Genomic DNA, 114513 nt, shown 5'->3' with positions numbered 1-114513 from the left:
CAGCCCATAAAAAAGCCCGGCCTGATCAGCCGGGCTTTTGCGTTCAACCGCGGTTTACTGCGCGGTTTTCAGCTTGATCACATCACCGGAAATCTTGGTGGTGTAGCCGCTCAGAACCCATGCCCAGAACCAGTTTTCCTGAACTTGGGTATTGATCATGGCATCGCCGCCCTTGGCTTTGATGGCCGCAGTCTGCGCGCGCACGAAGCGGTTGTTCTGTTGGATCGGGATTACGCCGAACAGCATCAGACCGGTGGCGGTAGCTTCACTGTGGCCAATCACGGTGTATTGACTGCTGTCATATTGCTTGGTGTTCATCGGGGTGCCGGTGCAACCTGCCAGAACCACACCGAACAGTGCGGCGGCGACTACTTTGCTCAGATATTTCACTGCAAACTCCATGGGTGTTAGCCCGGGATCCATCTCTCGGGCGGCGCACACTCTACCGGAGGCAGTGGCTTTTTAGTATCAACCCCGACAAGTTTCATGAAGTGTGTCTGACACATACTCCGTGCAGGCGCTGGCGCCATCGCCCCTGCACAGGGTGGTTGCCATCAGGTATTGGTTTTCAATTTCGTCCACAGCCGCGTCGACAACCGCGCAATCGCCGCCGGCAGCTCTTCCACGGTGAACAACCGCTGCATCACGTCTTTGGGCGGGTAGATGGCCGGATCCTGCTTCACGTCCGCGTTGAGGTACTGATCAGCCGCCGCATTGGGATTGGCGTAATGAATGCTGTTGCTGATGTTGGCCACCACTTTGGGGTCAAGCAGGTAGTTCATGTAGGCGTAACCGTTTTTTTCGTGCGGCGCGCTTTTGGGCATGACCACCATGTCGAACCACAGCGTCGTGCCTTCTTTCGGGATCGAGTAGGCGATGTTGATGCCATTCCTGGCGTCCTTCGCGCTGGCCGCGGCCTGGACGATGTCACCATTGAAGCCGATCACCGCGCAGACGTTGCCGTTGGCCAGGTCGCTGATGTACTTCGAGGCGTGGAAGTACTGAATGTACGGACGAATCTTCAGCAGCGCCTGTTCGGCTTGTTTGTAATCCGCCGGTTCATGACTGTGCGCTGGCAAGTGCAGGTAGTTGAGCGTGATCGGCAGCACCTGGGTCGGGTTGTCGATGAACGCCACGCCGCACTGGCTCAGCTTCTTGATGTTTTCTTCCTTGAAGAAAAAGTCCCATGACTGCGTGACATCGGTGTTGCCGAAAATCGCCTTGATCTTCTCGACGTTGTAACCGATACCGGCCGTGCCCCACATGTAGGGATAGCCGTACTGATTGCCGGGATCGTTGACTTCAAGTTTTTGCAGCAGTACCGGGTCGAGGTTCTTCCAGTTCGGCAGCTGCGACCGGTCGAGTTTCTGAATCGCGCCGGCCTTGATCAGTCGCGACAGAAAGTGGTTCGACGGGCTGACCACGTCATAACCGGTGTTGCCGGTCATCAACTTCGATTCCAGCACTTCGTTGCTGTCGTGAATGTCGTAGGTGGTTTTGATTCCGGTGGCCTGGGTGAAATTGGCCAGAGTGTCCGGGGCGATGTAGCTGTTCCAGTTGGAAATGTTGACGGTTTCGTCGGCACAAGCGGCCGTGCTGGCCGCGAGCAGGACTGCCAGGGAAAGTGGGTTGATGCGCATGGTCTGTCACCTGTGTTGAGTGGCTTTTGTTGTTGTGCGGTAGGCGAAACTTCAGATTTCTGTTCTGGCCCTGAGTGCCTCCACGCGCATGCGAAGCATGGCACCGATGTCGAAAAAAGGTCGCGGCGGCAGCCAGCCGGGGTCGGCCCGTTGCATCACCGATTGCAGCAACGGTGAGTCGACGCCGCACGCCAGTTCCGCCAGCAAGCGTCCCCACAGCGTGCCGCGCGCCACCCCGGAACCGTTGCAACCGGCGACGGCAAACACGCCCTCTTCCACCTTCTGAAAAAACGCCTGACCGCTGCGGGTCGCGCTCAAGTGGCCGGTCCAGGTGTACTGGATGTCTTGCGCGCCGAGGAACGGAAAGCGTCGTTGCAGGCCACGTACATGATGCTCGCGGCGCAGCACCAATTCGCTTTCAGACAAATCGCGCGTGCGGTATTCGGCGGTGTTGCGGATCATCACCCGGCGGTCCGGGGTCAGGCGCACCGTGGCGCCCAGCGGCCGGGTCGACAGCACGCCCCAAGGCTCGACGGCGCCGATGGCCTGAAATTCCTCATCGCTGAGCGGCCGGGTGAGACTGGCGCTGAGTTCCATCGGGAAGGTCGCACTGTCATGAATGCCGACCCGGGGAATGAATGCGTTCAGACACACCAGCACCCGTTTGGCCTCGACGCTGCCACTCACCGCGCTGGCTCGCAGCCGGCCGTGGCTCGTGCGCACCAGACTGATGATGTCGGTGTGTTCGTAAACGCTGACATTTTCCGGCAGCGCATTGAACAGGCCCTTCACGTATTTGGCCGGTTGCAACAGCGCATTGCCGTTGCCGCACCAGATCCCCGCCGCGTAATGCCGGGTGCCGAGTTTCTGCGCCAGCGCATCGCCCTGGAGAAATTCTGCGCGGGCACCGAGGGCGCGTAAGGTCGCCAGTTTGGCGTCGACATGGCTGAGCTTGGCGGCGTCGCTGACGGCGAAGAAATAACCATTGTCGCGAAAGTCGCAGTCGATGGCATGTTGCGCGATGGTCTGGCGCACCGCATCGCTGGCGGCACGGGAAATTGCCGTGTCGATTTCGAACCCGGCAAAGCCTGGCGCGCCGATCAATTCACTGTCGGCCGGATGCTCGTGGGCCACGACAAACCCCGAGTTGCGCGCCGAAGCGCCCTGCGCCGCACGCTGGCGGTCAACCACCACGATGCGCGCCTGTGGGTGCATTTGTGCCAGGTTGTGCGCGGCGCTGAGGCCGGTAATGCCCCCGCCGATCACCAGCCAGTCGGCTTGTTGCGTACCGCTCAGGCGACCGCGCTGCGGCGAGCTGCCGGCCTGCGCGATCCAGCCACATACGTTTTCCATTGCTGACCTCATTCGACTGTCGTTGCACGGCTTGCCTTTGACCTTCGCTCATGCGTGAATCGCATGGAGAAAACGTAAAGTTCGCCGCCAGAGCTAAAATCTATAAGGTCTTGGCTGGCCCAACCAACGTTATAAAATCATCGAGCCATTCTGAAAACGCATGGATAAAATCCGCCACGTACCGTCCCTGCAGGCCATGCAGACGCTGGTTGAAGTCGCCCGTTGCGCCAGCTTCACCCAGGCCGCGCAACAGCTGTGCCTGACCCAAAGCGCGGTGAGCCGGCAGATCCAGCAACTGGAAAACCATTTCAACGTTGCGCTGTTCATCAGAACCAGTCGCAGCCTGCGCCTGACCCCCGAAGGCGAACAGGTACTGGCCAGCGCCGTCAGCATTCTCGACCAATTGAAAACCCTCGAAGAACGCCTCGTCCCGCAGCAACGCCCGTTCCGCATTCGTATGCATGTGTCATTGGCGGTGCGCTGGCTGCTACCCAAACTCAGCGACTTCTACCTCAGCCACCCCGAGGTCTCGCTGGCGATAGAAACCGTTGCCACCGAGGTGGTGGAACCGGCCAGTGACAGCGACGCCTACATTGTTTATCTGCCGCAGCCAACCAGTGACGCAGACTGCCTGACGCTGTTTGAGGAAACGCTGGTGCCCGTGTGTGCGCCGAGCCTGCCGCAGGCGCCTCGATCAGTCGCGGAGTTGCAGCGCTTTGCGTTGCTGCATCGCTCTGCCGATCGGCAGGCGTGGATCGAATGGCTGGCGGCCAATGGCGGCAAGCCGCTGGAAAGTTACCGGCACATTCCGTTCAACCTCGATGAGCTGGCACTGGATGCGGCGGCGCGAGGCTTGGGCGTTGCGGTGACGGACATGACGCTCGCGGCAGAGTCCATCGAGCGCGGGGTGTTGGTGGTGCCGTTCGGACCACCGCTGAAAACCGGCGGGATTTACGCGTTTTGCCTGCAACCGGCAGCGGCTTCGCATGCGGCGTGCACGGTGGTCATGCAATGGTTTTCCGCGCAGGCCGAGCAAAACATTTAGTTGGAGAATTGCTGCAGATACGCGAGCAAATTATCGATCTTCTCCTCGTCACTCAGACCCCAGAAAATCATCCGCGTGCCCGGCACCACGCCCTTTGGATCTTTCAGATACGCAGTCAGCGTTTCGCGATCCCAAGTCTTGCCGGAATTTTTCATCGCGTCGGAATATACGTAATTGGCCGAGGTCCCGGCGGGTCGACCGATGATGCCGTTGAGTTGCGGGCCGAACCCCGGGCGCGCATCCGGGCCGACCTGGTGGCAGCCGCCGCACAGGCGCGGGAAGATCTTTTCGCCGGCTGCCGGATCGCCTGCGGCGCGGGTGGTCGAGCTGAACAAAGCGGCGGTGGCGGTCAAGACAAGAAGCAATGCAGCGGTGTTTTTCATCGGGCGTTCCAGAACGGTGTGATGCAAATGAGGCAAGGCTATCACTTTGTGGCGAGGGAGCTTGCTCCCGCTGGGTTGCGTAGCGACCCCGGTATGGGCCTGCCATGCAGGCCAGCGGCAGCAAGCTCCCTCGCCACAGGTTTTTTTCACAGCAGGTGCTTTTTACAGGTAAGCGCCGATGACCTTTCTGACGGTGATCAATGCCTGACGCAGGACATCCATCGGCACCGAACCCAACGCCAGCCGAATCGCATGCGGCACATGCGCCGATACGGCGAACGGCTCGGCGGTGGTCACCGAAATCTGCTGGTGCATCAACTCCACCACAATCTGATCGGCGCGTACGTCTTCCGGCAGTGGCAGCCACAGGAAATAGGAGGATGGATGGCCGATGCAGGTCAGCCCTTGCAGCAACTCGGCGGCCAGGGTTTGCCGGGCCTTGGCGTCGTCGCGTTTTTGTTGTTCGAGCAGGGTGACAGTGCCGTCGTCGAGCCAGCCGCAAGCCATCGCGGTCATCACGCCGGGGGTGTTCCAGGTGGTGGCGCGAATGATCCGTTCCAGCGCTGGCACCGTCTGCAGCGGCGCAGCAATGAAACCGACACGCAGCCCAGTGGCAATGTTCTTCGAAAGTCCCGAGACGTACACCGTGCGCTCCGGTGCCAGGTCGACCAGGGTACGCGGTGGGTTTTCCACCAGAAAGGCGTAGGCCGCGTCCTCGATGAGCGTCAGATCATGCCGTCGGGCGAGCGCGACCAATTGCTCGCGCTGCTCGATCGGCGTCACCCAACCCAATGGATTGTGCAGCGTCGGCATGCTGTACACGGCCCGCACCGAGCGGCTTCGACATAGCTTTTCCAGTGCCGCCAAGTCCGGCCCGTGATCACCGGGCGGGATCGCCACCACTTCCAGATGCAGCGCTTCGGCCAACACCTTGAAGCCGGAATAGGTCAACGCATCCGCTGCAATCACATTACCGGGTTTGAGCAACGCCATCAGCGTCACCGCCAACCCTTGCTGGGCACCGTTGACGATCAGCACTTGCCCGGCATCGACCTGCACCCCGCGATCCTGCAAATGCCGCGCAATCGAGGCGCGCTCATGCGGGCGCCCGGCGTGGGGCTGGTAACGCAGCAAGGCTTCCAGATCACCGGACAGGGCCAGTTGGCGTAACGTCGTGCGCAACAGATCGGCCTGACCGGGCAGCGATGGATAGTTGAAATTGAGATCGATCATGCCGACCGCCACGTCTTTCTGGTCGATGCCCTGCCCCGGCGACAACGAGGTTTCGCGCACAAACGTCCCGCGCCCGGTTTCGCCGCTGACCAGCCCCATCGCCTCAAGCTCGGCGTACACCCGCGACGCAGTAACCAGTGCCAGGCCTTCGTTGGCCGCCAGTTCCCGGTGGGTGGGCAGTCGCGTTCCGGGCGCCAGACGCCCCGCGCGAATGTCAGCGGCATAGGCGTCAACGAGGGTCTTGTAGCGCGAGCGCGACATGTCGGATGTATCCATGACAATTATTTGATTGTGCTGATTCTCGGCTCCAGGATGGCTCGAAAGCAACCCCACCCTTTGAGCGCGACCTTCTATGGAACGGACTTCGAACCCGGTTAACCCGGCCCTGGAAAAAACCAGCGGCTGGATCAATGGCTTTATCGGCGTGGTGATCTTCAGCGGATCACTCCCGGCCACGCGTCTGGCGGTGCTGGAATTCGATCCGGTGTTTCTCACCGTGGCGCGCGCGGCCATTGCCGGGGTGCTGGCGGTGGTTCTGCTGTGGCTGTTTCGCGAACGGCGTCCGGCACGCGATCAGTGGTGGTCGTTGTTGGTTGTGGCGTTGGGTGTGGTGCTGGGTTTTCCACTGCTGACAGCATTGGCGCTGCAACACGTGACGTCGGCGCATTCGATTGTGTTTGTAGGATTGCTGCCACTGGCGACGGCGATTTTTGCCGTGCTGCGCGGCGGCGAGCGCCCGCGACCGGTGTTCTGGTTTTTTTCGATTCTGGGCAGCGCGTTGGTCGTCGGCTTTGCTCTGTCACAGGGGCTGACCGCCTCGCCCACCGGCGACCTGCTGATGCTCGCCGCGATTCTGGCCTGTGGCCTGGGTTACGCCGAAGGCGCGAAACTGTCGCGAGTCCTCGGCGGCTGGCAGGTGATCTGCTGGGCGCTGGTGTTGTCACTGCCGGTGATGGCGTTGCTCAGCCTGTACCTGGCGCCCGCCTCGTTCAGCCACATCAGCCTGTCGGCCTGGATGTGCCTGGCCTATGTGGCGCTGTTCAGCATGCTGATCGGCTTTGTATTCTGGTATCGCGGACTGGCCCAGGGCGGGATCGCAGCGGTCGGCCAATTGCAATTGCTGCAGCCGTTTTTCGGTCTGGCACTGGCGGCGACGTTGCTGCATGAACAGGTGAGTGTGGGGATGCTGGCGGTGACGTTGGGGGTGATTCTGTGTGTGGCCGGGGCGAAGAAGTTCGCCGGGTAGCTATGTTTGGAATCTCATCTGTGGGAGCGGGCTTGCTCGCGAAAGCGCTGGGTCAGTCAACTTGTGTGGTGAATGACACGCTGCCTTCGCGAGCAAGCCCGCTCCCACAGTTGATCAGTGCTGTTCGACGCCGGCGCGTTTCAACAGCTTCTTGCAGCGCTCGGACAGATGAAACACCTGCAATTCCTTCCCGGCCTTGGCGTAACGCTCACGCAAGGTCTTCAACGCGGCAATCGCCGAGTAATCGACAAAGCTCAAATGCCGGCAATCCAGGGTCACCCGCTCCGGGTCATTGGCCGGGTCGAACTGGTTGAGGAACGGCGTGGTCGAGGCGAAAAACAGCGTGCCGTGCAGGCGGTAGAGTTTGCTGCCGTCGGCTTCCAGATGCTCATCGGCGTACAACTCACGGGCCTGCTGCCACGCGAAGTTCAGCGCGGCGATGATGATCCCGCAGAGCACGGCAGTGGCCAGATCGGTGAACACGGTGATGGTGGTCACGGCGATGATCACCAGCACATCGTTAAGCGGCACTTTGTTCAATACCCGCAACGACGCCCAGGCGAAGGTTTGCTGCGAGACCACGAACATCACCCCCACCAGCGCCGCCAGCGGAATGCGCTCGATCAGCGGCGACAGAAACAGGATAAACAACAGAATCAACACACCCGCTACCACACCGGACAAACGCCCGCGCCCGCCGGAGCTGAGGTTGATCACGGTCTGGCCGATCATCGCGCAACCACCCATGCCACCGAACGCGCCGGAGACCACGTTCGCCGCACCCAGGGCGACGCATTCGCGATCCGGGTAACCACGGGTTTCGGTGATTTCGTCGGTGAGGTTCAGGGTCAACAGGGTTTCCAGCAGCCCTACCAACGCCATCAGAATCGCGTATGGGGCGATGATGCGCAGGGTCTCCAGGTTCCACGGGATGTCCGGCAGCGCGAAGCTCGGCAGACCGCCGGCGATGTGCGCCATGTCGCCGAGGGTGCGCGTTGGCAGGCCGAACAGGTAGACCAGCAGGCCCACGCCGAGGAGCGCCACCAGTGCCGGCGGCACCGCGCGGGTCAGGCGCGGCAGAATGTAGACGATGGCCATGGTCAACAGCACCAGCCCGGTCATCAGGTACAGCGGCGTGCCGCTGAGCCAGTGTTCGCCGCTCTTGAAATGCTCCAGTTGCGCCAGCGCGATGATGATCGCCAGGCCGTTGACGAAGCCGAGCATCACCGCGTGCGGCACCATGCGCACCAGTTTGCCCAGCCGCAGCAGCCCAAACCCCATCATGATCAGACCGCCGAGCAACACCGTCGCCAGCAGGTATTGCACGCCGTGCTGCACCACCAGCGCGACGATCACCACCGCCATCGAGCCTGCCGCCCCGGAGACCATCCCCGGCCGCCCGCCAAACAATGCGGTCAGCGTGCAAATAATGAAGGCGCCGTACAGGCCCATCAGCGGATTGAGGTGGGCCACCAGCGCAAACGCAATGCATTCGGGCAACAGGGCAAACGAGGTGGTGAGTCCGGCCAGGACATCGGCGCGCAGACGTTGTGGTTTCATGGCTTACCTGACTAAACGACCTGAGAGCGTGGCCGAGGGTGTTCGCGGGAGTAAAAGAGGGTTGCGGATGTTACGGAATTGTCCGGGATCGGGCCAGTGATCGCTGACACGTGTAGCCGTGCGATTTATCCTGACGCGCTTATGCCTCCACCGAGTATGACCATGACTGCATTGCTGACCGCCCGCGACGTTTGCCAGCGCTTGCGCGAGGCTGCGCTGGGTGTGCTGATGTTCAACCGATTAGAGGCGTCCGGTGCTGCCGGACTGGTTGCGGTCGATATCGAAGGCTGGCGCCTATTGCTGGATGTTGAGGGTGGGCGCTTGCATCACTGTGAACATTGCCGCTGCCCGGATGGCCGCGAATGGCATTTCAATAGCCGTTACGGCACCGACCCGGTGAATCTGCTCAGTACCTGGGAACTGGCGCAGATCGAAAATCTGTTGAAGCCCTGAGCACCTCACGGACAAAGTCGATTGCCCAATGATGGCACTCTGCCCATAATTCGCTCCCCTTATTCCTCACGCAAGGAAACGCCGTGAAAAAGTCTCTGTTGTTGATACCGATGCTGGCAGTGCTGCTGCAAGGTTGTGGCATGACCATGACCCGCTACGAGCCGAGCTTCGAAAACGTTCAAAAGCTCAAGCAGACTCCGCCCCTGCATGCTGTCAGCAATCCGCAGGTGACTGCCGAGTCCGGCGAAGGTTCGCTGTCAGTTCGAGCCAATCCGGTGCGCTCGCCGTCCGGCAGCATCCCGGCGCACATCCAGGACGCGATCACTGAAGAACTGCGCAAGGCCGGCCTGCTTGATCCGCAAGCTCAGCGTCAGCTGAAAGTGCTGGTGGTGAAGAACAATCTGTCGGCCGGCATGGGCACGGGCGAAGGCCAACTCGCGGCACGCTTCACCCTGCTCAATGGCCAGAATGTGGTCTACGACGCGACCAAGAATGTCAGCAGCCAGTGGAGCAGCAGCTTCTTCGGTTTCATCGCGATTCCGAATGCGGTCAACGCCTATAACCCGATGCTGCGTGATCTGCTGAAGGAACTGTACAGCGATCCGCAGTTCATCCAGGCCCTGAAGTAAGGGCAAAAAAAGAGCCGCGATTGCGGCTCTTTTTTTGGCATCAGGCCCGCGGAGTGCGGGTCTCGAGCGCCGAGTATTTCAGGGTATTGTTGTCGATCATCTGCTTGAGCAGCGCGTTGACCTGACGGGCGAAAGTGTCGTTGACCGCCGCCTTCGGAGTGTTGCCCATCAGCGGAATGAACCAGATACCGATCCAGGTACCGACCGCATCATGGTTGCTCGCGGTGGTCAGGGCCTGGCCTGTGCCGTCGACGGCTTCGAGGCTCATGGTGTACTGATCGGTGCCGTACGCCGGGATCACCATCAGACTGAAACCACTGATGAAGGCCAGCACCATCGAACCAGCATTCGGCGGATGGTTGTACATTTTCAGACGCAGGCTGTAGTCACCCGGCTGCTTCTGGAACTCGTCCAGGGTGACACGACCGAACAGACCCGAATCGGTCAGAATTTTTTGCAGCTCTGGTTTGAGCTGATCTCGCGCTTGCGGCACTTCTACGGCCGAAGTGCTTTTCGGCTCGCCCTGATAGAAGTCGAAGTCCACATACACGTTCGGTTTATTCGCGTAGCTGGCCATCGATGGCAGCTTGACCGGCGCGACTTCGTCTTTGGTGAAACTGGCACAACCACCGAGCGTGAGCACCAGGCCCAGCGCCACGATTTTCCCGAATTGCATGTTGTCTTCCCTATATGAACCGAGCCAAATGATAGCAATGAGCCTCCATTGCGGAGGCGGGGCGGATTCTAGAGAGAGCGGTCGCGTGAGGAAAGGCTGAATCGGAAAATTTACACAAAAAACCCCGCTCAACCCTGCCGCAAATCGAGCACGTAGGTGTAGTAACCGGTATCGCGTACATAACCTAGCGATTCATACAAACCCTGTGCAGTGAAGTTGTCGGTGGCGGTTTCCAGCACCAGCCCCTTGGCGCCAGTCTGCAGCGCAAAGTCCCGCGCCGTGTTCATCAGCAATCTGCCCACTCCACGGCCACGAGCAGCGGGCGCGGTGAACAAATCGCTGAGCAACCAGGTGCGATGGGCATCTATCGAGGAAAACGTCGGATACAGCTGCACGAACCCCAGCGCTTCGGCGTTTTCATCCTGCGCGAGGAAAATTGCCGACTCGTTGCCGGCCATGCGTTCGGCGATGAAGGCGCGCGATTGCGCCAGGTTCGAGGGTTGCTGATAGAAACCGCGATAGGCGTCGAACAGTTGTGCCACCGCCTCCAAATCAGCCGCCGTAGCGCGCAGTGCCTTGATCGCCATGCTCCGTCCCCCGTTTTTTGATTATCGAACCAGCATAGCGCTCTCGAACGAGTTAGCTGGCCTCATCGCTATATAGTTTTGTATATTGCGAAACCGAATTTGCCAGTATCCGCCCATGCCATTCATTCACACCGTGTTCCCATGAGCGCCATTCGCGTACGCAACGAGCAATTGATCCTCGCCGCCGCCAGTGAAGAGTTCGCCGCCAACGGCTTCGACGCCACCCAGACCCGCGACATCGCCGCCCGTGCCGGCGTGCCCAAGGCCAACCTGTATTACTACTTCCAGACCAAGGAAAACCTCTATTCCAAGGTCCTGTTGGGGTTTGTCGAACCACTGCTGGAAGCCTCGGCAGCGCTGCGCGAAAGCGACGATCCGATGATCGGCCTGCGCGCCTACGTCGCCGCGCGCATCCGCATCGCTCGCGAACATCCGGCCATCGCCAAGGTCTTCAGCGGCGAACTGCTACTCGGCGGTCGCCAACTGCCAGACGAGTGCCGCGACCTGCTGCACGCCGAAGCCCGGCGCAACGTCGACTGCCTGCGCAGCTGGATCGAACGCGGCCTCCTGGCCCCGGTGGACCCGGAACACCTGATGCTGTTCATCTGGTCGGCGACCCGCACCTACACCAACATTGGCTGGCAAATGGGCTGCATCACCGGGCGCGCCGTGCCGCAGGATGAGGATTATCAGACGGCGGCGGAGACGATTACGCGGATGGTGCTGGAGGGCGTCGTGGCACCGAGGGCTGGGGAGATTCGTGGGGTTTTGTTTGCGACTTGAGGTGTTAGGGCTGCTGCGCAGCCCGGCGCGAGCAAGCTTGGTCGCCACAGGGGATTTGTGCTGGACATGGAATCCGTGAACACCATCAATCAATGTGGGAGCGGGCTTGCTCGCGAAGGCGTCGGATCAGCCCACACATGCGTCACAGGCCCACCGCTTTCGCGAGCAAGCCCGCTCCCACAGGGGTATTCGCTGGTTTAGAGAATGATCTCGGCTGCAGGTTTTACATCGACCCGGGCCGTGGCACCGGTCAGGTGCGCCAAGTCCTTGTTGTGTTCGGCGATGATGTCTTCGGCGCTCATGTTGCCGTTGTCTAGGGTGGAATGGGCGTCCGCGGCAAGCACCACGTCGTAGCCCAGTTCATGCGCCTTGCGCACGGTGGCGTTGACGCAGTAGTCGGTTTGCAGGCCGCAGATGATCAGGCGCTCGAAGTCTTCGCTGGGCAGCAGTTTGCCCAGGTCGGTCTGGTAGAACGAATCCGGGGTGGTTTTGCGTACGCGTAGATCTTTTGCTTCAGTCAGCAGGCCTTCGGCCAGTTGCCAGCCTTCGGCACCGTGGGCCAGCGGGCTGCCCGTTTCTTCATGCTGAATCAGCACCACCGGCACGCCGGCCTTGCGCGCGCGGGTGCTGAGCTGGTTGATGGTATCGATCACGCGGTGGATGTCGAAGCACTGGTATTGGCCCGAGCAGAGAGCCTGTTGGACGTCGATGATCAGCAATGCAGTAGGCATGATGGGTCTTCCTTGATCGATCCTCGAAACAGGGGCGGACCTGAATCCGCCCCCTTTTTACGCCACTCAGTAACCCAGTGACAACCCGGTATTACGCCGTGGATCGTTGGCCCCGTAGAAACGGTTGTTACCCACCGGTTTACCGCCCAGAGACGGCGCACCGACCAGGATCGCGGCGATGTGGTTGGCATCCTGCGGGCCGGCAAATTTGTGGCCCCAGCTTTCGAGGATTTTCTTCGTGTCGGGACTGGCGGCGTAGTCTTCGAGGTTGGTCTGCTCGGGCATCCATTGCTGGTGGAAGCGCGGCGCGTCGACCGCTTCCTGCAGGCCCATGCCGTAGTCGATGACATTGAGCATGGTCAGCAAGGTCGCGGTGATGATGCGGCTGCCACCCGGCGTACCGACCACCATCACCACTTTACCGTCCTTGGTGACGATGGTCGGGCTCATCGACGACAGCGGGGTTTTGCCCGGGGCGATGGCGTTGGCCTCGCCCTGCACCAGACCGTACATGTTCGGCACGCCGACCTTGGAGGTGAAGTCATCCATTTCGTCGTTGAGGATCACCCCGGTCTTGCTCGCCATCACCCCGGCGCCGAACCAGTCGTTGAGGGTGTAAGTCACCGACACCGCGTTGCCCCACTTGTCGACGATCGAATAGTGCGTGGTGTTGTTGCCTTCATGCGGCGCGACGCCGGGTTTCAGTTCGGCGGAGATCCCGGCCTTCTGCGGCTGGATCGCGTTGCGCAGCTTGGTCGCGTAGTTCTTGTCCAGCAGATGCTCGATCGGATTCTTCACAAAATCCGGGTCACCCAGATAGCTGTTGCGATCGACATAGGCGTGACGCATCGCTTCGATCTGGTAGTGCATGCCCTGGGCCGAATGGAAGCCCAGATCCTTCATCGGATAGCCTTCAAGAATGTTCATGATCTCGCAGATCACCACGCCGCCGGAGCTTGGCGGTGGCGCCGAGACCACATGGTAACCACGGTAATCGCATTCAACCGGCGCCAGCTCGCGGGTCTTGTACTTGTCAAGGTCGGCCTGGGTGATGATGCCCTTGTTGGCCTGACTGGACGTGACGATGGCGTCGGCCACCCAGCCCTTATAGAAGCCGTCAGCACCTTTTTCGGAAATGGTGCGCAGGGTTTTCGCCAGATCCTTCTGCACCAGTTTCTGCCCGACCTGCATCGGCTCGCCGTTGTGGAGGAAGATCGACCCGGAATCACGCATGTCCTTTTTGAACACATCGGTGGCGTAGTCCAGCAGATCAACGTCGCCCTGCTCCAGCTCGAAACCGTCTTCAGCCAGTTTGATTGCCGGGGCGATCATTTCCTTGCGCGGTTTAGTGCCGTACTTGCTCAGCGCCAGCTCCATGCCCGATACGGTGCCGGGCACCGCCACGGCGAGGTGACCACGGGTGCTCAGGTCGGGAACGACGTTGCCGTCCTTGTCCAGGTACATGTTGGCCGTCGCCGCCAGCGGGGCTTTTTCGCGGAAGTCGAGGAAGGTCTTGCGCCCGTCCGCCAGTTGAATGGTCATGAAACCGCCACCGCCAAGATTGCCTGCCGCGGGATATACCACCGCCAGCGCATAGCCCACAGCAACCGCCGCATCCACCGCGTTACCGCCGTTTTTCAACACATCGACGCCGACATGGGAGGCCAGGTGCTGGGCGGTGACCACCATGCCGTTCTCGGCGGCAACCGGTGCCACGGAGGCGGCGTGGGCCATGAGGCAGCTCAGTGCCAGTGAAGTCGCAATCAGCGTTTTGGCCAAAGGTTCGTACTTCATGAGTCGATCTCTTTTTTGTTATTGGATGGTGTGCAGAACAGGGGGGAACGCTTTAAAGGCAACAAGCAGTATGGTCGCTATTGCGATTTGCGCCTCCCCGTTCAGGCAGTATGCTGGGCGCCGTTGCCGCGCCGATCCGGAGTTTTGCCCATGCCCTACACGTTCATCACCCTGCCCTCACCGGTCGGCGAATTGAAGCTGGTTGCGAACGGCTCTCGACTGGCGGCCATCCTCTGGGAAAACGACAAACCGGGCCGGGTGCGCCTCGGTCCGATGAGCGAAGCGCCGGACAATCCGCTGCTGCAGCGAACCGCGCAGCAGCTTGAGGAATATTTTGCCGGCACGCGTGATCGCTTCGACCTGGAACTGGATTTTGTCGGCACCGATTTTCAGAAAAAGGTCTGGGCGGCGCTGCTGACGATTCCATTTGGCGAAACCCGCACCTACAGCCAGATCGCCGAGCAGATCGGTAACCCGAGCGCCGTGCGCGCGGTGGGAGCGGCGAATGGGCGCAATCCGATTTCGATCGTGGCCCCGTGTCATCGGGTGATTGGCGCGTCGGGGAAGTTGATCGGGTTTGCGGGTGGGCTTGAGGCCAAGGAAAGATTGCTGACGCTGGAGGGAGGTGACTGGTCTGATGTCGGTAGAACAGGCGACCTGTTTTAACCTGTAAATGCCATTGTGTGGCGAGGGAGCTTGCTCCCGCTCCGGTGCGCAGCCCTGGCAAAAACCTGGGACCGCTGCGCAGCCCAGCGGGAGCAAGCTCCCTCGCCACAATGGATTGGCGCTGAATCAGGTGTTGAACAGATTATTCATCGCCGCATACTGCAGCAGCATGATGGTCTTGGCGTCGCAGATTTCGCCGCGCTGGAACGCCGCCAGTGCTTCGTCGAAACCCCACTCCAGCACTTCCAGCTCTTCGGTTTCCTCTTCCAGTCCGCCACCCTCGCTGACCTTCGACTTCGCGTCGTACTCGGCAATAAAGAAGTGCAGCTTTTCGGTCACCGAGCCAGGGCTCATGTAAGCCTCGAATACCTTCTTCACGTCATGCACACGGTAGCCGGTTTCCTCTTCGGCCTCATCGCGAATTCGCTGTTCCGGCGCGGCACCTTCCAGCAGCCCCGCTGCCACTTCGATCAACAAGCCGTCGTGGCCGTTGACGAACACCGGCAAACGGAATTGGCGGGTCAGCACCACGGTACGCTGTGCGCGGTTGAACAACAGGATCGCGGCACCATTGCCACGGTCGTAAACCTCGCGCGTCTGCCGCTGCCAGTCGCCGTTATTGCGCAGATAGTCAAAGGTGATTTTCTGCAACAGGTACCAGTCGTGGGACAACACCTCGGTGTCGACAATGTTGACCCGCTCGGCTGTCTTGATCATGACGCCAGATCCTTGTGCCATCGGAAAACGCCCATAGTCGATTAATCGCGCCCACAAAAAAAGCCCGGCAGCGCTACCGGGCTTCTTTATTTGCGATTAACGGGCGAGGTGCGATAACGCTTCATCCGTTTCCTGCTCTGCTGTGCGGACGCCGTGAATCAGCGGCCCATAACGCCGGCTGAACTCCCAGTTGTACGGCACGCGATCCTTGCTGACACCGTTATCCCAGTTCACCGACCAGGTCATCAGCCCTTTGATCGGCAGCCCTTTGATCGCCAGACGCTTGAGCGCATTGCCCACTGCGGTGCTGTCGATCACATAACCGGTGGCGGCCGCATCGACGTTGGCCGGCAGGCCGATGACGAATTTGTCCGCCGGGATTTTGGTGAAACCGCGGGTCCCGGTCACCAGACTTTCGGTCAGGTAATAGAGGAAGTCCTCTTTCAGCGCATCGTTGTTCTGCGCGATCCACGCGCCATTGCCGTTATTGGCTTCCGGCACCCAGACTCCGTCGCCGCCCTGGTTGTAGAACTGCGGGGCGATGAAGTCGTAATAGCCTTCGAGTGCCTGCAGGTAACCAACGTATTTGCCGTTGGTGGTCAGGTACGGAAACTCCGGGGCCATGCTGATGATGAAGTGCTTGCCCTGGCCTGCGTAGTGATCCTTGACCAGTTTCAGCGCGGCTGGCAGCACGGTCTTGTTGGCAGCGAAATCAATCGCGCTCTGTTCAAGATCGATGTCTAACCCATCGAAGCCGTAGGTTTCCACCAGACGGATGATTTCATTGGCCAGCGGTTGTTCCTGCCCGCTGCGCAACTCGATGTGTGCATCGGCGCCCCCCAGGGACAGCAGCACCGCCCGCCCCTGGCTGTTGAGTACGCCGACCTGACGCCGGAACTCGGCATCGGAGACGTTGTACGGCTTGAAAGTCGGAATTCCGCTGCCCTTCATGAACGCCACCGCGATCACGTTGTACTCCTTGGGCACGGCTTCCAGAGCGATCTCGGCGAATCGGCCCTGGCGATAGCCGTCACTCGGACCCGCTGGCCAGTTGTGCCAGAAGCCCATGAGTATTTTTTTGCCGGCGATGCTCGGCATCAGCGAGGCCGCGTCGGCCGCCTGGTTTTGCACTAGCGTGAAGTCGATATTTGACATGTTCTAATCCTTCAGAACCTGTGGGTTGAGCGTAACGCCGTTATTTGAAGTCGACGTCGAACGCCTGATAGAACGCGTTGCCGGTGTTGGCGACGATCCACATCAACACGATGACGTGACGACCCTTTTTATTGGCCGGCAATTTCACCGAATGATTGACCTTGGCCTTCAATTCCCCCGGATAGCTGTAATACGGCACTTGAGTGTAGAAGTCTTCGGCGAAAGGCTGCGCCTCGAGCTGTGCACGGGAAATCCGCTGTTTCGGATCCCAGCCATCCTTGGTGATCATCCAGCGATAGCCACGGGTGGTGTGCGGCGCGGTGTATTCCCACTTCACTTCCAGTGTCTGGCCCGGGGTAACGCTGAGCAGCGGCCAGTTGAACGGACGGTTGAGCTTCTTGCTCATTTCCTCGTCGGTGAAGTTTACGCAGTCACGGGCATCGGTCTTGCCGCCGCTGAGAATGTAACCATCGGCGGGCGGTGTGACGCTGTCACTGTCGCTGCCATAGGGAGCAGGAAAAGGCCCTGCCACGAGCGCCGGGAAGTTCTTGCCGCCTTCCATTTCGTTGACCTGCCAGGCACCGAGCAATCCTTGCTCGATGGCTACCGCACCGCGGCTGGCTGGAGAGGTGACGCGACCGTGTCGCAGTTGGGTTTGAGCTTGTGGTTGATTCATGTTTTTCACTCCGTTGATTTAAGAACTCTCCTGTCCGAGGAGAGGCCTTCAAGCTAACGGAGGTGGTTTTTTTGTCCATCGGCGGTTTTGTCGCAGGCAATCGATCGCCCGCATTGAAAACACCGAAAATACTGGATGGACATCCAGTCAATTGCGACAACACCCACCTGACGCATGGCTAAAGGCCTACACGCCGACACAGCAAAAACCTGCATTCACCACTCACTCCAGTTGTGCCTGGTATTCCTTTTCGTACTGCCCGGCAAGCTGTTCTTTTTGCTTGTCGTCAAGCAACTTGCCAGCCATCTGGAAGAACTTCTGTTCCTCTTCCTTGAGATGGTGATGAACCTTGTCCGAGAGTTTCTTGGCGGTCGCCAGCCACGCCGGACTGGACATCTCGGTCTCGTCCAGCTCTTCCATCATCTCGTCCATTTCATGGTGCTCGGAGATGGCATGGCGACTGAGGTCGACACCGTTGTCGAATTCCATCAGCGGGATGTAGAAGTGGCGTTCTTCGGCGGTTTCATGGGCCTGCAGTTCAGCCTTGAGCTGTTTGTAGGCCTCAACCCGCTCCGGAGTATCACCGCTGGTTTCGACCAGGGCTTTGGCGTAGCTGCGCTGGCGGTCATGGCTTTCGCGAAGGGCTTCGAAAATATTCATGGGGTGATCCTCATCAGTCGCGTTCGGAAATGACGCTGTAAAACCTAGACCCCGACGTCTCAGCGACGGTTCCAAAGGCTTGAGGAAGGACTTGGAGGACGCCCCCCGGCAGGATAGGCTGCGGATTCACCTCACAAGGAAGTTGCGCATGACGTTACGAATCGAGCTGTCGCAGAACCCCACGGAAGAACAACGCAAGGCCATTCTCGAGCCTTTGATTGCGTATAACGACGCCCAGACCGGTGGTTCCGTGTCAGAACCCTTCGCCCTGCTGGTGCGCGATGAACACGACGCGATTCTCGGCGGTTTGTATGGCCGGGTGATTTTTACCTGGATGTACATTGAGTTGCTGTGCGTCCCGGAACAGGGCCGCGGACAACGCATCGGCTCGGAACTGATGGCCATGGCGGAAAATCTGGCCCGAGAGAAGAACTGCCTGGGCATCTGGCTGGACACCTTCGATTTTCAGGCGCCGGAGTTTTACAAGAAGCTGGGATTCAGCCAGTTTGGCGAGATCGTCGACTACCCGCCGGGGCATAGTCGGCATTATTTCCAGAAGCGTTTGACCGGGTGAATGCACTGGCCCCATCGCGAGCAGGCTCACTCCTACACTGGATTTGTATTTGTCACCAATCCTGTAGAAGCGAGCGTGCTCGCGATGGCGGCAGCCGCCTCAACGCAAGATCAAAGACAGGTCGCCAACCCCGCCAACCGGCGCTTGGCGACAAAATCATCCTTCTGCACGTAATAATTGAGCACGGTCCCCGACGCATCGCTGGTCACGTCGACAAACGACTCCGCCGAACGCGTATACACCGTCGAACCACCCTTCTTGCCCGGTTGCAGATAGGCCCCCGCATCCACGCCAAACACCGCTTCGTCCTGCCAGGCGAATTGCACGCACTGGGCCACGACTTGCTCGGGCTTGTCCGAGGTCAGAACCTTGTAAGGGGCTTTGGTGCGAGAATCATCCATCACCGAACCCGCGCAGCCAGCCAGCACGGTCGCGGCCAGCGCTACCATCAGAATTCGCATTGCATTCGCTCATTCAGAAAAAAGCGGACTGTATCACCGCAACAGGCAAAATCGTTCTGCTTTACTGCATTTATAGCGCGACACGCATCGGCCGCTCCGGCACCCTAGGGTCATCAGCCTCACAAGGAACACACATGGCGCCCACCGACCAGCGACATGAACAAGCCCTGAAACTGTTTCTCGACGCGCGCCCCGACCTGCGCGAAACCCTCGATCATCTCAATCCGCTGCTGGCCCAGGCCAAGGGCGAAACCCCGGCGCAATATCGTGAAGAACGCCTGCACGAAGCCTTCGAGGCCGAGGCGGAGTATCAAGGCCTGTTCGCCTGGGAACTGACCTTGCTCCTGACGGCAGCAACGCCCGAGGACTATCAGGCCCAGCGCATGGAGGTGCACCGCGAGGTGGCGGAAATGGCGCACATGAGCTGGCCGGATTATTGCGACCTGTATGGGTTAGAACCGTAACCGCCGCTCAAGGATATCGCCGCCGATGCTGCCTTCGACCTCGACTCACCGCGCCACGTCCGGACATCTGCACCGGCAGAAGTGGCGTGGCCGTATCGGTCTGGCACTGGTGGCCAGTCTGTCGGTGCTGGCGGGCATGACCGACGCGATCGGCTTCATGGCCAGCGGCGATTTCGTTTCGTTCATGAGCGGCAACACCACGCGGCTGGCGGTGGCGATCAGTGACGGCGACCTCGGACTGACGCTGCGCCTGATCATCCTCGTCGTCACCTTCGTGATCGGTAATGCCTTGGGGATCGTGATCGGGCGCCTCGGTGGTCGGCGCACATTGCCCTTGTTGCTGTGCATCGCCACCTTGCTCTGTCTGGCGGCTGCCTGGCCGTATGACACGCAACTGCCGGCGCTGCTCGCGGCGATCATCGCGATGGGCATGCTCAACGCGGCGGTCGAGGAAGTGAACGGTCTGCCGGTCGGCCTGACCTACGTGACCGGAGCGTTGTCGCGGTTCGGCCGTGGACTGGGGCGCTGGATGCTCGGCGAACGCCGTAACGGCTGGCGGGTGCAACTGGTGCCATGGAGCGGGATGTTCATCGGCGCGATTCTCGGCGCGGTGCTGGAACAGCATTTCGGGCTTCGGGCATTGTTCGCCAGCGGCTTGCTGGCTGCTGTGCTGGGCGTGCTGTCACTGAGCATTCCGCGGCGTTGGCAACTGGGCTATATGCCCCGCTGAAATACGATCCTGTAGGAGCGGGCTTGCTCGCGAAAGCGGTGCATCAGTCAAAGATGTTTTGAATGACCCAACGCCTTCGCGAGCAAGCCCGCTCCCACAGAGGGCATGCGCCTGACTTCGGTTTCGCGGATGCCGTCATAAAGCATTATCATGGCCGCAGTTTTGCTGATCGAGTCCGTCATGAAGTTCGCCATCGCGCTGTTTTCCGCCGCCCATGCGCCCTCCTCGCGCCGTGCCCTGCTGTTTGCGCAGGCTGCGCTGGCCGGCGGGCATGAGATTGTCCGGCTGTTTTTCTATCAGGACGGCGTCTACAACGCCTCGGACGCGGTGGTCACCCCGCAGGACGAACTGGACCTGCCCAAACAGTGGCGCGCGTTCTTCAGCGAGCAGCAACTGGACGGCGTGGTGTGCATCGCCGCCGCCCTGCGCCGTGGCGTGCTGAATGACGAAGAAGCCAAACGCTACCAGCGTGATGCGGTCGCGGTCAGCGCGCCGTGGGAATTGTCCGGCCTCGGCCAGTTGCACGATGCGGTGCAGGACGCCGATCGACTGATCTGTTTCGGAGGCGCTTGAGATGGCCAAATCGCTGTTGATCATCAGCCGCCAGTCGCCGTGGTCCGGCCCCGGCGCCCGCGAAGCGCTGGACATCGTGCTGGCCGGCGGCGCGTTCGATCTGCCGATCGGCCTGCTGTTTCTCGACGACGGCGTGCTGCAACTGGCCGCTGGACAGAACGCCAAGGCCCTGCAACAGAAAGACCTCAGCGCCAACCTGCAGGCGCTGCCGATGTTCGGCGTCGAAGAACTGTTCTACTGCGCCGACAGCGCCAGCCATCGTGGCCTGAGCAGTCTGTCGCTGGACGAAGCGCAGCCGCTCGGTGCCAGCGAAATCACCGCCCTCATTGACCGCTACGACCAGGTGATCACCCTCTGATGTCGACTTTGCATGTGTTGTCTCATTCCCCGTTCGGCGACGATCGCCTGAGCAGTTGCCTGCGCGTGATCGGCGCTGCCGACGCCTTGCTGTTATCCGGCGATGCCGTTTACGCCCTGCAATCTGGCACCGCGCCGTTCAACACGCTGAACGAGCGCCGGGTCAAGCTGTTCGCCCTCGCCGAAGACCTGCAGGCCCGTGCCATCGTTGCTCCCGACTGGGCCGAGGCCATCGATTACCCGGCCTTCGTCGAACTGTCGATCCACCACGACAAGGTCAACAGCTGGCTATGAATTCCATGACTGTCGGCGCCCGCGCCATCGAACTGGACAAGGACGGCTTTCTGGTCGACCTCGACGACTGGTCCCATGACGTCGCCAGCGCCCTCGCCGCCGCTGAAGACATCGAACTGACTGCGGAACACTGGGAAGTCCTCGAACTGCTGCGCAGCTTCTACGCAGAATTCCAGCTGTCGCCGGCCACCCGCCCGCTGATCAAGTACACCGCACTCAAACTCGGCCCGGACAAAGGCAACAGCCTGCACCTGAACCGACTGTTCAAAGGCACCCCTGCCAAACTCGCCGCGAAACTGGCGGGCCTGCCCAAACCGACGAATTGCTTATGACCGACTTTCCAGCGCTGACCCTCGAAACGCCCGCCGAACACCCGTTCGCACCATTCGTGCGGATCCTCGGCAAGGGCAAGCGCGGTGCCCGCGACCTGACCCGCGAGGAAGCACGGGAAGCCATGGGCATGGTGCTCGACGACAAAGTCGAAGACACCCAGCTCGGCGCCTTTCTGATGCTGCTGCGGCACAAGGAAGAAAGCGCCGAGGAAATGGCCGGTTTCACCGAAGCCCTGCGCGAGCGCCTGTCAGCACCAACGCTGAACGTCGATCTGGACTGGCCGACCTACGCCGGCAAGAAACGCCATCTGCCGTGGTACCTGCTGTCGGCCAAGTGCCTGGCGCAAAACGGCGTGCGGATCTTCATGCACGGCGGCGGCGCGCATACCGCCGGGCGTCTGTACACCGAACAACTGCTTGGCGAGTTGAACATTCCGCTGTGCCGCACCTGGCAACAGGTCGGCAGCTCGCTGGACAACGGTGGTCTGGCGTTCATGCCGCTGATGGACTGGGCGCCGCAGTTGCAGAAGATGATCGACCTGCGCAACACCATGGGCCTGCGTTCGCCGATCCATTCGCTGGCACGGATTCTCAATCCGCTGCACGCGCGTTGTGGCCTGCAAAGCATTTTCCACCCGGGCTATCAAGCGGTGCATCGCGAGGCCAGCGGTCTGCTCGGCGACACGGCGATCGTGGTCAAGGGCGATGGCGGCGAAATCGAGATCAACCCGGATGCCGACAGCCACCTCTATGGCACCACAGGCGGCGAGAGCTGGGACGAGGAATGGCCGCAACTGTCGAGCCAGCGCCACGTCAAACCGGCCTCGCTGGATGTCGAGCATTTGAAAGCGGTTTGGCGCGGCGAGGTGGTCGACAGCTATCCGCAGATGGCGCTGATCTCGACCATGGCCTTGGCCCTGCGCGGTCTCGGTCAAAGTCGCGAGCAAGCGTTCGAAACCGCCGAGCAATACTGGGCTGCGCGTAACAAATCGATTTAACCGATCATCGACGCCCGATCTTTGCGCTTTTTGTTCGAACTCATCGGAATAGACTCGGCTCCAACGCTTATTGGATTCAGGAGTCTTGATCATGGGTTTACTCGTCGACGGCCACTGGCAGGACAAGTGGTACGAAAGCAGCAAGGACGGCGCGTTCCAGCGCGAACAGGCGCAGCGCCGTCACTGGGTCACCACTGACGGCCAGCCAGGGCCGAGCGGTGAAGGCGGTTTCGCCGCCGAAGCCGGGCGCTATCACCTTTACGTTTCCCTCGCCTGCCCCTGGGCACACCGCACGCTGATCCTGCGCAAGCTCAAAGGCCTGGAAAATCTGATCGACGTCTCCGTGGTCAGTTGGCTGATGCTGGAAAACGGCTGGACCTTCGACAAGGCCCACGGCTCGACTGGCGACAAGCTCGATCACTTCGATTTCATGCACCAGCGCTACACAGCCGACACGCCCGACTACACCGGCCGCGTCACCGTACCGGTGCTGTGGGACAAAAAACTCAAGCGCATCGTCAGCAATGAATCGGCGGAAATCATCCGCATGTTCAACAGCGCCTTCGATGACCTGACCGGTAACGAGCTGGACTTTTACCCCGCGCCGTTACGCGGCGAGATCGATGCACTGAATGAACGGATTTATCCCGCAGTCAACAACGGCGTGTATCGCGCTGGGTTCGCCACCTCGCAACAGGCTTATGAAGAGGCGTTCGATGAGGTGTTTGCCGAGCTGGATCACTTGGAACGGGTGCTGGGCGCCAATCGCTATCTGACGGGTGAATACCTGACCGAGGCCGATGTGCGATTGTTCACCACGATGATTCGCTTCGATGCGGTGTACCACGGACACTTCAAGTGCAATCTGCGGCGGATTGCTGATTATCCGAACCTGTCGAACTGGCTGCGCGAGCTGTATCAGTGGCCGGGAGTTGGCGAGACGGTGGATTTTCAGCACATCAAAAATCACTACTACGGTAGCCACAAGATCATCAATCCGACGGGGATTGTGCCGAAGGGGCCGAAGCAGAATTTCACCATCGCTCATGATCGGGAGCGGCTGAGCGGGAAAGGAGTTTGGCGGCGGGGTTAATTGATTCGGTGTTTTTGAGGGCCTCTTCGCGAGCAAGCCCGCTCCCACAGGTGATTTGCGCATGACACAGATCCAATGTGGGAGCGGGCTTGCTCGCGAATGAGGGCAACTCGGTTTTCAGACTTGCGCCTGAGCCCCTTCAAACCACGCCAGTTTCTCGCGCAACTGCACCACTTCACCGACGATCACCAGCGTCGGCGCATGCACTTCATGCTCCGCCACCAGGCGTGGCAGATCGGCCAGCGTGCCAGTAAAGACCCGCTGATTGACCGTAGTGCCCTGCTGGATCAACGCCGCCGGAGTGTCCGCCGAACGACCATGCTTGATCAGTTGCTCGCAGATCACCGGCAAGCCCACCAGGCCCATATAGAACACCAGCGTCTGCGCCGGGGCGACGAGGTCGGCCCAAGGCAGATCGGTGGAACCGTCCTTCAGGTGCCCGGTGACGAAGCGCACCGACTGCGCGTAATCGCGATGGGTCAGCGGAATCCCGGCATACGCCGCGCAACCGCTGGCCGCCGTGATACCCGGCACCACCTGGAACGGAATGCCGTGGGCCGCCAACTCTTCGATCTCTTCACCGCCGCGACCGAAGATGAACGGATCACCGCCCTTCAAGCGCACCACGCGTTTGCCAGCCTTGGCCAGATCGACCAGTTGCTGGTTGATCTGATCCTGCGGCACCGCGTGATCAGAGCGACGCTTGCCGACGTAGACGCGCTCGGCATCGCGACGGCACAGTTCAAGAATCGCCGGAGCGACCAAACGGTCGTACAGCACCACGTCGGCTTGCTGCATCAGGCGCAAGGCGCGGAAGGTCAGTAGATCCGGATCACCCGGCCCGGCCCCTACCAGATACACCTCACCGGTGGTGATCGCCGCTTCGCCATCGATCTTGGCCTGCAACAGACGTTCGGCCTCGCTGCCCTGCCCGGCCAGTTGCCGATCGGCAATCGGCCCCTGAAACACGTCTTCCCAGAAACCACGACGTTGCTGCACATCCGGAAACAGGTTTTTCACCTGATTACGGAAACGTGCGGCCAGTCCGGCCAATTGGCCATAAGTTGAGGGAATCCAGGTTTCGATCTTGGCGCGAATCAGCCGCGCCAGCACCGGCGCATCGCCGCCGCTGGACACCGCAATAATCAGCGGCGAGCGATCGACGATCGCAGGAAAGATCACGCTGCACAGCTGCGGCGCGTCGACCACATTGACCGGCACGCAACGCCGATGGGCATCGCTGGAGACTTGGGCATTCAGCGTTTCATCGTCGGTGGCGGCGATGATCAGCCCGCAACCGTCCAGATCCGCTTCCACGTAACCACGCAGCAGACATTCGCCACCGCTGGCGCTGACCAGTTCGCGCAGTTGCGCTTCGATTTCAGGTGCGACCACCCGCAGCAGCGCACCGGCATCGGCCAGCAGGCGGGATTTGCGCAAGGCAATTTCCCCCCCACCGACCACCAACACACGACTGCCGCGCAGGTTGTGAAACAGCGGCAGATATTTCATTTAGCCGATGACCTCAAGGCCACCCATGTACGGCTTCAGTACGTCCGGCACACGGATCGAACCGTCGGCCTGCTGGTAGTTTTCCAGCACGGCAACCAGGGTACGACCGACCGCCAGACCCGAACCGTTGAGGGTGTGCACCAGCTCAGGTTTGCCGGTTTCCGGGTTGCGGAAACGCGCCTGCATGCGGCGGGCCTGGAAGTCGCCGCAGTTGGAGCACGACGAGATTTCGCGGTACTTGTCCTGGCTCGGAATCCACACTTCGAGATCGTAGGTCTTGACGGCGCTGAAGCCCATGTCGCCGGTGCACAGCGCCAGGGTGCGGTAAGGCAGACCCAGCAGCTGCAGGACTTTTTCGGCGTTGGCGGTCAGGCCTTCCAGCGCTTCCATCGAAGTCGACGGCTCGACGATCTGCACCATTTCAACTTTGTCGAACTGGTGCTGACGGATCATGCCGCGAGTATCACGACCCGACGCACCGGCTTCGCTGCGGAAGCACGGGGTGTGGGCGACGAACTTGATCGGCAACAGTTTCGAGTCGACGATTTCGCCGGCCACGATGTTGGTCAACGACACTTCGGCGGTCGGGATCAGGTACAGATCAGCTTCGCCTTCGCGAGCGATCTTGAACAGGTCTTCCTCGAACTTCGGCAGTTGACCGGTGCCTTGCAGCGCCGGAGCCTGAACCAGATAAGGCGTGTAGGCCTCTTCGTAGCCATGCTCGTTGACGTGCAGGTTGATCATGAACTGCGCCAGGGCGCGGTGCAGACGGGCGATCGGGCCGCGCAGCAGGGCGAAACGCGCGCCGGACAGCTTGGCGGCGGTTTCAAAGTCCAGCCAGCCGAACTTCTCACCGAGGGCAACGTGGTCTTTGACTTCGAAATCGAACTGCGTCGGGGTGCCCCAGCGGCGCACTTCGACGTTGTCGTCTTCGTCTTTGCCGACCGGTACCGATTCGTGCGGCAGGTTGGGGATACCCAGCAGGATCGAGTCCAGCTCGGTCTGGATCGCGTCCAGCTCGACTTTACCGGCACTCAGCTCGCCCGCCATGCGCTCGACGTCCGCCATCAGCGGCGCGATGTCTTCGCCGCGCTGCTTGGCCTGACCGATGGATTTGGAACGCGCGTTACGCTCAGCCTGCAGTGCTTCGGTGCGGGTCTGGACGGTCTTGCGCTGTTCTTCCAGCGCTTCGATGCGCGCGGTATCCAGGGCAAAGCCACGGGAAGCCAGGCGGTCCGCTACGTCCTGAAGGTTGCTACGTAACAGTTTGGAATCGAGCATGTCGGTTTCTCGTTATCAAAGTTTGGTCAGGGACAGGCCGGCCCATGTCGCGAGCAGCCCGCCGAATACGCTGATTGCCGCATAGCCCAGGGCCAGCGGCACTTGCCCGCTTTCCAGCAGACGCACCGTATCCAGTGAAAAGGATGAAAAAGTCGTCAGCCCCCCGAGGAAGCCGACGATCAACCCGGCACGCACCTCGATCGGCACCTCCGGGCGTATCAGAAACAGGCCGTACAACACGCCAATCAGCAGACAGCCCACGATATTAACGGCCAGCGTCGCGGTATAGAAGTGCCGCGGCCAATTGGCGTTGACCCAATTGCCGGTGGCGAAGCGCAACAGGGTGCCGGCAATTCCGCCGACGGAGACCGCAACGATCAATGGAAGCACTATTTTCTCCGCTGTCTTGGGCTTAAACGGTCGAGTTGAGCGAGGTGGTTGAGCTTCTCGCCGATCTTCAATTCCAGGCCACGGGGCACCGGTTGGTAGAACGGAATCGGTTCGAGTTCTTCCGGGAAATAGTCTTCGCCGGCGGCATAGGCGTCCGGCTCGTCGTGGGCGTAGCGGTATTCGTCGCCATAGCCCAACTGCTTCATCAGCTTGGTTGGGGCATTGCGCAAGTGCAGCGGCACTTCCAGCGAACCGTACTCGGCAGCGGCGCGCAGTGCGGTCTTGAAGCCCATGTACACCGCATTGCTTTTCGGCGCGCAGGCCAGATAGGTGATGGCCTGGGCCACCGCCAACTCGCCTTCCGGACTGCCGAGGCGCTCCTGCACCTCCCATGCCGCCAGGCACAGGCTCAGGGCACGCGGGTCGGCGTTGCCGATGTCTTCGCTGGCCATGCGCACCACGCGCCGCGCCAGATACAGCGGATCGCAGCCGCCGTCGATCATTCGCGCGAACCAGTACAGCGCGCCATCAGGGTTGGAGCCACGCACCGACTTGTGCAGCGCCGAAATCTGGTCGTAGAACGCTTCGCCGCCCTTGTCGAAGCGTCGCCGGGTGTCGCCGAGCAGGCTTTGCAGCAACTCGGTGCCCATCTCGCTGTTGTCTTCGGCCAGATCCGAGGCGTTCTCCAGCAGATTGAGCAGGCGCCGGCCATCGCCATCGGCGGCCGACAGCAGCATCTGGAAGCCTTCATCGCTGAGGGTCAGGTTGCGTTTGCCCAGCCCGCGCTCTTCGGTGAGTGCGCGGTGCACCAGTTTGCGCAGCGCCGTTTCGTCTAGGCTTTTCAGCACATAGACACGGGCCCGCGACAACAGCGCGTTGTTCAATTCAAACGAAGGGTTTTCGGTGGTGGCGCCGATGAAAATCAGCGTGCCGTCCTCAACATACGGCAGGAACGCATCCTGCTGCGACTTGTTGAAACGGTGCACTTCATCGACGAACAGAATCGTGCGCTTACCGTACTGGCCGGCCTGCTGCTTGGCGATTTCCACCGCCTGACGGATCTCCTTGACCCCAGCGAGTACCGCCGAGACCGTTTCGAAGTGCGCATCCGAGACTTCCGCAAGCAATCGCGCGAGGGTGGTCTTGCCCACACCCGGCGGCCCCCAGAAGATCATCGAATGCAGGGCACCCTGCTCCAGCGCCTCACGCAGAGGCTTGCCGCGAGCGAGCACGTGTTCCTGACCGACGTACTCATCCAGATTGGTCGCACGCAAACGCGCGGCCAGTGGCTGGGCAATCGGTGCACTGCGAAACAGATCCATCACGTAGCGTTGAAACCTCTGATTATATGAAACCTGGGGTAAACCCTGTGGCGAGGGAGCTTGCTCCCGCTGGACTGCGCAGCAGTCCCCGCTTTTGATTCAAGAGCGGGGCCGCTTCGCGCCCCAGCGGGAGCAAGCTCCCTCGCCACAAAAGCTCCAAGCCACAACAGCCCAACCCGGGATCCGGGGTTTATTCCTGGATAACGTCAGCACCCTTCGGGACGTCGAACTTGAACTTCGACGCCGATACAGGTTCGTTGGCCTTGACCCCGGTGAACAGGATGTTGGTGCGCTGACCGACGCTGTCGACCAGTTGCATGTCATTGATCAGACCATTACGGAACGACAGGCGCAGGCTGTCGAACAGGGTGTCCTTGGTCTTCGGCTTGAGGGTGAAGTCGATCACGCCGCCCGCCTCTTTCGCGCTGATATCAAAGCTCTGGCTGATCTTCGAAACATCACCGGACAGCAGCAGCGCCGGGGTCTGGGTCAGACGCTCGTCGAGCTTCTTGATGGTGGCCTGTTCCAGGTCCGGGTCCCACAGGGTGACTTTCTTGCCATCGGAGACCATGGTCTGCTCGTTTGGCGCTTCGGTGTGCCAGTAGAACAGGCCCGGACGCTGCAGAACCATATCACCGCGAGTTTCCTGCAACTGCGTGCCGCTGCCGTCGAGGGTCAGCTGGGAAAAATTCGCGGTCAGGGTTTTCGATGTTTCCAGCAATTGGGTCAGACGCGCTACGTCCTTGTCATCGGCGTGGGCCGTGAAAGTGGTCAGCGCCAGTACTGGCAACAGCATGCGGATAAGACGCATGGGAGTCCTCTTGAATACTTGTGGGGAGTGGACGGCGCGTCATTGCGCCATCCTTTGTTGCAAATCGGAGCGGCCGAATCAGTCGCGCATCGGCCCCGGGGCCAGTACTTCACGCGAACCGTTGGTGTTCATCGCAGTCACCACGCCGGCCATTTCCATGGCTTCGATCATGCGCGCAGCGCGGTTGTAACCGATCTTCAGCTTGCGCTGTACCGCGGAAATCGACGCCCGGCGGCTTTCCAGCACGAACTGCACGGCTTCGTCATACAGCGCGTCGGTCTCCGGATCATCACCGTCGCCGCCACCGCTGCTGCCTTCAAAACCGCTGCCCGCCTCTTCGACACCGTTGAGGATGTCATCGTTGTATTCCGGTGCGCCACGCAGTTTCCAGGCTTCCACCACGCGGTGTACTTCATCGTCGGAAACGAACGCGCCGTGAACCCGGATCGGCAGGCTGGTGCCCGGCGGCATGTAGAGCATGTCACCGTGACCGAGCAGTTGCTCGGCACCGCCCTGGTCGATGATGGTCCGCGAGTCGATCTTGCTCGACACCTGGAACGCCATCCGCGTCGGAATGTTGGCCTTGATCAGACCGGTGATCACGTCCACCGAAGGACGCTGGGTCGCGAGGATCAAGTGAATACCGGCGGCACGCGCCTTCTGCGCGATACGGGCGATCAGTTCTTCAACTTTCTTGCCGACGATCATCATCATGTCGGCGAATTCGTCGACGACCACGACGATGGTCGGCAGCTTCTGCAGCAGCGGCGCTTCGTCGTGGATGCTTTCGCGCTTGTACAGCGGATCGCTCAACGGCTCGCCGGCGTCCTGCGCTTCCTTGACCTTGGCGTTGAAGCCGGACAGGTTACGCACGCCCATCTTCGCCATCAGCTTGTAGCGGCGTTCCATCTCGGCAACGCTCCAGCGCAGGGCGTTGGCGGCGTCCTTCATGTCGGTGACCACTGGGCACAGCAGGTGCGGAATGCCTTCGTAGATCGACAGCTCGAGCATTTTCGGGTCGATCATGATCAGCTTGGCGTCTTCCGGGCCAGACTTGAAGAGGATCGACAGGATCATCGCGTTCACACCCACCGACTTACCGGAACCGGTCGTACCGGCGACCAGCAGGTGCGGCATCTTCGCCAGGTCGGTGATGACCGGTTTGCCGCCAATGTCGTGGCCCAGAGCGAGGGTGACCGGCGATTTGAAGTTGTCGTACTCGGGGGTCGACAGCACTTCGGAGAAACGCACGATCTGCCGGTCTTCGTTGGGAATCTCGATACCGACCGTGGTCTTGCCCGGAATCACCTCGACCACCCGCACACTGGTCACGGCCAGCGAACGTGCAAGGTCTTTGGCCAGGTTGGCGATGCGGCTGACTTTGACGCCGGCGGCAGGCTGAATTTCGTAACGGGTAATCACCGGGCCCGGATGGATCGAGTCCACGGTGACCTCGACGCCGAACTCCTTGAGCTTGATCTCCAGCAAGTGGCCGACCGCTGCCAGGGATTCCGGCGAATAATTGAGTTGTTTCTTTTCCGCAGGATCGAGAATCGAGATCGGCGGCAAGGTGCCTTCGACGGCGCTGTCGACGAACAGAGGCGCCTGCTTCTCTTTCTGCACGCGCTTGCTTGGCTCGGGCGCCTTGACCGGAGCCGGGGCGATGACCGGCGGCACCTGTTTCTCGCGATCGGACATGTGCTTGCTCAGGGCCTGTTCGCGCTCGATCAGGCGCTCCTTGACCTTGGCCTGTTCACGCTTGTCGGTAACGGTCGGCGCCACCACGTCGTGGACGCGATCATCGACTTCACGCAGCTGCGCAACCAGTTGCTTACGCTCGGTACGCGCCGACCACCAGCGGTTGATCGCGCCCTGGAACAGTTCGAACAGGTCGAGGGTGATTTTGCCGGTGACGTCCATCACCTTGAACCACGACAGGTCAGTGAATACGGTCAGGCCGAACAGGAACAGTGCAATGAACAGCAGCGTGCTGCCCTGGATATTCAGCGCGTTACGCGCCAGATCACCGAGACTTTCCCCCAGCGCCCCGCCCGCCCCCGCCGGCAGCCCGGTGGCCGCATGGAAATGGATATGCGCCAGCGCGGCGCCCGACAGCACCAGGAACACCAGACCGATCAGGCGCCAGGAGAACAGCCAGCCGCTCCACTGCCACGGCTCGTGACGTTGACGGAAGATCTGATACGCCTTGACCGCCAGCAGCAACGGGAAGATGTACGCGAAGTAACCCAGCACCATGAACAGGATGTCGGCGCTGTAGGAACCGGCCGGGCCACCGAAGTTCTGCACGTCGTCGATCTTGCTGTTGTGGCTCCAGCCCGGATCGTCCTTGCCGTAGGTCAGCAAAGCCATCATCAGGAACAGGCACAAGGCACCGATGGCGATCAATGCACCTTCCTTGAGCCGGTAGTGCAATTGCTGGCGCCAGAGCGGAACGACTGTTTTTGGTGCTGCGGTGGATTTCTTCAAAACGCTTCTTTTCCTGCGCCCGGGGCGCGTCCATCTATTGAATGACGATAAAAAACTGCCCAATCCAGGCAGGTAAAAAAGTGAACCGGCGCAACTGAGACTACTTTTAACACTGTGCCGCTGCTTTTATAAACACAGCTATAAACACTGCGCACGGCGAATATTCTGTAACAGTCCGGCATTGTACGGGTTTGTGCGGCTGATGCCATGCTTCAAAACCCTTAGCTGAGCATAGCCAATCCCACAAACCCTGCGGTTCAATTTGAGCATGCATTGTCTTTTGTGACAAAGGCTTATGAGGTGTATTTGATGAACGCAGCGAAGCATTCACGCCTGATCATTCTTGGCTCCGGCCCGGCCGGTTACAGCGCCGCCGTATACGCCGCCCGCGCCAATCTCAAACCGGTGGTCATTACCGGCCTGCAGGCCGGTGGCCAGCTCACCACCACCGTCGAAGTCGACAACTGGCCCGGCGACGTCGAAGGCCTGACCGGCCCGGTACTGATGGAGCGCATGCAGAAACACGCCGAGCGCTTTGCCACAGAGATCGTTTACGACCACATCCACACCGCCAAGTTGCAGCAGCGCCCGTTCGAACTCATCGGCGACAGCGGCACCTACACCTGCGACGCGCTGATCATTGCCACCGGCGCTTCGGCGCAGTATCTGGGACTACCCTCGGAAGAAGCCTTTGCCGGCAAAGGCGTGTCGGCCTGCGCGACCTGTGACGGCTTCTTCTACCGCAATCAGGTGGTCGCGGTGGTGGGCGGCGGCAACACCGCCGTCGAGGAAGCGCTGTACCTGTCGAACATCGCCAAAGAGGTGCACTTGATCCACCGTCGCGACAAATTGCGCTCGGAGAAAATCCTTCAGGACAAACTGTTCGAAAAAGCCGCCAACGGCAACGTTCGCCTGCACTGGAACCAGAATCTGGATGAAGTGCTGGGCGACGCCAGCGGCGTGACCGGTGCACGCCTGCGTGACAGCCACACAGGCGATACCCGTGAGTTGCCGCTGGCCGGCGTATTCATTGCCATCGGCCACAAACCCAACACCGACCTGTTCCAGGGCCAGTTGCCGATGCGTGACGGCTATCTGTTGGTCAGGGGCGGCAATGACGGTGACGCCACCGCCACCGAGATCCCCGGCGTCTTCGCTGCCGGCGACGTGGCCGACCACGTTTATCGCCAGGCCGTGACCTCGGCAGGAGCCGGCTGCATGGCGGCACTGGACGCGGAGAAGTATCTGGACGACATTCCTGTCATTTAACGGCACACTTTATCGCGGGCCTGATGCCCGCACCGCCCTCCCCTTCTGCAAGCCTGGACGCCATGCTGACTTGGTTACAACGCAACTCCCTGACTTTCCCACCTCTGGAAAAGGCCATGCGCGATCCCAATGGATTGCTGGCTGCCGGTGGCGACCTGTCCGCCGATCGCCTGGTGCAGGCTTACCGGCATGGCTGTTTTCCGTGGTTCTCCGAAGGCCAGCCGATTCTCTGGTGGTCTCCGGATCCGCGCACCGTTCTGTTTCCCGACGAACTGCACGTCTCGCGCAGCCTCGGCAAACTGCTGCGCCAGCAACGCTATCAGGTGACCTTCGATCAGGATTTCGCAGCCGTCATTCGCGCCTGCGCTGCACCACGGGACTACGCCGACGGTACCTGGATCACCGAAGCCATGCAGGACGCCTACCTCGAACTGCACCGCCGCGGCTTCGCCCATTCGGTCGAAGTCTGGGATCAGGGCCAACTGGTCGGCGGCCTGTATGGCCTGGCGATGGGTCAGCTGTTTTTCGGCGAATCGATGTTCAGTCGCGCCGACAATGCCTCCAAATTTGGCTTTGCAACGCTGGTGCAGCACCTGAAAGAAGCCGGATTCGTCCTGATTGACTGCCAGATGCCGACCGATCATCTGCACAGCCTTGGCGCGCGGGCGATCCCCCGCCGCGAATTCGCCGACTATCTGGCTCGCCACCTGGATCAACCCAGTCGTGCCACCTGGGTTTGCTGAGCGACTTTTGCGCGCGTGGCTTACACTTAATTCACCAGCTTATCCCGAGGGTTGATCATGACCGAGTTGGCGCGCTTGAAGTTCTATGCCACTCAGCCTCATTCCTGCAGTTATCTGCCCGAGGAGCAGGCGACGACGCTGTTCCTCGACCCTAGTCAGCCCATGGATGTGCATGTCTACGCAGACCTGTCGGAAATGGGTTTTCGTCGCAGCGGCGATCATCTGTATCGACCTCATTGCCAGAATTGCAATGCGTGCGTGCCTGCGCGCATCCCGGTATCGCAGTTCAGCCCCAACCGCCAGCAGAAACGCATTTTCAAACGCAATGCCGACTTGCATGTGCGCCCGGTAAAACCGCACTTTAGCGAAGAATATTTCGATCTGTACCAGCGCTATATCGAGCAGCGACATGCCGATGGCGACATGTACCCGCCGAGCCGCGACCAGTTTTCGACCTTCCTGGTACGTGACCTGCCCTTTTCGCGCTTCTACGAATTTCGTCTCGACGGACGGTTACTCGCCGTCGCCGTCACCGACTTGCTGCCCAACGGTTTGTCGGCGGTCTATACGTTTTACGAGCCTGACGAAGAGCGCCGCAGCCTGGGGCGTTTCGCAATCCTGTGGCAAATCGCTGAAAGTCAGCGCCTGGGGCTGGAGGCGGTGTATCTCGGTTACTGGATCAAGAACTGCAAAAAGATGAACTACAAGACCCAATATCGCCCCATCGAATTGCTGATTAATCAGCGCTGGGTGATCCTGAACTAATCGCAAGCCGTAAACCCCTTGGCTTGAACCCCCTTTTTCGGGCACAATGCACGCCGCTTTTGCCTGGCGCAGTTGCACCGGGCCATTCATTGGACACCGAGGGCTTTACTGCATGTCGAAAGAAGACAGCTTCGAAATGGAAGGCACTGTCGTCGACACCCTGCCCAACACCATGTTTCGTGTGGAGTTGGAAAATGGGCACGTCGTAACCGCGCATATCTCCGGCAAGATGCGCAAGAACTACATTCGTATTCTTACCGGTGACAAAGTGCGCGTCGAGCTGACGCCCTATGACTTGAGCAAAGGGCGCATCACTTACCGCGCTCGCTAATCAAGTCAATACAAGACGCCCGGCTTTGCCGGGCGTTTTTGTTTGTCTGCGATTTGGGTTTGGGTTTGGGTTTGGGCCTGGGTTTGGGTTTGGGTTTGGGCCTGGGTTTTGGGTGTATATCCGTTGCTGCGGTAACGGCCTCCTATGGTTTCGCTCTTACAGCGAGTCACCTTTTCCAAACGCCGAAAAGGTAACCCAAAAGGCTTTGCCCCGGCGTACGGCACTTCGCTGAGGCTCAGTGTTCCCTCGCTACGGTGCCCATCAGGGGGCATCGCCTCCGGTTTGCTTCGCTGCACCTCCTCTCGATGGATGCGGCTTCGCCGCATGGCGCTGCGCGCCTAACCCCCTGATGGACACCTTCGCTCGGCCTGCCGATGGGCTGAAGATCAAAAGCCACATCAAAAACCAAAGCCAAAGCCAAAGCCAAAGCCAAAGCAGATCAAAAGATCACAGCCTTCGGCAGTTCCTACATGGGACTGGGTACATTCATTAAGAAATTGGTCGACTGGCAGGCCGCTTTCGCGAGCAAGCCCGCTCCCACATTTGGATTGAGTGCATTCAGTTAGAGATCGGTCGGCTCGTAGGCCGCCATCGCCAGCAGGTACAGTTCAGATTGCGTGCTGCCCCCTGCGGCGAAGCCGCCCCACTCAACACAATGAGCGTTAGCTCGAGTACCGCTTTTGATCTGAGGGCCCGTCGGCAGGCTGAGTGGAGGGGTTTATCCGGGGGTGGGAGCGCAGCGACCGTTTGGCGCAGCCAAACACAGCGAGAGGAGGTGCAGCGAAGCAAACCGTAGGCGCTGCCCCCCGGATGAATCCCGGAGCGAAGGAACCCGAGCCTAAGCGAGGGCCGAACGTCAGGGCACAGACCTTTTGGTTACTTTTGGGGCGTTTGCCAAAAGTGACCCGCCGTAAGGGCGGAACCCTAATCAGCAACACCCGCAGCAACGGATATACACCCAAAAACATCAGCCAACAAAAAGGCGCCCGAAGGCGCCTTCCAAACCAACAACCAAGCCGTCAGGCCATCTCCGCCGTAGTCTCGAAGTCAAACGTCAGCTCACCATCCTTGATGTCGATGTGCACCACACCGCCATGCTCGGCCAGCTCGCCAAACAGAATCTCCTCCGCCAACGGACGCTTGATCTTGTCCTGGATCAGACGCGCCATCGGACGCGCACCCATGGCCGAATCGTAGCCACCGGCCGCCAGCCAACTGCGCGCTGCATCGGTAACCTCGAGCAACACACGCTTGTCTTCCAGCTGCGCCTGCAGTTCGGTAAGGAACTTGTCCACCACACTTTTGATGACCTCATGACTGAGGCGACCAAACTGGATAATGGTGTCCAGACGGTTACGGAATTCCGGCGTAAAGCTCTTCTTGATCACTTCCATCGCATCAGACGAGTGGTCCTGATGGGTGAAACCGATCGAAGCACGCGCCGCGGTTTCGGCGCCGGCGTTGGTGGTCATGATGATGATCACATTGCGGAAGTCCGCCTTGCGCCCGTTGTTATCGGTGAGCGTACCGTGGTCCATCACCTGCAGCAGCAGGTTGAAGACTTCCGGATGCGCCTTCTCGATTTCATCGAGCAGCAATACGCAGTGCGGTTGCTTGGTGATCGCTTCGGTCAACAGACCTCCCTGATCGAACCCGACATAGCCTGGAGGCGCACCGATCAGACGCGATACGGTGTGACGCTCCATGTACTCGGACATGTCGAAGCGCACCAGTTCGATCCCCAGTGCCTTGGCCAATTGCCGCGCAGCTTCGGTTTTACCGACACCGGTCGGACCGGCGAACAGGAACGAACCGACTGGCTTGTCAGGCGACTTGAGGCCGGCGCGGGACAGCTTGATCGCAGTCGACAGCGAATCGATGGCTGCGTCCTGACCAAACACCGTCAGCTTCAGGTCACGCTCCAGGTTACGCAGCAGTTCCTTGTCGGAGCTGGTGACGTGTTTCGGCGGAATCCGCGCGATCTTCGCCACGATGTCTTCAACCTGCGGCACGTCAATGCGCTTCACGCGTTTATCGGCCGGCTGCAGGCGCTGATAGGCACCCGCCTCGTCGATCACGTCGATGGCCTTGTCCGGCATATGCCGGTCATTGATGTAGCGCGATGCCAGTTCAGCAGCGGCGCGCAACGACTCATCGCTGTATTCGATGTTGTGGTGCTGCTCGAAACGCCCTTTCAGGCCGCGCAGGATACCGATGGTGTCTTCCACCGACGGCTCGACGACATCAACCTTCTGGAAGCGTCGAGCCAAGGCCCGATCCTTCTCGAAGATGCCGCGAAATTCCTGGAACGTGGTCGAGCCGATGCAACGAATGTCGCCAGACGACAGCAGCGGCTTGAGCAGGTTCGAGGCATCCATCACGCCACCGGACGCAGCACCCGCACCGATGATGGTGTGAATTTCGTCGATGAACAGGATCGCCTGCGGACGTTTTTTCAGTTCATTGAGCAGCGCCTTGAAGCGCTTCTCGAAATCACCGCGATACTTGGTGCCTGCCAGCAGGGCACCGAGATCGAGCGAATAAACGACGCTGTTGGCCAGCAGATCCGGCACCTGGTTGTCGACAATGCGCTTGGCCAGGCCTTCGGCAATCGCGGTTTTACCCACGCCTGCCTCGCCGACCAGCAGCGGATTGTTCTTGCGCCGACGCGCCAGAATCTGCGCGACACGCTCGACTTCCATCTCGCGGCCGACCAGCGGATCAATCCGACCCTGGCGCGCGAGTTCGTTGAGATTGCTGGCATAAGCATCCAGCGGATTGCCTGAAGAAGAAGACTCACCGCCCTCGTCGTCCTGCATATCTTGTTCACCTTCAGAGTGATCGCCATGCCCCGGCACTTTGGAAATGCCGTGGGCGATGTAATTGACGACATCAATGCGCGCAACGCTCTGCTGTTTCAGCAGGAATACGGCCTGACTCTCTTGCTCACTGAAGATGGCAACCAGCACGTTGGCGCCGGTTACTTCGCGTTTGCCCGAGCTCTGTACATGAAAGACAGCACGTTGCAGTACACGCTGGAAGCCCAGGGTTGGCTGGGTCTCGCGATCTTCGTCATGGACGGGGATCAGTGGCGTGGTGGAGTCGATGAACTCCTGCAGGTCGTGCTTGAGTTTGTCGAGGTTTGCGCCGCAGGCACGCAATACGGTGGCGGCAGCCTCATTGTCCAATAGGGCCAGCAGCAGGTGTTCGACGGTCATGAATTCATGACGCTTCGAACGAGCCTCCTTGAAGGCAAGATTGAGGGTGACTTCGAGCTCGCGGTTTAACATAGCTTCACCTCATACCCAAGTGGTCGGCGATTAACCGTCCTTCTCGATTTCACAGAGTAGCGGATGCTGGCTTTCCCTGGCGTACTGGTTGACCTGCATGGCCTTTGTCTCGGCGATGTCGCGGGTAAACACTCCACATACTGCCCGTCCTTCTGTGTGAACGGCCAGCATGACCTTGGTCGCCAGCTCGCGATTCAGGTTAAAAAACACCTCGAGCACTTCGACGACGAAATCCATCGGTGTGTAGTCATCATTGAACAAAACCACCTTGTACATCGGCGGCGCCTGTAACGCAGGCTTTGCTTCCTGAACAGCAACGCCTGCCGAATCGTCGTCGTGCTCCTCTGGATGATCCTTTTGGAGAAGCGGGCGATCCTGATTGAATGTTAGTCGAATCTGGCTGATTGCATGCATGGAAAGAAAGGTTCGTCAGTTGTGCAAATACAGTGGTGGGGGCGGCTGTACACCTTTTCAACTCCGACTGCCCGGTCACCTTGACTATCGGGAAAACGGTGTTACAACCAATAGAGCCCACAGTGGGTAAAAAAGATCCGCGGAGTCAATCCTTTTAACGGATTAGATTGCGGATGTCCTGGATGATACTCCAGCGATGGAGTCTGTTGCAGAGGGATTTGAGCATGGCTGTCGGCAAGGTCAAGTGGTTCAACAATGCCAAGGGATTCGGCTTCATCAATACCGATGCCCGTGAAGGACGTGACGAGGATGGCAAAGACATTGATTTCTTTGCGCACTACTCCGCCATTGAGATGGACGGGTATAAAACCCTCAAGGCCGGACAATCCGTGGTTTTCAATATTGTTCAAGGCCCCAAGGGACTGCATGCCGTAGGCATCAAGGCCGTCACCACCGAACCATCCAGCGCCGCTGAAAGTGCTGCTGTCGGCGCAGCTGCTGCTGCCGCTGCCGCGACTGCCAAAGCATGAGCTGACTGCTTCCCCCTAATACTCTTGGTAATAAAAAACCGCCTGACTCATCATTTGAGTCAGGCGGTTTTTTTGTACCTGCACGGCTTACATGTGCTTGATGATCGCCTCACCGAAGCCCGAAGACGACACCAGCGTGGCACCGTCCATCAGACGTTCGAAGTCATAGGTCACGGTCTTGGCCTTGATGGCGCCGTTAGTGCCCTTGATGATGAGATCCGCTGCTTCGGTCCAGCCCAGATGACGCAACATCATCTCGGCCGACAGAATCACCGAACCCGGGTTGACCTGGTCCTTACCGGCGTACTTCGGCGCGGTACCGTGGGTCGCCTCGAACATGGCCACGGTGTCGGACAGGTTGGCACCCGGCGCGATACCGATACCGCCCACTTCCGCCGCCAGGGCGTCGGAGAGGTAGTCGCCGTTAAGGTTCAGCGTGGCAATCACATCGTATTCGGCCGGACGCAGCAGGATCTGCTGAAGCATGGCGTCGGCGATGGCATCCTTGACGATGACTTCACGGCCGGTTTTCGGGTTCTTGAATTTCATCCATGGGCCGCCATCGAGCAGCTCGGCGCCGAATTCTTCCTTCGCCACCTCGTAACCCCAGTCCTTGAAGGCACCTTCGGTGAATTTCATGATGTTGCCCTTGTGCACGATGGTCAGCGACTTGCGGTCGTTGTCCACCACATATTGCAGGGCCTTGCGCACCAGACGCTTGGTGCCTTCCTTGGAAACAGGCTTGATGCCGATCCCGCAATCCTGGTCGAAACGGATCTTGGTGACACCCATTTCTTCTTTCAGGAACTTGATGACCTTGGTGGCCTCAGGGGAGCCAGCCTTCCATTCGATACCGGCATAAATGTCTTCGGAGTTCTCGCGGAAAATCACCATATCGACGTCGCCAGGCTTTTTCACCGGGCTCGGCACACCTTCGAACCACACCACGGGGCGCAGGCATACATACAGATCGAGTTGCTGGCGCAGGGCAACGTTGAGGGAGCGGATGCCACCACCGACCGGGGTGGTCAGCGGGCCCTTGATGGAGACCACGTAATCCTTGACGGCGTCCAGGGTTTCCTGGGGCAGCCAGGTGTCCTGGTCATAGACCTGGGTCGCTTTTTCGCCAGCATAAACCTCCATCCAGGAAATCTTGCGCTTGCCCCCGTAGGCCTTGGCCACGGCAGCATCAACCACTTTGATCATCACCGGGCTGACGTCGACGCCAATGCCGTCACCTTCGATGAAGGGGATGATCGGGTTATCAGGAACATTGAGAGAATGGTCTGCATTGACGGTGATTTTGTCGCCGACGGCTGGAACCTGAATCTTCTTGTAACCCATGCTGAACTCCATTGTTTGGATTGAACATCTGGCTTGGTTCGAGCGTAACCCAGTTAAATCAACACGCAAACCCTCTGTTCACGGCGCGGCTACATCTGGTTTCGTACAAGCCTGAAAGCAAAGGGAAAAGCGCCAAACTCAAGCATTCGCAGCGACTCTACGCCCCACCCGCCCCTGCGACCTTTAGACCAATGGACGAGAATCGTTGCATATGAACCATCGGCAGATTGCCAGCTACCTATGTATAATGCCGCCCGCTGACCAAAGGGTCACGACGGCTGGCCTCTCTAGCACGAGACTTTCCGCCTGATTGGTCGGGTTGTTACCGCAGTCCGACTGCTTGACGCTCTACTGATGCACCCAACATCACCGCGAAGAATCTCGACATTCGGTTCATGGATGACTTTGAACGAACGCGCTTACCCGGCGCCCCTCGAGTTTCTGCGCACGCTTTAGCAAAGAAGAGAGAGTTAATCCGAATATGCCCACCCGCTCGAAGATCATCTATACCTTCACCGACGAAGCCCCAGCCCTCGCCACCTATTCCCTGCTGCCGATCATCGAGGCTTACACCGCCTCGGCCGATATCGCCGTGGAAACCCGCGATATCTCTCTTGCAGCGCGCATCCTGGCCAGCTTCCCCGAGCAACTGGGCGACAAAGCCGTAGCCGACCACCTCGCCGAACTGGGCGACCTGGCCGTTACGCCTGAAGCCAACATCATCAAGCTGCCGAACATCAGTGCTTCGGTGCCTCAGCTGCAAGCAGCAATCAAAGAGCTGCAAGCCCAGGGTTACAACCTGCCGGACTACCCGGAAACCGTGACCAACGACGCCGAAAAAGAAGCCAAGGCGCGTTACGACAAGGTCAAGGGCAGCGCCGTGAACCCGGTTCTGCGTGAAGGCAACTCCGACCGCCGCGCCCCGCTGTCGGTAAAAAACTACGCGCGCAAGCACCCGCACAAAATGGGCGCCTGGGCCAAAGACTCCAAGTCCCACGTAGCTCACATGAGCACCGGCGATTTCTACGGCAGCGAAAAAGCTGCCCTGATCGACGCCGCTGACGCTGTGAAAATCGAGCTGATCGCCAAAGACGGCACCGCGACCGTCCTGAAAGAAAAAACCAGCGTTCAGGCCGGCGAGATCCTCGACTGCGCCGTGATGAGCAAAAACGCCCTGCGCGCGTTCATCGCCGCTGAAATCGAAAGCGCCAAGGCCCAGGGCGTGCTGCTCTCGGTGCACCTGAAAGCGACCATGATGAAGGTCTCCGACCCGATCATGTTCGGCCAGATCGTTGCCGAGTTCTATAAAGACGCCCTGACCAAGCACGCTGACGTGCTGGCCCAGATCGGCTTCAACCTGAACAACGGCATCGGCGACCTGTACGCTCGCATCAAGGCCCTGCCGGCCGAGCAGCAAGCGCAGATCGAAGCGGACATCGCAGCGGTCTACGCCGCGCGTCCGTCGCTGGCGATGGTCAACTCCGACAAGGGCATCACCAACCTGCACGTGCCGAGCGACGTCATCGTCGACGCCTCGATGCCGGCGATGATCCGTGACTCCGGCAAGATGTGGGGCACCGACGGCCAGTTGCACGACACCAAGGCCGTGATCCCGGATCGTTGCTACGCAACCATCTACCAGGCCGTGATCGAAGATTGCAAAGCCAACGGCGCGTTCGATCCGACCACCATGGGCAGCGTGCCGAACGTTGGCCTGATGGCGAAGAAAGCCGAAGAGTACGGCTCGCACGACAAGACTTTCCAGATCAAGGCTGACGGCGTGGTTCGCGTCACCGACAGCAAGGGCAACCTGCTGATGGAACAGACTGTTGAAGCCGGCGACATCTTTCGCATGTGCCAGACCAAAGACGCGCCGATCCAGGACTGGGTCAAACTGGCCGTCAACCGTGCTCGCGCCAGCAGCACCCCGGCGATCTTCTGGCTGGACCCGATGCGCGCCCACGACGGCGTAGTGATCGAGAAGGTTCAGGCTTACCTGAAGGATCACGACACCAGCGGTCTGGACATCCAGATCATGGCGCCGGTCGATGCCATGAAGTACACCCTGCAGCGCACCCGCGAAGGCAAGGACACCATCTCGGTGACCGGCAACGTACTGCGCGACTACCTGACTGACCTGTTCCCGATCATGGAACTGGGCACCAGCGCCAAGATGCTGTCGATCGTGCCGCTGATGAACGGCGGTGGCCTGTTCGAAACCGGCGCCGGCGGTTCGGCTCCGAAGCACGTGCAGCAACTGGTTGAAGAGAACTTCCTGCGCTGGGATTCGCTGGGCGAATTCCTGGCGCTGGCAGCGTCCCTCGAGCATTTGGGTGTGAACTACAACAACCCGAAAGCGCTGGTTCTGTCGAAAACCCTGGATCAGGCCACCGGTCAGTTCCTCGACAACAACAAGTCGCCATCGCGCAAAGTCGGCAACATCGACAACCGCGGCAGCCACTTCTATCTGGCGATGTACTGGGCTCAGGCCCTGGCCGCCCAGACCGAAGACGCTGCACTGCAAGCGCAGTTCGCGACCCTGGCCAAAACCCTGACCGAGAACGAGGCGACCATCGTTGCCGAGCTCAACGCTGTGCAGGGCAAGCCAGTGGACATCGGCGGTTACTACCACGCCGATGCCGAGCTGATCAGCAAGGCCATGCGCCCAAGCGCAACCTTCAACGCGGCGATTGCTGCGCTGGTTTAAGGTTGTAGAGGGAACATCACAAACCCCGGCCCTGCGCCGGGGTTTGTGTTTCCGAACACAACACGAAACCCCTGTGGGAGCGGGCTTGCTCGCGAATGCGGTTTATCATTCAACATCGTCATTGACTGACCCACCGCATTCGCGAGCAAGCCCGCTCCCACAGGGGGATTGAGTTTTAATCTGGATATTGAGGAAGGTTTTATGGAATGGCTCCCCCACATCACCGTCGCCACCATCGTCGAAGACAACGGCCGCTTCCTGATGGTCGAAGAACACAAGGCCGGGCGTAACGTGCTCAATCAGCCGGCCGGCCACCTGGATCCGGACGAAACCCTGATCGAAGCTGCCGTCCGCGAAACCCTCGAGGAAACCGGCTGGGACGTCGAACCCACCGGCGTGGTCGGCATTTACCTGTACACCGCGCCAAGCAACGGCGTGACTTATCAACGCGTGTGCTTCAGCGCCAAAGCGGTGAAACACCACCCGGACTATCAACTCGACGATGGCATCGTCGGCGCCAAGTGGTTGACACGCAGCGAATTAATCGCCCAGCGCGACAACTGGCGCAGCGAGCTGATCATCCGTTGCATCGACGACTATCTGGCCGGCCATCACTTCAGTCTCGAACTGATCCGCCCTTCTCTTTAGCCTTGAGGCCGTGAGCCTGATAGAATCGCGTCCTTTTTCAAGACACTCATTGAATCCCTATGCGTGATCCAGCCCCTTCTGACACATCCAAGAAGCGCGTCATTGTCGGCATGTCCGGCGGCGTGGACTCTTCCGTTTCCGCTCTCCTGCTGATCGAGCAGGGTTACGAGGTGGAAGGCCTGTTCATGAAGAACTGGGAAGAAGACGACGGAACGGAATACTGCACCGCCATGGACGACCTGGCGGATGCCCAGGCCGTGTGCGACAAGATCGGCATCAAGCTGCACACCGCCAACTTCGCCGCCGAGTACTGGGACAACGTGTTCGAGCACTTCCTGGCCGAATACAAGGCCGGTCGCACGCCGAACCCGGACATCCTGTGCAACCGCGAGATCAAGTTCAAGGCGTTCCTCGACTACGCCATGATGCTTGGCGCCGACCTGATCGCCACCGGCCACTATGTGCGCCGTCGCGACATCGATGGTCGTACCGAACTACTCAAGGGCCTCGATCCGAACAAGGACCAGAGCTATTTCCTGCACGCTGTCGGCGGCGAACAGATCGCCAAGACCCTGTTCCCGGTCGGTGAACTGGAAAAGCCCGAAGTTCGCGCCATTGCCGAGAAATACGAGCTGGCGACCGCCAAGAAGAAGGATTCCACCGGGATCTGCTTCATCGGCGAGCGACGTTTCAGCGACTTCCTCAAGCAATACCTGCCGGCGCAACCGGGCGAGATCAAGACCACCGAAGGCGAAGTCATCGGCCGTCACCACGGCTTGATGTACCACACCATCGGCCAGCGTCAGGGCCTGGGCATCGGCGGCCTGAAAGATGCCGGCGACGAGCCGTGGTACGTGCTGCGCAAGGATCTGGACACCAACGAGCTGATCGTCGGCCAGGGCAACAACCATCCGTGGCTGTTCTCCAGCGCCCTGCTCGCTTCGGAAATCTATTGGGTCAACCCGATCGACCTGAGCCAGCCGCTGCGCCTCACCGCCAAAGTGCGTTATCGCCAGAGCGATCAGGCCTGCACCCTGGAAAAAACCGCCAGCGGCTACCGCGCCGTGTTCGACGAACCGCAGCGCGCGGTGACCCCGGGCCAGTCCGTGGTGTTCTACGACGGTGAAATCTGCCTCGGTGGCGGCGTGATCGAAGTCGCCGAGCCGTGGAGCGGCCAGGCATGAGCCCGACTCAGGAGCAACTGACGGCGCTGGGCGGCGTGTTTCTCGCCGCCGTGCTGGTCGACCGCATTGCCAAGACCGGGCAGACCAGTGAGGCCGGCCTGAGCTGCATGCTCGGCAGCCTGCTGGTGCGCGACCCGAAGGACACACTGGATGTGTACGGTGGCGACGACCTCAATCTGCGCGAGGGTTATCGCGCATTGATCGGCGCTCTCGAGCGCGACCCGAGCACCCTGCAACGCGAGCCGCTGCGCTATGCCCTGTCGATGCTCGGCCTGGAACGCCAACTGGCCAAACGTGACGACATGCTCGACACCATTGGCAAGCGCCTGCCGCAGATCCAGTCGCAAGTCGAACACTTCGGCCCGGCCCACGAAAACGTGATCGCCGCCTGCGGTGCGCTGTATCAGGACACCCTGAGCACCCTGCGCCAGCGGATTCAGGTACATGGCGACATGCGCAACCTGCAGCAACCGAGCAACGCCTCGAAGATCCGCGCCCTGCTGCTGGCCGGCATCCGTTCGGCACGCCTGTGGCGACAGCTCGGCGGGCACCGCTGGCAGTTGGTGATCAGCCGGCGCAAGCTGCTCAAAGAGCTGTATCCGTTGATGCGCAACGAGTAAATCGTCGCGCAATAAAAGTTTTGTAGTCTGTAGCGCGTAATACGCCGGTCAGTTGGCAACGGACCGGCGGATTTTTTCATGTATGATACGCGCCCCATTTCGTTGCCCGACTGTCCGAGAACACCCCATGCAGCTCTCTTCGCTCACTGCGGTTTCCCCTGTTGACGGCCGCTACGCCGGCAAAACCCAGGCCCTGCGCCCGATTTTCAGCGAGTACGGCCTGATCCGTGCCCGCGTCCTGGTTGAAGTGCGCTGGCTCCAGCGCCTGGCCGCCCACGCCGGTATCCCGGAAGTGCCAGCCTTCTCCGCCGAGGCCAACGCCGTTCTCAATGAACTGGCTGAAAACTTCTCGCTGGAGCACGCCGAGCGCGTCAAAGAGATCGAGCGCACCACCAACCACGACGTCAAGGCGATCGAATACCTGCTCAAGGAGCAGGCGGCCAAGCTGCCGGAGCTGGCCAAGGTCAGCGAGTTCATCCACTTTGCCTGCACCAGCGAAGACATCAACAACCTGTCCCACGCCCTGATGCTGCGCGAAGGCCGTGACGACGTGATGCTGCCGCTGATGCGTCAGACCGCCAACGCCATCCGCGAACTGGCGATCCGCTTCGCCGACGTGCCGATGCTGTCGCGCACCCACGGTCAGCCGGCCTCGCCGACTACTCTGGGCAAAGAGCTGGCGAACGTGGTTTACCGTCTCGAGCGCCAGATCGCTCAAGTCGCTGCCGTGCCGCTGCTGGGCAAGATCAACGGCGCCGTGGGCAACTACAACGCGCACCTGTCGGCCTACCCGCAGATCGACTGGGAAGCCAACGCCCGCGCCTTCATCGAAGACGAGCTGGGCCTGGGCTTCAACCCGTACACCACGCAGATCGAACCGCACGACTACATCGCCGAGCTGTTCGACGCGATTGCGCGCTTCAACACCATCCTGATCGACTTCGACCGTGACATCTGGGGCTACATCTCCCTGGGTTACTTCAAGCAGCGCACCATCGCCGGCGAAATCGGTTCGTCGACCATGCCGCACAAGGTCAACCCGATCGACTTCGAAAACTCCGAAGGCAACCTGGGCATCGCCAACGCACTGTTCCAGCACCTGGCGAGCAAACTGCCGATCTCCCGCTGGCAGCGTGACCTGACCGACTCCACCGTACTGCGCAACCTCGGTGTGGGCTTCGCTCACAGCGTGATCGCCTACGAAGCCAGCCTCAAAGGCATCAGCAAACTGGAGCTCAACGAGCAGAAGATCGCCGCTGACCTCGACGCCTGCTGGGAAGTGCTGGCCGAGCCGATCCAGACTGTAATGCGTCGCTACAACATCGAAAACCCGTACGAAAAGCTGAAAGAACTGACCCGCGGCAAGGGCATCAGCCCGGAAGCGCTGCAGACTTTCATCGACGGCCTGGACATGCCAGCCGAAGCGAAAGCCGAGCTGAAACAGCTGACTCCAGCCAACTACATCGGCAACGCTGTAGCGCAAGCCAAACGCATCTGATTCACCGCTTGACCCGTTTGAGACGCCCGGCCGCGCCGGGCGTTTTTATTCCCGTCTGAAAAATGCTTTTTTTCAATAGGTTACACATGAATCCTGATACTCCTCTTCAACTTCTGGGCGGTCTCACGGCGCGCGAATTCATGCGCGATTACTGGCAGAAAAAGCCGCTGCTGATCCGTCAGGCCATTCCTGACTTCGAAAGCCCGATCGACGCCGATGAACTGGCCGGCCTGGCCCTGGAAGAAGAGGTCGAGTCGCGCCTGGTGATCGAGCACGGCGAGCGTCCGTGGGAGCTGCGTCGCGGCCCGTTCGCCGAAGACGAATTCAGCAAACTGCCGGAAAAAGAGTGGACCCTGCTGGTTCAGGCCGTTGATCAATTCGTCCCGGAAGTCAGCGAGCTGCTGGAAAACTTCCGCTTCCTGCCGAGCTGGCGCGTCGATGACGTGATGATCAGCTTCGCCGCCCCAGGTGGCAGCGTCGGCCCGCACTTCGACAATTACGACGTGTTCCTGCTGCAAGGCCACGGCCAGCGCAACTGGAAGATCGGCCAGATGTGCGACTCCGAGAGCCCGCTGCTGCAACACGCGGATCTGCGCATCCTCGCCGAATTCCACGAGACCGAAGAGTGGGTGCTGGAACCGGGCGACATGCTCTACCTGCCGCCGCGTCTGGCTCACTGCGGTGTCGCCGTGGACAACTGCATGACCTACTCAGTTGGTTTCCGTGCGCCAAGCGCCTCTGAAGTGCTGACCCACTTCACCGACTTCCTCAGCCAGTTCCTGACCGACGAAGAACGCTACACCGACGCCGATGCGAAGCCGGTCAGCGATGATCCGCATCAGATCCAGCACGACGCACTCGGCCGCCTGAAAAGCCTGCTCGCCGAGCACATGAGCGACGAGCGCCTGCTGCTGACCTGGTTCGGCCAGTACATGACCGAGCCGCGCTACCCGGAACTGGTGGTTGGCCCGGAAGACGTTGAAGAAGATGACTTCCTCAATGCCCTGCAGGACGGCGCGGTGCTGATCCGCAACCCGAGTGCGCGCCTGGCCTGGTCGGAAGTCGATGACGACCTGCTGCTGTTCGCCAGCGGCCAGAGCCGTTACCTGCCGGGCAAGCTGCGCGAGCTGCTGAAGATGATCTGCGCCGCCGATGCGCTGCATGTCGACAACCTCGGCGAGTGGCTGAACGACGAAGACGGCCGCGGCCTGCTGTGCGAGCTGGTCAAACAAGGCAGCCTGGGATTTGCCGATGAATAAGATTCGCGTACGTGTCGCAGACTGGCAAAAGGACAACGCCGAGATCCGGCGCATTCGTGAAACGGTGTTCATCGCCGAACAATCGGTGCCACCCGAGCTTGAATGGGACGCCGATGACGCGACCGCCGTGCATTTTCTGGCGTTCGAAGGCGACTTTCCGATCGGCACCGCCCGCCTGCTGCCCGACGGGCACATTGGCCGGGTTTCGGTGCTGAAGGACTGGCGCGGCATGAAGGTAGGCGATGCGCTGATGCAAGCGGTCATCGCTGAAGCCGAAGCCCGTGGCCTGCAGCAGCAGATGCTCAGCGCCCAGGTACAAGCCACGGCGTTCTATGAGCGCCTGGGCTTCAGCCTGGTCAGCGAGGAATTCCTTGAAGCGGGGATTCCGCACGTCGATATGGTTCGCCATTCGGCCTGAGACCGCGGCGCGGCTTTCGCGAGCAAGCTCGCTCCCACAGTTGATCTGCATTAGACACAGATTGTGTGTCAGACAGAGATTCAATGTGGGAGCGAGCTTGCTCGCGAAGAGGCCAGCAAAAACACCACAAAACGCCCCGACATCAACCGATGCCGGGGCGTTTTGCTGTCTACGATTCAACTTGCCCCACCCCGGGCCGACAAACTGGCAATATCAAGCCTTTCGAAAGCGGAGATAACGGACATGTCCCTACGCACCCTGCTCACCACCCTGCTGCTCGGCTGCAGCCTGTCGGTGATGGCAGCCACAGAAATCGTGCCTCTCAAGTACCGCACCAGCGCCGACATGCTGCCGATGGCGCAGGACTTCATCGGCAAGGACGGCCAGGTCAGCGCCTACGGCAACCAACTGATCATCAAGGCTGAGCCTGACAAGATCCAGGAAGTCAAAGCGCTGATCACCCAGCTCGACACTGCGCCCAAACGCCTGCTGATCACCGTCGATACCAACGAAAACAACCAACAGAACACTGGCGATCAACAAACCCGGATCATCAACTACAGCACCGCCAGCCGTGATGGCGGCATCCAGCAGATTCAGGCCAGCGAGGGCGCGCCAGCATTGATCCAGGTCGGCCAAAGCGTGCCGATCACCAGCAGCCAGAGCAATTCCTACGGCGATTACAGCAGCCAGACGCAATATCGCAACGTCACCCAGGGTTTCTACGTGACAGCCAGTGTCACCGGCGACATCGTTCATCTGGCGATCAGCACCAATCGTGACCGAATGAGCCAGGAACGTCCCGATGTAGTGAACGTGCAAAGTACCGACACAACCGTCAGCGGACGCTTGGGCGAATGGATCACCCTGGCCGGGGTGAACCGCGAAACCCAGGCCGACAAACAGGGCGCGACCCGCAGCTACTCGACTCAAGGCCGGGATGACATGACGCTGCGGGTCAAAGTCGATTCCCTGGACTAAAGCACCGAAAACTGACTGATTAGTCGTATTAGACGAAAGATGTAGTGCTTGAAAAAAAGCACTACAAAACGTTTGACGGGCCAAAAAAGCGGAGGCATGATGGCCTCGCTCCCGCTAATCAGAGGCCCTGGCAAGGGCCTTCGAAGCGATGTTCGCACCTACCCCGCGAACCGCTTCGTGTCTGTACCGCCCACAAGGTGTGTTTGACGAGGTTGTCGACTGGAACGAAGTTGTCCCGAGGGACGGAAGCGTTATTAGGTAACCCGGCACCACACTGATGTTCGTACCAAGGCCCACGACGCCTGAATGCGCCCGCAGTCCGCCTTTACCTGCTCACTTCCCCTCGAGCCCATCGTTCATCACGTCGCCTCCCCCGCCGAATCCGACTTGACCACCTAAGCTTCTGGTCAGCGAGCGCAGGAATTTTCCACCGCAGAACAACTTTTCATAAAGACGCGACGAGGTTTATCTCCATGGCACTGACACGCGAACAGCAAATTGCAGCCCTTGAAAAAGACTGGGCTGAAAACCCGCGCTGGAAAGGCGTGACTCGCACTTACTCCGCTGCTGACGTCGTCCGTCTGCGTGGCTCGGTTCAACCTGAGCACACTTTCGCGAAAATGGGCGCCGAGAAGCTGTGGAACCTGGTGACCCAGGGTGCCAAGCCGTCCTTCCGCCCAGAGAAAGATTTCGTCAACTGCATGGGCGCCCTGACCGGCGGCCAGGCTGTTCAGCAGGTCAAGGCCGGTATCCAGGCGATCTACCTGTCGGGCTGGCAGGTGGCTGCGGACAACAACTCCGCAGAATCGATGTACCCGGACCAGTCGCTGTACCCGGTGGACTCGGTGCCAACCGTGGTCAAGCGCATCAACAACTCGTTCCGTCGTGCCGACCAGATCCAGTGGAAAGCCGGCAAGAACCCGGGCGACGAAGGCTACATCGACTACTTCGCACCAATCGTGGCTGACGCTGAAGCCGGTTTCGGCGGCGTGCTGAACGCCTACGAGCTGATGAAAAGCATGATCGAAGCAGGCGCCGCCGGCGTTCACTTCGAAGACCAACTGGCTTCCGTGAAGAAATGCGGCCACATGGGCGGCAAGGTACTGGTTCCGACTCAGGAAGCGGTACAAAAGCTGACCGCTGCACGTCTGGCGGCTGACGTTGCCGGTACGCCGACCATCATCCTGGCCCGCACCGACGCCAACGCGGCTGACCTGCTGACTTCCGATTGCGACCCGTACGATCAGCCGTTCGTGACTGGCGAGCGTACTCAGGAAGGTTTCTACAAGGTACGTGCCGGTCTGGACCAGGCGATCGCCCGTGGCCTGGCTTACGCGCCTTACGCCGACCTGATCTGGTGCGAAACCGCCAAACCGGATCTGGAAGAAGCCCGTCGCTTCGCTGAAGCGATCAAGAAGGAATACCCGGACCAACTGCTGTCGTACAACTGCTCGCCTTCCTTCAACTGGAAGAAAAACCTGGACGACGCGACCATCGCCAAGTTCCAGCGCGAACTGTCCGCCATGGGTTACAAGCACCAGTTCATCACCCTGGCCGGCATTCACAACATGTGGCACAGCATGTTCAACCTGGCGCACGACTACGCCCGCAACGACATGACTGCCTACGTGAAGCTGCAGGAGCAGGAATTCGCTGACGCCGCCAAGGGTTACACCTTCGTGGCTCACCAGCAGGAAGTGGGCACCGGCTACTTCGACGACATGACCACCGTGATTCAGGGTGGCTCGTCCTCGGTGACCGCGCTGACCGGTTCGACCGAAGAAGAACAGTTCCACTGATTCGGCTTCGCTGAGCAAACGGCCTTTGCGGATCGGATGGAAAGCTAACCGCAAAGCCGCAAGACTGACGCCCCGACTGGTTCGGGGCGTTTTTTTGCCCGCCGATTTCCCAAAGACCACAACCCCCTGTAGGAGTGAGCCTGCTCGCGATAGCGGTGGGTCAGTCAATGCATGCGCTAGCTGACAAACCGCTATCGCGAGCAGGCTCACTCCTACAGGGATCGACGTCGCTCGGACAAAAACATTGATCCAGAGCGGTACAGATGGCAGAAAAATCAGCTAAAACTGGCGCCACCGCTACTTGCAGTAACAGGCATATAAGACAACTTTCTGTTTACTGCACCGCTAAACAGTTACAAAACCACTCCAAACGATATCAATTATCATTTAGCAGCAACTATGTTCGTTACATTTCCTACAAAACATAATTCGCGGAAACCCGGCTAATGCCCGCACTGCATGGGCTACAGGGCATTGGAGGTGCGCTATGTCCTTATTCCAATAAATAATTTCGCTATAGGAATTTTACTTGCCGGGTGTTTAGCCATAAAATCAGCGCGATTGATTGCTGCGACATATCGTCACTGCCTTATTTCTTTATCAAGCTCAGAGACCTTTGCTCTCTGTTAAGGATTACCAGCATGCCCGAAGCGACAGGACTCATGGCCCACAACTGGGGCTTTGCCATTTTCCTTCTGGGTGTAGTCGGCCTGTGTGCCTTCATGCTCGGCGTCTCCAGCCTCCTCGGGTCAAAAGCCTGGGGCCGCAGCAAAAACGAACCGTTCGAGTCCGGCATGCTACCTACCGGTGGCGCCCGCTTGCGGCTCTCAGCCAAATTCTATCTGGTCGCGATGCTGTTCGTGATCTTCGATATCGAAGCCCTCTTTCTCTTTGCATGGTCTGTGTCCGTCCGCGAAAGCGGCTGGACCGGATTCGTCGAAGCTCTCGTTTTCATAGCAATTCTGTTGGCAGGTCTTGTCTACCTGTTCCGAGTGGGCGCCCTTGACTGGGCTCCGGAAGCTCGTCGCAAGCGGCAGGCGAAGCTGAAACAATGAGGCTTTGGCAATGCAATACAATCTCACCAGAATCGACCCCGATGCTCCTAACGAGCAGTATCCGATTGGCGAACGGGAAACCGTTTCCGATCCGTTAGAGGATCAAGTTCACAAAAACATTTTCATGGGCAAGCTCGAAGACGTGCTGAGTGGCGCGGTCAACTGGGGGCGTAAAAACTCCCTGTGGCCGTACAACTTCGGCCTTTCGTGCTGCTACGTGGAAATGACCACCGCCTTCACGGCGCCCCACGACATCGCGCGCTTTGGCGCCGAAGTGATCCGGGCATCACCGCGTCAGGCCGACTTCATGGTTATCGCCGGTACCTGCTTCATCAAGATGGCGCCGATCATTCAGCGTCTCTACGAGCAGATGCTCGAGCCGAAGTGGGTTATCTCCATGGGTTCGTGCGCCAACTCCGGTGGCATGTACGACATCTACTCCGTGGTTCAAGGGGTGGACAAGTTCCTGCCCGTGGACGTCTACGTACCTGGCTGCCCGCCTCGTCCAGAAGCATTCCTTCAAGGCTTGATGCTGTTGCAGGAATCGATTGGACAGGAGCGTCGTCCGCTTTCCTGGGTCGTTGGCGACCAAGGCGTTTATCGCGCCGACATGCCTTCGCAAAAGGAACAGCGCCGCGAACAGCGAATCGCAGTCACCAACCTGCGCAGCCCTGACGAAGTCTGATCCAGTCTGTTTCAAAGAAACGAGAAGCTGGCTTCATTCTTTACGTTGACCGAAAGCGAAAAAATAACCATGACTACAGGCAGCGCTCTGTACATCCCGCCTTATAAGGCAGACGACCAGGATGTGGTCGTCGAATTGAACAACCGTTTTGGCGCCGAAGCGTTCACCGCTCAGTCGACCCGCACCGGCATGCCGGTGCTGTGGGTGGCGCGCGCCAGACTTGTCGAAGTCCTGACCTTCCTGCGCAACCTGCCCAAGCCGTACGTCATGCTCTATGACCTGCACGGCGTGGACGAGCGTCTGCGCACCAAGCGTCAAGGGCTGCCATCGGGCGCCGACTTCACCGTGTTCTATCACCTCATGTCGCTTGAGCGTAATAGTGACGTGATGATCAAAGTCGCCTTGTCCGAAAGCGACCTGAGCTTGCCGACCGTCACCAGCATCTGGCCGAACGCCAACTGGTACGAACGTGAAGTCTGGGACATGTTCGGCATCGACTTCAAAGGCCACCCGCACCTGTCGCGCATCATGATGCCGCCGACCTGGGAAGGTCACCCGCTGCGCAAGGACTTCCCGGCGCGCGCCACCGAATTCGATCCGTTCAGCCTCAACCTCGCCAAGCAGCAGCTTGAGGAAGAAGCCGCGCGCTTCCGTCCTGAAGACTGGGGCATGAAGCGTTCCGGGGCCAACGAGGACTACATGTTCCTCAACCTGGGCCCGAACCACCCTTCGGCGCACGGTGCGTTCCGCATCATTCTGCAACTCGATGGCGAAGAGATCGTCGACTGCGTACCGGACATCGGTTACCACCACCGTGGTGCCGAGAAGATGGCCGAGCGTCAGTCCTGGCACAGCTTCATCCCGTACACCGACCGTATCGACTACCTCGGCGGTGTGATGAACAACCTGCCGTACGTGCTCTCGGTCGAGAAACTGGCCGGCATCAAGGTGCCCGAGAAGGTCGACGTCATCCGCATCATGATGGCCGAGTTCTTCCGGATCACCAGCCACCTGCTGTTCCTGGGTACCTACATCCAGGACGTCGGCGCCATGACCCCGGTGTTCTTCACCTTCACCGACCGCCAGAAGGCGTACACGGTGATCGAAGCCATTACCGGTTTCCGTCTGCACCCGGCCTGGTACCGCATCGGTGGCGTCGCCCACGACCTGCCGCGCGGCTGGGACAAACTGGTGAAAGACTTCGTTGAATGGCTGCCAAAACGCCTCGACGAATACACCAAGGCGGCCCTGCAGAACAGCATCCTCAAAGGCCGGACCATCGGCGTCGCGCAGTACAACACCAAAGAAGCCCTGGAATGGGGCGTCACCGGTGCCGGCCTGCGTTCGACCGGTTGCGACTTCGACCTGCGTAAAGCGCGCCCATACTCCGGCTACGAGAACTTCGAGTTCGAAGTACCGCTGGCCGCCAATGGCGATGCCTACGATCGCTGCATGGTCCGCGTCGAAGAGATGCGCCAGAGCATCAAGATCATCGACCAGTGCATGCGCAACATGCCGGAAGGCCCGTACAAGGCGGATCACCCGCTGACCACGCCGCCGCCGAAAGAACGCACGCTGCAGCACATCGAAACCCTGATCACGCACTTCCTGCAAGTTTCGTGGGGTCCGGTCATGCCGGCCAACGAATCCTTCCAGATGATCGAAGCGACCAAGGGCATCAACAGTTATTACCTGACGAGCGACGGCGGCACCATGAGCTACCGTACCCGGATCCGCACTCCGAGCTTCCCGCACCTGCAACAGATCCCTTCGGTGATCAAAGGCAGCATGGTCGCGGACTTGATTGCGTACCTGGGTAGTATCGACTTCGTTATGGCCGACGTGGACCGCTAAGCATGAACAGCACGCTTATCCAGACAGACCGTTTCACCTTGAGTGAAACCGAGCGCTCGGCCATCGAGCACGAGCTGCATCACTACGAAGACCCGCGCGCGGCGTCGATCGAAGCCCTGAAGATCGTTCAGAAAGAACGCGGCTGGGTGCCGGATGGCGCCCTGTACGCGATCGGCGAGATCCTCGGCATCCCGGCCAGCGACGTTGAAGGCGTGGCGACGTTCTACAGCCAGATCTTCCGTCAGCCGGTCGGCCGCCACATCATTCGCGTCTGCGACAGCATGGTCTGCTACATCGGCGGCCACGAGTCGGTGGTCAGCGAAATCCAGAACAATCTGGGCATCGGCCTGGGTCAGACCACCGCCGACGGTCGTTTCACCCTGCTGCCTGTCTGCTGCCTCGGCAACTGCGACAAGGCACCGGCGCTGATGATCGACGACGACACCTTTGGCGACGTGCAGCCTGCCGGCGTGGCCAAACTGCTCGAGGGCTACGTATGACCCTGACATCTTTCGGTCCTGCCAACCGCATCAAGCGTTCGGCCGAGACTCACCCGCTGACCTGGCGTCTGCGTGATGACGGCGAAGCCGTGTGGCTCGACGAATACCAGGCCAAGAACGGTTACGCCGCTGCGCGCAAAGCCTTTGCCGACATGGCTCAGGACGACATCGTCCAGACCGTGAAAGACGCCGGCCTCAAAGGCCGCGGCGGTGCGGGCTTCCCCACTGGCGTGAAGTGGGGCCTGATGCCCAAGGACGAATCCATCAACATCCGCTACTTGCTGTGCAACGCGGACGAGATGGAACCGAACACCTGGAAAGACCGCATGCTGATGGAGCAACTGCCCCATCTGCTGATCGAAGGCATGCTGATCAGTGCCCGCGCACTGAAAACCTACCGTGGCTACATCTTCCTGCGTGGCGAGTACACCACCGCCGCCAAGCACTTGAATCGTGCCGTGGAAGAAGCCAAGGCTGCGGGCCTGCTGGGTAAAAACATTCTGGGCAGCGGTTTCGACTTCGAACTGTTCGTCCACACCGGCGCCGGGCGTTACATCTGCGGTGAAGAAACCGCACTGATCAACTCCCTCGAAGGCCGCCGCGCCAACCCGCGCTCCAAGCCGCCCTTCCCTGCCGCCGTTGGCGTGTGGGGCAAGCCGACCTGCGTGAACAACGTGGAAACCCTGTGCAACGTGCCGGCGATCATTGCCGACGGCGTTGACTGGTACAAATCGTTGGCCCGCGAAGGCAGCGAAGACATGGGCACCAAGCTCATGGGCTTCTCCGGCAAGGTCAAGAACCCTGGCCTGTGGGAACTGCCATTCGGCGTCACCGCTCGCGAGCTGTTCGAAGACTACGCCGGCGGCATGCGCGACGGTTACAAGCTCAAGGCCTGGCAGCCAGGTGGCGCCGGTACCGGTTTCCTGTTGCCGGAACACCTCGACGCACAGATGTACGCCGGCGGCATCGCCAAAGTGGGCACCCGGATGGGTACCGGCCTGGCGATGGCGGTGGACGACAGCGTCAACATGGTCTCCTTGCTGCGCAACATGGAGCAGTTCTTCGCCCGCGAGTCGTGCGGCTTCTGCACCCCGTGCCGTGATGGTCTGCCATGGAGCGTCAAGCTCTTGATGGCCATCGAAGAAGGCCGCGGTCAGCCAGGCGACATCGAGACCCTGCTGGGTCTGGTCGGCTTCCTCGGCCCAGGCAAGACCTTCTGTGCTCACGCACCGGGTGCCGTGGAGCCGTTGGGCAGTGCCATCAAATACTTCCGTCCAGAGTTCGAAGCCGGTATCGCGCCTGCAAGCGCCGCCGTCCCGCCTCTGGCAAGGCCGATCGTAGTCGGCGCGTAAACGCTTAAAAGGCGAAGGGTCCGTGCCCTTCGCCTTTCGTCCGATGACGCCTTTCGGGGCTGACTGGATTCGGACGGATAACAAGATTCCATTAGCCACGCCCGCTGACACCGGGCCAACGAAGACCTTTGAACCATGGCCACTATCCACGTAGACGGCAAAGCGCTCGAAGTCGACGGGGCAGACAACCTGTTACAGGCATGTCTGTCGCTGGGCCTCGACATCCCTTATTTCTGCTGGCACCCCGCACTTGGTAGCGTCGGGGCCTGCCGCCAGTGCGCGGTCAAGCAGTACACCGACGAGAACGACACCCGTGGTCGCATCGTCATGTCCTGCATGACCCCTGCCACCGACAACACCTGGATCTCCATCGACGATGAAGAATCCAAGGCGTTCCGCGCCAGTGTTGTCGAATGGCTGATGACCAACCACCCGCACGACTGCCCTGTGTGCGAAGAAGGCGGTCACTGCCACCTGCAAGACATGACGGTGATGACCGGCCACAACGAGCGCCGTTATCGCTTCACCAAACGCACCCACCAGAACCAGCAACTGGGCCCGTTCATTTCCCACGAAATGAACCGCTGCATCGCCTGCTACCGCTGCGTGCGTTTCTACAAGGACTACGCCGGCGGCACCGACCTCGGTGTATTCGGCGCCCACGACAACGTGTACTTCGGTCGCGTTGAAGACGGCACCCTCGAAAGCGAGTTCTCCGGCAACCTCACCGAGGTCTGCCCGACCGGTGTGTTCACCGACAAGACTCACTCCGAGCGCTACAACCGTAAATGGGACATGCAGTTCTCGCCGAGCATCTGCCATGGCTGCTCCAGCGGTTGCAACATCTCCCCGGGCGAGCGTTATGGCGAACTGCGTCGCATCGAAAACCGTTTCAACGGTTCGGTGAACCAGTACTTCCTGTGCGACCGTGGCCGTTTCGGTTATGGCTACGTCAACCGCACCGACCGTCCACGTCAGCCAATGCTGGCCGACGGCACCAAGCTTGGGCTGGATGCTGCGCTGGACAAGGCGGCCGATCTGCTGCGCGGGCGCAACATCGTTGGTATCGGTTCGCCGCGTGCCAGCCTCGAAAGCAACTACGCGTTGCGTGAACTGGTCGGCGCCGAGCACTTCTACTCCGGTATCGAAGCCTCCGAACTGGAGCGCATCCGTCTGGTCCTGCAAGTGCTCAAAGACAGCCCGCTGCCCGTGCCGAACATGCGCGACATCGAAGACCACGACGCCGTGTTCGTCCTCGGTGAAGACCTGACCCAGACCGCCGCCCGTATGGCGCTGTCCCTGCGTCAGTCGGTCAAAGGCAAAGCTGAAGACATGGCCGAAGCCATGCGCGTGCAGCCGTGGCTCGACGCTGCGGTGAAGAACATCGGTCAGCACGAACTGAACCCGCTGTTCATCGCCAGCCTGGCCGAAACCAAGCTCGACGACATCGCTGAAGAATGCGTACACGCAGCTCCGGATGATCTGGCGCGCATCGGTTTCGCCGTGGCCCACGCTCTTGACGCCAGCGCCCCGGCCGTTGAAGGTCTGGACGCGGAAGCCCAGGAACTGGCCAAGCGCATCGCCGACGCCCTGCTCGCGGCCAAACGTCCGCTGATCATCGCCGGTACTTCGCTGGGTTCCAAAGCCTTGATCGAAGCGGCGGCGAACATCGCCAAAGCCCTGAAGCTGCGCGAGAAGAACGGTTCGATCAGCCTGATCGTGCCGGAAGCCAACAGCCTTGGCCTGGCCATGCTCGGTGGCGAATCGGTCGACGCGGCGCTGCAAGCCGTGATCGATGGCCAGGCCGACGCCATCGTCGTGCTGGAAAACGATCTGTACACCCGCACCTCGAAAGCCAAGGTCGATGCCGCGCTGAACGCTGCGAAAGTAGTGATCGTTGCCGACCACCAGAAGACCGCCACCACCGACCGCGCGCAACTGGTGCTGCCAGCGGCGAGCTTCGCTGAAGGCGACGGTACGTTGGTCAGCCAGGAAGGTCGCGCCCAACGCTTCTTCCAGGTTTTCGATCCGCAATACATGGATGCGAGCATTCTGGTTCACGAAGGCTGGCGCTGGCTGCACGCCCTGCGCTCGACCCTGCTGAACCAGCCAATCGACTGGACGCAACTCGACCACGTCACCGCTGCCGTGGCGTCGAGCACCGAGCAACTGGCGCGTATCGTCGACGCCGCACCGTCTGCCGCGTTCCGCATCAAGGGTCTGAAACTGGCGCGTGAGCCGCTGCGTTATTCTGGTCGCACCGCGATGCGCGCCGACATCAGCGTTCACGAACCGCGCACCCCGCAAGACAAAGACACCGCGTTTGCCTTCTCCATGGAAGGTTACTCGGGCTCTGCCGAACCGCGTCAGCAGGTGCCGTTTGCCTGGTCGCCGGGCTGGAACTCGCCGCAAGCCTGGAACAAGTTCCAGGACGAAGTCGGTGGTCACCTGCGTGCTGGCGACCCGGGCACACGCCTGATCGAAAGCACCGGCGATTCGCTGAACTGGTTCGCCGCTGCTCCGCGCGCATTCAACCCGGCGCCGGGCACCTGGCAGGCCGTGCCGTTCTACCACCTGTTCGGCAGCGACGAAAACTCGTCGAAAGCCGCGCCGGTACAGGAACGCATCCCGGCTCCGTACGTGGCGCTGGCCAAATCCGAAGCGGATCGCCTGGGCGTCAACGACGGTGCTCTGCTGAGCCTGAACGTGGCCGGCCAGACCTTGCGTCTGCCGCTGCGCATCAATGAAGAACTGGGCGCTGGTCTGGTGGCCTTGCCTGCGGGCATCGCCGGCATTCCACCGGCATTCGCCGGCCTGTCCGTCGACGGTCTGCAGGAGGCAGCGCAATGACCTGGTTCACCCCTGAAGTGATCGATGTGATCCTGACGGTCATCAAAGCCATCGTGATTCTGCTGGCCGTTGTGGTCGCGGGCGCGTTGCTCAGCTTTGTCGAACGTCGCCTGCTGGGCTGGTGGCAGGACCGTTACGGTCCGAACCGCGTTGGCCCGTTTGGTATGTTCCAGATCGCCGCCGACATGCTGAAGATGTTCTTCAAGGAAGACTGGACCCCGCCGTTTGCCGACAAGGTGATCTTCACCCTGGCACCGGTGGTGGCCATGTCCGCCCTGCTGATCGCGTTCGCGATCATCCCGATCACCCCGACCTGGGGCGTGGCGGATCTGAACATCGGCCTGCTGTTCTTCTTCGCCATGGCCGGTCTGTCGGTCTACGCGGTGCTGTTCGCCGGCTGGTCGAGCAACAACAAGTTCGCCCTGCTCGGCAGCTTGCGTGCCTCGGCGCAGACCGTGTCCTACGAAGTGTTCATGGGCCTGTCCCTGATGGGCATCGTGGTGCAGGTCGGCTCGTTCAACATGCGCGACATCGTCGAGTACCAGGCGCAGAACCTGTGGTTCATCATTCCGCAGTTCTTCGGCTTCTGTACCTTCTTCATCGCTGGCGTGGCCGTGACTCACCGTCACCCGTTCGACCAGCCGGAAGCGGAACAGGAACTGGCCGACGGTTACCACATTGAATACGCCGGTATGAAATGGGGCATGTTCTTCGTCGGTGAATACATCGGCATCATCCTGATCTCGGCGCTGCTGGTCACCCTGTTCTTCGGTGGCTGGCACGGTCCGTTCGGCATCCTGCCGCAACTGTCCTTCGTCTGGTTCGCACTGAAGACCGCGTTCTTCATCATGCTGTTCATCCTGCTGCGCGCTTCCATCCCGCGTCCGCGTTATGACCAGGTGATGGATTTCAGCTGGAAATTCTGCCTGCCACTGACCCTGATCAATTTGCTGATAACCGCTGCGGTTGTGTTGTGGAACACACCTGCGGTTGCGGTTCAGTGAGGATTTGACCCATGTTCAAATATATTGGCGACATCGTTAAGGGTACCGGTACCCAGTTGCGCAGCCTGGTCATGGTCTTCGGCCATGGCTTCCGCAAGCGCGACACCCTGCAATACCCGGAAGAGCCGGTCTACCTGCCGCCACGCTACCGTGGTCGCATCGTCCTGACCCGTGACCCCGATGGCGAAGAGCGTTGCGTAGCCTGCAACCTGTGCGCCGTGGCTTGCCCGGTAGGTTGCATCTCGCTGCAGAAAGCTGAAACCGAAGACGGTCGCTGGTACCCGGACTTCTTCCGTATCAACTTCTCGCGCTGCATTTTCTGCGGTCTCTGCGAGGAAGCCTGTCCGACCACCGCAATCCAGTTGACCCCGGATTTCGAGATGGCCGAGTTCAAACGTCAGGACCTGGTGTACGAGAAAGAAGATCTGCTGATCTCCGGCCCCGGCAAAAACCCTGATTACAACTTCTATCGTGTTGCAGGTATGGCAATCGCTGGCAAGCCGAAAGGCTCTGCGCAGAACGAAGCCGAACCGATCAACGTGAAGAGCTTGCTGCCTTAAGGAAGAACGATGGAATTCGCTTTCTATTTCGCATCGGGTATCGCGGTGGTGTCCACGCTTCGTGTGGTCACCAACACCAACCCTGTGCACGCCCTGCTCTACCTGATCATCTCGTTGATCGCCGTGGCCATGACCTTCTTCGCACTCGGCGCACCGTTCGCCGGCGTGCTGGAAGTGATCGCCTACGCCGGCGCCATCATGGTGCTGTTCGTGTTCGTGGTGATGATGCTGAACCTGGGTCCCGCCTCGGTTCAGCAGGAACGCACCTGGCTCAAGCCCGGTATCTGGGCCGGGCCGGTGATTCTCGCTGCCCTGCTGCTGGCCGAACTGCTGTATGTGCTGTTCGCTCACCAGAGCGGCCAGGCTATCGGCCACACCACCGTCGATGCAAAAGCCGTGGGCGTCAGCCTGTTCGGTCCGTATCTGCTGGTGGTCGAACTCGCCTCGATGCTGCTGCTCGCCGCAGCCGTCACGGCGTTCCATTTGGGCCGTAACGAGGCGAAGGAGTAAGACATGCCTGCTATCCCTCTCGAACATGGATTGGCCGTTGCCGGCATCCTGTTCTGCCTTGGTCTGGTCGGCCTGATGGTCCGCCGCAACATTTTGTTCGTGTTGATGAGTCTGGAAGTGATGATGAACGCCTCTGCACTGGCCTTCATCGTTGCAGGCGCCCGTTGGGGCCAACCGGATGGACAGATCATGTTCATCCTGGTGATCAGCCTGGCAGCCGCCGAGGCCAGTATTGGCCTGGCGATCCTGCTGCAACTGTATCGCCGCTTCCACACGCTCGATATCGACGCTGCCAGTGAGATGCGCGGATGAACCTAATCTTTCTGACTTTTGTATTCCCTCTGATCGGTTTCCTGCTGCTGTCGTTCTCCCGTGGACGCTGGTCGGAAAACCTCTCGGCGCTGATCGGCGTGGGTTCCATTGGCTTGTCGGCGATTGTCGCCGCCTACGTCATCTGGCAATTCAACGTCGCGCCGCCCGAAGGCGGTCACTACACCCTGGTGCTGTGGAAGTGGATGGCGGTCGAAGGCTTCAAGCCTGACTTCGCTCTCTACGTCGACGGCCTGTCGATCACCATGCTCGGCGTGGTGGTGGGCGTAGGTTTCCTGATCCACCTGTTCGCGTCCTGGTACATGCGCGGCGAAGCGGGTTACTCGCGCTTCTTCTCGTACACCAACCTGTTTATCGCCAGCATGCTGTTCCTGGTGCTCGGCGATAACCTGTTGTTCCTGTACTTCGGCTGGGAAGGCGTGGGTCTGTGCTCGTACCTGTTGATCGGTTTCTACTACAGCAACCGCAACAACGGTAATGCCGCACTCAAGGCTTTCATCGTGACCCGGATCGGCGACGTGTTCATGGCCATCGGCCTGTTCATCCTGTTCCAGCAAGTGGGCACGTTGAACATCCAGGAACTGCTGGTGCTGGCACCGCAGAAATTCCAGGTCGGCGACTTCTGGATCACCCTGGCGACCTTGATGCTGCTGGGTGGTGCGGTCGGTAAATCGGCGCAACTGCCACTGCAAACCTGGCTTGCGGACGCAATGGCCGGTCCGACCCCGGTGTCGGCACTGATCCACGCTGCAACCATGGTGACCGCTGGCGTCTACCTGATCGCCCGTACCCACGGTCTGTTCACCCTGGCGCCGGAAATCCTGCACCTGGTCGGCATCGTCGGTGGTGTGACGCTGGTTCTCGCAGGTTTCGCCGCACTGGTACAAACCGACATCAAACGTATCCTCGCCTACTCGACCATGAGCCAGATCGGCTACATGTTCCTGGCGCTGGGCGTTGGTGCCTGGGATGGCGCGATTTTCCACCTGATGACCCACGCCTTCTTCAAGGCCCTGCTGTTCCTTGCGTCCGGTTCGGTGATCGTTGCCTGCCACCACGAGCAGAACATCTTCAAGATGGGCGGTCTGTGGAAAAAGCTGCCACTGGCCTACGCCAGCTTCATCGTCGGTGGTGCTGCACTGGCCGCCCTGCCACTGGTCACCGCCGGTTTCTACTCCAAGGACGAAATCCTCTGGGAAGCATTCGCCAGCGGCCATAACGGTCTGTTGTACGCCGGTCTGGTCGGTGCGTTCATGACTTCGCTGTACACCTTCCGCCTGATCTTCATCACGTTCCACGGTGAAGCCAAGACTGAAGCCCACGCCGGTCACGGCATCGCTCACTGGCTGCCACTGTCGGTACTGATCGTGCTGTCGACCTTCATCGGCGCCATGATCGTTCCACCGCTGCACGGCGTACTGCCGGAAAGCGTTGGGCATGCCGGTGGCGAAGCCAAGCACAGTCTGGAAATCGCTTCGGGCGCCATCGCCCTGGCCGGTATCCTGCTGGCGGCCCTGCTGTTCCTCGGCAAGCGTCGCTTCGTGACGGCGATCGCCAACAGCGGCATCGGCCGTTTCCTTTCGGCCTGGTGGTTCGCTGCCTGGGGCTTCGACTGGATCTACGACAAACTGTTCGTCAAGCCGTACCTTGCGATCAGCCATGTACTGCGCAGAGACCCGCTCGACCAGACCATCGGTCTGATCCCGCGTATGGCCAAAGGCGGTCACACCGCCCTGAGCCGCACCGAGACCGGTCAACTGCGTTGGTATGCCGCCTCGATGGCTGCTGGTGCCGTGCTGGTAATCGGCGCCATCGTGCTGGTAGCGGTCTGATATGAACCTTGCGAATTTGCGAAAGGAAACGAGCCCGTCATGATTCTGCCTTGGCTAATCCTGATCCCCTTCATCGGCGGCCTGCTGTGCTGGATGGGTGAGCGCTTCGGCGCTACCCTCCCCCGCTGGATTGCGCTGTTGACCATGACCCTGGAACTCGCCCTCGGCCTCTGGCTGTGGGCCCACGGTGACTATTCATTTGCTCCGGCGCCTGGCGCCGATCCGACCTGGGCGCTTGAGTTCAAGCACGTCTGGATCCAGCGCTTCGGCATCAACGTGCACCTGGCCCTCGACGGCCTGTCGCTGTTGATGATCCTGCTGACCGGCCTGCTGGGTATCCTCTCGGTACTGTGCTCGTGGAAAGAGATTCAACGTCACGTTGGCTTCTTCCACCTGAACCTGATGTGGATCCTGGGCGGCGTGGTCGGCGTGTTCCTCGCCCTCGACCTGTTCATGTTCTTCTTCTTCTGGGAAATGATGCTGGTGCCGATGTACTTCCTCATCGCGCTCTGGGGTCACAGTTCTTCGGACGGCAAGAAAACCCGGATCTACGCAGCGACCAAGTTCTTCATCTTCACTCAGGCTTCCGGCCTGATCATGCTGGTGGCGATCCTCGGTCTGGTGCTGGTCAACTTCAACAACACTGGCGTGATTACCTTCAACTACGCCGACCTGTTGAAGACCAAGATGTCGATGACCACCGAGTACATCCTGATGCTCGGCTTCTTCATCGCCTTCGCGGTCAAGCTGCCCGTGGTGCCGTTCCACTCCTGGCTGCCTGATGCCCACGCCCAGGCGCCGACTGCCGGTTCCGTCGACCTCGCCGGTATCCTGCTGAAAACCGCTGCCTACGGTCTGCTGCGTTTCGCCCTGCCGCTGTTCCCGAATGCTTCGGCCGAGTTCGCGCCGATCGCCATGACCCTCGGTCTGATCGGGATCTTCTACGGTGCGTTCCTCGCTTTCGCGCAAACCGACATCAAGCGTCTGATCGCCTTCTCGTCCGTTTCCCACATGGGCTTCGTACTGATCGGTATCTACTCCGGCAGCCAACTGGCGCTGCAAGGTGCAGTGATCCAGATGCTCGCGCACGGTCTGTCGGCCGCGGCACTGTTTATCCTCAGCGGTCAGTTGTACGAGCGTCTGCACACCCGTGACATGCGTGAGATGGGCGGTCTGTGGTCGCGTATCGCTTACCTGCCGGCGATCAGCCTGTTCTTCGCCGCCGCCTCGCTGGGTCTGCCGGGTACCGGTAACTTCGTCGGAGAGTTCCTGATCCTGATCGGTACGTTCGCCAGTGCGCCATGGATCACCGCGATTGCCACTTCCGGTCTGGTGTTCGGTTCGGTCTACTCGCTGATCATGATCCACCGTGCCTACTTCGGTCCGTCGAAATCGGATTCGATCCTGCACGGCATGGACGGTCGCGAACTGATCATGGTGCTGGGCCTTGCGGTGCTGCTGATTTACCTCGGCGTTTACCCGCAACCGTTCCTCGACACTTCCGCCGCCACGATGCATGGCGTGCAGCAGTGGCTCGGCACCGCCTTCACTCAACTCGCTTCGGCCCGGTAAGAGCGCTATGGAATTCACGATTCAACACTTTATTGCGCTTGCGCCACTGTTGATCACCAGCCTCACCATTATCGTGGTGATGCTGGCAATCGCCTGGCGCCGCAACCACTCGCAGACCTTCCTGATCTCGGTCGCCGGTCTGAACCTGGCCTTGCTGTCGATCCTGCCAGCCCTGAAAGTCGCGCCTCTGGCCGTGACGCCACTGCTGCAAGTCGACACCTTCGCCTGCCTGTACATGGCGCTGATCCTGGTCGCCACCCTCGCCTGTGTAACCCTCGCCCACGCCTACCTCGGCGATGGCGGTTCGGGTTACCCGGGCAACCGTGAAGAACTGTACCTGCTGATCCTGATGGCCGCTGCCGGTGGTCTGGTTCTGGTCAGCGCGCAGCACCTGGCCGGTTTGTTCATCGGTCTGGAACTGCTGTCGGTGCCGGTCTACGGTCTGGTGGCTTATGCCTTCTTCAACAAGCGTTCGCTGGAAGCCGGCATCAAGTACATGGTGCTGTCCGCGGCCGGTTCCGCGTTCCTGTTGTTCGGTATGGCCCTGCTCTACGCTGACGCTGGCACCCTGAGCTTCAACGGTATCGGTCAGGCCCTGGCCACCACCAACCTGCCGAGCTCGCTGGCGCAGTTGGGTCTGGGCATGATGCTGATCGGTCTGGCGTTCAAGCTGTCGCTGGTACCGTTCCACCTGTGGACCCCGGACGTCTACGAAGGTGCTCCGGCGCCAGTCGCCGCGTTCCTCGCCACGGCGTCGAAGGTTGCCGTGTTCGCGGTGATGGTGCGTCTGTTCCAGATCTCCCCTGCCGCGAGCAGTGGCGTGCTGAGCGACGTACTGAGTGTGATCGCCGTCGCCTCGATCCTGTTCGGTAACCTGCTGGCCCTGACCCAGAGCAACCTCAAGCGTCTGCTCGGTTACTCGTCCATTGCGCACTTCGGCTACCTGCTGATTGCCCTGGTGGCGAGCAAGGGTCTGGCGGTGGAAGCCATCGGCGTGTACCTGGTCACCTACGTGATCACCAGCCTCGGCGCGTTCGGCGTGATCACTCTGATGTCGTCGCCATACAACGGCCGTGACGCCGACGCGCTGTACGAGTACCGCGGCCTGTTCTGGCGCCGTCCGTACCTGACCGCCGTTCTGACCGTGATGATGCTGTCCCTGGCCGGTATCCCGCTGACCGCTGGCTTCATCGGCAAGTTCTACATCATCGCTACCGGCGTCGAGTCGCACCAATGGTGGCTGGTCGGTTCGCTGGTACTGGGCAGCGCCATCGGCGTGTTCTACTACCTGCGCGTGATGGTCACCCTGTACCTGATCGAACCGAACCTGCGCCGCCACGACGCCCAGCTGCACTGGGAACAGAAGGCTGGCGGCGTAATGCTGCTGGCCATCGCCCTGGTCGCGTTCTTCCTGGGTGTGTACCCGCAGCCATTGCTGACTCTGGTTCAGCAGGCGGGTCTGGCGGGCTGATATTCGGCTGGCTGGAAACGGAAACGGCACCTTCGGGTGCCGTTTTTGTTTTACGGATTCTATGTAGCAACAAATAACCTGTGGCGAGGGAGCTTGCTCCCGCTGGGACGCGAAGCGGCCCCGCTGTTCAGCTGAGAAGCGGGGCCTGCTACGCAGTCCAGCGGGAGCAAGCTCCCTCGCCACAATGGCATCACAGTTTCTTCACCATTGGCACACAGGCCAGTTGCAGACCCGAAGGCGATTGATAAATTGCACTCCCCTCCCCGATGTAACCGCAGCACCGATAAAAGTCGACCGCATTCAACGTCGCGTCCAGACACACCTCGGTCAGCCCGAGATTCCGCGCCAAATCTTCAAGAAAGAACAGAACACGCTTGCCCAGCCCACGCTGCATGAAATCCGGACGAATGAAGATCGCGCCGATTTCACGGTAATCCAGGTCGAGCATGCCGGTCGCTACAGCCTCACCCTCAATGCAGCCCAGATAAAAGTGTTTTTCCATCAGCGTGTCGTAGCCGTCTTCGGCCGCCCCTTTGGTCCAGTCGAGCATTTGCTGCTGGCTGTAGGCACCGATGCATTGGTGCCGGATGGCCAGGCGCCGAATGTCGAACGCGATCCGCGCATCGTCCGGGGTAGCTCTTCTGATCTCGAACATTTCTCTCTCCATGAGGTATGTGCGGACGGGAATGAACCTGCGAAGGTAACAGCCATTTCTGCATAAATGTGGATCAATCAGTCCACATTTCCACAGATGCCGTGGCAAACCCGGATCATTGTGGGAGTGTGGCTCGCCCGCGAAGGCGTCGGCACATTCAATATCTTCATTGCCCGACACTCCGCTTTCGCGAGCAAGCCCGCTCCCACAGGTTGCGTGGCGTTCACAAAACCCAGGTTCGCCACATGACGAAATTGTAATTCCCCCATCACCTTGGCGTTATCCGCAGCTTGCAACGATGTGACCCGGCGACCAATGCCGGCGGGCCTTTGCCCGTCGAACAATAAAACCACGCCGACGCACGTTCCCGTTCTGCCGAACCCAAGGAGTGTTTGATGGTTAACAATACAAAAATGTCGATGGCCGCTTTAGCGGTGGTGGTCGGCTCCGGGCCGTCCATGGTGTTTGCAGAAGACAAGCCTGAGGGCTTTGTCGAAGGCAGCAGCCTGACGGTGCTCAACCGCAACTTCTACTTCAATCGTGATCATCGCGACGGCCAGTCCAGCCCCACCGGCAACGGTTATTCCGAAGCCTGGGCGCATGCGGTGATCAGCAAGTTCGAATCCGGTTTCACCCAAGGCACCGTCGGGGTCGGTGTCGATGCATTTGCCATGCTCGGCTTGAAACTCGACACCGGTGACGGCCGCAACGGCGGGCGCAGTTCGTTCGATATGCTGCCGGTCAACAGTGACGGCCAGGCGCGGGATGAATACACCAAGATCGGTGGCGCCGCCAAAGTGCGGGCCTTCGATACCGTGGTCAAGGTCGGTGATGTGTTCCCGGCCAACCCGGTGGTGGCCGCAGGTGATTCGCGCCTGCTGCCGGAAAGCTTTCGCGGTGTGACGGCGTCCAACACCAGTATCGACGGTCTGTCGATTCAGGGCGGTCGCTTGCATGCGATGAGCCAACCGGTGTCCAGCGACATGCGCGAAAATTTCGCCACGTTCTACGCCGGCCCGGTCAATTCGCCGTGGATCGCTTATGGCGGGGGCGACTACGTGCTGAACAAGAACCTCAGTTTCAGCCTGTACTCCAGTCGCCTCAAGGATGCCTGGAATCAGTATTACGCCGGCACCGCCTGGACCTATCCGCTGGCGGACGACCTGTCGCTGTTCGGCGGCCTGAACTATTACAAGGCGGTCGACGAAGGCAAGCAACTGCTCGGCCAATTCGACAACAACATCTGGAGCGGCCGCGTCGGGGTGAAACTCGGCGCGCACTCCGTCGCCCTCTCCCACCAGCGCAACAACGGCAATGACGACTTCGATTACCTGCGCCAGTCCGACTCGATCTTCCTCGATAACTCGATCCAGTACAGCGACTTCAACTCGCCGAAGGAACGTTCGTGGATGGTGCGCTACGACCTCGACATGAGCCCTTACGGCGTACCCGGTCTGTCGTTCATGACCCGTTACGCACGCGGCACCGACGCCGACTACTCCAACGCCAACGCCGTGTACATGCGCCGCGATGCCGAAGGCAATCCGCTGACCGACCAGAAGCGCTGGGAGCGCGACGTCGAAGTCAAATACGTGGTGCAGAGCGGTTCGATGAAAGACCTGTCGCTGCGTTTGCGCCAGGCCACCACCCGCGCCACGGCGTTCGAGTCGGATCTGGATGAAGTGCGGGTGATCGTCGAATACCCGCTGGCGATTCTCTGAGTTTCCCGAGCAATACCATTCACCTTTAGAAGCTCCTTGCTCCTTTGGTCAGAGGTGAATTTTTTGGCGTCCTTCGGGGCGCTTTTTTTTGCGCTGAACAAACTCATCGTTTTCTTGACCGAACCGCAAGCCACCTGCCATCTTCGCCTGCGCTGACCAACAAAAATAACGAGGGACCGATGAGTAGCCGTAAGAACCTGGAAATCGAGTACTTGCGAGGGGCTGCTGTGGCCATGACCTTCTTGTGCCATGTCACTATGATGCTGCCGTTCCATACCGATACGCTGCTGAGAATATTCTCGATTTTCATGCCCTGGACCGGTGTCGACCTGTTCTTCTGCATTTCCGGTTTCGTGGTCAGCAAGGCCTATCTGGACCATTTCGACCAACAGCGCGCCCAAGGTCAGTTCGGTCTGGCAACTGCCTGTTTCTGGCTGCGCCGCGCCTATCGCCTGCTGCCCACAGCATGGCTCTGGATACTGATTCCGCTGTTGTTTTCCATTGTTTTCAACCAATCGAACGCCTTTGGTTCGTGGTATGACAATCTGCGCAGTTTCACCGCCGTCGCGACCTTCAGCGGCAATCTGGCGATGCATTACAACTCGCTGCTGGGCCCCAGCCCTCAATACTGGAGCCTGGCGCTCGAAGAGCAGTTTTACTTCGTGTTTCCTTTTTTTCTGCTGTTTGTCACGGCCCCGCGTTGGCGGGTCATTGCCCTGTTCGCACTGATTGCGTTGCAGTTCGGTATTGATCGAAACCCCTACGGCCAACCCACAAGCATCCTCACGCACTTCCGTCTGGATGCAATGCTCTGGGGAATTCTCTTGTGCCTGTTCACCCGTACCCGCCTCTATCGGCAGATAGAACCGGTCGGGCTGGGTCAGGGGACGATCAAACCGCTGCTTTGCACGCTGTTCCTGCTGTACATGCTGGGCTCTGTCGCCATCCAGCTGATTGCCATGCCCATTGCTGTCGGCATCGTCGCGATGGTCGCGGTATTGATTGTCTGGCTGGCGAGTTATCAGAAAGGCTACATCTACTGCCCGGCGTTCATGCGCGGTCTCATGCAGTGGCTCGGCTCACGGTCGTATGGGCTCTACGTGATCCACGTGTTCACCAACCACCTGAGTACAGAGATCTGGACGCGTGTTGCCGCTAACCAAGGCGTGCCGCTGGATGGGCGTTTCACCCTTGAGCTGTTATTGACGTCGGTGGGTCTGCTGGTGCTGCTGAGCGAACTCAACTACCGCTTTATCGAAACGCCTCTGCGTCTGCGCGGCGCCGAGATTGCCCGACGCAAGTTGAACCAGGAAGCGTCTCCGCTCCCGGCCACTGTCGACGTCGAGCCCTTGCCGACCAGGTAACCCTCCTTGAACACACAGGCTAGAGAGCTGACGTCCGAAGGGCAACCTGAAAACATTGTGGGAAGGTTCTGCTTTTCCCACACAACTTTTAAATGCAGCTCCGGGGATCAGGTGTTGTTTAGCCACCACTGTTGCGGCACACGCCGGCCACGCTGTATCTGAGGGTGTTGAGTTGCCCTTGCGAGTCTTCGTAGGTCATAGCGGTAGGGACCACCGAGCAGGCAGGTTGCGGCTTCACCACGCTGACGATTTTCACCACGTCGAGCTGCATGCCGTATTCGTATTCCTTGACCACCGGCGCCGCTTTGCCGCGCTCAGCCGCGTATTGCTCCATGGCTTTGGCGTTGGCGCTGAACGCGCGCTCGAAGGTGCGATCACCGCCGCCCTCGGCCAATGCATTCACGGACATCGCCATGACGCTGGCGAACACGATCGACTTAAGCATTTTCATCTCCATTTCCTTCCCTTCCAGGCCCGAAAAAAAGCCCGGCATCGATGCGCGATGACGGGCTTGCGCAGGTTCAGGCCGCGTTAAAGATCCTGAGTTTTCTGGTCGTTCTTTTCATTGACCACCACCGGGTTGGCAGCGGCTTTTTCCTTGGCCACGAACAGCTCCACGGCGCGGTCGTTGGCGGTCATCATCCGGTCGAAGGTGCGGTCACCACCGCCTTCGGCCATGGCCAGCGACGACAGCATCAGGGCGGTTGCGAAGGCACTCAGTTGGGCGAATTTCATGGTTGATTCCTCGTTTAAGTAACTGACGGGATCAAGGTAACAAGGTGAACCTTTCGTGACGGTGGCGGGGGAATTACATATCCGTTATCTGCCGGATCAGTGCACGGAACCCATGTGGGAGCGGGCTTGCTCGCGAAAGCGGTGTGTCATCCAACATTGATGTCCACTGACACGGCCTCTTCGCGAGCAAGCCCGCTCCCACAGGAGATCACCTACTCAGACGGTACGGTGTCCTCATCCCGGCGATGGGCGATCTGGTACAGCGCGGGCAAGATCAGCAGCGTGAGGATCGTCGAGGACAGAATCCCGCCGATCACCACGGTTGCCAGTGGCCGCTGCACCTCGGCGCCGGTGCCGGTCGCCAGCGCCATCGGAATAAATCCCAGCGACGCCACCAGTGCGGTCATCAACACTGGCCGCAAGCGCGTCAGCGCGCCGACGTTGATTGCCTCCGTCAGTGAGCGCCCTTCCTCGCGCAAATTGCGAATGAACGCGATCATCACCAAACCGTTGAGCACCGCCACCCCGGACAACGCGATAAACCCCACGCCAGCGGAAATCGACAACGGAATATCCCGCAGCCACAGCGCCATCACCCCGCCAGTCAAGGCAAACGGAATCCCGGTAAACACCAGCAAGCCGTCCTTCAAATTGTTGAACATCATGAACAGCAACCCGAACACCAGCAGCAACGCCACCGGCACCACGATCTGCAAGCGCTTGGCCGCCGATTGCAGTTGCTCGAACTGCCCGCCCCAACTGGTCCAGTAACCGGCCGGCACCTGCACCTCGCGCTCGATCACCGCACCGGCCTCACTGACGAACGAGCCGATATCGCGCCCGCGCACGTTGGCGCTGACGATCACCAGACGCTTGCCGTTCTCGCGGCTGACCTGGTTTGGCCCGAGCACCAGATCGAGGCTGGCGACGTCCTTCAGGGCGATAAAACCGATCTGGTTCGCCGCACCACTCAGCGCCGGCACCGGAATCAGCAGCGCCGACAAGCCGTCGATGTCCTTGCGCATCGCGTCGGACAAGCGCACCACCATGTCGAAGCGCCGATCACCCTCGTACAAAGTGCCAGCCTGCCGTCCGCCCACGGCCACGGCGATGGTGTCCTGCACATCGCCAACGTTGAGGCCATAACGCGCCGCCTTGTCGCGATCGATATTGATGGTCAGCACCGGCAGCCCGGTAGTCTGCTCGACCTTCACTTCAGAGGCGCCGTTGACCTTCTGCATCGCCGCCGCGATCTTCGCCGCCGTGGCGTTGAGCACGTCCATGTCATCGCCGAACACCTTGACCGCGACATCGCTGCGCACGCCGGAGATCAGTTCGTTGAAGCGCAACTGGATCGGCTGCGACAGCTCATAGTTACTGCCCGGCAAGGTCGCGGCGGCTTGTTGCAACTCGGCCATCAGGGTTTCGCGGGACTTTTTCGGGTCTGGCCATTGATCCTTGGGCTTGAGCATCACGTAGCTGTCGGAGATGTTCGGCGGCATCGGGTCGGAAGCAATTTCCGCCGTACCGGTGCGGGCGAACACCCGTTCAACCTCCGGCACTTTGGCCAGGATCAGGGTCTCCAGACGCTGCTGCATGTCCACCGATTGCGTCAGGCTGGTGCCCGGCACGCGCAGCGCTTGCAGGGCGAAATCCCCCTCACTGAGGCTCGGCACAAACTCGCTGCCCATGCGGCTGGTGAGCACGCCGCTGAGCACGATCACCGCCAACGCCGCGCCCACGGCCACCGCGCGATGCGCCATGACCCAGGCCAGCGCCGGCGCATACACCCGACGTGCACCGCGCATCACCACGCCCTCTTCTTCCTTGACCTTGCCGGTGACGAACAGCGCAATCGCTGCCGGCACAAAGGTCACCGACAACAGCATCGCACCGAGCAGCGCGATAACCACGGTGAACGCCATCGGGTGGAACATTTTCCCTTCGACGCCGCTCAGGGCGAAGATCGGCAGGTACACGACCATGATGATCAACTGGCCGAAAATCAGCGGGCGCCGCGCCTCTTTCGCCGCCGCAAACACTTCCTTGAAACGCTCGGCACGAGTCAGCAAACGGCCGTGATGCTGCTGCGCGTGAGCCAGGCGGCGCAGGGTGTTTTCGACGATCACCACCGCGCCGTCGACGATGATCCCGAAGTCCAGCGCGCCGAGGCTCATCAGGTTGGCACTGACCTTGTTGCTGAACATCCCGGTGAAGGTGAACAGCATTGACAGCGGAATCACCATCGCGGTGATCAACGCGGCGCGGATGTTGCCGAGGAACAGGAACAGAATCGCGATCACCAGAATCGCGCCTTCGATCAGGTTCTTTTTCACCGTGGCGATGGCTTTGTCGACCAGGTGCGTGCGGTCATACACCGGCACGGCGATCACGCCTTTGGGCAAGGATTTGTTGATCTGTTCCAGCTTGCTGGCCACCGCTTGCGAAACGGTGCGGCTGTTCTCGCCGATCAACATGAACACCGTGCCCAGCACCACTTCACGACCGTTTTCGGTGGCGGCACCGCTGCGCAATTCACGGCCGATTTCCACGCTGGCGACGTTCTTCACCCGGATCGGCGTGCCGTCGACGTTGGCCATGACGATGTTGGCGATGTCTTCGGTACTCGCCACCTGCCCCGGCGCGCGGATCAGCAACTGCTCGCCGCTGCGCTCGATGTACCCGGCGCCGACATTGGCGTTGTTACGCTCCAGCGCGGTGATCAGATCGGTGAGCGTGAGCTTGTACGCGGCGAGGCGTTTCGGGTCCGGCGCGATCTGGTATTCCTTGGCAAACCCGCCGATGGTGTTGATCTCGGCGACACCCGGCACGTTGCGCAATTGCGGCTTGATGATCCAGTCCTGAATCACTCGCAGATCGGTCGGCGTGTAGACGCTGCCGTCTTCCTTCAGCGCGCCCTCCTGGGCTTCCACCGTCCATAAAAAGATCTCACCGAGTCCGGTGGAGATCGGCCCCATCACCGCTTCCGCGCCTTCGGGCAATTGCGCCTTGGCGATCTGCAAACGCTCGTTGACCAGTTGGCGAGCGAAGAACAGGTCGGTGCCATCCTTGAAGATCACCGTCACTTGCGACAGGCCCGAGCGCGACAGCGAACGGGTTTGCTCCAGCGCCGGCAACCCGGCCATCGCGGTTTCAATCGGGAAGGTGATGCGCTGCTCGGTTTCCAGCGGCGAGAACCCGGCGGCGCCGGTGTTGATCTGCACCTGGACGTTGGTGATGTCGGGCACGGCGTCGATCGGCAGCTTTTGATAACTGGCGACGCCGAGGCCGGCCATAAGCAGAACGGCGAGCAGCACGATGATGCGCTGCTCGATGGCAAACTGGATCAGGCGTTCGAACATGGGAACCTTCCAGAATTAATGACTGTGCTCGGCTGAGGCTTTGCCCAGCTCCGACTTGAGGACGAAGCTGCCGGCGCTGGCGACTTGCACGCCCGGTTCCAGCCCTTGGGTGATTTCCACGTGGCCGGCGGCGCGGCTGCCCAGTTCCACTGCCTGCGCCTTGAAGCCGTCGTCGGTACGGACGAACACCGTGGGTTTGTCCTCGACGGTCTGGATCGCGGTTTCCGGCACCGCGACATTGGCCTGGCGGCTGTCGGTGGCGACCCGCGCGGAGACGAACAGCCCCGGGCGCCATAAGCCCTGCGGGTTTTCCAGCGTCACGCGCACGGTCGCGGTGCGCGTCTGTTCGCCAAGCAGACTGCCGACGAAAGCCACGCTGCCAGTGACTTCAGCTTGCAATTCCGGCGCGCTCACGGTGACGGGTTTGCCTACCTGCACCTGGGTCAGATCCTTGGGCGAAACGCCGAACGTGACCCACACGCGGGACAAGTCCGAAAGGGTGAAAGCGGCCGTGGTTTCATCGACCACCTCGCCCGGCGTCAGGTGTTTTTCCACCACCACGCCATCGAACGGTGCGCGCAGTTCGTAGCGATTGCCGCCGGTGGCGACCACGCTGCCGCTGAGTACGCTGATTTTCTGCCGGGCGTTGTTCATGGCGATTTCCGCCTCTTCCAACGCTTGCTTCGCCTGGAGGAAATCCTGTTCGGCGGAGATCTTGTCCTGCCAGAGCTTTTTCTCGCGTTCGTAGGTGGTGCGCGCCAACGCCAAGCGACGTTGCGTGGCGGCCTGCTCGCTGCGCTGATCGGAAATCTGCTGACTGGCGATCACCGCCAGCAACTGGCCCTTCTTCACCGGTTGCCCGAGGTTGACCGCCACCGACTCGACCACCCCCGGCACGCGCGGCACGACGTGCGCCGTGCGGTCCTCGTCGAAGCGCACTTCGCCGGGGAACGACAGGCCGAGACTGATGCTCTGCGCCCGCGCCTCGGCCAGTTGAATGCCTGCCGCCGCGATCTGCTCGGTGCTCAATTCGATGTGGCCTTCTTCGGCATGTCCGCCTTCGGCGGCCGCGCCCTCCTCGGCGTGATCAGCATGTTCGGAAGCCTCATCGGCATGCGCGTCGATACTCGAATTGACCGGCCACATCGATCCGATGCCAATGCCCAGCGCCAAGGTCGCGACCGCGACCACCAGCAGTTTTTTATCCATGGAAACTCCTCTGCGCCGTGCTTCGCGCAGTTGTCTGAAAATGAAATTCAAGGGCTGACGCTGAGGTCGCCGAAGATCCGTTCGAGGCGCACGCGGGCATCGGTCGCCTCGCTGACGGCCTGGATGTATTGGCTGCGCGCGGCAATCAGGGTGCGCTGGGCGTCGAGCACATCGAGGAAGCCGAATTTGCCCATTTCGAAACCACGGGTGGCGCTGTCCACTGCACTTTGTGCGGCGGGCAGGATGCTCTGATTGAACGCGTCGACTTCGCCATTGGCGGTCTGCCATTGCTCAAGGCTGGTCTGGACTTCGGTGCGCAAACGCAGCTCGGTGGCGTTGCGCAGATCCCGCGCCTGATCGGTGCGCCGTGCGGCGGCGAGCACGTTGCCCTGATTGCGGTTGAACAGCGGAATCGGCATCGACAGCCCGACCACGTTGACCCGCTCACGCTCGGTTTCGCTGTACTGGCTGCCAATGCTCACGGTCAGGTCGGGAATGCGCTGCGACTTTTCCAGGCCCAACGATGCTTCGCGTTGATCGATCTGCAGTTTCGCCAGACGCAGCTCGGCGGTCTGGTTCAGACGCTCGAGCAAACGACTGGGCGGCGGCAGCGTGGCGAGGTTTTGCGTCGCGGCTTGCACATTGGTCGAGGTCGGCAACGGTGCGCCCATGACTTGCGCCAGTTGCTGATAGGCGTTGGCCTGATCGCGCTCGGCGCGGCTCACCTCCAGGCGCACTTCCGAGAGCTGCACCTGCGCTCGCGTGCCTTCGACTGGCGACGATTTACCGGCCTCGATGCGCCCCTGAGCAACGCGCACACCGTGCTCGGCCAGTTGCAGTGACTGGCGCGACAGCTGCAAGCGTTGCTGCGCGGTTTGCGCGCTGTTGAACGCCTGGATCACATCGGCGCGCAAGGCATTGCGTTTGCGCTCCAGTTCGATACCGGCGGCGTCCTGCGCACGGCTGGCGACATCGATGCGCGCGCCGCGTTTGCCGCCCAACTCAATCGGCTGGCTGAGCATCACCGTGGTGGTGCGCGAGTCGCGTCGGGTGTCTTCGGCTTCCCACGACACCTCGGGGTTGGGGATCAGCCCAGCCTGCTGCCGATCGCCCTCGGCTATGCCGATTTCCCACTGCGCGGCGGCGAGATCGGGGTTGCCGGCGACGGCACTTTGCAGCGCCTGATCCAGCGTCAAGGTCGATGCGCTGGCCAGGCTGCTACACGCCAACAACAAGAGGCCGCTGGCGGTTTTGTTCAGGCGTGATCGCGCCGTCAGTTCGATTAAACCGAGCAATGGAGGACTTCCTTTAATTCAGGATTTTTCGATGCCGCCACGTTAGGGTTTTGAACTTATCGACAAGGTGACTGGAACATTACAAATCCGTTATCCACGGTTTGGCAAAGTTGTTTTGTTCTAGGATGCGAAGTGCAAACGGCTTTGTCGTAATACATGGAAACAAATACTCGGTAGTTATCTGCCGAACAGCACTTGCCTGAATGCAATACATGTCTGTTGGCGCTTTTGTGCTGCGACAGGCTGTCGCGGATGGCCGTTTTAAAGGCCTCGGAGGTTGACCCTGTAGCCACTACAGCCTTTACCGTGTTCGTCATTCAGTTATTGAACTGCGTCCGGAAGAACTTACAAAAACCATAATTTTCCCGGCCACCTTAATTAAATATCCCTTAAATAAAAGTGGTGATAGATCATGCGAATCCTTGTCGTCGAGGACGAGCTTAAAGCTGCCGAATACTTGCATCAGGGTTTGACCGAAAGTGGTTATATCGTTGACCACGCCGCCACCGGTGCCGATGGATTGCATCTGGCGCAACAGCAGGCCTATGACCTGATCATTCTCGACGTGAACTTGCCGGAACTGGACGGCTGGGGCGTGCTGGAGCAACTGCGCCGCACCCACTCGACGCGGGTGATGATGCTCACCGCGCGCGGGCGGCTGGCGGACAAGATTCGCGGTCTGGATCTGGGCGCCGACGACTATCTGGTCAAGCCGTTCGAGTTTCCCGAATTGCTCGCGCGGGTGCGCACCCTGATGCGCCGCAGCGAAAACATACCGGTGCCGCAAGTGTTGAAAGTCGCTGATCTGGAGCTTGATCCGGGCCGGCATCGGGCGTTTCGTGGCGAGCAGCGCATCGACCTGACCACCAAGGAATTCGCCCTGCTGCACTTGTTGATGCGTCAGTCCGGCGAGGTGCTGACCCGCACGCAGATCATCTCGCTGGTGTGGGACATGAATTTCGACTGCGACACCAACGTGGTCGAAGTGTCGATCCGGCGCTTGCGGGCGAAGATCGATGACCCGTTCGACAACAAGCTGATCCACACCCTGCGCGGTGTCGGCTACGTGCTGGAGGCGCGCGAATGAAGCCGGCCAGCCTGTCGATGCGCCTCGGTTTGACCGTGAGTATTCTCGGCGCGCTGTTGGTGGTGTTTCTGGCGATCCTGGCCTATTTCGCCCTGACCCATGAGCTGAATGCGCTGTCCCGCGACAGCCTGGACAAGAAGATGGCGCAGGTTGAACACAGCCTGTCGCTGTACGTCGACGCCAATGAAGTCAGTGGCAAGCCGCACATTCTGCTCGATCAGGTCATGGGCCATGACAACCTGACGCTGACGATTTATGACCGTTCGAACCTGCGTTCGCCGCTGCTCAAGTCCGGCTCAGGACTGAAGGATCCGCGCGCCGAGTTACGCGCGGTGCGAGCCGCCACCGAGCAATTGACCTACAGCGACAGCAGCGATGGCGAGGGTGCAAAATTCCTTACCGCGTCAAAGCTGATTCGCCTCAAGGACGGCAGCCGCGTGCCGGTGCTGCTGTCGATGGACAACGCGCATGATCAGGCGCTGCTCAGTGCCTACCTGCGCTCGACGCTGATTGCCTTGCCGCTGTTGCTGGTGTTCATCGGCCTGACGGCGTGGGGCGCGGTGCAGCGTGGATTGGCGCCGCTGCGCGAGTTTCGCAAAGTGGCGGCGATGGTCTCGACTCAGGATCTGGATCATCGGCTGTCGGTGGTGAACATGCCGCAGGAGCTGAGCGAACTGGCGCAGGGCATCAACTTCATGCTGCATCGGCTGGATGCCGGGGTGCAGCAGTTGTCGCAGTTCTCCGATGACCTGGCGCATGAGTTGCGCACGCCGATCAACAACCTGATGGGCAAGGCGCAGGTGACGCTGTCTCGTGAGCGCACGACCGAGGAATACCAGGACGTGTTGGTGTCCTGCACCGAGGAGCTGGAGCGCGTGGCGCGGATTGTTTCCGACATGCTGTTTCTCGCGCAGGTCAGTCATCCGTCGGCGCTGGCGCCGTTTGAATCGGTGGCGCTGGAGGATGAAGCGGCGAAGGTCGCGGAGATGTTTTCGCTGTCGGCGCAGGACAAGCAGATTCATTTGAATGTTGTTGGTTGCGCATCGGTGCTGGGCGATCGATTGATGATCCAGCGGGCGATTTCCAATCTGCTGTCGAATGCGCTGCGTCATTGCCCGAACGGCAAAACCATCACCTTGCTGATCGAGCAAGGCGCGACGCAGGCTTCACTGCTGGTCAGCAATCCCGGCGCCGGCATCGAGGCGCAACATCTGCCGCATCTGTTCGACCGCTTCTACCGCGTCGACAGCGCCCGCTCGCGCTCGCAGGGCAGCACCGGGCTGGGACTGGCAATCGTGCGTTCGATCATGAGCTTGCATCAGGGAGTAGCCGAGGTGAAGAGCTTACCCGGCGTCATGACCGTATTCCGCCTCGGTTTTCCTGCGGCGACACCCATGGCCCCATCGCTTGCAGGCAAGCTCTCACAGTGATTTGCGGGGTACTCAGGTTTTGTGACCACCACTGAAACCTGTAGGCCTTCGCCTGCTCGCGATGGCGGTGGGCCCTTCAACATCTGCACTGCCTGATACTCAGCCTTCGCGAGCAGGCTCGCTCCCACAGGGACAGTAGTCATTCACAAAATGTGTCGACGCCGCCAAAACCTGTGGGAGTGAGCTTGCTCGCGAAAGCGTCGGATCAGGCGATATCCATGTTGAATGTCAGAATGGGAATCGGAAGTTTTGTACGATTTTTTACCGATACGCTCTCGTCTCCGCACAAACTCCGAAAGCTCCCGCCCTAACATCCGCCTCGTCCTACAGCCAGCCTTGAGTGGGTAGTTTTATGGTGAAGGTCTTTGCAGGTAGAAGAACGATGGGGGGCACTATGAGCAGAGACATGTTTTGTGAGTTGGTTGCAGAAATCGAGACTCTGGCAGTCCAAGGTCGGGCGCAGCGCCTTTTCGCTCACACAGGAAAAACCGGCACACCACGAATTGGCGCTATGAAAGGCAAGTTGGTGCTGCCTGAAGATTTCGATTCGCCATTGCCTGACGCCATGCTTGATACCTTTGAAGAAACTCAAGCATGAAGCTGGCATTGACCGATGCCCTTTAGTAGCTGCTGCAGTGGGCAGGGTATTTTTGAGTTTTGTGAACACCACTGCAATCTGTGGGATTGCTTGCCTGCAAGCGATGGCGGCGTGTCAGTCACTATCCATGCTGAATGGCAGACCGTATTCGCGAGCAAGCTCGCTCCCACAGTAATCTCGATTGTGATCGGCATTTATGAACGATACAGATCCAGTGTGGGAGCGAGCCTGCTCGCGAAAGCGGTAGATCAGGCAACAAAAAAACGGCACCTTCCGGTGCCGTTTGCCTTTCACACATCAACCATCACTTACGCGCATCCGCCCACGATTTCAGCAGTTCGTTGTAGCTCACGGTCTCGCCCTGCGGCTTCTCGTTGGCCAGTTTCGGTTTCGGTGCGCCCGGCTGGTCGAACCAATATTGCGCGTCGCGTTCCGGGTTCATTTTCGGGGCGCACACTGCTTGCGCCTTGGAGCGTTCGAGACGCGACATGATCGCGTCCTGATCCTTGGCCAGACCGTCCAGCGCTTGCTGCGGGGTCTTCTCGCCGCTGGCCGCTTCGGCGATGTGGCTCCACCATAGTTGCGCCAGACGCGGATAGTCCGGCACGTTGGTCCCGGTCGGGGTCCATTGCACGCGGGCCGGGCTGCGGTAGAACTCGACCAGGCCACCAAGTTTCGGTGCCAGATCGGTCATTGCCTGCGAGTTGATGTCCGACTCGCGGATCGGCGTCAGGCCGACGATGGTTTTCTTCAGTGACACGGTTTTCGAGGTGACGAACTGCGCGTACAGCCACGCCGCGAGTTTCTGTTTCTCAGGCGTGGATTTCATGAACGTCCACGAACCCACGTCCTGATAACCAAGCTTCATGCCCTCCTCCCAATACGGCCCGCGCGGCGACGGCGCCATGCGCCACTTCGGTGTGCCATCGGCATTCATCACCGGCAGGCCCTGCTTGGTCATGTCGGCGGTGAACGCGGTGTACCAGAAAATCTGCTGGGCGATATTGCCCTGCGACGGCACCGGGCCGGACTCGGAGAAGGTCATGCCCGCCGCTTCCGGTGGCGCGTAGGCCTTGAGCCAGTCGACGTATTTCTGGGTGGCGAACACTGCCGCCGGACCGTTGGTGTCGCCGCCGCGGGTCACGCTGGAACCAACCGGGTGGCAATCCTCGACGCGAATCCCCCACTCGTCCACCGGTAAACCATTGGGAATACCCTTGTCGCCGCCACCGGCCATGGAGAACCAGGCATCGGTGAAACGCCAGCCCAGCGACGGGTCTTTCTTGCCGTAGTCCATGTGCCCGTAGACGCGCTTGCCGTCGATTTCCTTGACGTCTTCGCTGAAGAATTTGGCGATGTCTTCATAAGCCGACCAGTTCACCGGCACGCCCAATTCGTAGCCGTACTTTTCCTTGAACTTGGCTTTCAGATCGGCCCGTTCGAACCAGTCGGCGCGGAACCAGTACAGGTTGGCGAACTGCTGATCGGGCAGTTGATAGATCTTGCCGTCCGGCGCCGTGGTGAACGAGATGCCGATGAAGTCCTTGATGTCGAGCGTCGGCGAGGTGAAGTTCTTGCCTTCGTTGGCCATCAGGTCGGTGATCGCCTCGGTCTTGCCGTAGCGAAAGTGCGTACCGATCAGGTCCGAGTCGTTGACCCAGCCGTCGTAGATGCTCTTGTCCGACTGCATCACCGTCTGCAGTTTTTCCACCACGTCGCCTTCCTGCAGCAGGTCGTGGGTCAACTTGATCCCGGTGATTTCGGTGAAGGCCTTGGCCAGCACTTTGGACTCGTATTCGTGGGTGGTCAGGGTCTCCGAGACCACTTTGATGTCCATCCCGCGAAACGGCTCGGCGGCCTTGATGAACCACTTCAATTCATCGAGTTGCTGTTCGGGCGTCAGGGTCGATGGCTTGAATTCGCTGCCGATCCATTTTTTCGCAGCGTCCTCATAGGCATCGGCCCAGGCCGATGCGCTCAAACCGCTGAGTGCCAGCACGGCCGCCAATGAAATGCTATGTCGCAGCTTATTGTTTTTGTCGAACATAGAGACCTCCTGTTTGATTTTCGGAGCACGATTGCCGAGAGTCGACTAGCCCCAACGCATCACAAGCAACAGCCACACCAAAGACAGCGCGGACGCCGCCCAGATGCTCCAGTCGGTGACGCCAATGACCAGCAGATGCAGGTAGGCGCTGCCGAGAAGACCGATGAACAAGCGATCGCCACGAGTGGTGGCAATCGGCAGAAAACCTCGCCGCAGAATGCTCGGCGAACGCAATTCCCATGTGGTCATGCCCACCAGCAACAGGCCGATGGCGATAAAGAACCCCGCGGTGGGGGCGGTCCAGCTCATCCATTCCATCATGCGCTCCTCAGACCCGACCGAGGGCAAAGCCCTTGGCCACGTGGTTGCGAACAAACCAGATCACCAGCATGCCCGGCAGGATGGTCAACACCCCCGCCGCCGCCAGCACGCCCCAGTCGATGCCCGAGGCCGACACGGTGCGGGTCATCACCGCAGCAATCGGCTTGGCATTCACCGAAGTCAGCGTGCGCGCCAGCAGCAGTTCTACCCAGGAAAACATGAAGCAGAAAAACGCCGTGACGCCGATGCCCGAGCCGATCAGCGGGATGAAAATCTTCACGAAAAACTTGGGAAAGCTGTAGCCGTCGATGTACGCGGTTTCGTCGATTTCCTTGGGCACACCGGACATGAAGCCTTCGAGAATCCACACCGCCAATGGCACGTTGAACAGGCAGTGCGCCAGCGCCACGGCGATGTGCGTATCGAACAGCCCGATCGACGAATACAGCTGGAAGAACGGCAACAGGAATACCGCCGGCGGCGCCATGCGGTTGGTCAGCAGCCAGAAAAACAAGTGCTTGTCGCCCAGAAAGCGATAGCGCGAAAACGCGTACGCCGCCGGCAACGCCACACTCAGGGAGATGACGGTGTTGAGTGTCACGTAGTACGCCGAGTTGATGTAACCGCTGTACCAGCTCGGATCGGTGAAAATCACCTTGTAGTTCGCCAGCGTGAAGTTCTGTGGGAAAAGCGTCAGGCCACCGAGGATTTCGGTGTTGCTCTTGAACGACATGTTCAGCAGCCAGTAGATCGGCACCAGCACGAACAGGATGTAGATCAGCAGCGGAAAAAGCTTTGTCTTGCTCATGGCCGGGCCCTCAGCGGTTGGCGTCGGAATGGGTCATGGCGGTGTAGAACAGCCACGAGACCAGCAGGATGATCAGGAAGTACACCAGCGAAAACGCCGCCGCCGGCCCCAGATCGAATTGGCCTACGGCCATCTGGGTCAAGGTCTGACTCAAGAAGGTCGTGGCATTGCCCGGCCCGCCGCCGGTGAGCACGAACGGCTCGGTGTAAATCATGAAACTGTCCATGAAGCGCAGCATCACCGCGATCAGCAGTACGCTTTTCAGCTTGGGTAACTGGATGTGGCGGAACACTGCCCACGCCGAAGCCCGGTCGATCCGCGCCGCCTGGTAATACACGTCGGGAATCGCCCGCAACCCGGAGAAACACAACAGCGCCACCAGCGACGTCCAGTGCCAGACGTCCATCACCAGCACCGTGACCCAGGCGTCCATGGTGTTGGCCGCGTAGTTGTAGCTGATGCCCAGCGCGTTCAGGCTCGACCCGAGCAAGCCAATGTCGGCGCGGCCGAAGATCTGCCAGATGGTGCCGACCACGTTCCACGGAATCAGCAGCGGAATCGCCAGGATGATCAGCACCACCGACGACCAGCGCCCCTTGGTCGGCATGGTCAGGGCGATGGCGATGCCCAGCGGGATTTCGATCAGCAGCACGCAGGCCGAGTAGATGAACTGACGCAGCAATGAGTCGTGCAGACGTGGATCGAGCAGCACCTGGCGATACCAGTCGGCACCGACGAAGTAGCGGCTGGACTGGTCGAAGATGTCCTGCACCGAGTAGTTGACCACGGTCATCATCGGGATCACCGCACTGAACGCCACCAGCAGAAACACCGGCAACACCAGCCACCAGGCCTTGTTGTTCTGCACCTTGTTCATGGCTGCACCTCATCATCGGCTTCAAGCAGAAACTCATCGGCATAAACCATCAGCCACTGCGCCGGAAAACTGATGTACGCCGTGCCCTGCGGCACCGGTTTGTCTTCGGCCAGACGCACCTTCAACGGCGCGCCATCGAGGTCGAGGGTGAGGATCTTGTAGGTGCCGAGGTCTTCGACGTGGAGCACCCGCGCCTGCATCGCCTCATCAAACGGCTCGTCCCAGACATGGATGAACTCGGGGCGGATGCCGACCTTCAGATTTTTCCACTGGCCGTGTTCGATGTGTCGTTGCAAGGCGTCAGACAACGGCAGGTGCGTCGAGGCGAAACCGACCCCGCCCGGTTGCGGCTGCACCTCGATCAGGTTCATCCCCGGGCTGCCGATGAAGTAGCCGACGAAGGTGTGGCTCGGCCGCTCGAACAATTCCCGGGGCGTGCCGAACTGCACGATCTGCCCGCCGTACATCACCGCGATCTTGTCGGCGAAGGTCGAGGCTTCGAGCTGATCGTGGGTCACGTAGACCATGGTGATGTTGAACTGCTCGTGGATCTGCTTGAGCTTGCGTCGCAGTTTCCACTTCAGGTGCGGGTCGATCACCGTCAGCGGCTCGTCGAAGAGAATCGCCGAGACGTCGTCGCGCACCAGGCCACGGCCCATGGAGACTTTCTGTTTTTCGTCGGCGGTGAGGTTACGCGCCTTCTTGCCCAGCAGGTTTTGCAGGTCGAGGACTTCGGCGATTTCCTGCACCTTGCTGTGCACTTTCGCTTCGGCCATGCCCTGATTTCGCAGGGGGAAGGCGAGGTTGTCGAACACGCTCATGGTGTCGTAGACCACCGGGAACTGGAACACCTGGGCGATGTTGCGCTTCTCCGGGGTCAGGTCGTTGACCGCTTTGCCGTCGAACAACACATGCCCTTGCGAGGGGCTGAGCAGGCCGGAAATGATGTTGAGCAAGGTCGATTTTCCGCAACCCGAAGGGCCGAGCAAGGCATAGGCGCCGCCCTGCGCCCAGATGTGATCCATCTCGCGGATCGCGTAGTCCTCTGGCCCGCTCGGGGTTTTGCTGTAGCTGTGGGCGAGGTGCTGCAAACGGATTTCGGCCATCAGGCAACCCTCGCGACACGCCGGCCCGGTGCCTGCACCAGACGGCCCTGCGCATCGAACACGAACAGTTTGTGCGTCGGGATGTAGATGCGGATCGGCGCATCGACGTCGTATTCGTGAACCCCGGGCAGGTGCAGCACCAGCAGGAAATGCTCGTTGCGCACATGCAGGAAGGTTTCCGAGCCGCTGATCTCCGCCACTTCGACGGTGACCGCCAGTTCCAGATCGTCATCATTGCTCGGCACCAGCGAGATATGGCTGGGGCGCACGCCAAAGCGGAACTCGCCCTCACCCACCGGGCGCAGGTCGACGTTCAACGGGAAGTGCACGAAGTTGGCGAAGCTGACTTCGTTGCCGGCAATGCGCCCGGGCATCAGGTTGATCGGCGGCTCGGAGAACAACTCCGCCGCCAGCACGGTTTGCGGCTGGTGGTAGACCGAGGTCGATGGGCCGCTCTGGATCACCCGGCCCTCGTGCAGAATCGTCGTGGTGCCGCCCAGCGCCAACGCTTCGTTGGGTTCAGTGGTGGCGTAGATCGCAATGGTGTGGCGCAGCTTGAACAGCTCGCGCATTTCCTGGCGCAGTTCTTCGCGCAGCTTGTAGTCGAGGTTGACCAGCGGCTCGTCGAACAGGATCAACTCGGCATCCTTGACCAGCGCCCGGGCCATCGCCGTGCGCTGCTGTTGGCCGCCGGACAGCTCCAGCGGATAGCGCTGCAGAAACTTCTCGATGCGCAGCATCCGTGCGGTTTCCTGCACCTTACTGTGGATGATGTCCTTGGCAACACCGGCCTGACGCAACGGCGAGGCAATGTTCTCGAACACGGTCATGGTCGGGTAGTTGATGAACTGCTGATAGACCATCGACACATTGCGCAGGCGCACCGGGCGCTGGGTGACGTCGACGCCGTTCATCAGGATGCGGCCGCTGTCAGGCTTGTCCAGACCGGCCATCAGGCGCATCAGACTGGTTTTGCCGGACAGCGTGCGGCCGAGCAGAACGTTGAAGGATCCGGGTTCGAATGTCAGGCAGGCATCGTCGATCCAGGTCTGGCCCTCGACGGTACGGCAGACGTGCTCCAGGGTGAGTGACATGGCTCGGCCTTTTTTATTATTGGAGTCAAGCAACCTGTGCAGCAGAGCGACATTCGTGCCAGAAATGGCAAGTGGTTGATTTGTCTTGAAAAGCACCGAAAACGTGGGGAATCGGTGTTCATGACTGAACAGATTTGAACAGTCTGGCGATTGACAATGAACAATCGTGAACAACACTCTGTGAACGCTTTTTGCCCAGATTTCCTGAACACCGAAGATCCAATGTGGGAGCGGGCTTGCTCGCGAAGGCGGTGTGTCAGTCGATGTAAATGTGTCTGATATACCGCCTTCGCGAGCAAGCCCGCTCCCACAGTTTTGATCTGTGTTGGTTTTGAAAGCAGTGCCATAACAACAATAAAAATGCCCTTCAGAGGCCCACCACCATGGCCGCACCTACCCCGCCGCTGTCCCACGACGCGATCGTCCAGAGCTCCTGGCAACGGTGCCGCGCGTTCGGCCTCAGCCACCAAAGCAGCCCGGCGTTCGATCAATTGCCCGCCTCCGGCATCGCGCATTTACTCGACCGTCATCATTCACTGGTGCAGACCACTCACCAGGAGGTCCTGCCCTATTACGAAAACATCCTCAGCAACTCCAATTGCCTGATCATGCTCGCCGACCATCAGGGCCAAGTGCTGACATCGTGGGGCACTCAGCGTTTTATCGAACCGCACCTCGCCCGTGGGTTTAGCGCCGGGGCGAGCTGGATGGAGCGCTCCAGCGGCACCAATGCGATCGGCACTGCGCTGGCCTGCGAACAAGCGGTGCACATCGAACACGATGAACATTTCCTTAAGGCCAATCGCTTCATGACCGGCTCCGCCGCGCCGATTTTCGACGCCGAGCGCAAGGTCATCGCGGTGCTCGATGTGTCCAGCGACAGCTACCTGCCGCCCTCGCACACCCTGGGCATGGTCAAGATGATGAGCCAGACCGTGGAGAACCGGCTGATCCTCAACCTGTTCCACGGCCAGCACTTTCAACTGACCTTCAACACCGGGTTGAACAATCTCGACAGTCAGTGGGCCGGTTTGCTGATTTTCGATGAGAGCGGTCAGGTGCTGTCGGCCAACCGGCGGGCGGACAATCTGCTCGGCGTGCGCCTGTCGCGGGTCAGTATCGAGAGCCTGTTCAACGTGTCGCTATTGGAGCTGTTGAATCAGCCTGACGGCTTGCCGTTCGCCCTGCAGACCACCGGGCGCAACCGTTTTCAGTGTTTATTGAAGCGACCGCAACAGGCACCGATTCAGCCCCGGATATTTGCCGAACCCAAGCCCGCCGCAGCGCCGCTCAAAGTGCCGGGAACGATCAGCCTCAGTTCCCTGCATTTTGGCGACAGCCGCGTGGAAAAAGCCGTGCGTCAGGCCGAGCGCCTATTGGAGAAAGACATTCCGCTGCTGATCCACGGCGAAACCGGGGTTGGCAAGGAGGTCTTCGTCAAAGCCCTGCATCAGGCCAGTTCACGCAGCAAACAGGCATTCATCGCCGTCAACTGCGCGGCGATCCCTGCCGAACTGGTGGAGTCGGAACTGTTCGGCTATGAAAAAGGTGCGTTCACCGGTGCCAACCAGAAAGGCAGCATCGGCCTGATCCGCAAGGCGGACAAAGGCACCCTGTTCCTCGACGAAATCGGCGACATGCCGCTGCCGACTCAGGCGCGGCTGTTGCGGGTGTTGCAGGAGCGCTGCGTGCAACCGGTGGGCAGCAGCGAGTTATTCGCGGTGGACTTGCGAATCATCTCGGCGACTAACCGCTCGCTCAGGGAGCAGGTGCAACTGGGGCGGTTCCGCGAAGATTTGTACTACCGCATCGGTGGGCTGACCCTGGAACTGCCACCGTTGCGCGAGCGCAGCGACAAGGAGGCGCTGTTCAAACGCCTGTGGGAGCAACATCGCGAACCGACGCAATGGGCCGGGCTGAGCCGCGAGGTGCTGGAGCTGTTCACCCGTCATCCATGGCCGGGCAATCTGCGCCAGGTCAGCAGCGTGATGCAGGTGGCTCTGGCGATGGCCGAGGAACAACCGGTGCGGCCGGAGCATCTGCCGGATGATTTTTTTGTCGATCTGGAGATGGAGCCGGTGGAATTGGCGCCGCCGCTGGGAGTTGATCTGAACGATGCCGAGGCGTTGAGCCGCGAATTGCTGGCGGCTGGGGGCAATATTTCGCATCTGGCGCGGCGGTTGGGGGTTAGTCGCAATACCCTTTACAAGCGCTTGCGTCAGGCTGAGTGACGGGGTGGCTGAACCGGCCTCTTCGCGAGCAAGCCCGCTCCCACACTGGATTTTTGTGATGACTCATTTTTGTGTACGACACTGATCCCCTGTGGGAGCGGGCTTGCTCGCGAAGGCGTCAGACCAGTCACCCCACAACTATCAATCCGCCCCCATTGACCGAACCGACTAGACTGTGACGAAATGTTTCAGTTTTTCGCCATGCCATTGATTCAGACACCTCCCTCCTCCTGATTTTCACAGGATAAGTGCTTTGACCAACATCTGTTCCACCGGCCTTGATATCGGTTTCGCCTCGCTGGATTACCTGCAGATCGGCTTCCTCGGCATCATTCAAGGCATCACCGAGTTGCTGCCCGTTTCCTCCACCGCGCATATGCGCATCGTCCCGGCCCTGCTCGGCTGGCCGGATCCCGGCTCGGCGTTTTCCGCGGCCATGCAGCTGGCTGCACTGGCGGCGGTGGTCAGTTATTTCTGGCGCGACGTCAAGCAAGTGGTCGGTGGCAGCGTCGACGCGGTGCGCCAACGGGATTTCAACAACCGCTGGTTCATCCTCGCGGTGGCCATCGTGCTGGCGACCATACCCATCGGCATTGCCGGCATTGCGTTGTCCTCGACGCTCAACGCCTGCAACTCGCCCCTGCGCGGCCTGATGGTGATCGGGATTTCCTGCGTGGTCATGGCGGTTCTGCTGGCCGCTGCCGAACTGTCGTGCCGGCATCGGCGCACCGTGGACGAAATGCGTCTGCGCGATGCGCTGATCGTCGGCATAGCGCAGATTGGCGCGCTGATTCCCGGGGTGTCGCGCTCCGGCTCGACGCTGACGGCGGCGTTGTTTCTCAACTTCAAGCGTGAAGAAGCGGCGCGGTTCTCGTTCCTGCTCGGGCTGCCGGCCATCGCCCTCGCCGGTTTGAAAGAGTTGTGGGTGTTGTTCCATGCCGACCTTCCAGCCGCCGTTTGGGGGCACCTGATTTTCGGTCTGGTGATTGCCAGCATCTCGGCGTTCTTCGCGATCTGGGGCCTGATGCGCTTTCTGGAAAAATTCTCCACCTGGCCATTCGTCATCTACCGCGCGGTGCTGGGGATTTTCCTGATCGTCGCGGTCAGCACCGGGGCCTTGAGCTAACCCCACCCTCTAGATAAAACAAAACCCGCACAAGGCGGGTTTTGTTTTAACGCGGATCAAGCAATCAGTCAGCCAGACGCCAGGTCGTGCCGCCCTTGCCGTCTTCCAGCACCACGCCCATGGCGGTGAGCTGGTCGCGGATGCGGTCGGATTCGGCCCAGTCCTTGCCGGCGCGTGCCGCCAGACGTGCTGCAATCAGTGCGTCGACTTCAGCCGCATCGACACGCCCTTCGGCGCCCGCTTGCAGGAAGTCATCGGCTTCCAGTTGCAATACACCCAGCACGCTCGCCAGTTCTTTCAGACGTGCCGCCAGACCGGCCGCTGCATCGAGATCGCTGTCGCGCAGGCGGTTGATCTCACGCACCATCTCGAACAGCACCGCGCAGGCTTCCGGCGTGCCGAAGTCGTCGTTCATCACCGTGGTGAAACGCTCGACGAAGGCTTCGCCGCCGGCCGGGGTGACGCTCGGCAGGCCTTTCAGCGCGTGGTAGAAACGCTCGAGAGCGCCCTTGGCGTCCTTGAGGTTGTCTTCCGAGTAGTTGATCGCGCTGCGGTAGTGGCTCGACACCAGCAGGTAACGCACGACTTCCGGGTGGTACTTGTCGAGCACGTCGCGAATGGTGAAGAAGTTGTTCAAGGACTTGGACATCTTCTCGCCATTGATACGAATCATGCCGCAATGCATCCACGCGTTGGCGTAGGTCTTGCCGGTGGCCGCTTCGCTTTGGGCGATTTCGTTTTCATGGTGCGGGAACTCGAGGTCGCTGCCGCCGCCATGAATGTCGAAGGTCTCACCGAGGCAGCAGGTGGACATCACCGAGCACTCGATGTGCCAGCCCGGACGCCCGGCGCCCCACGGCGATTCCCAGCTCGGCTCGCCCGGCTTGGCGGCTTTCCACAGGACGAAGTCCAGCGGATCTTCTTTCGACTCGTCGACTTCGATGCGCGCACCGATGCGCAGGTCTTCGATCTTCTTGCGCGACAGCTTGCCGTAGCCCATGAACTTGGCGACGCGGTAGTACACGTCGCCATTGCCCGGAGCGTAGGCGTAGCCCTTGTCGATCAGGGTCTGGATCATCGCGTGCATGCCCGGAATATGATCCGTGGCCCGCGGCTCCATGTCCGGCTTCTTGATGTTCAGGCGCGCTTCGTCTTCGTGCATCGCCGCGATCATGCGCTCGGTCAGCGCGTCGAACGACTCACCGTTCTCGCGGGCACGATTGATGATCTTGTCGTCGATGTCGGTGATGTTGCGCACGTAGGTCAGGTCGTAACCGCTGAACCGCAACCAGCGGGTCACCAGGTCGAACGCGACCATGCTGCGGCCGTGGCCGAGGTGGCAGTAGTCGTACACGGTCATGCCGCACACGTACATGCGCACCTTGTTGCCATCCAGCGGCTTGAAGACTTCTTTGCTCTTGGTGAGCGTGTTGTAGATCGTCAGCACGTTAATTTCCTTGACGCAGAATCACTGGCCCCACGAATCACGCAGGGTCACGGTACGGTTGAATACCGGCTGACCTGGTTTCGAGTCCTTGATGTCGGCAACGAAGTAGCCTTCGCGCTCGAACTGGAAACGGTCTTCCGGCTGTGCATTGCCCAGCGATGGCTCAGCACGACAACCGGTCAGCACTTGCAGTGAGTCAGGGTTGATGTTGTCGAGGAAACTCGCGCTGTCTTCGGCCTTCTCCGGGTTCGGAGAACGGAACAGGCGATCGTACAGACGCACTTCGCACTCGATGCTGGCAGCCGCCGGCACCCAGTGGATCACGCCTTTGACCTTGCGGCCTTCAGGGTTCTTGCCCAGGGTGTCCGGATCGTACGAGCAACGCAGCTCGACGATGTTACCGTCGGCGTCCTTGATCGCTTCGTCGGCACGGATCACGTAGCTGCCACGCAGGCGCACTTCGCCGTTCGGCTCTAGGCGCTTGTAGCCCTTTGGCGGTTCTTCCATGAAGTCATCGCGGTCGATGTAGATTTCACGGGCGAACGGCAGCTTGCGCACGCCGAGTTCTTCTTTCTGCGGATGACGCGGCAGTTCGAGGTTTTCGACCTGACCTTCCGGGTAGTTGGTGATCACGACTTTCAACGGACGCAGCACGCACATGGCGCGCGGGGCGTTCGCGTCGAGGTCCTGACGGATGCTGAACTCGAGCATGCCGAAGTCGACCACGCCGTCGGAACGGTTAGTGCCGATCATGTCGCAGAAGTTGCGGATCGAAGCCGGCGTGTAGCCACGGCGACGGAAGCCGGACAGCGTCGACATGCGCGGGTCGTCCCAGCCGTTGACGTGCTTTTCATCGACCAGTTGCTTGAGCTTGCGCTTGCTGGTGATGGTGTAGTTCAGGTTCAGACGGCTGAATTCGTACTGGCGCGGGTTGGCCGGCACCGGCAGGTTTTCCAGGAACCACTCGTACAGCGGACGATGGCTTTCGAATTCCAGGGTGCAGATCGAGTGGGTAATGCCTTCGATGGCGTCCGACTGACCGTGGGTGAAGTCATAGTTCGGGTAGATGCACCACTTGTCACCGGTCTGATGGTGATGGGCGTGGCGGATGCGGTACATGATCGGGTCGCGCAGGTTCATGTTCGGCGAGGCCATGTCGATCTTCGCGCGCAGCACGCGGGCGCCGTCCGGGAACTCACCGGCACGCATGCGTGCGAACCAGTCAAGGTTCTCTTCCACCGAACGGTCGCGGAACGGGCTGTTCTTGCCCGGCTCGGTCAGGCTGCCACGGTATTCCTTGGCCTGCTCAGGGGTCAGGTCGTCGACGTAGGCCTTGCCGGCCTTGATCAGCTCGACCGCCCAGTCATGCAACTGGTCGAAATACTGCGAGGCGTAGCGCACTTCGCCGGACCACTCGAAGCCCAGCCATTTGACGTCGCTTTCGATCGCGTCGATGTATTCCTGGTCTTCCTTGGCCGGGTTGGTGTCGTCGAAACGCAGGTGCGTCACGCCACCGAACTCCTGGGCCAGGCCGAAGTTCACGCAGATCGACTTGGCGTGGCCGATGTGCAGGTAGCCGTTGGGCTCAGGCGGAAAACGGGTGACGATCTGGGTGTGCTTGCCCGAGTCCAGGTCTGCCTGGATGATCGGCCGCAGGAAATTGACCGGCACGGCAGGGCCGGACTTGGCATTCGAGGTAGGGTCGACAGTGGGCTTGCTCATAGGATCCTTGACTTACATGTGCGCGGCCGCAAAGGGGGCCAGACAAAACAAAGCCGCTATCATAGCCGATGCTGTCAAGGGCCTGACAGAGCGCGGCCTATAAAGGAGCGCATTTAATCGCCGGGATATGAAAAACAGCCTCGAAATTCGCGCCTGTCACGCTAAACTGCGCACCTTGGCCGATGCAGGCTGAACCGGTCATGGGGCTGAATGTCCCATAACCACGAATTCCTTATAAAGAGTAGCGATCATGACTCAAGTCAAACTGACCACCAACTACGGCGACATCGTCATCGAACTGGACGCGGAAAAAGCGCCGATCACCGCTGCCAACTTCCTCGAATACGTTAAAAACGGTCACTACGAGAACGTGATTTTCCACCGCGTCATCAAGGGTTTCATGATCCAGGGCGGCGGTTTCGAGCCTGGCATGCAGGAAAAGAAAGACAAGCGCCCGAGCATCCAGAACGAAGCCGACAACGGCCTGAAGAACGAGAAGTACACCCTGGCCATGGCCCGCACCATGGATCCACATTCGGCCTCGGCGCAGTTCTTTATCAACGCCACCAACAACAGCTTCCTCAACCACACCGCCAAGACCGCTCAGGGCTGGGGTTATGCCGTGTTCGGTAAAGTCGTTGCCGGCACCGATGTCGTCGACAAGATCGAAGCCGTTGCCACGACTTCCAAGGCCGGTCACCAGGACGTGCCGAAAGACGACGTGATCATCGAGAAAGCCGAGATCATCGAAGCGTGATATTGCTGATTTCAGACTTGCATCTGGAAGAGGAGCGCCCGGACATCACCCGGGCGTTTCTGGATTTGCTCGCCGGACGCGCCCGCTCGGCGAGTGCGTTGTACATCTTGGGCGACTTTTTCGAGGCGTGGATTGGCGACGATGCCATGACGCCCTTCCAGCGTTCCATCTGCCAGGCCCTGCGCCAATTGAGCGACAGCGGCACGGCGATTTTTCTGATGCACGGCAACCGCGACTTCCTGCTCGGCAAGGCCTTCTGCAAAGAAGCCGGCTGCACGCTGTTGAAGGACCCGAGTGTCGTGCAGTTTTACGGCGAGCCGGTGTTGTTGATGCACGGCGACAGCCTGTGCACCCGCGATGTCGGCTATATGAAGCTGCGGCGCTACCTGCGCAACCCGATCACCCTGTTCATCCTGCGCCACCTGCCGCTGAGCACCCGCCACAAACTGGCGCGCAAGCTACGCAGCGAAAGCCGTGCGCAGGTGCGGATGAAGGCCAATGACATCGTCGATGTCACGCCGGAAGAGATTCCGCGGATCATGCAGCAATACGGGGTGAAAACCCTGATCCACGGCCACACCCATCGTCCGGCGATCCACAAGCTGCAGCTCGGCGAGCAGGCGGCGAAGCGGATTGTGCTGGGGGACTGGGATCGTCAGGGTTGGGCGTTGCAGGTGGATGAGAACGGGTATGCCCTGGCACCGTTCGACTTCGCCCCGCCACCACAACTGGCAGCACCTGCCAACTGACACAACACAAAACCCAATGTGGGAGCGGGCTTGCTCGCGAAGGCGGTGGTTCAGTCGACATCTCTGCTGAATGACACACCGCTTTCGCGAGCAAGCCCGCTCCCACATTTTTGACCGCGTTTTGCTTAGTGACCGCTGGCGGCCGGGCCGGCCTTGGCAGCAAACGGCGGTTTCGCCAGCCACACAATCAGAATCAGCCCCATGAACCCCCAGCCCAGCAACGTGAAGTAATCCACGGTGGAGAGCATGTACGCCTGGCTGGTGAGGATCTGATCCATCTGCGCGTACGCCGATTGGCTCGCGCCGCCTAAATGATTCAACGTCTCGCGGGTCGCCGGCTCGAAGGTGCTGATGCTTTCGCTCATGTAGGCATGATGCTGATTGGCGCGGCGAATCCAGATCCACGTGGTCAGCGATGCCGCAAAGCTACCGCCCAGAGTCCGCAGGAAGGTGGCGAGGCCAGCGCCGTCGGCGATCTGGCTCGGCGGCAGGTCGGACATCAGGATGCTCAGGGTCGGCATGAAGAACAGTGCCACGCCGATACCCATGAACAGCTGCACCAGGGCGATGTGCTGGAAGTCCACCTCGTTGGTGAATCCGGCGCGCATGAAGCAGCTCAGGCCAATCGCCAGGAACGCCAGACCAGCCAGCAGGCGCAGGTCGAACTTGTTCGCGTACTTGCCGACAAACGGCGACAGCAGCACCGGCAGAATCCCGATCGGCGCCACCGCCAGACCGGCCCAGGTCGCGGTGTAACCCATCTGCGTTTGCAACCACTGCGGCAGGATCAGGTTAATGCCGAAGAACCCGGCGTAACCCAGCACCAGCACCAGCGTGCCGATGCGGAAGTTGCGGTAGGCGAACAACCGCAGGTTCACCACCGGATGCTGGTCGGTCATTTCCCAGATGACGAACACCGCCAGGGCGATCACCGAAATCGCCGCGCCGATGATGATGAAGTTCGATTCGAACCAGTCGAGATCATTGCCCTTGTCGAGGATCACCTGCAACGCGCCGACGCCGATGATCAGCGAGATCAGGCCGACGTAGTCCATCGGTTGGCGACTGGTTTCCACCGGGCGCTTGGCCAGTTGCGAGCGCACCACCATCACCGCAAAGATGCCGATCGGTACGTTAATGAAGAAGATCCACGGCCAGCTATAGCTGTCGGTGATCCAGCCGCCGAGAATCGGCCCGGCAATTGGCGCAACCACCGTGACCATCGCCAGCAATGCCAGGGCCATGCCGCGCCTCGCGGGGGGATAGACGGCAATCAACAGGGTCTGTGTCATCGGGTACAGCGGCCCGGCCACCAGGCCTTGCAGCACACGGAAGCCGATCAGTTCCGGCATCGACGTGGAGATACCGCAGAGAAACGAGGCCAGCACAAACAGAATGGTCGCCCAGAGAAACAGCTTCACCTCGCCGAAACGCCGACTGAGCCAGCCGGTCAGCGGCAGCGCAATGGCGTTGCTCACGGCAAACGAGGTGATGACCCAGGTGCCCTGCTCCGAACTCACGCCCAGGTTGCCGGAAATGGTCGGCAAGGCCACGTTGGCAATGGTGGTGTCGAGCACTTGCATGAAAGTCGCCAGCGACAGGCCGATGGTGCTGAGCAACAGGCTGGGCGGCGTGAAAGAGGCGTTATTGCTCATTGTGAATCCTATGAAACCGGGTTGACGCTATGGGAGCGCGCTTTTTGTGGCGAGGGAGCTTGCTCCCGCTGGGCCGCGAAGCGGCCCTAAAAGCTTCACGACTGCTTCGCAGCCGAGCGGGAGCAAGCTCCCTCGCCACAAAAGCCCGCACCTGAAGGGTGTGACCTTAGCGTTGCGCGGTTTTGCTCACCGCCGCGCTGTTGTCGTGGATCAGCTGCGCAATCATCGCGTCGGCTTCAGCCAGTTGCTGCTCGTAAACGTTGGTGGTGAACGAGGCCTTTTGCGGCGGTTGCTGGGCCAGCACCGGACCGCTCTGGTCATGCAGGTTCACTTCAACGTTGGTCGACAGACCGACCCGCAGCGGATGCTTGGCCAGCTCTTCGGCGTTGATGTGAATCCGCACCGGCACACGCTGAACGATCTTGATCCAGTTACCGGTGGCGTTCTGCGCCGGCAACAGAGCAAACGCGCTGCCGGTACCGGCGCCGAGGCTGTCGACGGTGCCGCTGTACTTCACGCTGCTGCCGTAGATGTCAGACTCGATGTCCACCGGTTGGCCGATGCGCATGTCACGCAGTTGGGTTTCCTTGAAGTTGGCGTCGATCCACAGCTGATCCAGCGGGATCACCGCCATCAGCGCGGTGCCCGGCTGTACGCGCTGACCGAGTTGCACGGTACGTTTAGCGACGTAACCGGTGACCGGCGCAATCAGGGTGCTGCGAGCGTTGGTCAGGTAGGCCTGGCGCAGTTCAGCAGCAGCCTGCATCACGTCCGGGTGCGACGAAACCACGGTGTCATCGACCAGCGCGCTGGTGGTTTTCAGTTGCTGTTTGGCGTTGGCCAGGGCGTTTTGCGCCGAGGTCAGGTCATCGCGGGCGTGGGACAGTTCTTCCTGGGAAATCGCCCCGCCAGCAGCGAGGTTTTTCCGGCGGTTGTAGTTGTCCTGAGCCTTCTGCACTTCAGCCTGTTGCGCGTTGACCTGGGCTTTCATGCCGTCGACGTTGCTGTACAGGCCGCGCACCTGACGCACGGTACGCGCCAGTTTCGCCTGGGCACTTTGCAGGCCGACTTCAGCGTCGTTAGGGTCAAAGTTGATCAGCACCTGGCCTTCGTGGACCAGATCGCCATCGTCAGCGCCAATGCTGACCACGGTGCCGGTGACCAGCGGCGTGATCTCAACGACGTTGCCGTTGACGTAGGCGTCGTCGGTGCTTTCGTTGAAGCGCCCGATGAATTCGTGATACGCCCACACGCCGGCCCCGGCGAGCAGGACCACGACGGCCAGCACCAGCAGCATCACTTTGCGCTTGCGTGGATTACCGGTGTCGGGGGTGTTGTCTTGAGTTTGAGTGTTTTCGGCAGTGGCCATGACAAATACCTGAATTAGTTGTGCGACGTGGCTGGGGTGGCGTTGGCTGCGGTCAGGGTTTCACCCTGAAAGCCGCCGCCCAGCGCTTGCATCAGTTGAATCGACAGGTCGATCTGCTCGGCATTGAGGTTGGCCAGCTGACGCTGGGCCTGCAGCAATTGCTGCTCGATGCTGAGCACGTCCAGGTAGTTGCCGATGCCGGAACCGTAACGCTGGACGACGGTGTTGTAAGAGTCCTGGGCAATCTCGGTGGCGTGTTGCTGCGCCCCGATCTGCCGGCCGATGTCACGCAACTGGTTGATCGTGTCGCTGACATCACCCAGTGCTTTCACCAGGCTTTTGTTGTACTGCGCCACCGCCAGATCGTAATCGGCGTCGCGCGCATCAAGGTTGGCGCGCAGGCGCCCGCCGTCGAAGATCGGCACCGAGATGGTCGGGGCGATGCTGAAGAAGCGACTGGCCGACCCGAACATTGCGTCACCCAACAAGGATTCGGCACCGGCAGACGCCGTAAGGTTCAGGTTGGGATAGAAGCGGGTTTTCGCCGAGTCGATGTCTTTGCTCGCCGCCTCTACGCGCCAGCGCGCAGCGACCAGATCCGGACGCCGACCGAGCAGTTCCGCCGGCAACACCGACGGCACCGCCACGGCGCTGGCTTGCAGGACTTTCGGCCGGGCAATTTCGTTGCCGCGATCCGGGCCTTTGCCGAGCAGCACGGCCAGGGCGATTTTCGCGCTGTTCAAGCGTTTTTCGGCATCGATCAGGCTGGCTTCGGAACTGGCTTCCAGACTCTGGGTTTGCTGGAACTGGTACTGGCTGTCGATCCCGGCACTCAAGCGGCGCTGGCTCAGATCGAGCATCTGTTTGGTGCGTTTCAGATCGTCGTTGGCCAGGTCGTAGACGATGTGCGCCTGTCCCAGATCGCTGTAGGCCCGGGCCACGTCGGCGGCGAGGGTCAATTGCGCGGCCTGACGGTCGACTTCCGCAGCGCGGGCCTGACCGAGAGCGGCTTCCCAGGCATCTCGCTGGCCGCCCCACAGGTCGAAGTTGTAATTGAACCCGGCGCTGATATTGCGCACGGTGGCATAGGCATCGCCCTTGCCCAGCGGATCCTGGTCCTTGGCCAGCCGCGAGCGGCTGATACCGGCGCTGGCGTCGAGGGTCGGGTAACGCTCAGCATCGGCGGCATACGCGGCGGCGCTGGCCTGATGGGCGCGGGCTTCGGCGATCTGCATGTCCGGGCTGTCGTGCAGGGCTTCGCGGATCAGACCGTCGAGTTGTGGGTCGCCAAGGCTGGTCCACCAGTCGCTTTTCGGCCATGCCGCCGGCGACAGGGTCACACCGTTGAGGGACTGGCCGACTTTCAGGCTTTTCGCATCAAGATTTTTGCCTTGAGTGTCGAGGCCACTGTAATTGGCGCAACCGGCAAGGATCATTGCCGACAGCACCAGGGTCAGGCTGCTGCGCAAGGTTTTACTGCTCATTGTGTTCACCTAAGCGCTGGATGGTGATCGGGTCACCGGCGGCCAGCAGGATTTTCTTGAGGATGTATTCCAGGGTCTTCAACTCGTCCGTAGTGACGGCGCCGGCCAGTTCATTCATTGCATCGGCGCCGATGTGCGGCAGACGATCGGCCAGTTGCTGGCCCTGCTCGGTGAGTTTGAGCTGCACCTGACGGCGATCGCCTTCGCTGCGTTGGCGAGCCAGGAAACCTTTCTGTTCCAGACGATCGAGCATGCGTGTCATCGAACCGCTGTCCAGCGACAGATGCCGGCACAGCTCGGCCGGAGTATCGACGCCGTACTGGGCCATGATGATCAACACCTTGAACTGCGCGGCGGTGATGCCGTGGGGGTCCATGTGGGTGTCGATGATCTTGTCTTTGAGCAGCGCGGCACGGCCCAGCAACAGGCCGAGATGGCAATGCTTGAATTCGTCCGGGGTGAAATGTTTCATGTGCTCACCTAATAACTGCCTAGGCAGTGAATGTATGTCGAGATGTTACTGCCTAGGCAGCGAATGTCAACGTAATAGTTAGGTTGCTTTGTAATTAGTTGACCAGTGGACTGGGTTTTTGTGTTGCCCGCACTGACGCTTTCGCGAGCAAGCTCGCTCCCACAGGGATCTCATGCATACATGGATCAATGTGGGAGCGAGCTTGCTCGCGAAGGCAGCGACTGGGTGTAACGTCGGTCAGGATTTGTCGGAAGGATGCACAGATGGCGGCTGGAGGGGATGCACTTCACGCCCGCGCAAGGCCGTCAGCGCATAACCGCAAGCGCGTTTGATCACCGCATACATGCTGTGCCAGCCCGGCGGTGCGGGCTCGATCGCGGCATGCAGCGCGAGTGCATAGTCGAGCACCAGACCGGGCGTCCAGGCCATGACTTCGGCGCGTTTACGCACTTGCGCCGCCACCCAGAACTCGGGGCTGAGGATCACTCGGGCGAAGTCGAGCATGCTCGAATGCCCGCGATTCATCGCCCCTTCAAGGGCCGCTTCGAGGCTATGGGCGACGGCACTGGAACAGTTGCGGCTGGTGAGGTTGTACGTGCTGTTCTGCCGGTATTCGCTCCAGAACGCCTGCAGTCGCCGGGCGTCGTAATGAGCAAAACTGACCTGAACCGAAGACGGACACCAGTCCGCCACCTCACCCGCATAGTCAGGCAGGAACCGGCCGGCGACATCATTGTTCGGCGTCGCCCGCAGCAATCGCACGAAATCCCCCGCCGAACGATCGATGTCATCCAGCGGGTAATGGCTGATGTAAATGTCCGGGCCGCATTCCAGGGCCGCGTGGCCGGCAGAAATCACACCGTTGATGTCGACCGCTGCGATATAACGATTGAGCAGGCGGTTGCGCACCAGAGTGTCATCAACGGTGCCGCTGGGTGTCCAGACATGGATCACCAGCGCGGTGCTGGGGGCCGGCCCACCGACCGAGGCCGGACTCGCCAACGGTGGCTGGTGCTTGAAGCGCAGTGACTGGCGCAACAACGCGCAGCCCGAAAGAAAGATGCTCATGCCAATGCAGAACGGCACCGTGCCCTTATACAGCGTCGGATACGGTTCGAGGATGAACAGGCCAAAGGTGATTTCGAACAATCCGGTCAGCAGTGACAGTCGCCAACCGACAAAACGCACCACCACCGCCGCCGCCAGCCGAAAGCCGCCATCGAGCAGAAACGCCACACCGAACAGCACTGCCAGAATCAGGCTGGCGACATGTTGCCGGTCGACGATCAGCAGCCCAAGCAGCAGGAACGCCAGGCCGCGGGCCTTGCGCAAAGCGGCGGCGGTGCCGGTCTGCGGTGCCGGCACCAACAGAATGATCAGAGCCTCGAGCAACAGCAGATAGCCAAAGACATGCAGCGGAAAATACAGCACGCCGTCCAGCGCATCGATGAAGATCGCCACCCCGGCCGCGCCCCAGACAATGCCGGTCAGCGCCAGCGTCGACCAACGCTTGCGGACAAAGTCATTACCGAGCAAGACCATACTCAAGCGGACCATAGGCGCAACCGGCAAGGTTTTGAGGGTTCGGTGAGTCTAATACATCCTGAAAAAACCGGATCGCAGCGTCACGACCCGGCTATTGGCCACGCTCTCAGAAATCGCGCTTATAGAAGATATCCAGCGAACTGGCGACACCGCTGGCGGCTTCGAGATAAACCTTCTTGCTCAGCTTGTAACGCAGCGCAATGGTGTTGGCCGGTTCGAACACACCGACGCCATAACGCAGGCTGAGTTTCTCGGAGATATTGCCGCTGGCGACCACGCTGGTGGTGTTGCCGCTGCCTTGGGTGTCGAGTTGGAAGTCCTGAATCCCCAGGTCTTTGGCCAGACTGCTGGTGACCCCGGAACTGCCCATCAAGCCGAGGCCAAGTGCTGCCTGGGCAAGCATGTTGTTGTCCTCGCCGTTGCTGCTCAACGGACGACCGAGCACCAGATAAGACAGCGCCTGCTCCTGGCTCATGGCCGGCTCGGAGAAGATTTGCGTGGTCGGCTGCTCGGCGCTGCCGCTCAGACGAATACCGGCGATCACGTCGTCGGTCTGGCGGATCGCTTCGATGTCCAGATACGGCTGGTCGATGGGACCAGCGAACAACAGCCGTGCACGCCGAACCGTCAGGCGCTGGCCGTAGGCGCGGTATTTGCCGTCGTTGAGCCACAGCTCGCCACGGGTGTCCATGTTGTCGCCGATGTGCACATGACCTTGCAGGTTGGCGGTCAGGCCGAATCCGGCGAAGCTGAGTTTGTCGTCACCGACCACCACATCAATGTCCATCTTCATGGCCATCGGCGGTTTACCCTCCTCGGTCTGCGCACCAACGATGATCGTGTCATCGGAGACTTTAACCGTGGAGGGCGGCAGTTCGCGGACGGTGATTTCGCCTCTGGGTACCAGCACTTTGCCGGCAATCTTCAGCTCGTCGCCGGCCATGGAGATTTTCAGATCCGGCGCCACTTCCAGCTTGGCATACGGCTCGACGGTGACCGGCAATTGCGTGCCCTTGAGCGCCACATCGACCATCAGCGCCTGACCCCAGGCGACATTACCGTTCAGACTGCCCTGCCCGGTCTTGCCACTTTTCCAGCCGCCGTCCAGACGCACGGACTCGCCGGCAATCACTGCTTGCAGTTGCAGGTCTTTGAGTTCCATCGGCAGCTCGGCGCCGGAGACTTCGCCGTCGCTGAGTTTCACCGTGCCGTTGACCAGCGGCGCCAGCAGCCCGCCGGAAATCGTGCCGCTGCCGTTCAGGCGCCCGGTGAGTTTCTCGACCATCGGTACAAACGGCCGCGCCACCGACAGGTCCAGGCCGGAGAGCCGGAACGAGCCGTTCAACGGCTTGTTTTTCGGCAGCGGATTGAGCTGCGCCTGCACCATCAATTCACCGAGCTTGCCGCCGACGAAATTGAGATCGGTGTCGATGCGCTTCGGTGTGAGTTTGCTGGTGAGCTTCAGGGTCTGGTACGGGAAGTCCAGCCACTGATCCTTTTCCTTCATGCGCAAGATGCCGCCGCTGGCGTCGACGCTGACCACGCCATTCGGGCCGCTGGCCGGCAGATCCAGTTGCAGATCGGCGTTGAGCTTGCCCTGCCAGGCGAAGTCTTTGGGCAACCATTGTGCGAGGCTTTCGATCGGGAACTGCTTGAGGTGGTAGCGCAGTTTCGGCTCGGGCAGCAGCCGCTGGTCTTCACCGCACAGGCTGGCATTGCCGGACATCCAACAATGCGCGCCGAAGTTGATCTTGCCGTCAGCCAAACGCTCCAGTTTGGCCGGGTTCTGCAGTTTCCAGTCCTGACCGCCGGCCTGAATATCGCCGCTGGCCAAACGACCGCGCCAGTTGCCTTTGTCCAGATTGCCGTCCAGACCGAGGGCCAGTTTCAGCTTCGGCCCAAGCAGGTCGAGGTTGAGTGTCTGGCGCTTGATGTCGCCCTGAGCGCTGGCGGTCAACACGCCGAGGTTGGTATCGCCGGCCTGAATGCCGCTGCCCTTCAAGTCGATCTTCGCCCGTTGCGCACTGTCGAGCGTGGCGTCGAGGTTGAGGCTTTGCAGACGATTGTCCTGGAACGCCAGTTGCGAACCTTGCAGGTCGAGCTTGCCTTGCGGCGCCTGGAGCGTGCCGGCGACATTGACCTGACCGTTGACCTGCCCGCGCAACTGCGGCCAGAGCTGGGCCAGACGCGTCAGCTTGATGTCGATCTGGCCAGTGAGTTTCTGTTGCAGGCTGCCCTTGCCGCTGATGCTGTTGTCGCCGAGGCGGATTTGCAGGGCGTTGAGATTCCACTGTTCGCCGACGCCGTCAGCCTTGGCTTGCAGCACCGCCGGTTGTCCGCGCAGTTTGCCCTTGAGGTCGAGGTCGGCGGTGATGCTCAGGCGCTCGTTCTTCATTTCGCCTTTGCTGCGCAGCGGCCCGGCCAGGGTGCCCGGCAACTCCGCGACCCAGTACGCCGGGTTCAGCGCCGAAAGATCCAGCGCCGTGTCCCAGGCGATGCCGTCGGCGAACTGCACGTTCACGTGCCCTTCAGCCTTGCCCTGACCGGCCTGCATTTTCAGTTGCGGCAACGCGATCTGTTTCAGGCTGCCACTGAACGGACTGCTCAGGCTGAACGCCCCCGCCGGGCCATCGAGGTCGGCGGCGAAGTTACCGAGGTATTGGCCATCGGTGTAGGAGACTTCGCCAGTGAAGGTGCGCAAGGCGACTTGCGGCTCGTCAATCTCGGGATACAACCGGTGCCACGGAAAATCCTGCCAGTTGATGTTGGCCTGAGCGCTGAGGCCCTTGCTCCAGTCAACGCTGCCGGTGAGTTTGAGACTTTGCTTGTCGTTGGCACTGAGGTCGAGGCCGGCGATCTGCGCGCCGCTGGCATCGACCTTGCCTTTGAGCAGCAACGCCACCGGGCCTTTTTCGGCGGGCAGCGTGGCGTTGCCGAGCAATTGGTAACCGTTTTTCAGGTCACCTTCCCCGGTCAAAACCAGTTGATTGAATTGCAGAGTGTCCGGCAGATCGGCGCTCGGTTTGAATGCCTCGGAGGTGATGCGCACCCTGGCCGGGAGGTTTTCTGCCAGCGGCTGCAGCTCGCCGCTCAACTGGCCGTCGAGGTAGCCACGGCTGTCGGCATGCAGGTTGAGAGTTTTCAGCAGATCGCCGTCGACTTTCAACGCCAGTGTCCATGGGCCTGCGCCCGGAGACGGCAGGGTCAGGTCACCGGTGATGTTCAGCGGCCAGTTGCCGGTCGGTTGCAGCAGGCCGGAGAGGTTCAGGCTCAGATCGTCGCGCTGCAGTTTCACGCTATCGATCTGCATACCTTGGGCGGTCCAGTGCGCCGCCAGTTGCAGGCCCTTGAGCTGCTCGCTGCCGTTGAACAGCAGGCTGCCGACCTGCACGTCACCCAGTTCGATGGCCACCGGCAATTGCAGATCCGGCAGTTTGATCGGGCCGCTCTCGCTGGTTTCTTCACTCGGCGGGAATTGCAGGATCACCTGATCAGCCTTGAGCTGTTCGATGCACAGCGTCATGCGGGTCAGGCACAGCGGCGACCAGGCGAAGATCGGCCGGTTCAGTTCGACCCGGCTGCTGCCCTGCTGCCACAGCAGGTGGTCGGCGCTCCATTGTCCGCCGAGACGGCCCTGGAAATTCTCCACGCTCAGACCCGGCACCAGGCCCAGCGCCCAACGGCTGCCGGCCTGCGTTCCGAGTACCGCGCTGATGCTCAGTACGATCAATAACACCAGCGCCAACAGCGCCAGAGCGGTAATTTTCAAACCACGCTTCACAGCTCAGGCCCCATGGAAAAGTGCAGCCGGATGCCGCCGTCGTCGTCCAGCGCGTGAGCCAGGTCGAGGCGGATCGGCCCCACCGGCGAGACCCAGCGCACACCGATACCGACCCCGGTCTTGAGGTTCGGCAGTTCGAGTTTGTTGAAGGAGTTGCCCTGGTCGACGAAGGTCGCGACCCGCCATTTTTCGGCGATCGAATATTGATATTCGACGCTGCCGGCGACCATGTAGCGTCCACCGATGCGGTCGCCTTCAGAGTTTTTCGGGGACAGGCTTTGATAGTCGTAACCGCGCACGCTTTGGTCGCCACCGGCGAAGAAGCGCAGCGACGGTGGCACCGAGTTATAACCGTTGGTGGCGCTGCCTCCGACCTGCACCCGGCCGAGGAAGCGGTGGTTGTCGAACACGGTGGTCAGGCCTTTGATCAACGCCGTGCCATACAGCAGATTGTTGTCAGAGCCGAGACCTTCCTTCGCCACTTTGCTTTCAAAGGTCAGGCGATAGCCGTTGTGCGGGTCGATGCGGTTGTCGCTTTTCAGGTACGAATAACTGATACCGGGCATCAACAAGGTACTGAGACCGGAGTCGTCACCGAGCTGATATTCCTCACGCTGCCATTTCAGCGAGATGACCCGCTGCCAGCCGCTGGGCAATTTGCTGTGCCATTCCGGGCCAAAGGTCAGCAGCTTGCTCAGGGTGTCCGAGCCGTCGATGTCTTCATATTGATAACCACCGGCCCAGCGCAGTTTGTCGGTCAGCGGTGGATCGAGCGGGATGTCATAGAACAGCCCGACGTTCTGCCGTGGCGCCGACAGCTCGGCTTCCCAGCCGTAACTGTCGCCCTGCGGGTTGACCCAGTGGCGGGTCCAGTTGGCCTTGATCCGCGGGCCGACGTCGGTGGAGTAACCGAGGCCCAGGCCCATGGTGCGTGGCTTGCGCGTGTCGAGTTTGACGTCGACCGGGATCACATCGTTTTTCGCCGCCGTCGGCGCAGCATCGACGCGCACACCTTCGAAATAGCCGCTCGATTGCAGGTCGCGATTGAGTTCGGCGATCAGCTCGGAGTCATACGGGTCGCCGGCCTTGAACGGCACCATGCGTTGCAGCAGGTCTTCGTCGAAGGGTGTGTCGCCTTCAAAATGGACTTTGCCCAGCGCGTAACGCGGGCCGCTTTCGTAGATCAATTCGACGTCGGCCACCCCGGCTCGCGGGTCGACCAGGAGTTTCTGACTGGTGAAATGGCCACTGAAGAAACCGAAGCGCGAGGCCTGGTTCTGGATCAGGCGTTTGGCGTCTTCATAACGCCCATGGTTGAGCACCGCGCCGGACTTGAGCGTGTCGCTGCTCGGCACACGAAAGGATTTGAGGGAGGCGGCAGGCCCGTCGACGCGCACGGTGACGTTGCGCAGGCGAATCGGCTCACCGGGATCGATGTTCAGCACCAGACGCGGTTTTTCACCGCCCTTGACGTCACTGTCGATCTGCGGCTGGTAATAACCCAAGGCCTGCGCGGCTTTGCGCGCCTGCTCCTCGGCCCCGCGACTGAAGCGCAGCAAGGCTTGTTCGTCACGATCGCCGAGGCTGCCGATATAGCCTTCTATATTGGCCTTGAGTTCGTCGTTGGACGGTTTGATCCGCACGTCCAATTCACTTTGCGCCAGCGCCGCGCAGCTGGTTAACAGCATGAGCACGCCACTGGTAAATCTTCCTGGAAACTTCATAGGCGCGGATGCTATCACGGGCTTGGGAGCGTGATAGAACAGGAAATTTCCGAAAAAGTTCTACGGCTAAGCCATTGCAGTTTGTAACACCTGCGGATTGGCGTGGAAAAACACGTGCTCGCGCACCGGGCCGACGGCCACTTCACCAATCTCCTCATAACCCTGACGTTTGTAGAATTCCAGGTAGCGCGGGTTGCCGGTGTCGAGCACCACGCCTTGCGAGGTTTCGTCCACTGCGCACCAGTTGTGCACCGCCGTCAGCAACTGCTCGCCGAAGTGTTTACCCTGAAACTGCGGATGAATCCCCAGCAGCGGCAGCATGTGCACCGAATCGCTCGGCACGCAGGCGGCCACCGCATCGTGATATTCCAGATAGCGCCGGGTGCAACGAAATCCGGTGCTGAGCACCATGCGCAAGCGCCACGCCCAACTCTCGGTAATCCCAAGACGACGCTGCGGCGGCGCAATCAGGGCGATGCCGATCAAACGGTCGTTGACCAGCAGGCCGATGGCCGGCAGATCCTGCAGAAAATGCTGCTTGACCAACTCACGCACCGTGGCCCGCACGCGTTGCTCGTAGCCCGGCCGTTCGGCTTCGAACAGATAGCCGAAAGTCGGCTCGTGGCGATAGGCCTGATACAGCAGCGATCGGGCTTCGCGCGAGTAACCGCGGTCGAGCATGTGGATGTCGGCGATGGCGGTCTGGGTTTCAGGCATGACGGTGATTCTCCCCCGGGGCGCGGCTCAAATGGCTGCGCTCTTGTTGGTACGAACCTTTTGCGGGTGGCACAGTTCCCCACAGGTATAGACCAAGCCGTGAGCTTCATCGACTGGGCGGGCCTCTTCGCGAGCAAGCTCGCTCCCACATTTGGAATGCATACCCCTGTGGGAGCGAGCTTGCTCGCGAAGAGGCCTGCCCAGGCAACCCACATCCCACAGACAAAAATGATTTCTCCCACCCCACACTGGCCCCCATCCCACATGTCAGCTAGCATCGCCCTTTTGCCAGGACTGCCGACCATGAAGATTGTTTCCTTCAACATCAACGGACTGCGCGCCCGTCCGCATCAGTTGGCAGCGCTGATCGAAAAGCATCAGCCGGACGTGATCGGCCTGCAGGAAACCAAGGTCCACGACGACCAGTTCCCGCTGGAAGAAGTGCGGGCGCTGGGCTATCACGTTTATTTCCACGGCCAGAAAGGCCATTACGGCGTCGCCCTGCTTTCGCGCAAAGAGCCGATTGCCATTCACAAAGGTTTCGCCACGGATGAAGAAGACGCGCAGCGCCGCTTTATCTGGGGCACCTTCGCCGACGCCAATGGCGTGCCGGTGACCATCATGAATGGCTACTTCCCGCAAGGCGAAAGCCGCGACCACCCGACCAAATTCCCGGCCAAGCAACGCTTTTACAGCGACCTGCAAACCCTGCTGGAAAGCCAGTTTCACAACGAGCAGCCGCTGGTGGTGATGGGCGATGTGAACATTTCCCCGGAAGACTGCGACATCGGCATCGGCCCGGACAACATGAAGCGCTGGCTGAAAACCGGCAAATGCAGCTTCCTCCCGGAAGAGCGCGAGTGGATGGCTCGCCTGAAAAACTGGGGCCTGACCGACAGCTTCCGCCACCTGAACCCGGACGTGACCGACATGTTCAGCTGGTTCGATTACCGCAGCCGTGGGTTTGAAGATGAGCCCAAGCGTGGCCTGCGCATCGACGTGATCCTCGCTTCCCATGGCTTGCTGCCACGGGTCAAGGATGCGGGCGTGGACTATGAACTGCGCGGGATGGAAAAACCGTCGGATCATGCGCCGATCTGGCTGGAATTGGCCTGATCTCAAGCTTTAAGAGATCCTTGTAGGAGTGAGCCTGCTCGCGATGACGGTGGATCAGTCGATATGTTTGTTGGCTGATACTCCGCCATCGCGAGCAGGCTCACTCCTACATTGGATCCCTGTCATGTTTCGGTCATGCACCTGACTTAATCTCCCCGGCAATCCCCTTGGCCTGATTCGGTGCCGGCATGACCCTGCGTGTTCTGTTCGCTTTTCTGTCGAGTGCATGGCTGACGGTCAGTGCCGCCGCCCTGCCCATCCCTGAAAACGGCCCGGCGCTACGTATTCAGGGTTCCAACACCATCGGCGCCGATCTCGGCCCGGCGCTGGTCGAAGGTTTTCTGCAGGACCAGGGTCTGCTGAAAATCCACCGCGAAAACCCCGATACCGCCAACGAACAACACATCGTCGGCCAGACAACCGAGGGCAAGCGGGTGGTGGTGGAAGTCGCCGCCCATGGTTCCAGCACCGGTTTCACTGCACTGAAAACCGCCAGCGCCGACCTTGCCGCCTCCTCCCGTCCAATCAAGGACAGCGAACTGCTGGGCCTGCAATTTCTCGGCGACCTGAAAAGTCCCGCCGCCGAACAGGTGATCGCCATCGATGGCCTGGCGATCATTCTCAATCCCGCCAACCCGCTGCAGCAACTGGACACCGAGCAACTGGCGCGGATATTCGCTGGCGAGGTGAAAACCTGGGAAGACCTCGGCGGTCGCGGCGGTGCGATTCATTTATATGCGCGGGATGATCAGTCCGGCACTTACGACACGTTCAAGGAACTGGTGCTGGGCCGTCGTGGGAAAAGTCTGAGTTCCACTGCGAAACGCTTCGAATCCAGCGAGCAATTGTCCGATGCGGTGAGCAGCGATCCGCAAGGTATCGGTTTTATCGGTCTGCCTTACGTGCGCCAGGCCAAAGCCGTGGCAATCGCCGATGGCGCATCGCAATCGATGTTGCCGCTCAATAGTCTGATCGCGACGGAAGACTATCCGCTGTCCCGCCGCTTGTTCTTTTATCTACCGCCCAGCAACCAGAATCCCTGGGCGTCGGCACTGGTGGCCTTTGCGCAAAGCCCACAGGGCCAGAAGATCGTCGCGGCCAATGGTTTCATCAGCCAGACCGTGCGTGCCATGACCGTCACGCCGAATGTGCTGATGCCCGAGGGTTATCAATCCCTCAGCCGTCACGCCCAGCGTCTGACGGTGAACTTCCGCTTTGAGGAAGGCAGCGCGAATCTGGACAACAAGGCACGGCAGGATCTGGCGCGGGTGCTCGACTATATAAAACGCCATGACAAAACCGAGCGCGCGGTGACACTGGTGGGGTTTGGTGACGAGAAAGACGACCCGGCACGGGCCGATCTGCTGTCGAAACTACGGGCGATGGCGGTGCGCCGCGAGTTGGTGAAAAACGGCGTGGTGCTGCGCGAGGTACGCGGGTTTGGCGCGCAGATGCCGGTGGCGACGAACAGCGCGGATGAAGGCAGGATCAAGAATCGGCGGGTTGAGGTTTGGGTGTACTGAACCTGATGCAGGTGTGCTGGATGCATGGGCCCCTTCGCGAGCAAGCCCGCTCCCACTTTTGATCGCATTCTTCCAGTCGGAATGCGGTCGAATGTGGGAGCGGGCTTGCTCGCGAAGCCGGCGACGCGGTCTTAATGACCGCTACGCAGCATTTCCTTCGGCACATATTTGCCGATCTCGAACTTGCCGATCGCCGCGCGGTGCACTTCGTCCGGACCGTCGGCCAGGCGCAGGGTGCGCTGCATGGCGTACATGTAGGCCAGCGGGAAATCATTCGAGACCCCGGCCCCGCCGTGAATCTGGATCGCCCGGTCAATCACCCGCAGGGCCACGTTCGGCGCGACGACCTTGATCTGTGCGATCTCGCTCTTCGCCACTTTGTTACCGACGGTGTCCATCATGTACGCCGCTTTCAGGGTCAGCAGGCGTGCCATATCGATTTCCATCCGCGAGTCGGCGATCTTGTCGACGTTACCGCCCAGACGTGCCAGCGGTTTGCCGAACGCGGTGCGGCTCACCGAACGCTTGCACATCAATTCCAGTGCGCGTTCAGCCATGCCGATCGACCGCATGCAGTGGTGAATCCGTCCCGGGCCAAGGCGACCCTGAGCAATTTCAAAGCCGCGCCCTTCACCGAGCAGAACGTTTTCGTACGGCACCCGCACGTTGTCGAACAGCACTTCGGCGTGGCCGTGCGGTGCATCGTCGTAACCGAAGACTGGCAGCGGACGGACGATTTTCACCCCGGGGGTGTCGACCGGCACGAGGATCATCGAGTGCTGGGCGTGGCGCGGTGCGTCAGGGTTGCTCAGGCCCATGAAGATCAGAATCTTGCAGCGCGGATCGCAGGCGCCGGAAGTCCACCACTTCTTGCCGTTGATTACCCATTCATCACCATCGCGCACGGCGCGGGCAGCCATGTTGGTGGCGTCGGACGAGGCCACGTCAGGCTCGGTCATGGCAAACGCCGAGCGGATCTCGCCGCGCAGCAGCGGTTCGAGCCAGCGCTGTTTCTGCTCTTCATTGGCGTAGCGCACCAGCACTTCCATGTTGCCGGTGTCCGGCGCCGAGCAGTTGAACGGCTCCGGCCCCAACAGCGAACGGCCCATGATTTCCGCCAGCGGTGCGTATTCAAGGTTGGTCAGGCCGGCGCCGAGTTCCGACTCAGGCAGGAACAGATTCCACAAACCTTCGGCCTTGGCCTTGGCCTTGAGCTCTTCCATGATCGCGGTCGGCTGCCAGCGATCACCCTCGGCAACCTGGCGTTCGAACACGGCTTCGGCCGGGTAAACGTAAGTGTCCATGAACGCGGTCACGCGCTCACGCAGTTCTTGCACCTTGGGCGAATAAGCGAAATCCATGAGCAATTACCTTCTATGGGCAGAGGTTGTTCAGATCATGCAATCGATGCTAGAACAGCGTTGATAATTTACCTAGCCTATTCTCGGCGTGTATAAACATTCATCACCGATATATGATCCGCTGATCGTCAGCCCCTAGAACAAGAGAAGCCGCGTTATGAATCTGAGTAAGGTCGACCTCAACCTTTTCATCGTCTTCGACGCGATTTACACCGAAGCCAACCTCACCCGCGCCGGGCAGATTGTCGGGATCACCCAGCCGGCGGTGTCCAACGCGTTGGCGCGGTTGCGCGAGACCTTCAACGATCCGCTGTTCGTGCGCACCGCCCAAGGCATGGTGCCGACGCCGATGGCGCAGAACATCATCGGTCCGGTGCGCAACGCGCTGTCGCTGCTGCGGGTGTCGGTGCAGGAGAGCCGGATTTTCAACCCGGCGCAGGCGGTGAAGACTTACCGCATCAGCATGACCGACCTCACTGAAGCAGTGATTCTGCCGCCGCTGTTCCAGCGTTTGCGGCGTCTGGCGCCGACCGTGATCATCGAGAGCTTTCTGTCCAAACGCCGCGAGACCACCAAGGAACTGGCCGCCGGACGTCTGGATTTCGCCGTGGATGCACCGCTCAACACCGACCCGCAGGTGCGCCACGTCAAGCTGATGGAAGACCGTTACGTCTGTGCGATGCGCAAGGGCCATCCGCTGGCGGGCAAGGAAAAACTCAGTCTCGATGATTACCTGTCGCTGACTCACATTCACATCTCCAGCCGCCGCAGCGGTCTGGGTTATGTCGATCTGGCGCTGGGCAAAATGGGCATTCAGCGCAAGATCGCCCTGCGCTCGCAGCATTACCTGATGGCATCGCAGGTGATGCAGCAGACCGACATGGTGATGACCGTGCCCGAGCGTTTCGCCCGGCGTAATGACTTGCATGCATTCAATCTGCCGGTCAACGACGTACCCCCGGTGGAGACCCACCTGTACTGGCACGAGAGCACCGATCAGGACCCGGCGAACCGCTGGATGCGCGAGCAGATGATCGAGTTGTGCCAGCAGGTGACGGCGCATGAGAAGAAGCTCGATAAGGTGTAGGGCTGGCAACCGCGTTATCGTTCTTCGCGAGCAGGCTCGCTCCCACAGTTGATCGCGTTCCATCTGAAGAAACGCGACCGAGTGTGGGAGCGGGCTTGCTCGCGAAGAGGCCAGCACTCGCGCCACACATCTTGAACCTTGACGTAAACGTCAACTCGCCATTAGCTTAGCGCCAAGACCTTTTCCCGAGCGCTTTCATGAGCAGCCAGACCTACAGCATTTCCGACCTCGCCCGCGAGCTGGACATCACCACCCGGGCGATCCGCTTTTATGAAGAACAAGGCCTGCTCAGCCCTGAGCGCCGTGGCCAGGAACGCATCTACTCGCCACGCGACAAGGTCAGCCTGAAACTGATCCTGCGCGGCAAGCGCATCGGTTTCTCGCTGGCCGAATGCCGCGAGTTGATCGAGCTCTACGACCCATCCAGCGGTAACACCAAACAGCTCAACAGCATGCTGGCGAAAATCAGCGAACGCCGCGAACAGCTCGAGCAGCAGTTGCTCGACATCGAACAGATGAAACTGGAACTCGATACCGCTGAAGAGCGCTGCGTGCAGGCGTTGGAGCAGACACTCAAGAGCCAGCAAGTAGCGCAGTAATCAGCCACAACTCATTCCCTGTGGGAGCGGGCTTGCTCGCGAAGGCGGAGTGTCAGGCGACAAATTTTGTATCTGATACACCGCATTCGCGAGCAAGCCCGCTCCCACAGGGACCTCATGTAATTCCGAAAATGAGCAGGTCAACCCATGTCCCTCCCCTCCCAAGTACGCCTGATCGAAGTCGGCCCGCGCGATGGCCTGCAGAACGAAGCCCAACCGATCAGCGTCGCTGACAAGGTGCAACTGGTTGATGCCCTGAGCGCCGCCGGTTTGGATTACATCGAAGTCGGCAGTTTTGTCTCACCGAAATGGGTGCCGCAGATGGCCGGCTCCGCCGAGGTGTTCGCGCAGATCCAGCGCAAGCCCGGCGTGACCTATGGCGCACTGACGCCGAACCTGCGCGGTTTTGAAGACGCGCTCGCTGCCGGGGTCAAGGAGGTGGCGGTGTTCGCCGCCGCTTCAGAGGCGTTCTCGCAGCGCAACATCAATTGCTCGATCAGCGAAAGCCTGGCGCGCTTCGCACCGATCATGGAAGCCGCGAAACAGCACGGCGTTACCGTGCGCGGTTACGTGTCCTGCGTGCTCGGCTGCCCGTATGAAGGCCAAGTCGCGCCGGAACAAGTGGCGATGGTCGCCCGCGAGTTGTACGCGATGGGCTGCTACGAAGTGTCCCTCGGCGACACCATCGGCACCGGCACCGCAGGCGCCACGCGGCGGTTGTTCGAAGTGGTGTCGGCGCAAGTGCCACGGGAAAAGCTCGCCGGCCATTTCCACGACACCTACGGCCAGGCGATGGCCAACATCTACGCCAGCCTGTTGGAAGGCATCGCGGTGTTCGACAGCTCTATCGCCGGCCTCGGCGGCTGCCCGTACGCCAAAGGCGCGAGCGGTAACGTCGCCACCGAAGACGTGGTGTACCTGCTCAATGGTCTGGGCATCAAGACCGGTATCGACCTGGATGCCTTGATTGCGGCGGGTCAGCAGATCAGCGCGGTGCTCGGTCGTCCGAGCGGTTCGCGTGTCGCCAAGGCTCGCAGCGCACAGTGAGGGCGAAGGTGTTACCGCTGTGTCCGAAACGTGGGCATAGACGAGTAACACGGAAACAAATTGTCTGGTTTGCCCTGAAGGAAAAATCCTTAAAAAACTCAAACCATTGATTTATAAGAGTTTTTAAAAGTTGGCACGGCTTCTGCTATCTCTATGGCATAACAAGAATAAAAAGCAGCAAACCAATAAAAATAAGACGTACCGACTCTGACATAACAAAAACAACACGGCAGAGACGCAGCTAACAGATT

At 60.3% G+C, this 114513-nt stretch carries 102 protein-coding genes and 1 pseudogene; 56 read left to right on the top strand and 47 right to left on the bottom strand.

The window, feature by feature from the left end:
* Nucleotides 1–54 precede the first annotated feature (54 nt).
* The 3 genes from AC27VU_RS12045 to AC27VU_RS12035 all read right to left on the bottom strand — a co-directional run bounded on the left by AC27VU_RS12045 (nucleotide 55) and on the right by AC27VU_RS12035 (nucleotide 2993).
* Nucleotides 55–390, bottom strand: a complete 336-nt coding sequence (locus tag AC27VU_RS12045) for a hypothetical protein (RefSeq protein ID WP_103486103.1) — start codon at nucleotides 388–390, stop codon at nucleotides 55–57.
* 164 nt (nucleotides 391–554) lie between these two features.
* Entirely contained in the window at nucleotides 555–1640 is a 1086-nt protein-coding gene (locus AC27VU_RS12040; protein WP_488724136.1) for a polyamine ABC transporter substrate-binding protein, read from the bottom strand.
* Nucleotides 1641–1691: 51 nt separating this feature from the next.
* Entirely contained in the window at nucleotides 1692–2993 is a 1302-nt protein-coding gene (locus tag AC27VU_RS12035) for an NAD(P)/FAD-dependent oxidoreductase (RefSeq protein ID WP_488724135.1), read from the bottom strand.
* Between the two features lie 160 nt (nucleotides 2994–3153).
* Here AC27VU_RS12035 and AC27VU_RS12030 point away from each other — a divergent pair, with 160 nt between their 5' ends.
* Nucleotides 3154–4038: a LysR substrate-binding domain-containing protein gene (locus tag AC27VU_RS12030; RefSeq protein ID WP_488724134.1), complete on the top strand. Its 885-nt coding sequence runs from the start codon at nucleotides 3154–3156 to the stop codon at nucleotides 4036–4038.
* Here the strand turns inward: AC27VU_RS12030 and AC27VU_RS12025 are convergent.
* Complete coding sequence (locus AC27VU_RS12025; RefSeq protein WP_488724133.1) at nucleotides 4035–4421, bottom strand: c-type cytochrome; 387 nt, start codon at nucleotides 4419–4421, stop codon at nucleotides 4035–4037. The two genes, AC27VU_RS12030 and AC27VU_RS12025, sit on opposite strands and share 4 nt — an antisense overlap.
* Before the next feature lie 162 nt (nucleotides 4422–4583).
* The gene (locus AC27VU_RS12020; RefSeq protein WP_488724132.1) at nucleotides 4584–5915 is read right to left on the bottom strand and encodes an aminotransferase-like domain-containing protein; all 1332 of its coding nucleotides are present in this window, start codon (nucleotides 5913–5915) and stop codon (nucleotides 4584–4586) included.
* 91 nt (nucleotides 5916–6006) lie between these two features.
* Here AC27VU_RS12020 and AC27VU_RS12015 point away from each other — a divergent pair, with 91 nt between their 5' ends.
* Nucleotides 6007–6900, top strand: coding sequence for a DMT family transporter (locus AC27VU_RS12015; RefSeq protein WP_488724131.1), 894 nt, complete (start codon nucleotides 6007–6009; stop codon nucleotides 6898–6900).
* Nucleotides 6901–7014: 114 nt separating this feature from the next.
* Here the strand turns inward: AC27VU_RS12015 and AC27VU_RS12010 are convergent, their stop codons facing one another.
* The gene (locus AC27VU_RS12010; protein ID WP_488724130.1) at nucleotides 7015–8460 is read right to left on the bottom strand and encodes a SulP family inorganic anion transporter; all 1446 of its coding nucleotides are present in this window, start codon (nucleotides 8458–8460) and stop codon (nucleotides 7015–7017) included.
* A gap of 162 nt (nucleotides 8461–8622) precedes the next feature.
* Here AC27VU_RS12010 and AC27VU_RS12005 point away from each other — a divergent pair, with 162 nt between their 5' ends.
* Nucleotides 8623–8913, top strand: coding sequence for a DUF7693 family protein (locus AC27VU_RS12005; protein ID WP_003223884.1), 291 nt, complete (start codon nucleotides 8623–8625; stop codon nucleotides 8911–8913).
* Between the two features lie 83 nt (nucleotides 8914–8996).
* Nucleotides 8997–9542 (top strand): hypothetical protein, encoded by a 546-nt coding sequence (locus AC27VU_RS12000; protein ID WP_488724129.1) that lies wholly within the window; start codon nucleotides 8997–8999, stop codon nucleotides 9540–9542.
* A gap of 40 nt (nucleotides 9543–9582) precedes the next feature.
* Here AC27VU_RS12000 and AC27VU_RS11995 read toward each other — a convergent pair whose 3' ends face one another.
* On the bottom strand, nucleotides 9583–10218 hold the full coding sequence (locus tag AC27VU_RS11995) for a hypothetical protein (RefSeq protein WP_003223880.1): 636 nt from the start codon (nucleotides 10216–10218) through the stop codon (nucleotides 9583–9585).
* 128 nt (nucleotides 10219–10346) lie between these two features.
* Complete coding sequence (locus tag AC27VU_RS11990) at nucleotides 10347–10805, bottom strand: GNAT family N-acetyltransferase (protein ID WP_488724128.1); 459 nt, start codon at nucleotides 10803–10805, stop codon at nucleotides 10347–10349.
* Nucleotides 10806–10946: 141 nt separating this feature from the next.
* Between AC27VU_RS11990 and AC27VU_RS11985 the strand changes: the two genes are divergently transcribed.
* Entirely contained in the window at nucleotides 10947–11588 is a 642-nt protein-coding gene (locus tag AC27VU_RS11985; protein ID WP_045122389.1) for a TetR/AcrR family transcriptional regulator, read from the top strand.
* 197 nt (nucleotides 11589–11785) lie between these two features.
* Here the strand turns inward: AC27VU_RS11985 and AC27VU_RS11980 are convergent, their stop codons facing one another.
* Nucleotides 11786–12319 (bottom strand): cysteine hydrolase family protein, encoded by a 534-nt coding sequence (locus AC27VU_RS11980; RefSeq protein WP_488724127.1) that lies wholly within the window; start codon nucleotides 12317–12319, stop codon nucleotides 11786–11788.
* 66 nt (nucleotides 12320–12385) lie between these two features.
* A complete protein-coding gene (ggt, locus tag AC27VU_RS11975) occupies nucleotides 12386–14113 on the bottom strand; it encodes a gamma-glutamyltransferase (RefSeq protein WP_201138119.1) in 1728 nt (575 codons plus the stop codon).
* 150 nt (nucleotides 14114–14263) lie between these two features.
* Between ggt and AC27VU_RS11970 the strand changes: the two genes are divergently transcribed.
* Nucleotides 14264–14779: a methylated-DNA--[protein]-cysteine S-methyltransferase gene (locus AC27VU_RS11970; RefSeq protein ID WP_488724126.1), complete on the top strand. Its 516-nt coding sequence runs from the start codon at nucleotides 14264–14266 to the stop codon at nucleotides 14777–14779.
* Nucleotides 14780–14905: 126 nt separating this feature from the next.
* Here the strand turns inward: AC27VU_RS11970 and AC27VU_RS11965 are convergent, their stop codons facing one another.
* The 4 genes and pseudogenes from AC27VU_RS11965 to AC27VU_RS11950 all read right to left on the bottom strand — a co-directional run bounded on the left by AC27VU_RS11965 (nucleotide 14906) and on the right by AC27VU_RS11950 (nucleotide 17987).
* Nucleotides 14906–15496 (bottom strand): NUDIX domain-containing protein, encoded by a 591-nt coding sequence (locus AC27VU_RS11965; RefSeq protein ID WP_103521197.1) that lies wholly within the window; start codon nucleotides 15494–15496, stop codon nucleotides 14906–14908.
* A gap of 132 nt (nucleotides 15497–15628) precedes the next feature.
* A pseudogene (locus tag AC27VU_RS11960) lies at nucleotides 15629–16651 on the bottom strand (chitinase); the annotation flags it as partial.
* A 40-nt stretch (nucleotides 16652–16691) separates the two neighbouring features.
* Nucleotides 16692–17327, bottom strand: a complete 636-nt coding sequence (locus AC27VU_RS11955) for a lytic polysaccharide monooxygenase auxiliary activity family 9 protein (RefSeq protein WP_003223871.1) — start codon at nucleotides 17325–17327, stop codon at nucleotides 16692–16694.
* A 222-nt stretch (nucleotides 17328–17549) separates the two neighbouring features.
* The gene (locus AC27VU_RS11950) at nucleotides 17550–17987 is read right to left on the bottom strand and encodes a hemerythrin domain-containing protein (protein WP_003223870.1); all 438 of its coding nucleotides are present in this window, start codon (nucleotides 17985–17987) and stop codon (nucleotides 17550–17552) included.
* Between the two features lie 148 nt (nucleotides 17988–18135).
* Here AC27VU_RS11950 and AC27VU_RS11945 point away from each other — a divergent pair, with 148 nt between their 5' ends.
* The gene (locus tag AC27VU_RS11945) at nucleotides 18136–18561 is read left to right on the top strand and encodes a GNAT family N-acetyltransferase (RefSeq protein ID WP_338801441.1); all 426 of its coding nucleotides are present in this window, start codon (nucleotides 18136–18138) and stop codon (nucleotides 18559–18561) included.
* A 110-nt stretch (nucleotides 18562–18671) separates the two neighbouring features.
* Here AC27VU_RS11945 and AC27VU_RS11940 read toward each other — a convergent pair whose 3' ends face one another.
* Nucleotides 18672–19022 (bottom strand): hypothetical protein, encoded by a 351-nt coding sequence (locus tag AC27VU_RS11940; protein WP_103486093.1) that lies wholly within the window; start codon nucleotides 19020–19022, stop codon nucleotides 18672–18674.
* A gap of 134 nt (nucleotides 19023–19156) precedes the next feature.
* Between AC27VU_RS11940 and AC27VU_RS11935 the strand changes: the two genes are divergently transcribed.
* From AC27VU_RS11935 to AC27VU_RS11900, 8 genes are all read left to right on the top strand, one after another.
* Nucleotides 19157–19486 carry a DUF6388 family protein gene (locus AC27VU_RS11935; protein WP_262141728.1) on the top strand — a complete coding sequence of 110 codons (330 nt, stop codon included), beginning with the start codon at nucleotides 19157–19159 and terminating at the stop codon, nucleotides 19484–19486.
* Nucleotides 19487–19511: 25 nt separating this feature from the next.
* A complete protein-coding gene (locus AC27VU_RS11930; RefSeq protein ID WP_003223866.1) occupies nucleotides 19512–20216 on the top strand; it encodes a YoaK family protein in 705 nt (234 codons plus the stop codon).
* 180 nt (nucleotides 20217–20396) lie between these two features.
* Nucleotides 20397–20789, top strand: coding sequence for a sulfurtransferase complex subunit TusD (gene tusD / locus AC27VU_RS11925; protein ID WP_488724138.1), 393 nt, complete (start codon nucleotides 20397–20399; stop codon nucleotides 20787–20789).
* 1 nt (nucleotide 20790) lies between these two features.
* Nucleotides 20791–21147 (top strand): sulfurtransferase complex subunit TusC, encoded by a 357-nt coding sequence (gene tusC, locus AC27VU_RS11920; RefSeq protein ID WP_103521193.1) that lies wholly within the window; start codon nucleotides 20791–20793, stop codon nucleotides 21145–21147.
* On the top strand, nucleotides 21147–21440 hold the full coding sequence (gene tusB, locus AC27VU_RS11915; protein ID WP_262141729.1) for a sulfurtransferase complex subunit TusB: 294 nt from the start codon (nucleotides 21147–21149) through the stop codon (nucleotides 21438–21440). Before tusC ends, tusB begins: the two co-directional genes overlap by 1 nt.
* Nucleotides 21437–21772 (top strand): TusE/DsrC/DsvC family sulfur relay protein, encoded by a 336-nt coding sequence (locus tag AC27VU_RS11910; protein ID WP_003223861.1) that lies wholly within the window; start codon nucleotides 21437–21439, stop codon nucleotides 21770–21772. The genes tusB and AC27VU_RS11910 overlap by 4 nt, the downstream gene beginning before the upstream one ends.
* On the top strand, nucleotides 21769–22770 hold the full coding sequence (locus AC27VU_RS11905) for a glycosyl transferase family protein (protein ID WP_262141730.1): 1002 nt from the start codon (nucleotides 21769–21771) through the stop codon (nucleotides 22768–22770). The genes AC27VU_RS11910 and AC27VU_RS11905 overlap by 4 nt, the downstream gene beginning before the upstream one ends.
* A 91-nt stretch (nucleotides 22771–22861) precedes the next feature.
* Nucleotides 22862–23863 carry a glutathione S-transferase family protein gene (locus tag AC27VU_RS11900; RefSeq protein ID WP_488724125.1) on the top strand — a complete coding sequence of 334 codons (1002 nt, stop codon included), beginning with the start codon at nucleotides 22862–22864 and terminating at the stop codon, nucleotides 23861–23863.
* Between the two features lie 117 nt (nucleotides 23864–23980).
* Here the strand turns inward: AC27VU_RS11900 and cysG are convergent, their stop codons facing one another.
* The 6 genes from cysG to AC27VU_RS11870 all read right to left on the bottom strand — a co-directional run bounded on the left by cysG (nucleotide 23981) and on the right by AC27VU_RS11870 (nucleotide 31666).
* Complete coding sequence (gene cysG, locus AC27VU_RS11895) at nucleotides 23981–25375, bottom strand: siroheme synthase CysG (protein ID WP_003223854.1); 1395 nt, start codon at nucleotides 25373–25375, stop codon at nucleotides 23981–23983.
* Nucleotides 25376–26656, bottom strand: a complete 1281-nt coding sequence (serS, locus tag AC27VU_RS11890) for a serine--tRNA ligase (protein WP_003223852.1) — start codon at nucleotides 26654–26656, stop codon at nucleotides 25376–25378.
* A 15-nt stretch (nucleotides 26657–26671) separates the two neighbouring features.
* Nucleotides 26672–27046: a fluoride efflux transporter CrcB gene (gene crcB, locus AC27VU_RS11885; protein WP_003223851.1), complete on the bottom strand. Its 375-nt coding sequence runs from the start codon at nucleotides 27044–27046 to the stop codon at nucleotides 26672–26674.
* Nucleotides 27046–28368, bottom strand: coding sequence for a replication-associated recombination protein A (locus AC27VU_RS11880; RefSeq protein WP_003223849.1), 1323 nt, complete (start codon nucleotides 28366–28368; stop codon nucleotides 27046–27048). Before AC27VU_RS11880 ends, crcB begins: the two co-directional genes overlap by 1 nt.
* A 190-nt stretch (nucleotides 28369–28558) precedes the next feature.
* A complete protein-coding gene (lolA, locus tag AC27VU_RS11875; protein ID WP_488724124.1) occupies nucleotides 28559–29179 on the bottom strand; it encodes an outer membrane lipoprotein periplasmic chaperone LolA in 621 nt (206 codons plus the stop codon).
* 78 nt (nucleotides 29180–29257) lie between these two features.
* On the bottom strand, nucleotides 29258–31666 hold the full coding sequence (locus AC27VU_RS11870; RefSeq protein WP_045122388.1) for a DNA translocase FtsK: 2409 nt from the start codon (nucleotides 31664–31666) through the stop codon (nucleotides 29258–29260).
* Nucleotides 31667–31975: 309 nt separating this feature from the next.
* Between AC27VU_RS11870 and trxB the strand changes: the two genes are divergently transcribed.
* The 4 genes from trxB (at nucleotide 31976) to infA (ending at nucleotide 34774) form a co-directional block, all read left to right on the top strand.
* Nucleotides 31976–32935: a thioredoxin-disulfide reductase gene (trxB, locus tag AC27VU_RS11865; protein ID WP_400499356.1), complete on the top strand. Its 960-nt coding sequence runs from the start codon at nucleotides 31976–31978 to the stop codon at nucleotides 32933–32935.
* A 62-nt stretch (nucleotides 32936–32997) separates the two neighbouring features.
* Nucleotides 32998–33678: a leucyl/phenylalanyl-tRNA--protein transferase gene (gene aat, locus AC27VU_RS11860; RefSeq protein ID WP_045122387.1), complete on the top strand. Its 681-nt coding sequence runs from the start codon at nucleotides 32998–33000 to the stop codon at nucleotides 33676–33678.
* 57 nt (nucleotides 33679–33735) lie between these two features.
* Nucleotides 33736–34443, top strand: a complete 708-nt coding sequence (locus AC27VU_RS11855; RefSeq protein WP_473019321.1) for an arginyltransferase — start codon at nucleotides 33736–33738, stop codon at nucleotides 34441–34443.
* A gap of 112 nt (nucleotides 34444–34555) precedes the next feature.
* A complete protein-coding gene (infA, locus tag AC27VU_RS11850; protein WP_002553999.1) occupies nucleotides 34556–34774 on the top strand; it encodes a translation initiation factor IF-1 in 219 nt (72 codons plus the stop codon).
* Nucleotides 34775–35793: 1019 nt separating this feature from the next.
* Here infA and clpA read toward each other — a convergent pair.
* The gene (gene clpA / locus AC27VU_RS11845) at nucleotides 35794–38064 is read right to left on the bottom strand and encodes an ATP-dependent Clp protease ATP-binding subunit ClpA (RefSeq protein WP_003223837.1); all 2271 of its coding nucleotides are present in this window, start codon (nucleotides 38062–38064) and stop codon (nucleotides 35794–35796) included.
* 30 nt (nucleotides 38065–38094) lie between these two features.
* Nucleotides 38095–38478: an ATP-dependent Clp protease adapter ClpS gene (clpS, locus tag AC27VU_RS11840; protein ID WP_027614670.1), complete on the bottom strand. Its 384-nt coding sequence runs from the start codon at nucleotides 38476–38478 to the stop codon at nucleotides 38095–38097.
* Between the two features lie 224 nt (nucleotides 38479–38702).
* On the opposite strand from clpS, the gene AC27VU_RS11835 reads away from it, so the two are divergent.
* On the top strand, nucleotides 38703–39008 hold the full coding sequence (locus AC27VU_RS11835) for a cold shock domain-containing protein (RefSeq protein ID WP_488724123.1): 306 nt from the start codon (nucleotides 38703–38705) through the stop codon (nucleotides 39006–39008).
* Nucleotides 39009–39095: 87 nt separating this feature from the next.
* Here AC27VU_RS11835 and icd read toward each other — a convergent pair whose 3' ends face one another.
* Nucleotides 39096–40352 carry an NADP-dependent isocitrate dehydrogenase gene (gene icd, locus AC27VU_RS11830; protein WP_047601677.1) on the bottom strand — a complete coding sequence of 419 codons (1257 nt, stop codon included), beginning with the start codon at nucleotides 40350–40352 and terminating at the stop codon, nucleotides 39096–39098.
* A gap of 481 nt (nucleotides 40353–40833) precedes the next feature.
* On the opposite strand from icd, the gene AC27VU_RS11825 reads away from it, so the two are divergent.
* The 22 genes from AC27VU_RS11825 to nuoN all read left to right on the top strand — a co-directional run bounded on the left by AC27VU_RS11825 (nucleotide 40834) and on the right by nuoN (nucleotide 67041).
* Nucleotides 40834–43059: an NADP-dependent isocitrate dehydrogenase gene (locus AC27VU_RS11825; protein ID WP_103486068.1), complete on the top strand. Its 2226-nt coding sequence runs from the start codon at nucleotides 40834–40836 to the stop codon at nucleotides 43057–43059.
* A 201-nt stretch (nucleotides 43060–43260) separates the two neighbouring features.
* A complete protein-coding gene (locus AC27VU_RS11820) occupies nucleotides 43261–43707 on the top strand; it encodes an NUDIX hydrolase (RefSeq protein WP_488724122.1) in 447 nt (148 codons plus the stop codon).
* 59 nt (nucleotides 43708–43766) lie between these two features.
* Complete coding sequence (mnmA, locus tag AC27VU_RS11815; protein WP_003223826.1) at nucleotides 43767–44891, top strand: tRNA 2-thiouridine(34) synthase MnmA; 1125 nt, start codon at nucleotides 43767–43769, stop codon at nucleotides 44889–44891.
* Nucleotides 44888–45511: a high frequency lysogenization protein HflD gene (gene hflD, locus AC27VU_RS11810; RefSeq protein ID WP_488724121.1), complete on the top strand. Its 624-nt coding sequence runs from the start codon at nucleotides 44888–44890 to the stop codon at nucleotides 45509–45511. The genes mnmA and hflD overlap by 4 nt, the downstream gene beginning before the upstream one ends.
* Nucleotides 45512–45638: 127 nt before the next feature.
* The gene (gene purB / locus AC27VU_RS11805) at nucleotides 45639–47009 is read left to right on the top strand and encodes an adenylosuccinate lyase (protein WP_003223822.1); all 1371 of its coding nucleotides are present in this window, start codon (nucleotides 45639–45641) and stop codon (nucleotides 47007–47009) included.
* Between the two features lie 86 nt (nucleotides 47010–47095).
* The gene (locus AC27VU_RS11800; RefSeq protein WP_003223820.1) at nucleotides 47096–48268 is read left to right on the top strand and encodes a ribosomal protein uL16 3-hydroxylase; all 1173 of its coding nucleotides are present in this window, start codon (nucleotides 47096–47098) and stop codon (nucleotides 48266–48268) included.
* Nucleotides 48261–48686 carry a GNAT family N-acetyltransferase gene (locus tag AC27VU_RS11795; protein ID WP_003223818.1) on the top strand — a complete coding sequence of 142 codons (426 nt, stop codon included), beginning with the start codon at nucleotides 48261–48263 and terminating at the stop codon, nucleotides 48684–48686. Before AC27VU_RS11800 ends, AC27VU_RS11795 begins: the two co-directional genes overlap by 8 nt.
* Before the next feature lie 243 nt (nucleotides 48687–48929).
* Nucleotides 48930–49667: a secretin N-terminal domain-containing protein gene (locus AC27VU_RS11790; RefSeq protein WP_201138135.1), complete on the top strand. Its 738-nt coding sequence runs from the start codon at nucleotides 48930–48932 to the stop codon at nucleotides 49665–49667.
* A gap of 473 nt (nucleotides 49668–50140) precedes the next feature.
* Nucleotides 50141–51466 carry an isocitrate lyase gene (gene aceA, locus AC27VU_RS11785; RefSeq protein WP_003223815.1) on the top strand — a complete coding sequence of 442 codons (1326 nt, stop codon included), beginning with the start codon at nucleotides 50141–50143 and terminating at the stop codon, nucleotides 51464–51466.
* A 641-nt stretch (nucleotides 51467–52107) separates the two neighbouring features.
* Nucleotides 52108–52521, top strand: a complete 414-nt coding sequence (locus AC27VU_RS11780; RefSeq protein WP_003223812.1) for an NADH-quinone oxidoreductase subunit A — start codon at nucleotides 52108–52110, stop codon at nucleotides 52519–52521.
* 10 nt (nucleotides 52522–52531) lie between these two features.
* Nucleotides 52532–53206, top strand: a complete 675-nt coding sequence (locus tag AC27VU_RS11775; protein WP_003223809.1) for a NuoB/complex I 20 kDa subunit family protein — start codon at nucleotides 52532–52534, stop codon at nucleotides 53204–53206.
* A gap of 69 nt (nucleotides 53207–53275) precedes the next feature.
* The gene (gene nuoC, locus AC27VU_RS11770) at nucleotides 53276–55060 is read left to right on the top strand and encodes an NADH-quinone oxidoreductase subunit C/D (RefSeq protein ID WP_003223807.1); all 1785 of its coding nucleotides are present in this window, start codon (nucleotides 53276–53278) and stop codon (nucleotides 55058–55060) included.
* Between the two features lie 2 nt (nucleotides 55061–55062).
* A complete protein-coding gene (gene nuoE / locus AC27VU_RS11765; protein WP_003223804.1) occupies nucleotides 55063–55560 on the top strand; it encodes an NADH-quinone oxidoreductase subunit NuoE in 498 nt (165 codons plus the stop codon).
* The gene (gene nuoF, locus AC27VU_RS11760) at nucleotides 55557–56912 is read left to right on the top strand and encodes an NADH-quinone oxidoreductase subunit NuoF (protein WP_064586999.1); all 1356 of its coding nucleotides are present in this window, start codon (nucleotides 55557–55559) and stop codon (nucleotides 56910–56912) included. Before nuoE ends, nuoF begins: the two co-directional genes overlap by 4 nt.
* 135 nt (nucleotides 56913–57047) lie before the next feature.
* Nucleotides 57048–59762: an NADH-quinone oxidoreductase subunit NuoG gene (nuoG, locus tag AC27VU_RS11755; RefSeq protein WP_488724120.1), complete on the top strand. Its 2715-nt coding sequence runs from the start codon at nucleotides 57048–57050 to the stop codon at nucleotides 59760–59762.
* A complete protein-coding gene (gene nuoH / locus AC27VU_RS11750) occupies nucleotides 59759–60766 on the top strand; it encodes an NADH-quinone oxidoreductase subunit NuoH (RefSeq protein WP_003223797.1) in 1008 nt (335 codons plus the stop codon). Before nuoG ends, nuoH begins: the two co-directional genes overlap by 4 nt.
* An 11-nt stretch (nucleotides 60767–60777) precedes the next feature.
* Nucleotides 60778–61326, top strand: a complete 549-nt coding sequence (nuoI, locus tag AC27VU_RS11745) for an NADH-quinone oxidoreductase subunit NuoI (protein WP_003223795.1) — start codon at nucleotides 60778–60780, stop codon at nucleotides 61324–61326.
* Nucleotides 61327–61335: 9 nt separating this feature from the next.
* Nucleotides 61336–61836, top strand: coding sequence for an NADH-quinone oxidoreductase subunit J (nuoJ, locus tag AC27VU_RS11740; RefSeq protein ID WP_003223793.1), 501 nt, complete (start codon nucleotides 61336–61338; stop codon nucleotides 61834–61836).
* Between the two features lie 3 nt (nucleotides 61837–61839).
* Complete coding sequence (gene nuoK, locus AC27VU_RS11735) at nucleotides 61840–62148, top strand: NADH-quinone oxidoreductase subunit NuoK (RefSeq protein WP_003223790.1); 309 nt, start codon at nucleotides 61840–61842, stop codon at nucleotides 62146–62148.
* Entirely contained in the window at nucleotides 62145–63998 is a 1854-nt protein-coding gene (gene nuoL, locus AC27VU_RS11730) for an NADH-quinone oxidoreductase subunit L (protein ID WP_488724119.1), read from the top strand. The genes nuoK and nuoL overlap by 4 nt, the downstream gene beginning before the upstream one ends.
* Before the next feature lie 39 nt (nucleotides 63999–64037).
* On the top strand, nucleotides 64038–65570 hold the full coding sequence (gene nuoM / locus AC27VU_RS11725) for an NADH-quinone oxidoreductase subunit M (protein ID WP_003223785.1): 1533 nt from the start codon (nucleotides 64038–64040) through the stop codon (nucleotides 65568–65570).
* Nucleotides 65571–65577: 7 nt separating this feature from the next.
* Nucleotides 65578–67041, top strand: coding sequence for an NADH-quinone oxidoreductase subunit NuoN (gene nuoN, locus AC27VU_RS11720; RefSeq protein WP_003223784.1), 1464 nt, complete (start codon nucleotides 65578–65580; stop codon nucleotides 67039–67041).
* A 190-nt stretch (nucleotides 67042–67231) separates the two neighbouring features.
* Here the strand turns inward: nuoN and AC27VU_RS11715 are convergent, their stop codons facing one another.
* Complete coding sequence (locus AC27VU_RS11715; protein ID WP_488724118.1) at nucleotides 67232–67696, bottom strand: GNAT family N-acetyltransferase; 465 nt, start codon at nucleotides 67694–67696, stop codon at nucleotides 67232–67234.
* A 395-nt stretch (nucleotides 67697–68091) separates the two neighbouring features.
* Between AC27VU_RS11715 and AC27VU_RS11710 the strand changes: the two genes are divergently transcribed.
* Nucleotides 68092–69417: an OprD family porin gene (locus AC27VU_RS11710; RefSeq protein ID WP_488724117.1), complete on the top strand. Its 1326-nt coding sequence runs from the start codon at nucleotides 68092–68094 to the stop codon at nucleotides 69415–69417.
* Between the two features lie 44 nt (nucleotides 69418–69461).
* The gene (locus tag AC27VU_RS11705; protein WP_488724116.1) at nucleotides 69462–70781 is read left to right on the top strand and encodes an acyltransferase family protein; all 1320 of its coding nucleotides are present in this window, start codon (nucleotides 69462–69464) and stop codon (nucleotides 70779–70781) included.
* Between the two features lie 118 nt (nucleotides 70782–70899).
* Here the strand turns inward: AC27VU_RS11705 and AC27VU_RS11700 are convergent, their stop codons facing one another.
* From AC27VU_RS11700 to AC27VU_RS11680, 5 genes are all read right to left on the bottom strand, one after another.
* Nucleotides 70900–71232: a DUF2790 domain-containing protein gene (locus tag AC27VU_RS11700; protein ID WP_003223776.1), complete on the bottom strand. Its 333-nt coding sequence runs from the start codon at nucleotides 71230–71232 to the stop codon at nucleotides 70900–70902.
* 80 nt (nucleotides 71233–71312) lie between these two features.
* Nucleotides 71313–71516 carry a co-regulatory protein PtrA N-terminal domain-containing protein gene (locus AC27VU_RS11695; RefSeq protein WP_003223774.1) on the bottom strand — a complete coding sequence of 68 codons (204 nt, stop codon included), beginning with the start codon at nucleotides 71514–71516 and terminating at the stop codon, nucleotides 71313–71315.
* A 212-nt stretch (nucleotides 71517–71728) separates the two neighbouring features.
* Nucleotides 71729–74878 (bottom strand): CusA/CzcA family heavy metal efflux RND transporter, encoded by a 3150-nt coding sequence (locus AC27VU_RS11690; protein ID WP_488724115.1) that lies wholly within the window; start codon nucleotides 74876–74878, stop codon nucleotides 71729–71731.
* 15 nt (nucleotides 74879–74893) lie between these two features.
* A complete protein-coding gene (locus tag AC27VU_RS11685; RefSeq protein WP_488724114.1) occupies nucleotides 74894–76087 on the bottom strand; it encodes an efflux RND transporter periplasmic adaptor subunit in 1194 nt (397 codons plus the stop codon).
* Nucleotides 76088–76134: 47 nt separating this feature from the next.
* Nucleotides 76135–77382, bottom strand: coding sequence for a TolC family protein (locus AC27VU_RS11680; RefSeq protein ID WP_488724113.1), 1248 nt, complete (start codon nucleotides 77380–77382; stop codon nucleotides 76135–76137).
* 412 nt (nucleotides 77383–77794) lie between these two features.
* Here AC27VU_RS11680 and AC27VU_RS11675 point away from each other — a divergent pair, with 412 nt between their 5' ends.
* The 3 genes from AC27VU_RS11675 to AC27VU_RS11665 all read left to right on the top strand — a co-directional run bounded on the left by AC27VU_RS11675 (nucleotide 77795) and on the right by AC27VU_RS11665 (nucleotide 80497).
* A complete protein-coding gene (locus AC27VU_RS11675) occupies nucleotides 77795–78469 on the top strand; it encodes a heavy metal response regulator transcription factor (RefSeq protein ID WP_003223767.1) in 675 nt (224 codons plus the stop codon).
* On the top strand, nucleotides 78466–79899 hold the full coding sequence (locus tag AC27VU_RS11670) for a heavy metal sensor histidine kinase (protein ID WP_488724112.1): 1434 nt from the start codon (nucleotides 78466–78468) through the stop codon (nucleotides 79897–79899). The genes AC27VU_RS11675 and AC27VU_RS11670 overlap by 4 nt, the downstream gene beginning before the upstream one ends.
* Before the next feature lie 394 nt (nucleotides 79900–80293).
* Complete coding sequence (locus AC27VU_RS11665) at nucleotides 80294–80497, top strand: type II toxin-antitoxin system prevent-host-death family antitoxin (RefSeq protein WP_488724111.1); 204 nt, start codon at nucleotides 80294–80296, stop codon at nucleotides 80495–80497.
* Between the two features lie 304 nt (nucleotides 80498–80801).
* On the opposite strand, the gene AC27VU_RS11660 is transcribed toward AC27VU_RS11665, so the two are convergent.
* Genes AC27VU_RS11660 through AC27VU_RS11635 form a run of 6 tightly spaced genes read right to left on the bottom strand, consistent with a single transcriptional unit; the run spans nucleotide 80802 to nucleotide 86750 of the window.
* Nucleotides 80802–82544, bottom strand: a complete 1743-nt coding sequence (locus tag AC27VU_RS11660) for an ABC transporter substrate-binding protein (RefSeq protein WP_103485333.1) — start codon at nucleotides 82542–82544, stop codon at nucleotides 80802–80804.
* 45 nt (nucleotides 82545–82589) lie between these two features.
* Complete coding sequence (locus AC27VU_RS11655; protein WP_003223760.1) at nucleotides 82590–82862, bottom strand: DUF2160 domain-containing protein; 273 nt, start codon at nucleotides 82860–82862, stop codon at nucleotides 82590–82592.
* 10 nt (nucleotides 82863–82872) lie between these two features.
* Complete coding sequence (locus tag AC27VU_RS11650; RefSeq protein ID WP_003223758.1) at nucleotides 82873–83673, bottom strand: carbohydrate ABC transporter permease; 801 nt, start codon at nucleotides 83671–83673, stop codon at nucleotides 82873–82875.
* Between the two features lie 10 nt (nucleotides 83674–83683).
* Complete coding sequence (locus AC27VU_RS11645) at nucleotides 83684–84550, bottom strand: carbohydrate ABC transporter permease (RefSeq protein WP_003223756.1); 867 nt, start codon at nucleotides 84548–84550, stop codon at nucleotides 83684–83686.
* On the bottom strand, nucleotides 84547–85656 hold the full coding sequence (locus AC27VU_RS11640; protein WP_488724110.1) for an ABC transporter ATP-binding protein: 1110 nt from the start codon (nucleotides 85654–85656) through the stop codon (nucleotides 84547–84549). Before AC27VU_RS11640 ends, AC27VU_RS11645 begins: the two co-directional genes overlap by 4 nt.
* Nucleotides 85656–86750: an ABC transporter ATP-binding protein gene (locus tag AC27VU_RS11635; protein WP_003223751.1), complete on the bottom strand. Its 1095-nt coding sequence runs from the start codon at nucleotides 86748–86750 to the stop codon at nucleotides 85656–85658. The genes AC27VU_RS11640 and AC27VU_RS11635 overlap by 1 nt, the downstream gene beginning before the upstream one ends.
* 383 nt (nucleotides 86751–87133) lie before the next feature.
* On the opposite strand from AC27VU_RS11635, the gene AC27VU_RS11630 reads away from it, so the two are divergent.
* Both AC27VU_RS11630 and uppP read left to right on the top strand, forming a co-directional pair.
* The gene (locus AC27VU_RS11630) at nucleotides 87134–88981 is read left to right on the top strand and encodes a sigma-54-dependent Fis family transcriptional regulator (protein WP_488724109.1); all 1848 of its coding nucleotides are present in this window, start codon (nucleotides 87134–87136) and stop codon (nucleotides 88979–88981) included.
* Between the two features lie 253 nt (nucleotides 88982–89234).
* Nucleotides 89235–90107, top strand: a complete 873-nt coding sequence (gene uppP / locus AC27VU_RS11625) for an undecaprenyl-diphosphatase UppP (protein WP_003223749.1) — start codon at nucleotides 89235–89237, stop codon at nucleotides 90105–90107.
* A 64-nt stretch (nucleotides 90108–90171) separates the two neighbouring features.
* Here the strand turns inward: uppP and cysS are convergent, their stop codons facing one another.
* Both cysS and AC27VU_RS11615 read right to left on the bottom strand, forming a co-directional pair.
* Nucleotides 90172–91554 (bottom strand): cysteine--tRNA ligase, encoded by a 1383-nt coding sequence (gene cysS / locus AC27VU_RS11620; RefSeq protein WP_488724108.1) that lies wholly within the window; start codon nucleotides 91552–91554, stop codon nucleotides 90172–90174.
* A gap of 21 nt (nucleotides 91555–91575) precedes the next feature.
* The gene (locus tag AC27VU_RS11615) at nucleotides 91576–93276 is read right to left on the bottom strand and encodes a glutamine--tRNA ligase/YqeY domain fusion protein (RefSeq protein WP_003223745.1); all 1701 of its coding nucleotides are present in this window, start codon (nucleotides 93274–93276) and stop codon (nucleotides 91576–91578) included.
* A gap of 250 nt (nucleotides 93277–93526) precedes the next feature.
* Between AC27VU_RS11615 and AC27VU_RS11610 the strand changes: the two genes are divergently transcribed.
* Both AC27VU_RS11610 and lpxH read left to right on the top strand, forming a co-directional pair.
* Nucleotides 93527–94033 carry a peptidylprolyl isomerase gene (locus tag AC27VU_RS11610; protein WP_003223743.1) on the top strand — a complete coding sequence of 169 codons (507 nt, stop codon included), beginning with the start codon at nucleotides 93527–93529 and terminating at the stop codon, nucleotides 94031–94033.
* Nucleotides 94030–94782, top strand: a complete 753-nt coding sequence (gene lpxH, locus AC27VU_RS11605) for a UDP-2,3-diacylglucosamine diphosphatase (RefSeq protein WP_045122383.1) — start codon at nucleotides 94030–94032, stop codon at nucleotides 94780–94782. Before AC27VU_RS11610 ends, lpxH begins: the two co-directional genes overlap by 4 nt.
* A gap of 125 nt (nucleotides 94783–94907) precedes the next feature.
* Here the strand turns inward: lpxH and AC27VU_RS11600 are convergent, their stop codons facing one another.
* The 8 genes from AC27VU_RS11600 to AC27VU_RS11565 form a co-directional block, all read right to left on the bottom strand.
* Nucleotides 94908–96437 carry a DHA2 family efflux MFS transporter permease subunit gene (locus tag AC27VU_RS11600; protein WP_003223741.1) on the bottom strand — a complete coding sequence of 510 codons (1530 nt, stop codon included), beginning with the start codon at nucleotides 96435–96437 and terminating at the stop codon, nucleotides 94908–94910.
* A gap of 166 nt (nucleotides 96438–96603) precedes the next feature.
* Entirely contained in the window at nucleotides 96604–97806 is a 1203-nt protein-coding gene (locus AC27VU_RS11595) for an HlyD/EmrA/EmrK family protein (protein WP_103485344.1), read from the bottom strand.
* Between the two features lie 14 nt (nucleotides 97807–97820).
* Nucleotides 97821–99290: an efflux transporter outer membrane subunit gene (locus tag AC27VU_RS11590; RefSeq protein WP_103522140.1), complete on the bottom strand. Its 1470-nt coding sequence runs from the start codon at nucleotides 99288–99290 to the stop codon at nucleotides 97821–97823.
* A complete protein-coding gene (locus tag AC27VU_RS11585) occupies nucleotides 99280–99762 on the bottom strand; it encodes a MarR family winged helix-turn-helix transcriptional regulator (protein ID WP_045122382.1) in 483 nt (160 codons plus the stop codon). Before AC27VU_RS11585 ends, AC27VU_RS11590 begins: the two co-directional genes overlap by 11 nt.
* A gap of 237 nt (nucleotides 99763–99999) precedes the next feature.
* Nucleotides 100000–101319, bottom strand: coding sequence for a hypothetical protein (locus AC27VU_RS11580; RefSeq protein WP_488724107.1), 1320 nt, complete (start codon nucleotides 101317–101319; stop codon nucleotides 100000–100002).
* Between the two features lie 94 nt (nucleotides 101320–101413).
* Nucleotides 101414–105088, bottom strand: a complete 3675-nt coding sequence (locus tag AC27VU_RS11575) for a translocation/assembly module TamB domain-containing protein (protein WP_488724106.1) — start codon at nucleotides 105086–105088, stop codon at nucleotides 101414–101416.
* A complete protein-coding gene (locus AC27VU_RS11570) occupies nucleotides 105085–106812 on the bottom strand; it encodes an autotransporter assembly complex protein TamA (protein WP_103485355.1) in 1728 nt (575 codons plus the stop codon). Before AC27VU_RS11570 ends, AC27VU_RS11575 begins: the two co-directional genes overlap by 4 nt.
* A gap of 66 nt (nucleotides 106813–106878) precedes the next feature.
* Nucleotides 106879–107529, bottom strand: coding sequence for a GNAT family N-acetyltransferase (locus tag AC27VU_RS11565; RefSeq protein ID WP_103485356.1), 651 nt, complete (start codon nucleotides 107527–107529; stop codon nucleotides 106879–106881).
* 303 nt (nucleotides 107530–107832) lie between these two features.
* Here AC27VU_RS11565 and xthA point away from each other — a divergent pair, with 303 nt between their 5' ends.
* A complete protein-coding gene (xthA, locus tag AC27VU_RS11560; RefSeq protein WP_226501300.1) occupies nucleotides 107833–108645 on the top strand; it encodes an exodeoxyribonuclease III in 813 nt (270 codons plus the stop codon).
* A gap of 188 nt (nucleotides 108646–108833) precedes the next feature.
* Nucleotides 108834–110168 carry a substrate-binding domain-containing protein gene (locus AC27VU_RS11555; RefSeq protein WP_338801403.1) on the top strand — a complete coding sequence of 445 codons (1335 nt, stop codon included), beginning with the start codon at nucleotides 108834–108836 and terminating at the stop codon, nucleotides 110166–110168.
* Nucleotides 110169–110299: 131 nt separating this feature from the next.
* Here the strand turns inward: AC27VU_RS11555 and AC27VU_RS11550 are convergent, their stop codons facing one another.
* The gene (locus tag AC27VU_RS11550) at nucleotides 110300–111529 is read right to left on the bottom strand and encodes an acyl-CoA dehydrogenase (RefSeq protein ID WP_003223710.1); all 1230 of its coding nucleotides are present in this window, start codon (nucleotides 111527–111529) and stop codon (nucleotides 110300–110302) included.
* Nucleotides 111530–111686: 157 nt separating this feature from the next.
* Between AC27VU_RS11550 and AC27VU_RS11545 the strand changes: the two genes are divergently transcribed.
* The 3 genes from AC27VU_RS11545 to AC27VU_RS11535 all read left to right on the top strand — a co-directional run bounded on the left by AC27VU_RS11545 (nucleotide 111687) and on the right by AC27VU_RS11535 (nucleotide 114262).
* Nucleotides 111687–112616, top strand: coding sequence for a LysR family transcriptional regulator (locus AC27VU_RS11545; protein ID WP_045122379.1), 930 nt, complete (start codon nucleotides 111687–111689; stop codon nucleotides 112614–112616).
* A gap of 197 nt (nucleotides 112617–112813) precedes the next feature.
* Nucleotides 112814–113215, top strand: a complete 402-nt coding sequence (locus AC27VU_RS11540) for a MerR family transcriptional regulator (RefSeq protein WP_007951507.1) — start codon at nucleotides 112814–112816, stop codon at nucleotides 113213–113215.
* Nucleotides 113216–113362: 147 nt separating this feature from the next.
* Complete coding sequence (locus tag AC27VU_RS11535) at nucleotides 113363–114262, top strand: hydroxymethylglutaryl-CoA lyase (RefSeq protein ID WP_488724105.1); 900 nt, start codon at nucleotides 113363–113365, stop codon at nucleotides 114260–114262.
* Nucleotides 114263–114513 lie beyond the last annotated feature (251 nt).

The sequence above is a fragment of the Pseudomonas sp. 14P5.3.2 genome (assembly GCF_057799175.1).
The sequence above is the reverse complement of the archived record's forward strand: the minus strand, read 5'-3'. Positions and strand labels throughout refer to the sequence as shown.

Bases quoted from the DNA above. Each gene is read 5' to 3' on its own strand.
- AC27VU_RS11535 (WP_488724105.1), top strand. From the start codon at position 113,363: ATGTCCCTCCCCTCCCAAGTACGCCTGATCGAAGTCGGCCCGCGCGAT.
- AC27VU_RS11700 (WP_003223776.1), bottom strand. From the start codon at position 71,232: ATGAAAATGCTTAAGTCGATCGTGTTCGCCAGCGTCATGGCGATGTCC.
- mnmA (WP_003223826.1), top strand. From the start codon at position 43,767: ATGCGTGATCCAGCCCCTTCTGACACATCCAAGAAGCGCGTCATTGTC.
- AC27VU_RS11980 (WP_488724127.1), bottom strand. From the start codon at position 12,319: ATGCCTACTGCATTGCTGATCATCGACGTCCAACAGGCTCTCTGCTCG.
- trxB (WP_400499356.1), top strand. From the start codon at position 31,976: ATGAACGCAGCGAAGCATTCACGCCTGATCATTCTTGGCTCCGGCCCG.
- AC27VU_RS12030 (WP_488724134.1), top strand. From the start codon at position 3,154: ATGGATAAAATCCGCCACGTACCGTCCCTGCAGGCCATGCAGACGCTG.
- AC27VU_RS11695 (WP_003223774.1), bottom strand. From the start codon at position 71,516: ATGAAATTCGCCCAACTGAGTGCCTTCGCAACCGCCCTGATGCTGTCG.
- AC27VU_RS12010 (WP_488724130.1), bottom strand. From the start codon at position 8,460: ATGAAACCACAACGTCTGCGCGCCGATGTCCTGGCCGGACTCACCACC.
- AC27VU_RS11665 (WP_488724111.1), top strand. From the start codon at position 80,294: ATGAGCAGAGACATGTTTTGTGAGTTGGTTGCAGAAATCGAGACTCTG.
- tusC (WP_103521193.1), top strand. From the start codon at position 20,791: ATGGCCAAATCGCTGTTGATCATCAGCCGCCAGTCGCCGTGGTCCGGC.
- nuoC (WP_003223807.1), top strand. From the start codon at position 53,276: ATGACTACAGGCAGCGCTCTGTACATCCCGCCTTATAAGGCAGACGAC.
- AC27VU_RS11595 (WP_103485344.1), bottom strand. From the start codon at position 97,806: ATGGCCACTGCCGAAAACACTCAAACTCAAGACAACACCCCCGACACC.
- AC27VU_RS11640 (WP_488724110.1), bottom strand. From the start codon at position 85,656: ATGGCCGAAATCCGTTTGCAGCACCTCGCCCACAGCTACAGCAAAACC.
- AC27VU_RS12035 (WP_488724135.1), bottom strand. From the start codon at position 2,993: ATGGAAAACGTATGTGGCTGGATCGCGCAGGCCGGCAGCTCGCCGCAG.
- serS (WP_003223852.1), bottom strand. From the start codon at position 26,656: ATGCTCGATTCCAAACTGTTACGTAGCAACCTTCAGGACGTAGCGGAC.
- AC27VU_RS11795 (WP_003223818.1), top strand. From the start codon at position 48,261: ATGAATAAGATTCGCGTACGTGTCGCAGACTGGCAAAAGGACAACGCC.
- AC27VU_RS11940 (WP_103486093.1), bottom strand. From the start codon at position 19,022: ATGCGAATTCTGATGGTAGCGCTGGCCGCGACCGTGCTGGCTGGCTGC.
- cysG (WP_003223854.1), bottom strand. From the start codon at position 25,375: ATGAAATATCTGCCGCTGTTTCACAACCTGCGCGGCAGTCGTGTGTTG.
- AC27VU_RS11985 (WP_045122389.1), top strand. From the start codon at position 10,947: ATGAGCGCCATTCGCGTACGCAACGAGCAATTGATCCTCGCCGCCGCC.
- AC27VU_RS11710 (WP_488724117.1), top strand. From the start codon at position 68,092: ATGGTTAACAATACAAAAATGTCGATGGCCGCTTTAGCGGTGGTGGTC.
- aceA (WP_003223815.1), top strand. From the start codon at position 50,141: ATGGCACTGACACGCGAACAGCAAATTGCAGCCCTTGAAAAAGACTGG.
- aat (WP_045122387.1), top strand. From the start codon at position 32,998: ATGCTGACTTGGTTACAACGCAACTCCCTGACTTTCCCACCTCTGGAA.
- AC27VU_RS11780 (WP_003223812.1), top strand. From the start codon at position 52,108: ATGCCCGAAGCGACAGGACTCATGGCCCACAACTGGGGCTTTGCCATT.
- AC27VU_RS11835 (WP_488724123.1), top strand. From the start codon at position 38,703: ATGGCTGTCGGCAAGGTCAAGTGGTTCAACAATGCCAAGGGATTCGGC.
- AC27VU_RS11570 (WP_103485355.1), bottom strand. From the start codon at position 106,812: ATGAAGTTTCCAGGAAGATTTACCAGTGGCGTGCTCATGCTGTTAACC.
- lolA (WP_488724124.1), bottom strand. From the start codon at position 29,179: ATGCGTCTTATCCGCATGCTGTTGCCAGTACTGGCGCTGACCACTTTC.
- AC27VU_RS11615 (WP_003223745.1), bottom strand. From the start codon at position 93,276: ATGAGCAAGCCCACTGTCGACCCTACCTCGAATGCCAAGTCCGGCCCT.
- AC27VU_RS11580 (WP_488724107.1), bottom strand. From the start codon at position 101,319: ATGGTCCGCTTGAGTATGGTCTTGCTCGGTAATGACTTTGTCCGCAAG.
- AC27VU_RS11900 (WP_488724125.1), top strand. From the start codon at position 22,862: ATGGGTTTACTCGTCGACGGCCACTGGCAGGACAAGTGGTACGAAAGC.
- AC27VU_RS11800 (WP_003223820.1), top strand. From the start codon at position 47,096: ATGAATCCTGATACTCCTCTTCAACTTCTGGGCGGTCTCACGGCGCGC.
- AC27VU_RS11650 (WP_003223758.1), bottom strand. From the start codon at position 83,673: ATGAGCAAGACAAAGCTTTTTCCGCTGCTGATCTACATCCTGTTCGTG.
- AC27VU_RS11820 (WP_488724122.1), top strand. From the start codon at position 43,261: ATGGAATGGCTCCCCCACATCACCGTCGCCACCATCGTCGAAGACAAC.
- AC27VU_RS11905 (WP_262141730.1), top strand. From the start codon at position 21,769: ATGACCGACTTTCCAGCGCTGACCCTCGAAACGCCCGCCGAACACCCG.
- AC27VU_RS11610 (WP_003223743.1), top strand. From the start codon at position 93,527: ATGACTCAAGTCAAACTGACCACCAACTACGGCGACATCGTCATCGAA.
- tusD (WP_488724138.1), top strand. From the start codon at position 20,397: ATGAAGTTCGCCATCGCGCTGTTTTCCGCCGCCCATGCGCCCTCCTCG.
- nuoH (WP_003223797.1), top strand. From the start codon at position 59,759: ATGACCTGGTTCACCCCTGAAGTGATCGATGTGATCCTGACGGTCATC.
- AC27VU_RS11715 (WP_488724118.1), bottom strand. From the start codon at position 67,696: ATGTTCGAGATCAGAAGAGCTACCCCGGACGATGCGCGGATCGCGTTC.
- AC27VU_RS11990 (WP_488724128.1), bottom strand. From the start codon at position 10,805: ATGGCGATCAAGGCACTGCGCGCTACGGCGGCTGATTTGGAGGCGGTG.
- AC27VU_RS11950 (WP_003223870.1), bottom strand. From the start codon at position 17,987: ATGAATATTTTCGAAGCCCTTCGCGAAAGCCATGACCGCCAGCGCAGC.
- AC27VU_RS11965 (WP_103521197.1), bottom strand. From the start codon at position 15,496: ATGATCAAGACAGCCGAGCGGGTCAACATTGTCGACACCGAGGTGTTG.
- AC27VU_RS11690 (WP_488724115.1), bottom strand. From the start codon at position 74,878: ATGTTCGAACGCCTGATCCAGTTTGCCATCGAGCAGCGCATCATCGTG.
- clpA (WP_003223837.1), bottom strand. From the start codon at position 38,064: ATGTTAAACCGCGAGCTCGAAGTCACCCTCAATCTTGCCTTCAAGGAG.
- AC27VU_RS11930 (WP_003223866.1), top strand. From the start codon at position 19,512: ATGCTGCCTTCGACCTCGACTCACCGCGCCACGTCCGGACATCTGCAC.
- AC27VU_RS11585 (WP_045122382.1), bottom strand. From the start codon at position 99,762: ATGAAACATTTCACCCCGGACGAATTCAAGCATTGCCATCTCGGCCTG.
- AC27VU_RS11565 (WP_103485356.1), bottom strand. From the start codon at position 107,529: ATGCCTGAAACCCAGACCGCCATCGCCGACATCCACATGCTCGACCGC.
- AC27VU_RS11645 (WP_003223756.1), bottom strand. From the start codon at position 84,550: ATGAACAAGGTGCAGAACAACAAGGCCTGGTGGCTGGTGTTGCCGGTG.
- AC27VU_RS11775 (WP_003223809.1), top strand. From the start codon at position 52,532: ATGCAATACAATCTCACCAGAATCGACCCCGATGCTCCTAACGAGCAG.
- AC27VU_RS11600 (WP_003223741.1), bottom strand. From the start codon at position 96,437: ATGAGCAATAACGCCTCTTTCACGCCGCCCAGCCTGTTGCTCAGCACC.
- infA (WP_002553999.1), top strand. From the start codon at position 34,556: ATGTCGAAAGAAGACAGCTTCGAAATGGAAGGCACTGTCGTCGACACC.
- AC27VU_RS11555 (WP_338801403.1), top strand. From the start codon at position 108,834: ATGACCCTGCGTGTTCTGTTCGCTTTTCTGTCGAGTGCATGGCTGACG.
- AC27VU_RS11630 (WP_488724109.1), top strand. From the start codon at position 87,134: ATGGCCGCACCTACCCCGCCGCTGTCCCACGACGCGATCGTCCAGAGC.
- AC27VU_RS11655 (WP_003223760.1), bottom strand. From the start codon at position 82,862: ATGGAATGGATGAGCTGGACCGCCCCCACCGCGGGGTTCTTTATCGCC.
- AC27VU_RS11685 (WP_488724114.1), bottom strand. From the start codon at position 76,087: ATGGATAAAAAACTGCTGGTGGTCGCGGTCGCGACCTTGGCGCTGGGC.
- AC27VU_RS12005 (WP_003223884.1), top strand. From the start codon at position 8,623: ATGACTGCATTGCTGACCGCCCGCGACGTTTGCCAGCGCTTGCGCGAG.
- AC27VU_RS11855 (WP_473019321.1), top strand. From the start codon at position 33,736: ATGACCGAGTTGGCGCGCTTGAAGTTCTATGCCACTCAGCCTCATTCC.
- purB (WP_003223822.1), top strand. From the start codon at position 45,639: ATGCAGCTCTCTTCGCTCACTGCGGTTTCCCCTGTTGACGGCCGCTAC.
- nuoI (WP_003223795.1), top strand. From the start codon at position 60,778: ATGTTCAAATATATTGGCGACATCGTTAAGGGTACCGGTACCCAGTTG.
- AC27VU_RS11790 (WP_201138135.1), top strand. From the start codon at position 48,930: ATGTCCCTACGCACCCTGCTCACCACCCTGCTGCTCGGCTGCAGCCTG.
- nuoK (WP_003223790.1), top strand. From the start codon at position 61,840: ATGCCTGCTATCCCTCTCGAACATGGATTGGCCGTTGCCGGCATCCTG.
- icd (WP_047601677.1), bottom strand. From the start codon at position 40,352: ATGGGTTACAAGAAGATTCAGGTTCCAGCCGTCGGCGACAAAATCACC.
- AC27VU_RS11995 (WP_003223880.1), bottom strand. From the start codon at position 10,218: ATGCAATTCGGGAAAATCGTGGCGCTGGGCCTGGTGCTCACGCTCGGT.
- AC27VU_RS11675 (WP_003223767.1), top strand. From the start codon at position 77,795: ATGCGAATCCTTGTCGTCGAGGACGAGCTTAAAGCTGCCGAATACTTG.
- AC27VU_RS11635 (WP_003223751.1), bottom strand. From the start codon at position 86,750: ATGTCACTCACCCTGGAGCACGTCTGCCGTACCGTCGAGGGCCAGACC.
- xthA (WP_226501300.1), top strand. From the start codon at position 107,833: ATGAAGATTGTTTCCTTCAACATCAACGGACTGCGCGCCCGTCCGCAT.
- AC27VU_RS11540 (WP_007951507.1), top strand. From the start codon at position 112,814: ATGAGCAGCCAGACCTACAGCATTTCCGACCTCGCCCGCGAGCTGGAC.
- AC27VU_RS11590 (WP_103522140.1), bottom strand. From the start codon at position 99,290: ATGAGCAGTAAAACCTTGCGCAGCAGCCTGACCCTGGTGCTGTCGGCA.
- AC27VU_RS11910 (WP_003223861.1), top strand. From the start codon at position 21,437: ATGAATTCCATGACTGTCGGCGCCCGCGCCATCGAACTGGACAAGGAC.
- AC27VU_RS11825 (WP_103486068.1), top strand. From the start codon at position 40,834: ATGCCCACCCGCTCGAAGATCATCTATACCTTCACCGACGAAGCCCCA.
- AC27VU_RS12015 (WP_488724131.1), top strand. From the start codon at position 6,007: ATGGAACGGACTTCGAACCCGGTTAACCCGGCCCTGGAAAAAACCAGC.
- nuoG (WP_488724120.1), top strand. From the start codon at position 57,048: ATGGCCACTATCCACGTAGACGGCAAAGCGCTCGAAGTCGACGGGGCA.
- AC27VU_RS12025 (WP_488724133.1), bottom strand. From the start codon at position 4,421: ATGAAAAACACCGCTGCATTGCTTCTTGTCTTGACCGCCACCGCCGCT.
- AC27VU_RS11550 (WP_003223710.1), bottom strand. From the start codon at position 111,529: ATGGATTTCGCTTATTCGCCCAAGGTGCAAGAACTGCGTGAGCGCGTG.
- AC27VU_RS11545 (WP_045122379.1), top strand. From the start codon at position 111,687: ATGAATCTGAGTAAGGTCGACCTCAACCTTTTCATCGTCTTCGACGCG.
- AC27VU_RS11660 (WP_103485333.1), bottom strand. From the start codon at position 82,544: ATGTTCGACAAAAACAATAAGCTGCGACATAGCATTTCATTGGCGGCC.
- AC27VU_RS11935 (WP_262141728.1), top strand. From the start codon at position 19,157: ATGGCGCCCACCGACCAGCGACATGAACAAGCCCTGAAACTGTTTCTC.
- tusB (WP_262141729.1), top strand. From the start codon at position 21,147: ATGTCGACTTTGCATGTGTTGTCTCATTCCCCGTTCGGCGACGATCGC.
- nuoF (WP_064586999.1), top strand. From the start codon at position 55,557: ATGACCCTGACATCTTTCGGTCCTGCCAACCGCATCAAGCGTTCGGCC.
- clpS (WP_027614670.1), bottom strand. From the start codon at position 38,478: ATGCATGCAATCAGCCAGATTCGACTAACATTCAATCAGGATCGCCCG.
- AC27VU_RS12020 (WP_488724132.1), bottom strand. From the start codon at position 5,915: ATGTCGCGCTCGCGCTACAAGACCCTCGTTGACGCCTATGCCGCTGAC.
- nuoM (WP_003223785.1), top strand. From the start codon at position 64,038: ATGATTCTGCCTTGGCTAATCCTGATCCCCTTCATCGGCGGCCTGCTG.
- nuoN (WP_003223784.1), top strand. From the start codon at position 65,578: ATGGAATTCACGATTCAACACTTTATTGCGCTTGCGCCACTGTTGATC.
- nuoL (WP_488724119.1), top strand. From the start codon at position 62,145: ATGAACCTAATCTTTCTGACTTTTGTATTCCCTCTGATCGGTTTCCTG.
- AC27VU_RS11945 (WP_338801441.1), top strand. From the start codon at position 18,136: ATGACGTTACGAATCGAGCTGTCGCAGAACCCCACGGAAGAACAACGC.
- AC27VU_RS11970 (WP_488724126.1), top strand. From the start codon at position 14,264: ATGCCCTACACGTTCATCACCCTGCCCTCACCGGTCGGCGAATTGAAG.
- AC27VU_RS11880 (WP_003223849.1), bottom strand. From the start codon at position 28,368: ATGGATCTGTTTCGCAGTGCACCGATTGCCCAGCCACTGGCCGCGCGT.
- ggt (WP_201138119.1), bottom strand. From the start codon at position 14,113: ATGAAGTACGAACCTTTGGCCAAAACGCTGATTGCGACTTCACTGGCA.
- nuoJ (WP_003223793.1), top strand. From the start codon at position 61,336: ATGGAATTCGCTTTCTATTTCGCATCGGGTATCGCGGTGGTGTCCACG.
- AC27VU_RS11955 (WP_003223871.1), bottom strand. From the start codon at position 17,327: ATGAATCAACCACAAGCTCAAACCCAACTGCGACACGGTCGCGTCACC.
- AC27VU_RS12040 (WP_488724136.1), bottom strand. From the start codon at position 1,640: ATGCGCATCAACCCACTTTCCCTGGCAGTCCTGCTCGCGGCCAGCACG.
- nuoE (WP_003223804.1), top strand. From the start codon at position 55,063: ATGAACAGCACGCTTATCCAGACAGACCGTTTCACCTTGAGTGAAACC.
- AC27VU_RS11670 (WP_488724112.1), top strand. From the start codon at position 78,466: ATGAAGCCGGCCAGCCTGTCGATGCGCCTCGGTTTGACCGTGAGTATT.
- hflD (WP_488724121.1), top strand. From the start codon at position 44,888: ATGAGCCCGACTCAGGAGCAACTGACGGCGCTGGGCGGCGTGTTTCTC.